Source organism: Winogradskyella eckloniae, assembly GCF_013249045.1.
GTDB classification, from domain to species: domain Bacteria; phylum Bacteroidota; class Bacteroidia; order Flavobacteriales; family Flavobacteriaceae; genus Winogradskyella; species Winogradskyella eckloniae.
The window spans coordinates 115,344-230,686 of sequence record NZ_JABRWP010000001.1; the positions used below are offsets into that span (position 1 = coordinate 115,344).

At 31.4% G+C, this 115,343-nt stretch carries 106 protein-coding genes and 2 tRNA genes (2 of these 108 cut by a window edge); 39 read left to right on the top strand and 69 right to left on the bottom strand.

The window, feature by feature from the left end:
• A protein-coding gene (locus HNV08_RS00570; RefSeq protein WP_173279169.1) for an SGNH/GDSL hydrolase family protein crosses the window boundary here: on the top strand, positions 1-298 show its 3' portion. Its footprint begins 701 nt before the window's first position; only the last 298 of its 999 coding nucleotides appear in the window; its start codon lies beyond the left edge, outside the window; its stop codon occupies positions 296-298.
• A gap of 21 nt (positions 299-319) precedes the next feature.
• Here the strand turns inward: HNV08_RS00570 and HNV08_RS00575 are convergent, their stop codons facing one another.
• The 15 genes from HNV08_RS00575 to HNV08_RS00645 form a co-directional block, all read right to left on the bottom strand.
• Positions 320-1,642, bottom strand: coding sequence for an acyl-CoA synthetase family protein (locus HNV08_RS00575; protein ID WP_173279170.1), 1,323 nt, complete (start codon positions 1,640-1,642; stop codon positions 320-322).
• Entirely contained in the window at positions 1,626-2,810 is a 1,185-nt protein-coding gene (locus HNV08_RS00580) for an O-antigen ligase family protein (protein WP_173279171.1), read from the bottom strand. Before HNV08_RS00580 ends, HNV08_RS00575 begins: the two co-directional genes overlap by 17 nt.
• Positions 2,797-3,597 carry an SGNH/GDSL hydrolase family protein gene (locus tag HNV08_RS00585; RefSeq protein ID WP_173279172.1) on the bottom strand — a complete coding sequence of 267 codons (801 nt, stop codon included), beginning with the start codon at positions 3,595-3,597 and terminating at the stop codon, positions 2,797-2,799. The genes HNV08_RS00580 and HNV08_RS00585 overlap by 14 nt, the downstream gene beginning before the upstream one ends.
• A gap of 43 nt (positions 3,598-3,640) precedes the next feature.
• Positions 3,641-4,003 (bottom strand): serine O-acetyltransferase, encoded by a 363-nt coding sequence (locus HNV08_RS00590; RefSeq protein WP_241697152.1) that lies wholly within the window; start codon positions 4,001-4,003, stop codon positions 3,641-3,643.
• A gap of 65 nt (positions 4,004-4,068) precedes the next feature.
• The gene (locus HNV08_RS00595) at positions 4,069-5,094 is read right to left on the bottom strand and encodes a glycosyltransferase (RefSeq protein ID WP_173279174.1); all 1,026 of its coding nucleotides are present in this window, start codon (positions 5,092-5,094) and stop codon (positions 4,069-4,071) included.
• Positions 5,095-5,109: 15 nt separating this feature from the next.
• Positions 5,110-6,279, bottom strand: a complete 1,170-nt coding sequence (locus HNV08_RS00600) for a hypothetical protein (RefSeq protein ID WP_173279175.1) — start codon at positions 6,277-6,279, stop codon at positions 5,110-5,112.
• A gap of 74 nt (positions 6,280-6,353) precedes the next feature.
• A complete protein-coding gene (locus HNV08_RS00605) occupies positions 6,354-7,511 on the bottom strand; it encodes an MATE family efflux transporter (RefSeq protein WP_173279176.1) in 1,158 nt (385 codons plus the stop codon).
• Between the two features lie 5 nt (positions 7,512-7,516).
• Positions 7,517-8,728, bottom strand: a complete 1,212-nt coding sequence (wecC, locus tag HNV08_RS00610) for a UDP-N-acetyl-D-mannosamine dehydrogenase (RefSeq protein WP_173279177.1) — start codon at positions 8,726-8,728, stop codon at positions 7,517-7,519.
• Between the two features lies 1 nt (position 8,729).
• Complete coding sequence (wecB, locus tag HNV08_RS00615) at positions 8,730-9,857, bottom strand: non-hydrolyzing UDP-N-acetylglucosamine 2-epimerase (RefSeq protein ID WP_173279178.1); 1,128 nt, start codon at positions 9,855-9,857, stop codon at positions 8,730-8,732.
• 116 nt (positions 9,858-9,973) lie between these two features.
• On the bottom strand, positions 9,974-10,846 hold the full coding sequence (gene rfbD / locus HNV08_RS00620; RefSeq protein ID WP_173279179.1) for a dTDP-4-dehydrorhamnose reductase: 873 nt from the start codon (positions 10,844-10,846) through the stop codon (positions 9,974-9,976).
• Positions 10,840-11,388: a dTDP-4-dehydrorhamnose 3,5-epimerase gene (rfbC, locus tag HNV08_RS00625; protein ID WP_173279180.1), complete on the bottom strand. Its 549-nt coding sequence runs from the start codon at positions 11,386-11,388 to the stop codon at positions 10,840-10,842. The genes rfbD and rfbC overlap by 7 nt, the downstream gene beginning before the upstream one ends.
• 14 nt (positions 11,389-11,402) lie before the next feature.
• Positions 11,403-12,455: a hypothetical protein gene (locus HNV08_RS00630; RefSeq protein WP_173279181.1), complete on the bottom strand. Its 1,053-nt coding sequence runs from the start codon at positions 12,453-12,455 to the stop codon at positions 11,403-11,405.
• Between the two features lie 3 nt (positions 12,456-12,458).
• Entirely contained in the window at positions 12,459-14,141 is a 1,683-nt protein-coding gene (locus HNV08_RS00635; RefSeq protein ID WP_194241956.1) for a DUF6909 family protein, read from the bottom strand.
• 34 nt (positions 14,142-14,175) lie between these two features.
• Complete coding sequence (locus HNV08_RS00640) at positions 14,176-15,678, bottom strand: GH3 auxin-responsive promoter family protein (RefSeq protein ID WP_173279182.1); 1,503 nt, start codon at positions 15,676-15,678, stop codon at positions 14,176-14,178.
• Positions 15,679-15,884: 206 nt separating this feature from the next.
• Entirely contained in the window at positions 15,885-16,754 is an 870-nt protein-coding gene (locus HNV08_RS00645; RefSeq protein WP_173279183.1) for a M23 family metallopeptidase, read from the bottom strand.
• 114 nt (positions 16,755-16,868) lie between these two features.
• On the opposite strand from HNV08_RS00645, the gene HNV08_RS00650 reads away from it, so the two are divergent.
• Positions 16,869-17,048: a twin-arginine translocase TatA/TatE family subunit gene (locus HNV08_RS00650; RefSeq protein ID WP_173279184.1), complete on the top strand. Its 180-nt coding sequence runs from the start codon at positions 16,869-16,871 to the stop codon at positions 17,046-17,048.
• A 53-nt stretch (positions 17,049-17,101) separates the two neighbouring features.
• Here HNV08_RS00650 and HNV08_RS00655 read toward each other — a convergent pair whose 3' ends face one another.
• From HNV08_RS00655 to HNV08_RS00680, 6 genes are all read right to left on the bottom strand, one after another.
• On the bottom strand, positions 17,102-18,082 hold the full coding sequence (locus HNV08_RS00655; RefSeq protein ID WP_173279185.1) for a DUF4837 family protein: 981 nt from the start codon (positions 18,080-18,082) through the stop codon (positions 17,102-17,104).
• 21 nt (positions 18,083-18,103) lie between these two features.
• Positions 18,104-19,663, bottom strand: coding sequence for a LysM peptidoglycan-binding domain-containing protein (locus tag HNV08_RS00660; protein WP_173279186.1), 1,560 nt, complete (start codon positions 19,661-19,663; stop codon positions 18,104-18,106).
• Positions 19,664-19,781: 118 nt separating this feature from the next.
• On the bottom strand, positions 19,782-22,400 hold the full coding sequence (locus HNV08_RS00665) for a carboxypeptidase-like regulatory domain-containing protein (protein WP_173279187.1): 2,619 nt from the start codon (positions 22,398-22,400) through the stop codon (positions 19,782-19,784).
• A 71-nt stretch (positions 22,401-22,471) separates the two neighbouring features.
• Positions 22,472-23,221, bottom strand: a complete 750-nt coding sequence (locus tag HNV08_RS00670; RefSeq protein WP_173279188.1) for a GLPGLI family protein — start codon at positions 23,219-23,221, stop codon at positions 22,472-22,474.
• Between the two features lie 82 nt (positions 23,222-23,303).
• Positions 23,304-23,540 (bottom strand): hypothetical protein, encoded by a 237-nt coding sequence (locus tag HNV08_RS00675; protein ID WP_173279189.1) that lies wholly within the window; start codon positions 23,538-23,540, stop codon positions 23,304-23,306.
• 116 nt (positions 23,541-23,656) lie between these two features.
• Positions 23,657-24,844 (bottom strand): phosphoglycerate kinase, encoded by a 1,188-nt coding sequence (locus HNV08_RS00680; RefSeq protein ID WP_173279190.1) that lies wholly within the window; start codon positions 24,842-24,844, stop codon positions 23,657-23,659.
• Between the two features lie 181 nt (positions 24,845-25,025).
• On the opposite strand from HNV08_RS00680, the gene HNV08_RS00685 reads away from it, so the two are divergent.
• Entirely contained in the window at positions 25,026-26,183 is a 1,158-nt protein-coding gene (locus HNV08_RS00685; RefSeq protein ID WP_173279191.1) for a DNA polymerase III subunit, read from the top strand.
• Positions 26,184-26,221: 38 nt separating this feature from the next.
• On the opposite strand, the gene HNV08_RS00690 is transcribed toward HNV08_RS00685, so the two are convergent.
• The 5 genes from HNV08_RS00690 to HNV08_RS00710 all read right to left on the bottom strand — a co-directional run bounded on the left by HNV08_RS00690 (position 26,222) and on the right by HNV08_RS00710 (position 34,366).
• Complete coding sequence (locus HNV08_RS00690) at positions 26,222-26,779, bottom strand: OmpH family outer membrane protein (RefSeq protein ID WP_173279192.1); 558 nt, start codon at positions 26,777-26,779, stop codon at positions 26,222-26,224.
• Positions 26,780-27,035: 256 nt separating this feature from the next.
• A complete protein-coding gene (locus HNV08_RS00695) occupies positions 27,036-27,896 on the bottom strand; it encodes a class I SAM-dependent methyltransferase (protein WP_173279193.1) in 861 nt (286 codons plus the stop codon).
• A 328-nt stretch (positions 27,897-28,224) separates the two neighbouring features.
• Entirely contained in the window at positions 28,225-30,096 is a 1,872-nt protein-coding gene (mnmG, locus tag HNV08_RS00700; RefSeq protein ID WP_173279194.1) for a tRNA uridine-5-carboxymethylaminomethyl(34) synthesis enzyme MnmG, read from the bottom strand.
• Between the two features lie 204 nt (positions 30,097-30,300).
• Positions 30,301-30,708 carry an rRNA maturation RNase YbeY gene (gene ybeY / locus HNV08_RS00705; protein ID WP_173279195.1) on the bottom strand — a complete coding sequence of 136 codons (408 nt, stop codon included), beginning with the start codon at positions 30,706-30,708 and terminating at the stop codon, positions 30,301-30,303.
• Positions 30,701-34,366, bottom strand: coding sequence for a DUF4175 family protein (locus HNV08_RS00710; protein WP_173279196.1), 3,666 nt, complete (start codon positions 34,364-34,366; stop codon positions 30,701-30,703). The genes ybeY and HNV08_RS00710 overlap by 8 nt, the downstream gene beginning before the upstream one ends.
• 652 nt (positions 34,367-35,018) lie before the next feature.
• Between HNV08_RS00710 and gltX the strand changes: the two genes are divergently transcribed.
• Positions 35,019-36,533, top strand: a complete 1,515-nt coding sequence (gene gltX, locus HNV08_RS00715; protein ID WP_173279197.1) for a glutamate--tRNA ligase — start codon at positions 35,019-35,021, stop codon at positions 36,531-36,533.
• Positions 36,534-36,588: 55 nt separating this feature from the next.
• Positions 36,589-37,569 carry an SGNH/GDSL hydrolase family protein gene (locus tag HNV08_RS00720; RefSeq protein WP_173279198.1) on the top strand — a complete coding sequence of 327 codons (981 nt, stop codon included), beginning with the start codon at positions 36,589-36,591 and terminating at the stop codon, positions 37,567-37,569.
• 56 nt (positions 37,570-37,625) lie between these two features.
• Here the strand turns inward: HNV08_RS00720 and HNV08_RS00725 are convergent, their stop codons facing one another.
• Positions 37,626-38,303 (bottom strand): hypothetical protein, encoded by a 678-nt coding sequence (locus tag HNV08_RS00725; protein ID WP_173279199.1) that lies wholly within the window; start codon positions 38,301-38,303, stop codon positions 37,626-37,628.
• Positions 38,304-38,400: 97 nt separating this feature from the next.
• Between HNV08_RS00725 and HNV08_RS00730 the strand changes: the two genes are divergently transcribed.
• Together HNV08_RS00730 and HNV08_RS00735 are read left to right on the top strand one after the other, a co-directional pair.
• The gene (locus tag HNV08_RS00730) at positions 38,401-39,333 is read left to right on the top strand and encodes an SPFH domain-containing protein (protein WP_173279200.1); all 933 of its coding nucleotides are present in this window, start codon (positions 38,401-38,403) and stop codon (positions 39,331-39,333) included.
• The gene (locus HNV08_RS00735; protein ID WP_173279201.1) at positions 39,323-39,841 is read left to right on the top strand and encodes a hypothetical protein; all 519 of its coding nucleotides are present in this window, start codon (positions 39,323-39,325) and stop codon (positions 39,839-39,841) included. The genes HNV08_RS00730 and HNV08_RS00735 overlap by 11 nt, the downstream gene beginning before the upstream one ends.
• Positions 39,842-40,179: 338 nt before the next feature.
• On the opposite strand, the gene HNV08_RS00740 is transcribed toward HNV08_RS00735, so the two are convergent.
• On the bottom strand, positions 40,180-42,189 hold the full coding sequence (locus HNV08_RS00740; RefSeq protein WP_173279202.1) for a glutamine--tRNA ligase/YqeY domain fusion protein: 2,010 nt from the start codon (positions 42,187-42,189) through the stop codon (positions 40,180-40,182).
• Between the two features lie 157 nt (positions 42,190-42,346).
• On the opposite strand from HNV08_RS00740, the gene HNV08_RS00745 reads away from it, so the two are divergent.
• The 5 genes from HNV08_RS00745 (at position 42,347) to HNV08_RS00765 (ending at position 44,486) form a co-directional block, all read left to right on the top strand.
• The gene (locus HNV08_RS00745) at positions 42,347-42,547 is read left to right on the top strand and encodes a zinc ribbon domain-containing protein (RefSeq protein WP_173279203.1); all 201 of its coding nucleotides are present in this window, start codon (positions 42,347-42,349) and stop codon (positions 42,545-42,547) included.
• Positions 42,548-42,660: 113 nt separating this feature from the next.
• On the top strand, positions 42,661-43,023 hold the full coding sequence (gene folB, locus HNV08_RS00750; protein ID WP_173279204.1) for a dihydroneopterin aldolase: 363 nt from the start codon (positions 42,661-42,663) through the stop codon (positions 43,021-43,023).
• A gap of 50 nt (positions 43,024-43,073) precedes the next feature.
• Positions 43,074-43,144 (top strand) — tRNA-Cys (locus HNV08_RS00755).
• 249 nt (positions 43,145-43,393) lie between these two features.
• Entirely contained in the window at positions 43,394-44,056 is a 663-nt protein-coding gene (locus HNV08_RS00760; RefSeq protein ID WP_173279205.1) for a hypothetical protein, read from the top strand.
• A 19-nt stretch (positions 44,057-44,075) separates the two neighbouring features.
• Positions 44,076-44,486 carry a hypothetical protein gene (locus HNV08_RS00765; protein ID WP_173279206.1) on the top strand — a complete coding sequence of 137 codons (411 nt, stop codon included), beginning with the start codon at positions 44,076-44,078 and terminating at the stop codon, positions 44,484-44,486.
• A gap of 82 nt (positions 44,487-44,568) precedes the next feature.
• On the opposite strand, the gene HNV08_RS00770 is transcribed toward HNV08_RS00765, so the two are convergent.
• From HNV08_RS00770 to rnr, 6 genes are all read right to left on the bottom strand, one after another.
• A complete protein-coding gene (locus tag HNV08_RS00770) occupies positions 44,569-45,096 on the bottom strand; it encodes a hypothetical protein (RefSeq protein ID WP_173279207.1) in 528 nt (175 codons plus the stop codon).
• 13 nt (positions 45,097-45,109) lie between these two features.
• Positions 45,110-45,793, bottom strand: a complete 684-nt coding sequence (locus tag HNV08_RS00775; protein WP_173279208.1) for a LysE family translocator — start codon at positions 45,791-45,793, stop codon at positions 45,110-45,112.
• Between the two features lie 43 nt (positions 45,794-45,836).
• Positions 45,837-46,508: a head GIN domain-containing protein gene (locus tag HNV08_RS00780; RefSeq protein ID WP_173279209.1), complete on the bottom strand. Its 672-nt coding sequence runs from the start codon at positions 46,506-46,508 to the stop codon at positions 45,837-45,839.
• Between the two features lie 11 nt (positions 46,509-46,519).
• The gene (locus tag HNV08_RS00785) at positions 46,520-46,756 is read right to left on the bottom strand and encodes a hypothetical protein (RefSeq protein WP_173279210.1); all 237 of its coding nucleotides are present in this window, start codon (positions 46,754-46,756) and stop codon (positions 46,520-46,522) included.
• A gap of 2 nt (positions 46,757-46,758) precedes the next feature.
• Positions 46,759-47,058 carry a YbjQ family protein gene (locus HNV08_RS00790; RefSeq protein WP_173279211.1) on the bottom strand — a complete coding sequence of 100 codons (300 nt, stop codon included), beginning with the start codon at positions 47,056-47,058 and terminating at the stop codon, positions 46,759-46,761.
• Positions 47,059-47,131: 73 nt separating this feature from the next.
• Complete coding sequence (gene rnr / locus HNV08_RS00795; RefSeq protein WP_173279212.1) at positions 47,132-49,360, bottom strand: ribonuclease R; 2,229 nt, start codon at positions 49,358-49,360, stop codon at positions 47,132-47,134.
• A gap of 736 nt (positions 49,361-50,096) precedes the next feature.
• On the opposite strand from rnr, the gene HNV08_RS00800 reads away from it, so the two are divergent.
• The 4 genes from HNV08_RS00800 (at position 50,097) to HNV08_RS00815 (ending at position 53,058) form a co-directional block, all read left to right on the top strand.
• Positions 50,097-51,032, top strand: a complete 936-nt coding sequence (locus tag HNV08_RS00800) for a T9SS type A sorting domain-containing protein (RefSeq protein ID WP_173279213.1) — start codon at positions 50,097-50,099, stop codon at positions 51,030-51,032.
• Positions 51,033-51,229: 197 nt separating this feature from the next.
• Entirely contained in the window at positions 51,230-51,664 is a 435-nt protein-coding gene (gene rpiB, locus HNV08_RS00805) for a ribose 5-phosphate isomerase B (protein ID WP_173279214.1), read from the top strand.
• A gap of 33 nt (positions 51,665-51,697) precedes the next feature.
• The gene (locus HNV08_RS00810; RefSeq protein ID WP_173279215.1) at positions 51,698-52,612 is read left to right on the top strand and encodes a cation diffusion facilitator family transporter; all 915 of its coding nucleotides are present in this window, start codon (positions 51,698-51,700) and stop codon (positions 52,610-52,612) included.
• A 2-nt stretch (positions 52,613-52,614) separates the two neighbouring features.
• A complete protein-coding gene (locus HNV08_RS00815) occupies positions 52,615-53,058 on the top strand; it encodes a GNAT family N-acetyltransferase (protein WP_173279216.1) in 444 nt (147 codons plus the stop codon).
• Between the two features lie 12 nt (positions 53,059-53,070).
• Here HNV08_RS00815 and HNV08_RS00820 read toward each other — a convergent pair whose 3' ends face one another.
• From HNV08_RS00820 to HNV08_RS00850, 7 genes are all read right to left on the bottom strand, one after another.
• A complete protein-coding gene (locus HNV08_RS00820) occupies positions 53,071-53,907 on the bottom strand; it encodes an OmpA family protein (RefSeq protein WP_173279217.1) in 837 nt (278 codons plus the stop codon).
• Positions 53,908-53,970: 63 nt separating this feature from the next.
• Positions 53,971-55,605 (bottom strand): S41 family peptidase, encoded by a 1,635-nt coding sequence (locus tag HNV08_RS00825; protein WP_173279218.1) that lies wholly within the window; start codon positions 55,603-55,605, stop codon positions 53,971-53,973.
• Positions 55,606-55,665: 60 nt separating this feature from the next.
• Complete coding sequence (rnpA, locus tag HNV08_RS00830; protein WP_173279219.1) at positions 55,666-56,040, bottom strand: ribonuclease P protein component; 375 nt, start codon at positions 56,038-56,040, stop codon at positions 55,666-55,668.
• Positions 56,041-56,172: 132 nt separating this feature from the next.
• The gene (locus HNV08_RS00835; RefSeq protein ID WP_173279220.1) at positions 56,173-57,159 is read right to left on the bottom strand and encodes a YiiG family protein; all 987 of its coding nucleotides are present in this window, start codon (positions 57,157-57,159) and stop codon (positions 56,173-56,175) included.
• 152 nt (positions 57,160-57,311) lie between these two features.
• Positions 57,312-59,114, bottom strand: a complete 1,803-nt coding sequence (locus tag HNV08_RS00840; protein WP_173279221.1) for a M1 family metallopeptidase — start codon at positions 59,112-59,114, stop codon at positions 57,312-57,314.
• Positions 59,115-59,223: 109 nt separating this feature from the next.
• Entirely contained in the window at positions 59,224-60,822 is a 1,599-nt protein-coding gene (locus HNV08_RS00845; RefSeq protein ID WP_173279222.1) for a S8 family serine peptidase, read from the bottom strand.
• Positions 60,823-60,844: 22 nt separating this feature from the next.
• Positions 60,845-61,705, bottom strand: coding sequence for an MBL fold metallo-hydrolase (locus tag HNV08_RS00850; RefSeq protein WP_173279223.1), 861 nt, complete (start codon positions 61,703-61,705; stop codon positions 60,845-60,847).
• A gap of 170 nt (positions 61,706-61,875) precedes the next feature.
• On the opposite strand from HNV08_RS00850, the gene HNV08_RS00855 reads away from it, so the two are divergent.
• Together HNV08_RS00855 and HNV08_RS00860 are read left to right on the top strand one after the other, a co-directional pair.
• On the top strand, positions 61,876-62,205 hold the full coding sequence (locus tag HNV08_RS00855; protein ID WP_173279224.1) for a DUF202 domain-containing protein: 330 nt from the start codon (positions 61,876-61,878) through the stop codon (positions 62,203-62,205).
• Between the two features lie 172 nt (positions 62,206-62,377).
• Positions 62,378-64,252, top strand: coding sequence for a cation:proton antiporter domain-containing protein (locus tag HNV08_RS00860; RefSeq protein ID WP_173279225.1), 1,875 nt, complete (start codon positions 62,378-62,380; stop codon positions 64,250-64,252).
• A 56-nt stretch (positions 64,253-64,308) separates the two neighbouring features.
• On the opposite strand, the gene lepA is transcribed toward HNV08_RS00860, so the two are convergent.
• Complete coding sequence (gene lepA, locus HNV08_RS00865) at positions 64,309-66,105, bottom strand: translation elongation factor 4 (protein WP_173279226.1); 1,797 nt, start codon at positions 66,103-66,105, stop codon at positions 64,309-64,311.
• Positions 66,106-66,280: 175 nt separating this feature from the next.
• Between lepA and HNV08_RS00870 the strand changes: the two genes are divergently transcribed.
• Complete coding sequence (locus HNV08_RS00870) at positions 66,281-68,686, top strand: TonB-dependent receptor domain-containing protein (protein WP_173279227.1); 2,406 nt, start codon at positions 66,281-66,283, stop codon at positions 68,684-68,686.
• Between the two features lie 3 nt (positions 68,687-68,689).
• Here the strand turns inward: HNV08_RS00870 and HNV08_RS00875 are convergent, their stop codons facing one another.
• Positions 68,690-69,805, bottom strand: a complete 1,116-nt coding sequence (locus HNV08_RS00875; protein WP_173279228.1) for a TolB family protein — start codon at positions 69,803-69,805, stop codon at positions 68,690-68,692.
• Positions 69,806-69,956: 151 nt separating this feature from the next.
• Here HNV08_RS00875 and HNV08_RS00880 point away from each other — a divergent pair, with 151 nt between their 5' ends.
• From HNV08_RS00880 to HNV08_RS00890, 3 genes are read left to right on the top strand one after another with little or no spacing between them, the layout of a single operon-like run.
• On the top strand, positions 69,957-71,201 hold the full coding sequence (locus tag HNV08_RS00880) for a M28 family peptidase (protein WP_173279229.1): 1,245 nt from the start codon (positions 69,957-69,959) through the stop codon (positions 71,199-71,201).
• A 39-nt stretch (positions 71,202-71,240) separates the two neighbouring features.
• On the top strand, positions 71,241-71,708 hold the full coding sequence (locus tag HNV08_RS00885) for a hypothetical protein (protein WP_173279230.1): 468 nt from the start codon (positions 71,241-71,243) through the stop codon (positions 71,706-71,708).
• 42 nt (positions 71,709-71,750) lie between these two features.
• Complete coding sequence (locus tag HNV08_RS00890; protein WP_173279231.1) at positions 71,751-72,344, top strand: hypothetical protein; 594 nt, start codon at positions 71,751-71,753, stop codon at positions 72,342-72,344.
• Positions 72,345-72,378: 34 nt separating this feature from the next.
• Here HNV08_RS00890 and HNV08_RS00895 read toward each other — a convergent pair whose 3' ends face one another.
• The 4 genes from HNV08_RS00895 to HNV08_RS00910 are packed head-to-tail and all read right to left on the bottom strand — an operon-like array spanning position 72,379 to position 75,263.
• Entirely contained in the window at positions 72,379-72,588 is a 210-nt protein-coding gene (locus HNV08_RS00895; protein ID WP_241697153.1) for a hypothetical protein, read from the bottom strand.
• Between the two features lie 2 nt (positions 72,589-72,590).
• Positions 72,591-73,982 carry a radical SAM protein gene (locus HNV08_RS00900; RefSeq protein WP_173279232.1) on the bottom strand — a complete coding sequence of 464 codons (1,392 nt, stop codon included), beginning with the start codon at positions 73,980-73,982 and terminating at the stop codon, positions 72,591-72,593.
• Positions 73,972-74,715 (bottom strand): prolipoprotein diacylglyceryl transferase, encoded by a 744-nt coding sequence (locus tag HNV08_RS00905; RefSeq protein ID WP_173279233.1) that lies wholly within the window; start codon positions 74,713-74,715, stop codon positions 73,972-73,974. Before HNV08_RS00905 ends, HNV08_RS00900 begins: the two co-directional genes overlap by 11 nt.
• Positions 74,716-74,729: 14 nt before the next feature.
• Positions 74,730-75,263: a hypothetical protein gene (locus tag HNV08_RS00910; RefSeq protein ID WP_173279234.1), complete on the bottom strand. Its 534-nt coding sequence runs from the start codon at positions 75,261-75,263 to the stop codon at positions 74,730-74,732.
• A gap of 138 nt (positions 75,264-75,401) precedes the next feature.
• Between HNV08_RS00910 and HNV08_RS00915 the strand changes: the two genes are divergently transcribed.
• Together HNV08_RS00915 and dusB are read left to right on the top strand one after the other, a co-directional pair.
• Positions 75,402-76,055: a hypothetical protein gene (locus tag HNV08_RS00915; protein ID WP_173279235.1), complete on the top strand. Its 654-nt coding sequence runs from the start codon at positions 75,402-75,404 to the stop codon at positions 76,053-76,055.
• A gap of 11 nt (positions 76,056-76,066) precedes the next feature.
• A complete protein-coding gene (dusB, locus tag HNV08_RS00920) occupies positions 76,067-77,062 on the top strand; it encodes a tRNA dihydrouridine synthase DusB (RefSeq protein ID WP_173279236.1) in 996 nt (331 codons plus the stop codon).
• A gap of 78 nt (positions 77,063-77,140) precedes the next feature.
• Here dusB and HNV08_RS00925 read toward each other — a convergent pair whose 3' ends face one another.
• Together HNV08_RS00925 and rbfA are read right to left on the bottom strand one after the other, a co-directional pair.
• Complete coding sequence (locus HNV08_RS00925; RefSeq protein WP_317170182.1) at positions 77,141-78,343, bottom strand: ABC transporter permease; 1,203 nt, start codon at positions 78,341-78,343, stop codon at positions 77,141-77,143.
• The gene (gene rbfA, locus HNV08_RS00930; protein WP_173279237.1) at positions 78,344-78,742 is read right to left on the bottom strand and encodes a 30S ribosome-binding factor RbfA; all 399 of its coding nucleotides are present in this window, start codon (positions 78,740-78,742) and stop codon (positions 78,344-78,346) included.
• 150 nt (positions 78,743-78,892) lie between these two features.
• Here rbfA and mce point away from each other — a divergent pair, with 150 nt between their 5' ends.
• The 8 genes from mce (at position 78,893) to HNV08_RS00970 (ending at position 85,053) form a co-directional block, all read left to right on the top strand.
• On the top strand, positions 78,893-79,297 hold the full coding sequence (mce, locus tag HNV08_RS00935) for a methylmalonyl-CoA epimerase (protein ID WP_173279238.1): 405 nt from the start codon (positions 78,893-78,895) through the stop codon (positions 79,295-79,297).
• Between the two features lie 84 nt (positions 79,298-79,381).
• Positions 79,382-79,455: transfer RNA gene (locus HNV08_RS00940), tRNA-Ile, on the top strand.
• Between the two features lie 114 nt (positions 79,456-79,569).
• Positions 79,570-80,454: a hypothetical protein gene (locus HNV08_RS00945; protein WP_173279239.1), complete on the top strand. Its 885-nt coding sequence runs from the start codon at positions 79,570-79,572 to the stop codon at positions 80,452-80,454.
• Between the two features lie 123 nt (positions 80,455-80,577).
• On the top strand, positions 80,578-80,874 hold the full coding sequence (locus HNV08_RS00950) for a helix-turn-helix transcriptional regulator (protein WP_173279240.1): 297 nt from the start codon (positions 80,578-80,580) through the stop codon (positions 80,872-80,874).
• Positions 80,875-80,876: 2 nt separating this feature from the next.
• Complete coding sequence (locus HNV08_RS00955) at positions 80,877-81,770, top strand: hypothetical protein (RefSeq protein ID WP_173279241.1); 894 nt, start codon at positions 80,877-80,879, stop codon at positions 81,768-81,770.
• A gap of 68 nt (positions 81,771-81,838) precedes the next feature.
• A complete protein-coding gene (locus HNV08_RS00960) occupies positions 81,839-83,071 on the top strand; it encodes a site-specific integrase (RefSeq protein ID WP_173279242.1) in 1,233 nt (410 codons plus the stop codon).
• Positions 83,072-83,183: 112 nt separating this feature from the next.
• Entirely contained in the window at positions 83,184-84,047 is an 864-nt protein-coding gene (locus HNV08_RS00965; RefSeq protein WP_173279243.1) for an AAA family ATPase, read from the top strand.
• Complete coding sequence (locus HNV08_RS00970; RefSeq protein ID WP_173279244.1) at positions 84,019-85,053, top strand: DUF3871 family protein; 1,035 nt, start codon at positions 84,019-84,021, stop codon at positions 85,051-85,053. Before HNV08_RS00965 ends, HNV08_RS00970 begins: the two co-directional genes overlap by 29 nt.
• A gap of 29 nt (positions 85,054-85,082) precedes the next feature.
• On the opposite strand, the gene HNV08_RS00975 is transcribed toward HNV08_RS00970, so the two are convergent.
• From HNV08_RS00975 to HNV08_RS01005, 7 genes are all read right to left on the bottom strand, one after another.
• Complete coding sequence (locus HNV08_RS00975; RefSeq protein WP_173279245.1) at positions 85,083-85,835, bottom strand: hypothetical protein; 753 nt, start codon at positions 85,833-85,835, stop codon at positions 85,083-85,085.
• A 1-nt stretch (position 85,836) separates the two neighbouring features.
• On the bottom strand, positions 85,837-86,961 hold the full coding sequence (locus HNV08_RS00980; protein WP_173279246.1) for an AAA family ATPase: 1,125 nt from the start codon (positions 86,959-86,961) through the stop codon (positions 85,837-85,839).
• Positions 86,958-88,346: a DUF262 domain-containing protein gene (locus tag HNV08_RS00985; RefSeq protein ID WP_173279247.1), complete on the bottom strand. Its 1,389-nt coding sequence runs from the start codon at positions 88,344-88,346 to the stop codon at positions 86,958-86,960. Before HNV08_RS00985 ends, HNV08_RS00980 begins: the two co-directional genes overlap by 4 nt.
• An 18-nt stretch (positions 88,347-88,364) precedes the next feature.
• The gene (locus tag HNV08_RS00990; protein ID WP_173279248.1) at positions 88,365-91,055 is read right to left on the bottom strand and encodes a DEAD/DEAH box helicase; all 2,691 of its coding nucleotides are present in this window, start codon (positions 91,053-91,055) and stop codon (positions 88,365-88,367) included.
• 17 nt (positions 91,056-91,072) lie between these two features.
• Entirely contained in the window at positions 91,073-92,137 is a 1,065-nt protein-coding gene (locus tag HNV08_RS00995) for a Fic family protein (protein WP_173279249.1), read from the bottom strand.
• Positions 92,138-92,260: 123 nt separating this feature from the next.
• Positions 92,261-93,841: a site-specific DNA-methyltransferase gene (locus HNV08_RS01000; protein WP_173279250.1), complete on the bottom strand. Its 1,581-nt coding sequence runs from the start codon at positions 93,839-93,841 to the stop codon at positions 92,261-92,263.
• Positions 93,842-93,845: 4 nt separating this feature from the next.
• Positions 93,846-94,139: a helix-turn-helix domain-containing protein gene (locus tag HNV08_RS01005; protein ID WP_173279251.1), complete on the bottom strand. Its 294-nt coding sequence runs from the start codon at positions 94,137-94,139 to the stop codon at positions 93,846-93,848.
• A 280-nt stretch (positions 94,140-94,419) separates the two neighbouring features.
• Here HNV08_RS01005 and HNV08_RS01010 point away from each other — a divergent pair, with 280 nt between their 5' ends.
• Together HNV08_RS01010 and HNV08_RS01015 are read left to right on the top strand one after the other, a co-directional pair.
• Positions 94,420-94,815, top strand: a complete 396-nt coding sequence (locus HNV08_RS01010; protein ID WP_173279252.1) for a hypothetical protein — start codon at positions 94,420-94,422, stop codon at positions 94,813-94,815.
• Positions 94,816-95,202: 387 nt separating this feature from the next.
• Positions 95,203-95,640: a JAB domain-containing protein gene (locus HNV08_RS01015; RefSeq protein ID WP_173279253.1), complete on the top strand. Its 438-nt coding sequence runs from the start codon at positions 95,203-95,205 to the stop codon at positions 95,638-95,640.
• Between the two features lie 147 nt (positions 95,641-95,787).
• Here the strand turns inward: HNV08_RS01015 and HNV08_RS01020 are convergent, their stop codons facing one another.
• Complete coding sequence (locus tag HNV08_RS01020; RefSeq protein ID WP_173279254.1) at positions 95,788-96,018, bottom strand: helix-turn-helix domain-containing protein; 231 nt, start codon at positions 96,016-96,018, stop codon at positions 95,788-95,790.
• Between the two features lie 106 nt (positions 96,019-96,124).
• Here HNV08_RS01020 and HNV08_RS01025 point away from each other — a divergent pair, with 106 nt between their 5' ends.
• Genes HNV08_RS01025 through HNV08_RS01045 form a run of 5 tightly spaced genes read left to right on the top strand, consistent with a single transcriptional unit; the run spans position 96,125 to position 98,219 of the window.
• Entirely contained in the window at positions 96,125-96,718 is a 594-nt protein-coding gene (locus HNV08_RS01025; RefSeq protein WP_173279255.1) for a hypothetical protein, read from the top strand.
• 1 nt (position 96,719) lies between these two features.
• Positions 96,720-97,079 (top strand): hypothetical protein, encoded by a 360-nt coding sequence (locus tag HNV08_RS01030; protein WP_173279256.1) that lies wholly within the window; start codon positions 96,720-96,722, stop codon positions 97,077-97,079.
• Positions 97,027-97,386 carry a DUF3127 domain-containing protein gene (locus HNV08_RS01035; RefSeq protein WP_173279257.1) on the top strand — a complete coding sequence of 120 codons (360 nt, stop codon included), beginning with the start codon at positions 97,027-97,029 and terminating at the stop codon, positions 97,384-97,386. Before HNV08_RS01030 ends, HNV08_RS01035 begins: the two co-directional genes overlap by 53 nt.
• A 32-nt stretch (positions 97,387-97,418) precedes the next feature.
• Entirely contained in the window at positions 97,419-97,808 is a 390-nt protein-coding gene (locus HNV08_RS01040; protein WP_173279258.1) for a putative periplasmic lipoprotein, read from the top strand.
• Between the two features lie 3 nt (positions 97,809-97,811).
• A complete protein-coding gene (locus HNV08_RS01045; protein ID WP_173279259.1) occupies positions 97,812-98,219 on the top strand; it encodes a hypothetical protein in 408 nt (135 codons plus the stop codon).
• 273 nt (positions 98,220-98,492) lie between these two features.
• Here the strand turns inward: HNV08_RS01045 and HNV08_RS01050 are convergent, their stop codons facing one another.
• The 12 genes from HNV08_RS01050 to HNV08_RS01105 form a co-directional block, all read right to left on the bottom strand.
• On the bottom strand, positions 98,493-99,872 hold the full coding sequence (locus tag HNV08_RS01050; RefSeq protein ID WP_173279625.1) for a sugar porter family MFS transporter: 1,380 nt from the start codon (positions 99,870-99,872) through the stop codon (positions 98,493-98,495).
• 81 nt (positions 99,873-99,953) lie between these two features.
• Complete coding sequence (locus HNV08_RS01055) at positions 99,954-101,009, bottom strand: glycoside hydrolase family 16 protein (protein ID WP_173279260.1); 1,056 nt, start codon at positions 101,007-101,009, stop codon at positions 99,954-99,956.
• Between the two features lie 31 nt (positions 101,010-101,040).
• Positions 101,041-103,344, bottom strand: a complete 2,304-nt coding sequence (gene bglX, locus HNV08_RS01060) for a beta-glucosidase BglX (protein ID WP_173279261.1) — start codon at positions 103,342-103,344, stop codon at positions 101,041-101,043.
• Positions 103,345-103,347: 3 nt separating this feature from the next.
• Complete coding sequence (locus HNV08_RS01065) at positions 103,348-104,832, bottom strand: glycoside hydrolase family 30 protein (protein WP_173279262.1); 1,485 nt, start codon at positions 104,830-104,832, stop codon at positions 103,348-103,350.
• An 18-nt stretch (positions 104,833-104,850) separates the two neighbouring features.
• The gene (locus HNV08_RS01070; protein ID WP_173279263.1) at positions 104,851-106,281 is read right to left on the bottom strand and encodes a glycoside hydrolase family 30 protein; all 1,431 of its coding nucleotides are present in this window, start codon (positions 106,279-106,281) and stop codon (positions 104,851-104,853) included.
• Positions 106,282-106,451: 170 nt separating this feature from the next.
• A complete protein-coding gene (locus HNV08_RS01075) occupies positions 106,452-107,330 on the bottom strand; it encodes a PKD domain-containing protein (RefSeq protein ID WP_173279264.1) in 879 nt (292 codons plus the stop codon).
• Positions 107,331-107,348: 18 nt separating this feature from the next.
• Complete coding sequence (locus HNV08_RS01080; protein WP_173279265.1) at positions 107,349-108,863, bottom strand: RagB/SusD family nutrient uptake outer membrane protein; 1,515 nt, start codon at positions 108,861-108,863, stop codon at positions 107,349-107,351.
• Between the two features lie 12 nt (positions 108,864-108,875).
• Positions 108,876-111,989, bottom strand: a complete 3,114-nt coding sequence (locus tag HNV08_RS01085; protein WP_173279266.1) for a SusC/RagA family TonB-linked outer membrane protein — start codon at positions 111,987-111,989, stop codon at positions 108,876-108,878.
• 109 nt (positions 111,990-112,098) lie between these two features.
• On the bottom strand, positions 112,099-112,416 hold the full coding sequence (locus HNV08_RS01090; protein WP_173279626.1) for a T9SS type A sorting domain-containing protein: 318 nt from the start codon (positions 112,414-112,416) through the stop codon (positions 112,099-112,101).
• Complete coding sequence (locus tag HNV08_RS01095) at positions 112,343-112,924, bottom strand: hypothetical protein (RefSeq protein WP_173279267.1); 582 nt, start codon at positions 112,922-112,924, stop codon at positions 112,343-112,345. The genes HNV08_RS01090 and HNV08_RS01095 overlap by 74 nt, the downstream gene beginning before the upstream one ends.
• Before the next feature lie 287 nt (positions 112,925-113,211).
• Positions 113,212-114,876, bottom strand: coding sequence for a DUF6377 domain-containing protein (locus HNV08_RS01100; protein ID WP_173279268.1), 1,665 nt, complete (start codon positions 114,874-114,876; stop codon positions 113,212-113,214).
• Positions 114,877-115,143: 267 nt separating this feature from the next.
• Positions 115,144-115,343, bottom strand: partial view of an endonuclease/exonuclease/phosphatase family protein gene (locus HNV08_RS01105; RefSeq protein WP_317170183.1) — the final stretch only. Its footprint extends 622 nt past the window's final position; only the last 200 of its 822 coding nucleotides appear in the window; the start codon falls outside the window, past its right edge; it ends in the stop codon at positions 115,144-115,146.

Sequence of the window (115,343 nt, forward strand, 5' to 3'; positions counted from 1 at the left end):
TAAAATAAGCGAGCACTTAACCACATTAAATCCAAATGCAAAAATTTTATATCTAACTCCAATCCCTACAACCAACAAAAAACGGGATTTGTTTAATATAAAATTATCTAAAAAATTAATAGAGAAATTTAAAGAGAATAAGCAAATTATTGTTTTAGATTTAAGAAAGAAAATTCTAGATAATGAAAATTGGGAAAAAGATTATCTAAGTCATGATGGACTTCATCAAAACAAGAATGGTGTTGAATTTACTGCTAAATCAATTGGAAATAAGATAATCGAACTAAATAGAAATTGATTTTTTTTTATCCTAACTCCTCTAATATTCAATTTTAGATTCTAACAATAAATTTTTACCGCTGTTGGTTGTTTTCAACTTATGAACATATTCAATGGTAATTTCTGTAGTGGGAGAAAAACGTTCTGTCATGAAATTAATCAAAAACAATTCGTCCTCATACCTATAAGTATTTGACTTAATAATTTTTATCTTTAACTTACCTTTTGTTTTTTGAAAATACTGTAATCCCTTTATTTTAGTATAAAATTCCCCATGCATATTAAGAGCTGTAGGCGAAACATAACTTTCGTCTTTGTTATAAATTCTTAAATCCTCTCTACGGCTAAGAATTTCATTTAATGTGCATTCTCCATTTGAATTATACTTTTTGTAAGAAGTATAATCTCCTGTTTTATAATTTATTAAGGGATAACCAAAATTATCTAAGCTGGTACCAACTATTTCTCCTACTATATTTTCTTCTGTAATTGAGTTACCGTTGGTGTCAACTAAATCAAAAAATCCATATTGATGTAAAACCTTGTGTTCACCAGTAGCGAAATCTCTATAAATGAGTATTAACCTTTCAGAATGGCCATAAACTGAAATAACTTTTAGATTTAACTTTTTTTCAAATAACAATTGTTGATATTCTAAATAACTTTCTGAACTCAGAAAAACTCCTTTTAAAAATTTTAAATCTAAACTTTTTTGATAACAAAAATTTAAAAAATTGTATGCAGATGAAGGATATGCCTGTAGGTAATTTATTTTAAGTTTTTTAATAATTTTATAAATTTGCATAAAATACAAATCGGTATTTCTAAAGGCGTCAAATACAACTTCTCTTGTTATTGGGTTAATTTTGTAATCTCTATCTTCAGATAAACTCGTATTCCTAAGTACAGCACGTAATTGATTGGTATACCCTAATTTTTCCCAAAGAAAATGAAAATATGCATATTCCTTTTTATATCTGTTTTTAGGTGAATAATATTTTGCAGGTATACCAGTTGTTCCTCCTGATGTTACAACTTCATAATCTCTACTTTTATATACTTTCGAAAAAAAATGTTCCTCCTCATCAACAATTATTTTTTTATTAATAAACGGAAAATCCTTATACTTAATAGTATTTTGATCGCTGTAAAAAGGGACGTTGTTTACAACAAAATTTAGCATACTTTTTAAGGAATCTAATTGAGGAGGTGCTACAAGTGATATGGATCTTTTTATTCTACGATATTCCCTTCCTAAAATGACGTTATTATTAGGTAGAATTAAATAAACTAAATAGGCTAAAGAATTGTTTTTACTCAGTTTTTCGTTAAAAACTCTAGCAATTTTACTTATAAGCTTCATTTTTTTTAAAATTCCAATTTAATATCAAAGATAGTAGTAATGCAAAAATAACAATGCCGTTTTGCCTTTCTAAAATAGACTCAGTTAGCATAAAGCAAATTAACACTATGAATACTGAAAACTGGTATGCATAGTAGTCATTAAATATTTTTTTAATCCAAACCCAAAAACAGAAAAACCAGACTATAATTGCCATCAAGCCAAAATATATATAATATTCTAAAAACTGGTTATGCGCATTATACTTGTGTTTAACACCTTCGACAAAATTAAATTCATTATAGGCCGTATAAACGTGCTTTTTATCCGTACCACTTCCATCACCAAAATATATATTTGTTTCTCCTACCGCATCAATTACAGCTTGCCAATGTAATATACGTGTGTTTAAAGTTGGTGTATTTGTCCCAAATTCATCTTGCCCATCCTCTCTCTTCTGAAAATTTGGAGAAAATAAAAAACCAAATATTAATAAAGCAATAACAGGAACGCTTAATAGTGACTTTAAGCCATATTTATTATAAAATATAGGAAATAATCCAACACCAAGGGCAAATATTCCCATGCGAGAACTTAATAAATACATAAAGAATAGTAGGAACACAATACTTACCCAATAAATAATTTTGTTTTTAATAAACATTATTTGATATATAAAATTGAGTAATACTATTACACAAAACAATGCATAATAAGTCGTATGAATATTTAATAGAGATGCGAGATTTTGATTATAGAAGTAATTACCAAAATTCATGTAAGTAAAATAAGATGCTTTTATCAATGCAAAGACTGCACAACAAATAACAGATATACTAAACCATTTTAAAATGTTTTCTAGCTTTTTTAATTCCATTTCCTGACTAAAAATGACTAATGGAATTGCCAATAATGGAAGGTTTTTTACAATATTTTTAAAGCCAATATCTAAACTATCTGAATAAGTTAAACCAATTATAAACATAAAAAACCAAATAGAAATACTTAAAAATTGATACCTCTTCTGTTTTAAATTTGCAAATTTATTTGAAAAGCCTCCGGAAAATAACCAAACTGCTATCAATATTATTAAAGCTTGAGAATTCAAGCTATATTTTGGCATTGGTAATGTAATAACCACTAATAATAGTGCTAGGTTTTGTAAATAGTCCCAATTAATTTTTTTCAACTCCAATTAATATTAATTTAGCTATGAGCTCTTGCGCTAATTTATGATGTCCTTTATAGTTAAGATGAATACCATCATCTGTAAAATACGTACTCTTATTATATTCTGATATATTGATATAGTGTAACTTACTAGAAACAGCTTTCACTAAAGTATTATGAATAATTATAATTTCTTTCTCCTCATTTAAGGCAACAAATTTCTTTAGATTAGTTTCAAAATCCTCGCGATTTTCAGATAAACCTAAATACAAAATGACTATTTCGGTTTCATTAAATTGTAAATTATTTAGAAAAATGTCATTTGATGTATAACTATTCTCAAAATAATATGGAAAGCCGAAGACATCATTTTTATTGCCTACAAAACGCACATTTAATTTTTCTGATATCCATTTTCTAGTATATTTTCCTTCGCGCCAACCCATCTGAGAATCCCCAATCATAGCAATGCTTATGCCTTCTTTTTGATTTAACACTAGATTACTTAGGCCAAACTTAATATCGCCTTCAAGACGTCTAGGGTACTCGTTAATCCAATGCACACCGATAAAAGTTAATGTGTCTTTATTTGTTTCTATTCTTTCTGAACGAAAGTAATGCTTGTTATCGACTACATAAGTTTTCTGATTATCTAAAATCAAAGTGTTTTCTGTACTTGCTTTGAACTTATTGACTTCATATTCAAGAATTTTAATACTTCCAATATTTTGATTCTGTAAATGATTCCAGCTATAATTTAGCACAAAGAAATCTTCTTTTGCATTTACTAAAAAATTAAGACTCAAATAGCAAAAGAGAGAACCAAATATTAGATACAGGGTTAAATTATTAGGTAACTTCATCTTTGATGCGTATAATTTTTGCGGGAACACCAGCGACTATAGCATTGTCTGGAACATTATCTATAACAACAGCATTTGCACCAACGGTAACATTATTACCAATATGTATTGGTCCTAAAACTTTAGCTCCTGTTGCAATATATACATTGTTTCCAATTTTTGGCACTTCATAATGTTGAGATTTTCCTCCAATGGTTACGTTAGTACCAATAGTACAATTACTGCCAATTATAACTCTTTTATGCAATACCACTCCAATACCACCATACCCGAAACGTGTTCCCTTATTAATTTTACATTGATATGGAATACTAGAATTATATAGTAAAAAACATAAAAGTTTAATCAATTTAGGTACTAATGGGATATTCCATTTATATAAACGATGACTAAGCTCGTAAAGAAAATAAACGTTTAACATAAATAAAGATCAATTATTTTTTTTGACATTAAATTAATATCAAAATCATTAAATTTAATTAAAGAATTATTCGATAGTGTTTGGTAATTATTCTCATTAAAAAATTTGATAGCATTTACTAAATCGGATGTGGACTTAATTTCAATTAATTTACCATTATACTCATCAACTATTAGTTCATCCAATGCATTCCATTTTGTTGCTATTATAGGCATACCCACTGACATAGCTTCAATAAAAATTCCGGGATAACCCTCACCAGGATGAAAAGTAGGCAATACTAATACATCATAACATTGTAATGTACTAATAACCTCATCAGAAGACAATACTCCCTTATAAAACGTTTGTTTATCAAAAGAATTATTATAAAAGTTTCTATCAATTGGTCCATAAATATCAACTGTGTATTTCCCGTCCAATACATCAATTGCTTCGATAATATAATCTATACCTTTATTAGGTGTGACTCTTGATATAAACACAAATTTTTTAGAATATGTTTTTTGCTCACTATCGACTTTATCTCTGCTATTAGGAAACCAAATAAACCCATCTCGTCTTTTATGTTCTTTGAAAAACTCAATCATTCTCTTTGTTTCCATTAATTTATAATCAGATTTCAATATTGTTAAATCTAAATATTTTTTAATTAATTCAGGCAGGGACTGATATACCTTATGAAATTTACCACCAAAAAAATGATAAATTACTTTTTTACCCAATAACCTACTAACAAAAACAATAAAGGGACCAATCGTAAGATGAAAATCCCATGTGGCATGTATACTAATAACATCATACTTATGAATCTTAAACAGAAATCTAAACGGAAAAAAGATATAATCTATAACCTGTCCGTATTTAAACCAAAAAAATCTAATTTTAATGAAATCTAATTCTATTAAATCTGAGGATTTTAATTTTTTTAAAAGAGCATAAGTATATGTATTTGCTCCTCCAATAGAGTTTACATTTTTTCCAGGTATATTTCCAATTAATAATATTTTGTTTTTCAATTTGATACAGATAAACTATTTAACTTTTAAATTAGAATCATAAACTATAGGATAAGCAAATAAAATAGTCATAGCAAGCATTACAAGGTTATTTATTGAAAACGAAAATAAGCCATCAAAAAATAACATCCCATAAATAATACATAGAATCTTAAGTTTAAGATATTTTATTTTATTTAAAACAAGTGGTACTAAAAGAACCATAAAATAAGATAAGCCTCCTAAAATACCCAATTCTACAAACAAGTGTGGATAATAAGTATCTGTAGTCGCTAAAAAATTAGTGTCATACCAATTAAAATCAATTTCTTTATAATACGGAGAATTGTATTTTGTTGATGCTGGACCTCCAAAAACACCAATTCCCTTTCCTAATAAGTTAAAGTCCTTAAACTCATTGAACATAGCTCTGTAGGATTCTGACCTTGCTGAATTTCCTTCAGTTATATAAAGTTTTAACCTAACCTCTATTGATTTTTCGATTGACGTACGTATCTCATTTCCAACTATGAAATATAGGCTTCCCAATATAAAAGGTAATACCAACAAGTACTTTAATTTCTTATAATATTTAATTGCAAGCGTTATTATAAAAAAACCGATTGTTTTAAACGATGTACTAATAAATACACCTATTGTAAAAATGGTTAAACAGGATTTTCGGTACTTACCAAAATAGTAATAATAGGTTATCCAAAACGCAATAAAATTTAGAATACCGTATGCACCAAAAAAGATTACTAAACCAGTCGCTCTTAGAACACCAAATGTTTTTGGTGACCAGTAAACCGTTCTGTTTTGACTCTCAATAAAATACCTTGCATAGAACCATTGTCGCTGTGGATCAATATAAAAATGATAATAATTTTTAAATTGTGCTACAAAATTAATTAAAGTAAAAATAATTATAAACCCAACAAAAAGTTTCAATTTGTGTTTATTATAATAACCATATAAAAGTACTGCAATTGGAAAAAAATATCTAATTCCGTCTTCTATAGCTGCATTATAGTTGAATGATCTTGCGAATGCAATTACAAAAAAAAACAAAAAAATGAATACTGCTAGTGCTAATTTATTAGGTACTCTAATTTTTAACCAGACAGGACAGATTAAAAACAAGCAGGTTAAAACCTTAATTGGAGATGATAAATTAGGATATATATAAGCTATAATTTCGCCCACAAAAACCATTATGATTGGTAACAGTATTATGAAATCATATAGGTATTTCAGTTTTAACTTCATATAATTCTAAATCACACCTTATTGTTAAGTTTAAATAATAATATAAATCTAATGAGCAAGGTTGCTAGACTTGAAACCGCTATACCCATCAACCCAATCTGGCTGTATAAAAAATAACTTAAAACAACATTGCATGATAATGCAAATAGGTTAATTACTAAGTTTTGTGAAAACAATTTTCTTATTATAATTACAGCTCCATAAGATACTGATAACGCTTGAATAAATTTAGCTCCTAAAATTATCAAAAATACATAAAGAACCGAACTATAGTCTTCAAAATAAAAATGCGTTAAAAAGATAAAAATAAAGACTAAAACAATGGTCATTATTAATACCAGTCGAAAGATTTTAACTCTAAGGGTTCGTGCATATTTTAGATTCTTTTTTAGCTTTTCTATATCAACTTGAACCAGGGTTAAAGGTATAATTATTAAAGCATTGGCTATGTTTAAAGAAAAACTATAATTTGCTATTTCTACATCTGCAGAATTAGAAAGTAATTTAATAATTAATATATCAGTATATAAAAACATCATATTGGCAAAATTGCTCACAACTATAGTTAAAGAACTAGATATAAGCTTTTTAAAAAGTGCCCAATACCTTTTTAACGTCCTAAGAACAATATTGTTTTTATAAACGAAAAATACAGTATAAACCAATAATAGAGGCAACAATAAGTAGTTGACGTATACAAATGCTAAGTTGGGCTTGTCTAAATAAAATATTGAAATTAGTACGGTAGAGTAAAATACTAAAGATATGATAGATTTATAAAACGAAGCATAATTACTGCCTTTGTAAGTTAAAATAAATGGAGCTACAATACCATTATTGAAAAAAATAGAATGAAAATAAATTGGTATTATTAGGAATAGATAGTTAAAAACACTAAGAAATGGTGTAATCAATACAGCTAAAGCAGTAATAAACAATAATGAAATGAAAGTAAAGTATTTTTTGCTTTCATTACTTTTTGGGTAGGTCATTATTAATGTAGGCAAACCAAAAGTAAGCATTGCCGCGCCAAGTTCAATTATTTTTTTATAAAATTCTAAACTTCCATAATATTCTTTTGTAAGATAAAATGGAGCTATTAGAAGAATTAAATATTCTAAACCTCTACTAAATAATATTGAACTACCATAAAAAAAATATTTTTTCAAAATTTTTATTTTCTAACACCACAAAAATCCAAAATAATTTGATTTGGTTTAATATTAATTTTTGAAAACTCTTTATGCGCGACTAAAAACACTATAATATCTGCTTTCTCAGCTGCTTCTTCATAATTAGTTAGTTTAAAAACATTATGGTTTTTTATATTGGGCTCAACAATATAATACATTTCATTGTTCGAGTTTTGTAATACTTTTTGAGCAATATATTTAGCAGGAGATTCTCTTAAATCATCAATATTAGGTTTAAAGGCTAAACCCATGAGTGCTATTTTAGGTTTATATCCTTTTTTTATTTCGAACTCTAATTTAGCTGTTTGTACTTTTTCGGCACACCATAGAGACTTATAATTATTAATTTCTCTTGCCTTACTAATAATCTTAGATTCTTCTGGGTAATCTGATACTATAAAATAAGGATCTACAGCTATACAATGTCCTCCTACACCACAACCTGGTTGTAAAATATTAACTCTTGGGTGTTTATTTGCTAATTCTATAAGTTCCCAAACATTTATGTCTGCTTTATCACATATTAAAGATAATTCATTTGCAAACGCTATTTGTACATCTCGAGAGGAATTTTCAACGAGTTTACACATTTCTGCTGTACGTGCATTTGTTTTGTGCAAATCTCCTTTTATAAATTGACTATAAAAGTCAATGGCTTTATTAGTAGAAGCTTCATTTACACCTCCTATAACTCTATCATTATTTACCAATTCATACATTACATTTCCAGGTAAAACACGCTCTGGACAATATGCTAGAAATAACTTTTCTTTTAACTCTGGGCGTTCTGAGTATATTAAACTCATCATTTTCTCAGTAGTGCCTACAGGTGAGGTAGATTCTATAATATATAAGTCACCAGGTTTTAATAAAGGAATAATAGCTTTGGTAGCGGCCTCTACAAATGAAATGTCTGGCTCGTTTTTAGCCTTAAATGGTGTAGGAACAACAACTAAATAGGTATTAGCTTCAACAGGTTTGGTGTTCGCTTTTAAATATCCATTGTTAACAGCATCTGCAACTGCAGTATCTAAATCTGGTTCAATAATATGTATTTTACCTGCATTTATAATTTCTACAATACTTGGGTTTATGTCTACACCATGTACTCGAGTATTATTTTGTGCTATTAATGCTGCTGTTGGTAGACCAATATAGCCCAAACCCATCATTACTACTTCAGGTTTATTCATTTTATAAGTTCAAAATAAATTTAACTATTCGTTCACATGCTTTTCCATCTCCATAAGGATTATGAAGACTACTCATCTTCTGATAACGAACAGTATCTGTTAAAAGTATATTAGCTTCATTAACAATTTTATCTGTATCAGTGCCAACTAATATCACAGTGCCAGCTTCTACTGCTTCTGGTCGCTCTGTTGTGTCCCTCATTACCAAAACAGGCTTACCTAAACTTGGAGCTTCCTCTTGAACGCCTCCACTGTCAGTAATTATTAAATAAGAATGGTTCATTAACCACACAAATGCTGGATACGATAACGGTTTAATTAACTTAATGTTTTCTTGATCACTCAATAACTCAAAAACAGGTTTTTGAACATTTGGATTTAAATGTACTGGATAAACTATTTGCACATCATTATGATTTTGCACTATATTTTTTAACGCTGCACAGATATTAATAAATCCTTCTCCATGATTTTCTCGTCTATGTCCTGTTACTAAAATTAATCTTTTATTTGCGTCTATATTAGTCTTTAAATACTCAATTTCAACATCTTCAAAATTTTCAACATTTACTATATTAGTGCTATATTTTAAAGCATCAATAACGGTATTACCGGTAACTAAAATACTGGCTTCTTTAACATTTTCATTCAATAAATTAATTTTTGCCGTAGGCGTTGGTGCAAAATGATAATCTGACAAACGACCAGTAATACTTCTGTTAATTTCTTCTGGGAAAGGGGAGCGTTTATTAAATGTTCTTAAACCCGCTTCGACATGACATACTTTAGCACCAGAATAAAACGCTGCTATACTTGCAGACATCGTTGTTGTTGTGTCTCCATGAACATAGACAAAATCTGGCTTAAAATCTTCTAATATTGGTTTTAAATCAGTTATAATCTCAGCTGTTAAATTATACAGGTTCTGATTGGGTTTCATTAAATCTAAATCATAATCTGGTATAATCTTAAAAAAATCTAATACTTGATCTAACATTTCCCTATGTTGTGCTGTAATGCACACTTTAGTTTCAAAGTCATTAGAATAATTCGAGAACGCCTTCACCAATGGCGCCATTTTTATGGCTTCAGGACGTGTTCCAAAAATGATAAGATTTTTCTTCTTCATGCAAGAATTGTAGTCAGTATTAAACTTAAAAAAATTATGCTAGACATAGGTATTACAAAAATACTATTATAATTGAGTTGGCCTATAATTTGTAATGCTAAACAACCGTAATAAGCCTATGAATAATTGATATTACGATTTAAATTAGTAATAGCAGTTTCTAGGCTGGTTTTCCAACAAGGAATTTCAATATCTAATCTTTCTTTAATTTTAAAAGAATCTAATACACTATACTTAGGTCGCACAGCTTTGGTTGGATAATCTTTACTTTCTATTTTATTTAAAATGATAGGAGAGTTACTTAGTTTAAAGATTTCTCCAGCAAACTCATACCAACTTATTGCTCCGTTATTACTAAAATGATAAAGACCATAACACTTACTTTTACCTTCAATTAAACACAATATAACATGTGCTAAATCTACAGCATATGTTGGGCTTCCTATTTGGTCGCTAACAACATTTATCTCTTCGCGTTCTTTCCCGAATTTGAGCATAGTTTTTAAAAAGTTATTTCCAAATTCTGAATACAACCAAGAGGTTCTAATTATAAAATGATTATTCAAAATTTTAGAAATTTCTGTTTCACCTTCCAGTTTAGTTTTACCATATATTCCTAATGGATTAGTCGATGCATCTTCAGAATATGGCACAGACGCAGTTCCGTCAAACACAAAATCTGTAGACACATGGATGAGGGTAACATTATGTTTTTGGCAAGCTATAGCCAAATTCTTAGCTCCTAACACATTTATTTTATGAGCTAAAGCGCTTTCCGATTCGGCTTTATCAACATTGGTATAGGCTGCACAATTTATGCAGTAATCAAACTGTTTTGAACTAAATGCAGCTTCTAAAGACTCATCATTTGTAATATCTAATTCTGAAGATGATTTAAAACTAAATTGTAGACTAGGATATTGTTGTGAAATATGCTTTACACATTGTGCCAATTGACCAGTTTTACCCGTAACTAAAACTGTTAACATGTCTCGGCATCTTTAAAATTAGGAAGTATTAGATCTTTTTCTGAAAGAATAAAATCTGACTCTGGTAAAAACCAATTAATGTTTAAATATTTATCATTAAATATAATTCCTGTTTCAGAAGCTTTATTATAAAATTCATCACATTTGTAGCTAAAAATAGTATTATCTTCTAATACTATAAACCCATGAGCAAATCCTTTAGGGATAAACAACTGTGTCTTATTCTCTTCGGTTAACTCAATAGAAAAATGTTTTCCGAAGGTGTCTGACTCTCTTCTCATATCAACAACAACATCCCATACACGTCCTTTAATAACCCTAACCAGCTTAGCTTGACTATACTTGCCTTTTTGGTAATGTAAACCCCTTAAAACACCTCTAGATGACTTAGATTCATTATCCTGTACAAACTGAATATCTAATCCTAATTTTTCATTAAAGGTTTGCTGATTAAAGGACTCTATAAAATAACCTCGATTATCTTTAAAAATTGAAGGTTGTATGATATAACACCCTTTTAGTTTTGATTCTTCTATAGTCATTCTATGCGCTTATATTATTTATAGTTTTTAATAAAACTAAAAGCCTTTATTGATAAAAAAAACAAGAATAAAAATGTCAAAGTCAAAATTGGAAATAAATAGGTATATCGTCTTCTTATATTGTTGTCCTTTTTACCAATTTTATCAAATGGTGTTAAAACATCGTAAATAGTATTTTCTTCAGCAACCGTTAGATTTAGCATATTTAACTCTTTCCTTAAACTGAGTTCTCTTAAAAACAAATCAAATTCCTTTGTTTCTCTTTTTTCTTCTTGAAGTGGCAAAACATTAGATAAGCCTAGTGATATATTTGGGTTTTTAGAATCATTTTTAATGGCTTCTAAATACGTTTTTTGAATACTATCTAATCGATCTAATTGCAGCATTAAAGACGCACGCTCTATATCTGCTAAAGTATCTCTGACGCTTTTTTGATACTCTGAAAATTCATTCTCTAAAGTCTTCTTAAATCCTTTATGTAATTCAGGAAATATGTCAACCTGAATTGATTTTGCTTTAATTGCAAATAATCTACTTGACATTAAGTCTCTATTATTGATATATTCTTTATAACTCAATTCATCAACTAAAGAGGTATCAACTGATTGTACATATTCATCATACTCAATAAACAAATCATTTTGTGATTCAGGGCCAGCATACAATTCAAAACCAACTAATGTTTTAGCTTTAATTGTGTCCATTTCAAAAATGGTCGCTAATTCCGTAAGATTACCTGAACCAATTAAGGCATTAAAATATTCAATATTACTTGCAAGTTGATATTTTGAATCAAAATGCGGTTTAACCACCATTTCAGAATAATATATAGGATCACCTGATTTTTCATATACATAACCCAATATGGCAGTAATTATAAGCGCAGCTGCAACAATTTTAAAATTATCAACTAATGGCTTTATAACATAGATAAATGCTGAGAATATCCCTTTAAAAATACGGCCAAAAAAAGCAAATAATTTTTCAAACAATTTGCCAATAGCATTAAACAATTGCCCTAAATCAACCTCTTCGCTTTGTGGTGGTTGTGGTAATTTTTCACTCATTATTTATGAATTAAATATTTGTTCTAATATCTTTTTTGTAATCACGTATGTTGGTTTTACACCAGAAGTTCCTAAACCTCCAGATGCTAATGTGCTTCCTGTTTCTAATGGGTTATCACTAGCATAGTAAGCATATCTTACCTTTACATCATCATTGATACTGCCTCTTACTCTAGAAGCTGCTTGTATTGCTTTTTGATAATGCGCACCTTCCATCTCTAATCCAATTACATTCCAGGTTGAATTCTTAAAGAACTTCAAAATTTCTTTATTTTGAAGCGACGTACCAAGCACAGTAACCATTGTACCTTCATAAACAGAAACGCCACAATCTTTTAAATCATCTTTTGTTAATTCGTTTTCAAAAGGGTAATTATCTGCCGTACCTTCAAAAATATGAGCATTAGGAATCATTACATCACCTTTTCCGCCTTCTAAAATACCTGCTTTACCCATTATAGATATAGACTTTACATCTAAATGCACCTTTTTACCATCCACTTTTATAGGCTTTAAAAATTCATCTAAGGTTTCATAAGCCTGCTCTCCAAATGCATAGTCCATTACAAAAATAACCGCCTTCTTTTCTACCTTTTCCTCTAAATATTTAAATTCTGATTTTGAAAAATCAATCTTATCGGTATCAAAAATCTGAATATCAATGTTGGTTCCAGATGTATCCTTTATCTGAATCATCCCATTTTGCAACGCTGATTTCTCCACTTTATTGCGCATGGCTGCATTTTTTGAATTACTTAGTTCTTCATAAGTTTCAAAAATATCCTTTTTAGCATCTGCCCCTTTTAATGTACCTTTTGCAAACAAAGAGTTCATTACACTATGCATATTTGCACTAATGATATGAATTGGACGCTCTAATAATCCGTTTTTTTGCAGTGCAGATTTAATGGTATCTGCCCACGCTTCTCCATGTATATGATGCCCTAATCGTTCTCTTAATACTGGACTAAAAGTAATGGTGCGTTTGTTATTATTTACCGTTTCTTCTATGGCTAATTTACCTAACCAATATACAATTTGTAATAAACGTTCTGGCTGATTTTCTGTCGCAAATTTAGGATAGGCTTCTGTTAATTCATTAAACGTTCTACCCAATATATTTGCAGTATGCGTAATCGCAATTTCGCGCTCTTTTTGTGTCAGTTTTTTAGTAGAGGTTACCGCGTTTTCTAATTTTTTCCAATCTCTTACTGTGGTACCTTCTTCGTCTATAATAACACGTTTGCTTATTTTATGCGATTCTACAAATAAGAATGTTAAGTGCGTTAAAATATCGTAAATCTCAGAACGCCCTCTTGTAATTTCTATATTCATTTGCTCATCGTCAATGCGATAGCAATTTCTTCTTCTTTTAGGTGGAATTATAGCTTTAAAATGCGAATTTGCATAACCTTCATCACTTGTAAGGTTAATAAACGTACATTCTTCTATGCCATGAGGTAAACGATCTACAACATAAAGTAAGCCTTCTAATTCTGCTTTTTCTTCTCCTATAGAACCATAAATTTCTGGACGTAAAAGCAATAAAGCTTCGCGTAAGGTTTCTCCAGAAACTCCCATGGGTTTATAAAAACCACGATTAAAAAGATGACGCATCGTAATATACATGCGTTCTATTGCGCTTGAGCTTTCTTGTGCTCTTGTTCTTTCGTGTTTTTTCTTCATATTAATTGTGCCATTTTAACACACAAATATAGGTTTATTTAGTCAGATTAAATTGGTATAAACAGTCTGCAATTTTTCGGTCGTTAGAGAGCCTCGGAATTTTATTTTGCCCTCCCAATTTCCCTATTGATTTCATGTAAGTTTGAAATCCGTCTTTTTTAATTTTAGTGATCTTTAATGACCTTAAAACCTTACCGTCTATTAAATCTAGATAATAAGAATTTTGGTGTTTTAATGACGTTTCTAATGCTTCGATGAATTGGGCTTCATCATCTGGTTCGTGTTCAAACTCAATTAACCATTCATGGTATGGCAAGCCTTCTTCAGGATTTATCTGTGGCGCAACTGTAAATTCGTTTACCGAAATTGAAGTGTTTTCTGTCGCTTCTTTTAAAGCTTGTTCTACTTCTTTACCTATAACATGTTCTCCAAATGCCGATATAAAATGTTTTATTCTTCCGCTTACAATCACTCTATATGGTTTTAATGATGTAAACTGAACAGTATCTCCGATATTGTATGCCCAAAGTCCTGCTGTTGTAGAAATAATCATAACATAATTTACGCTTAACTTTACATCTGCAATTGTGATGCGTTTTGGGTGATCTTCAAAGAAGTGTTCGGCTTCTATAAACTCATAAAAAATCCCTGAATTTAATTGAAGTAACATGCCTTTTTCTTTTTGTTGATCTTGAAATGCAAAAAAGCCTTCACTAGCAGGATAGAGTTCTATGCTATCTACTTTTCTTCCTATTAAGTTCTCAAATTTAGCTCTGTAAGGTTCATAGTTTACACCTCCAAATATGAAAAGATTGAAATTCTTAAAAAGATCACCTACGTTTTTACCTGACTTCTCAATCAATTTTTCGAAATACATTTGCACCCAAGATGGAATACCAGAAATGATACTCATATCTTCATTGATAGTTTCCTCTACAATGGCATCTACCTTCGTTTCCCAATCATCTATACAATTAGTTTCTAGGCTAGGCATTCTGTTTTTTTGAAGATATTTGGGAACGTAATGCGCAACGATACCTGAAAGGCGTCCTAATTTAATACCATTCTTTTCTTCTAAAATTGGGCTTCCTTGAAGAAAAATCATTTTTCCATCTACAAATTTTGCATTACCTGTTTCATGGATGTACATTAATATGGCATTTCTAGCAGCTTCTACATGCGTTGGCATACTTTCTTTGGTAATGGGTATATATTTTGCTCCAGAGGTTGTGCCAGAGGTTTTTGCAAAATAGATTGGCTTACCTTTCCATAAAACATCTTTCTCTCCTGCAACTACGCGTTCTACGTAAGGTTTTAATGCTTCGTAATCTCGTATTGGTACCTGATTTTGAAATTCTTCAATTGTAGAAATTGAATTAAAATTATGGTCTTTTCCGAAGGCTGTATCTTTTGCTTCAGATATTAAGTTGTAAAATACTTTTTGCTGCGTTTCTATTGGTTTAGACGACCACTTTTTTATAGATTTATATACACGTTTTGCAAATGGTTTTGCTAAGGCTGCTTTTATTGATAACATTATGTATTGTACAATTTAAACCTGTTAATAATTAAACTTTGTTGAGCTTTTCTAAATTTGATGCGTGTAAAACGTTATACTTTCAATATAAAAAGAATCTATTTTGTTTTAAAGGCGCTTTAAAAAATTTTCTTCTTGAAATATTATTTTTTGTTTTTATTCACACCAAAAGACAGATAGTGATAGACGAGATCTATTGCGTATTTTTATTCAAAATCTATAAAATTTGTTGGGTCTACAGAATAGCCTTTACTCCACAACTCAAAATGAAGATGCGGTCCTGTGGTTAATTCACCTCCATCACCAGACATTGCTATGACTTCGCCCGACTTTACTAAATCGCCTTGAGATTTAGTAATCGCCGAATTGTGTTTGTACACCGAAATTAACTCTCTATTGTGCTCAATTATTACAACATATCCTGTTTCTATAGTCCATTCTGCAAAGATAATTGTTCCGTCTGCAGTTGCTTTTACTGGTGTGTTTATTGGTACTACAATATCTACTGCAAAATGCTTTTCTTTTAGGTTATAGCCTTCTGAAATATTACCATTTACAGGAGGATAGAGCACGTAGTTAGATTGATCACCAACGGTCTCAAATAAATTATACTTATCTTCTTTTTCTACCTTAAGTCTTAGAAGGGAATCTTCTCGGTTGGTTGGCACCTGTAAAATATCTAAGTCATTTTGTGCTGCTTCCATTAACGAGTCTCTATTAAATTCTAATGAAGACACATCACCTGTTAATACTTTTCTTATTGAAGCAAAATAGAGTTTATCTACTTCTAGCTTTTGTACTAACGAATCTGTTTTTAAGCTTAATTTAGTGGCATCACTCTTTAATTTTGCTGAAGAATATCCTGGAATATATTCTCTAAGTGGTGTAAATGCTATTAGTAATACAGTAAAGAATATAAGAGATATTGCAGAAAGTGATGTTAAAATAAACACGTTTAGACGTGTTAATTTTATAGCAAATCGCTCTTCAAAAGTATCTTCGTTTAAGATTACTAAACGATACTTGTGAAGTAGCTTTTTAGCTAATTTCTTTTCCTTTTTTTTCTTTTTTGCCATTAAAACAAAATTAGTTAAAATACTGAAATGGCAATATATTAAAGTCCTAAAGTTAACATAACAACACTATAATTAAACTATAATTACTAACTTTGCAGCATTAAATTAAAAGTTATGAGTTTAAGCATGTTACCATTAATGATTGGAATGCCTCAGGTAATTCTTATCGCAGTTGTAGTTTTATTAATTTTTGGTGGAAAAAAAATACCAGAATTAATGAAAGGGTTAGGAAGTGGAATTAAGGAATTTAAAGATGCTAGCAAAGATAATGATTCTGCAGAGCGTAAAGAATAGTATTACACTTCTTAGATATAAAAAAAGCCAACTTAAATAAGTTGGCTTTTTTATTATTTTATAGTTATCGATTTTATCATGGCTTCGAGCTCAAAAATATAATCTCGTTTAGGTAGTGATGGTGCATAGACATAGCCATCTGCTAGTAAATATCTGTTGTTAATTTTATCTTCTATTGCGTAAGTAATAAATGGGCCTGCCATACTATAACCTTGCATATCCCACATGCCTCTTACTTCGTAAGCTGGCTTATTGTCTATTATGGTTTTAAACATTGATGGCACATAAGCATCTTCAACAGCCATATAAATGCCGTCTTCACCAGGAATTTTAGTTTTAGTAATATTATCTCTCATTTTTATAATATCTACAATAGTGCTATCGCCTTGAGATATGGTTTCCATAGGCACTTCATATAGCATAAGCTCAATGGTTTTAGAATTTTTTAAGTTTTTACGGATCCAATAAAAATCATCCTCTGCCTTACTAATTCTATATGCCGAAGGAATATCAATAGTTATACCTAATTGGTCTTCCATTTTTTTATCAGCTAATAAAGAAAGGTTAATGCGTCTTAACTTTTCCTTTACCTCTTCCTTATTAAACGCATCTATTATTTTGTCTTTATTTTCATTTAATTGTGCTATAATCTCTTCGTTAGTTTTACCACTAACAACAGCTACCGTTTGAGGTTTAGCATATACGTTATTTAAAATCTTTGTTGTACTTTCTAAATTACCTTTTTCAATTTTTAGAACAATTCTGTTTCTTGCGGCAAAACCGTCGAACACTTGAGGTGGAATTTGACGCATACTAAACATAGGTTCTTCTGTTGGCAAACCATTTAATGGCGCTGCAAAAACATCTCTTATTGATTCGCCAACGCTATCTTCCCACAATATGTTATCTGCCACTATTGAAATTGTATTTAAATTTCCATTAGAATCTGGTAAATACATTTGGCTATCTTTTTTCTCTGACTCGCCACAAGCCATTAACAATACACTTAATAATACTGTATAAAACGCTTTCATAAGTTAAAATTTTTTGATGGTTTATTGAGAAACAATTAATATCATTCCTATTTTTAGTTTATTACTACTAATATCGTTCCAATCTTTAATATTTTGAACAGAAACTCCAGAATATTTTTGTGCAATGGTCCAAAGGGAATCTCCAGACTTTACTTTATAGGTTAGTTTTCCTTCTGTGTTTAATACTTTTTTAGGTGGTTTTGAAGCATTTAAAGCGGCTTGTTTATTGGGATAAATTGTGAGTCGTTGCCCAATTTTTAGGTTATTACTTCTTAAACCATTCCATTGTTTTAACTGACTGACTCTAACGCCATGTTTTCTTGCTATTTTACCTAAATAATCACCATCTCTAACACGATATCTTATTTTTGAGTCAGAACTAAAGACCTGAGGTAACGGTTTTTCGCGTTGATTAAATTCGGCATTTGCAAATGCATAAATTTTATCTTCATTAGTTACAAAAGACCCAACAGCCTCTCTAGGCAATCTTAATGCATACGTTTTGCCTTCAACCTTTGGAATTATATCTAATTTGTAAGCTGGATTTAAAAATTGTAATGCTTCAATTTTAACTCCTGTTACTTCAGACACATGATCTAAGGAAATCATTTGTTTCACATGTACTGTGTCTGTTTGTATGAGTTGAAATGGTGGACGTTCTGGCTTAAAACCATGTTCTTCTGCATATTCAAAAATATACATAGTCGCTAAAAAAGCAGGTACATAACCCGCTGTTTCTCTTGGTAGATTGCTTCTAATGTTCCAATAGTTTTTATAACCACCAGAGCGTCTAATGGCTTTATTTACATTTCCTGGTCCTGAGTTATATGCAGCCAAGGACAAATCCCAATCTCCAAATATGCGATACATTCTACCTAAATATTCGGCGGCCGCTTTTGTAGATTTTATAGGATCACTACGATCATCAACATAACTACTCACATCTAAATCGTGTTCTTTACCTGTACCATACATAAATTGCCAAATCCCAGTTGCACCAACGCGTGAGCGCGCTCTTGGTTTTAACGCAGACTCAACAATGGCCAAATATTTCATTTCTAACGGAATATCATGGTTGTCAAATTCTTGCTCAAACATAGGAAAATAGAAATGACTTAAGCCCATTAAACGTTCTAATGAAGTTCGTCTGTGCTTTAAATAGCTTTTTATTACACTTTCTAGTGAGGTATTGTATTCTACATTAAAAGGCGTTCTTGCGTTAAGTCGTTTTAGCCTTGCCTTTAGTGTATCTGTAGAGAGCTCTGGGTAATAAACCGGTTCGTAATTGAGTTCGGCTACGGATTTATAAATGGTATCGTAAAGTGAATTACTATAAAGTTCGGCTAACCATTTCGCATCTAATTCTGCTGCTTCTGGTAAATCTTTAAGGTTCTTAATACCTGTGGTATCTACTTTTGCTTTAATCTCTTTTCCATTAGAAAATAGATTTCCATCGATTACTTCACCTTTATTTGATATGGCTTCGGATGATCCGCTAGAAATGCTATCGGTTTTAGTTTGGGAAAACCCAGTACTTAAAACCACATACAAACTGGCACATAAAAACGATTTTAATGTCATGATTTACAAAATATTGATTTGTTCTAATGCAACGTTTTGTAAACGCTGTAATCGCTAAAAATAGCGTTTTTTTTGCTTTAAATTTAAAGGTTTGTTTTCAAAATGAACTATTATACTTTTAGAAGCTATAATTTAGTTTTAGTAGAATCCTTTTTCCTAAGGTTAATGAGGTACTTTCTAAACGTGAAAAGGATGATTGAATTATTCTACTATTAATACGATTTGAAAACACATTCTCCCCAATTATTGATAAATCCATACTTTTAATTTTGTTAGAAAGCCGGATTTCAAAATCAAATCTATCAAACACTTTTTCATTATCAATTTCAGAATAATTATAATTCCCCTTAATGTATAACCTCTCACTAAAATTATATCTTGTAGTGGCAGAAAAACCTTTAGAAATAAAATTTCTTTTATTCAAACTAGAATTTTGAAAATTAAAATTATAAAATGGTTTAAAAATAACTTCAGGAATATTTCTAAAATTTAATCTAACTTTTGGAGAAATACTTAGTTTTTCATTAGTAATATTTTGAATTTCATTGACTAGAGGGACTTTTTGTTTAACTAACCTATAATTTAAATTAAGCCCTAATTCCCAATTATTAAATAAATAAAAAAATCTATTTCTCGAGTTTAAAGTATAACCCACATTATCTTGATAAATATAACTTACTAATTGATTAATATCATTAAACTCATATAGTGATGAAAAAACTTTATTAGCAAAACTAACCGTGTTATAACTACTCCATGAGTAATTTTTCATTACATTAAGGTCAGAGTAAGATAATGTTATATTTTGAGTTTCTTCATTGTTTAAACTTACATTTCCGTGATATATAGAACTATAGCTGGAAATGTTAAAATAAGAATCTAATTTGCTTGTAGTAGGATAACCTATGTCTTTAAAATAATTTAAAAAAAAGCTTTTCTTATTGTTTATAACATATCTTATGTTTAGAAAGGGGTTAAATATTCCTTTAGTTATACTTTCCTTTTCAAAAGAGTTTTCAAAATCTAATTTATAGAGCCCTAATGATGAGCCTAGTTTAAAGTCCCATTTTTTTTTATTATACCTATAACTAAGCTTATTTACTTGCTGAATTTTATGGTACTCGGCTAAAGAATTAAATAGTGTGCCCAAATTATTTAAATCATTGTTTTCTAATATTTGACTTTGCGCTGTGGCTTTGTCGATATCACTATACGACAAATTAGCCGCAAATTGTAATGTGCTATATTTATTAAAATCATAATAAAGTATTGAGGATATGATTATATCGAGATTATTAGAATTTGCGTCTTTTTGGATTTTATAATTATTCTGATCTAACCACGGAATTTGGTCAGATAAAAAAGTATTATTACTTCCTAACATATGATTATCATCAACTTCTTTATAGTCAGTTTGTAAACCATAAACTAATTTTGTTTTATCACTTAGGGCTTTTATTTCTTCTAAGATTATATTAAAAGTAATTTTATAATCACTCGTAGTATTGCTAAAGTCTCTATTTCCTAAATTGCTTACAGAATTTATTTTGTTATAAATATCCGATTTATTCATTGAAAATAAACCCACAAAAAGTCTTTCTTTTTTACTTGTATGTAAATAGTTTGTTGTTCTTGCATAGATTGAGCTGGAAGATATGTCTTTTAACTCTTCCTTTAAGTCTACGCTATTGTTGGTTAAAAACTCTTCCGTTTCATTTAGAATTTCAGTAGAGCCTATTTTATTGTAAAACCCTAGGAAATCCCATGTAGACCTGTCTTTAATAATTTTAAAATTAGTAGCACCTAGTTTTGTTTTTGCCTTAGCGAGCTCATTATCATTTAAGTTGGTATAAAAATTTGCTTCGGGTAGCCTAAATAATATAGAGTTAGGGTCACTAAGCGCTTCAGATTCATTAATACCAATACCTTGTTCTGCAATATTATTAATATCTGAAATTACACTTATTTGTTGACGCTTTTTAAATTGAAACAATGCTCCATGTAGTTTATAAAAATTGGTGAAATCTGTTGCGCCTTCAGCGCTACCGAAAACGATAGATTTTCTGTTTTTCTTTAAAACCAAATTTATAACTTGTTGGTTTGTTCTTCTACTACCTTTTAATAAATTAGATTTACTATAATTGGCTATAATTTCTAATTTTTCTATAGCATCTGCAGGAATATTATCTAAGCCTAGTTTTGTACCACCTCCAAAAAAATCCTCATTTTCTACCATTAGTTTTGCTACTTTTTCTCCTTGAAAATAAATTGTTCCATTGCTTTCCAGAGTAATGCCAGGTAACTTTTCTACTAAATCTTTTAGCTTTCTGTCATTATCATCGATATATTTAGATAAATTAAATGAAACGGTATCTCTTTTTATAGTAATTTTTGGCTTAGTGTGTTTTATTACTATCTCATTGAGTTGAAAATCCGCATCTAGTAACACAATATTTATGGTTTCTTTTTCAGTTGTATTTATTACTATTTTTTGATCTGAAAAACTCAAATGTTTAGTTTGTAATATATAAATAGAGTTGTCATCTAATTCTAAACTAAAATTCCCTTCTTCATCAGAAACTAGAATATTCTCTGTTACAGATGGTGTGTTTTTTTTAGAAAAAGTAATTACAACATTGCTTATAGGCTCTTGTAAATTGTTTTTAACGTTTCCTTTAAAAGGTATTTGAGCAAAACAAAAAAAAGGTAAGAGTATTATTACAAGTAACAATCGCATAAAGCTTATTTAAATAAAATGACGTTATTATAAAATAACGTCATTGAAATTACTATTAGTATTTGTAAGCATTAGTTGCCGAGCATTATACGCTTGGCATCTCTTTTTATATCTTCTCTAGAACTAATAAATTCTTCATCTGTATATTGTTTATGTTTTGAAAGATCTATTGGTTGTAACTTATTCTCATAGGTATCTTCGAAACTAATTTTTTTAGCTGTATATCTAACATTCTCAACGTTCATCTCTATAATTAAACCCGGTAAACCATTAAAGTATAAGGGACCGTAAGGCATTGGTATTTCTGTAGTAAACCAAGCGTACGTTGGTTTGTCACTACCATAATCCCACCAAACGTTTTCCCCTAAGTATTTAGCGTAGTAACATTTATAACCGTCAATAGTTTTAGTCTTTTTAAAATCAATCTCCCATTTATCCTTTAAATCTACAATTACAGCCAATTGCTTATACCAATATTCCATACTAGTAATTGCTACATTAGACTTAGCATCGTAACTATAGTCTGCTTTTCCTTTCGCTTTATACATAGCTTTACTTTCTTGACTATCTTTAGAATAATCTTTTAATCTAAAGGATTGGCTTTTGTTGTCTGAAAAAGCGACGCCTAACTCCAAAGAATTCATGATGCTGTCTCTGTATAGCTGTTTGTTATGATATTCCTTATCATCCTTAATAAGGTCATTATAAGTAAAAGACTCCGTGACAGAAACTTGATATATAATATAACCAGTATCTTTTTTTTCTTGTAGAAAAAAAAGTTGAAAAGAAAAGAATACAATTATTGCTAAGTTGAGTTTCATAGAACTATAGATTGAACTAAGTTTACTTAGTTAATACTTTTAAATAAACTTAGTTAGTTAAAAAAAGAAAATTTAATACCACCTATTCTTGTCCTGGAGGAGGTAAAATTAATTGGTCACATCCTCGTTTTTTGACACAACCATTATAATTACTCCTCCAATCTTCTGGGTCAGCACCTCCAGCTTCCATTCCATCTGCATACCCAGAACAGTAAGAACTAGATTCTGGTTGACACGCAAAATAAACATCTTCGACTTTTTCTTCTGTACCAGAAAAAGCTAAAGCAAAAAACACAAACGTAATTTGTAATACTTTCATAACTATAAAATTTTGTTGATTAATATAGTTGAAAGAAAGAAAAGCGGAAAAAAACAAATGTTTCCAAACAAATTTCTCACATTTAACATTTTAGTAATGTGTGCTTTAAAAAATATCTAGTCAATAATAGCCGCAATTCCAGGTAAAGTTTTACCCTCTAAACTCTCTAACATTGCACCACCACCTGTACTCACATAACTTACTTTATTTTCAAAACCAAATTGTTTTACAGCGGCTACAGAATCACCGCCTCCTACTAATGAAAACGCACCATTTTTGGTTGAGTTAGCTATTGAATTTCCTAATTCTATGGTGCCGTTAGCAAAACTTTCTAATTCAAAAACACCTAAAGGTCCATTCCAAAGTATCGTTTTACATTGATTCACCACAGCATCGAAATTTGCAATAGATTTTGGGCCAGCATCTAAACCTTGCCATCCATTAGGAATTTTAGTAACATCACAAACTTGTGTATTGGCATCATTGCTAAAAGCATCTGCTGCAATGACATCTACAGGAATATGAATTTTTACACCTTTTGCTTCGGCTTGCTTTAAAATATCTAATGCGAGTTCCATTTTATCATCCTCACAAATTGAATCTCCAATTTGTCCGCCTTGTGCTTTTATAAAAGTAAATGTCATACCACCTCCAATGATCAAATGATCTACTTTATCTAATATATTTTCTATTACTGTAATTTTTGAAGATACTTTTGCTCCTCCTAGTACTGCTAAAACTGGCTTTTCACCATCTTCCATTACTTTTTTAATACTTTCAATTTCCATTGCAAGTAAGTTTCCAAAGCATTTAGACTCTGGGAAAAATTCCGCCACTATGGTTGTAGAGGCATGTGCTCTATGTGCTGTACCAAAAGCATCATTTACATAGATATCGCCTAACTTAGACAATTGCTCAGCAAAGTTTTTATCACCTTGTTTTTCTTCTTCATGAAAACGTAAGTTTTCAAGTAATAATATTTCTCCAGGTTGTAAGGCTTCAGCTTTTTCTTCTGCCTCTGCTCCAACACAATTTGTTGCAAATTTTACTTCAACACCTAAAATATCTTCAATTTTAGAAATTATATGCTTAAGAGAGAATTCTTCTTGTACGCCTTTAGGTCTGCCTAAATGCGACATTAAAACACAACTTCCTCCATCTTCTAAAATCTTAATAATTGTAGGTTTTGCTGACACAATTCTAGTCGCATCCGTTACCTGAAAATCATCATTTAATGGCACATTAAAATCTACTCTAATTAGTGCTTTTTTATTTTTAAAATTGAAATCGTTTAATGTCTTCATGAGAATTTTAATAAGTGGTGAAAAAAAATATTTTGATGCACAAATATAAAGATTAACGTATTAAATACTAGACTTAAACTAGCGTCTTTTTGGTAATAGTCTACTATTATTTACGATAACCTTTTCGCTAGTACTCATAATTCAGTTTTAAGGGTAAATAAAAAAAACATAGTTTTGCTGCATGCAATTTTCGGACGTTTTAGGACAAAACCATATAAAAAATCACCTTACCACAAGTGTAGATGCTGGTAGAATTGCTCATGCTCAATTATTTGTTGGTCCTGAGGGTTCTGGTACATTAGCCATGGCTCTTGCCTATGCGCAATACATTTTGTGTAATAATACCAATGGAGAAAACTTAGGCGGCAACGACTCTTGTAATATAAAATTTAAGAATTTTTCGCATCCAGATTTACATTTTGCGTTTCCGGTAACAACTAGTGACAAGGTAAAAAGTAAGCCTGTTTCTAAATATTATCTCAATGAATGGAGACAGCTTTTAAACCAACAGCCTTATGGTAATTTATTTGATTGGTATAAGCTTTTGGGAGTTGATAATAAACAAGGGCTAATACGTGTTGATGAAGCGCAAGAAATTATAAAATCGTTAACCTTAAAATCTTATGAAGGTGGTTATAAGATAATGATAATTTGGATGGCTGAAAAAATGAATACACAGTCGGCCAATAAATTATTAAAGCTAATTGAGGAGCCACCAGAAAAAACAATTTTTATACTTATAGCTGAAGACGAGGAGCAGATTATTGGTACCATTAGATCACGTTGCCAGCTCTTGCGTTTTTCTCCATTACCAGAAGAAGTTATAGCTGAAGCCTTGGTAAAAAATTATCAAATAGTGCAATCTGAGGCGACTAAAATTGCACATCAATCTAACGGCAATTACAATAAAGCTTGTGATTTAGTCTACCAAGATAGTGAGGATATTCAATTTGAAAAATGGTTTATCATTTGGGTGCGTTCTGCATTTAAAGCACGAGGTAATAAAGCAGCCATTCACGATTTAATGGCATGGTCTGAAGAGATTGCCAAAACCGGACGAGAAACTCAGAAGAAATTCCTAAAATTTTGTTTAAATTATTTTAGACAAGCCTTACTTCTTAATTATAAGGCCAATGAATTGGTTTATTTAGAGCCTAAATCAGATAATTTTAAGATTGAAAACTTTGCGCCCTTTGTACATGATGCTAATATCATGGAAATTTCTGAAGAACTAGAAAACGCTATTTATCATATAGAACGTAATGGCCATTCTAAAATCATCTTAACGGATTTATCTATAAAACTCACCAGATTATTACATAAAAAAAGCCAAGCTTAAATCGCCTGGCTTTTTTTATGGGTTATTTTAATAATGAATTACTTCGCTTCTGTACTGTCTTTAGACGTTTCTGCTTTAGCATCTTTACTAGCATAAGCATCATTGATTGCTGTTGTAACTACTTCTGTAATATCACTAGCTTCAATACCATAAACAACACTTCCTGCTTGATTTTTTCCTAGAATAAACGCATAGCCATTCTTTTTTCCATAATCTGCTACAAAAGCGTTCATTTTAGAAATAACCGAATCTATTTCTACACTATACATTTGCTCCATTTGTTGTTGTTGCATTTGCATTTGTTGTTGAATAGGTTGCCACTTTTGAGAAAATGCCTGAGATTCTTGTTGCTGTTTTTGTGGCGACATTTTACTCAAACGTTGCTGTATGCCTTGCATTTCTGTTTGATAGACTATAGCTATACTATCTCGTGTTTTGTTAAAACGATCATTCTGAGCCTTAAACTTATCTTCAATGTCAATTTTCATTTGATAACCGTTTATAACTTCTCCGTTATCAATAAATGCTATTTTTTGTTGTTCTTGACAAGAAGCCGCTCCAACTAAAACCATTAAACCTAAAATTACTTTTTTCATTATATCTTGTTATTTACTTTTTATGAAAGTTAAAATCTTTCTTGTTTGTGTTTCAAATTAATTTTTGCAAATGTATAAAAGTTAGTGTCTGAATTACCGAAAATTTTAAATATTGATATTTTCTATAGTAAATGAATATTATTATTTTTAAAATCTATAAAAAACAACTTCATATAAAGCGTTTTAAGCGCATTTCTCAAATTCTCCTTATCTCAACACTTTGTGTTATCAAAAACATCAAAGGAGTATGTTTAAATTACGAATTAGCATTCTTAAGCACATAAATATGTGAAGAATACTCTTTAGACCGTTTGGCTTTGCGATTAGATTGCCATCCTATCCAAAATGCCTTAACAGGATTCATAAATCCTGATTTATATTTTTCTGAAAGTAAACATACATAATACGCATCAAATGTCATTGGTAAAACTTTTTCTAACTGCATCTTTTTCTTTTTGAATAATTCTGAAATCGATATTTTAGAAAAATGCCAAAGATGTCTTGGCACGTCATAAGCTGCCCAAAAGTTTTTGTAATACTGCGCATCGTAACTTTTATAATTAGGAACCGCAATGACCAAAGTACCATTTGGTTTCAATAAGGATTTAAATAATGCGGTGTGCATTTCCAAATCTGGTAAATGTTCGAGCACATGCCAAAGGGTAATTACATCAAAACTGTTTGGTTTTAATTTCGATAATTCTTCAGTTTCAAAAACAGCATTATTGGTTTTGGAATTTGCAATTTGCCTTGCGCTTTCATTAGGTTCTATTCCTGTAATATTCCAATTATCTTTTAAAGCCGTTTGCAAAAAGTCACCTGTTCCACAACCAATATCCAAAAGTTGTTTTGATTCTGACTCAAACGAATTGATTAATTTCAATTTTCGCTTTAGAGAAATTTCTCTCACTTTGTGGTATACAAATTCTAATAGATTTCGCTTTGTATCGGTGTGCGAAATATAGTCTTCACTTTTGTAATATTCTGATAGTTTTTCACCTTTAGGTTCTGGGAAGGTTTCTAACATATCAAGCTCCTTATTATACAATAATTGAAACGCTTCTTTGGATAGAGAATGGTCTTTTAAGGTTAGGTATGTTGGTTTATTATTTGGCACGAATTCGAAGGTAATAATGTTTTATCAAATATTAATTTTGAACTTGAAATAAATTTATTCCAATAATATTAGTCGTTTTTTAACACCCCTAAAGTCCCCTCAAGGGGACAATTGTTCTAATAATATTTAGTGCTTCTGATTATAAATATTTGTTATAAATACACCTCTTATTATCAATTAATAAAATTTTTAAAATATAAATTGTCCCCTTGAGGGGACTTTAGGGGTGTTTTTTTATTAACTATTAAAATCGTTCCACGTGGAACATTAAAATAATAACACATAAAATTAGCTACGCTAAATCTTCAATTTTCTTTTTCAAAGAATATTAGCGACCCAAGTAAACTAATAAAACAGAAATGTCATTTGGCGAAACACCACTAATTCGAGATGCCTGAGAAATGGTTACGGGTTGTATTTTATTTAATTTTTGTCTAGCTTCTATACTCATAGATTTCAATTTTGAATAATCAAAATCAGCAGGAATCTTTAAATTTTCAAGTCTGTTTAACTTGTCTGCATTGTTCTTTTCCTTTTCAATATAGCCAGCATATTTAACTTGAATTTCCGCTTGCTCTATCACTTCCCTATCCAAATTTTGTGTTTGAATATAACCTTCTACAGCTTCAAATTTCCTTACATCATTAATAGTAATATTTGGTCGCGCATACAATTTAAACATCTTATCTTGTTGTTTCACTGTCGCAGAATTTTTCGATTCTAAAACCGGATTTGCTTCTTCAGGTGTTACACTAGTATCTCTAAAAAATTGCACAAATGCTTCCGATTTTGATTGCTTTTCTTCCATTCGTTTTAAACGTTTTTCCGAAGCTAAACCTAACTCATAACCCTTAGGTGTCAATCTAAAATCTGCATTATCTTGTCTTAATAAAGTTCTATATTCAGCACGCGAAGTAAACATCCGATAAGGCTCTTCTGTACCTTTTGTAATCAAATCGTCTATTAAAACACCTATATAAGCTTCGTCTCTTTGCAATGTAAAGGCTTCCTTTTCTTGAACTTTAAGACTTGCATTTATACCAGCCATCAACCCTTGAGAAGCCGCTTCTTCATATCCAGTAGTACCATTAATTTGTCCAGCAAAATATAAACCATCAACTAATTTTGTCTCTAAAGTATGCTTCAATTGTGTCGGTGGAAAATAGTCGTATTCGATCGCATAACCTGGTCTAAAGAATTTTACATTTTCAAACCCAACTACAGAACGTAAGGCTTTAAATTGAACATCTTCTGGCAAGGATGTAGAAAAACCATTTATATAATATTCACAAGTATTCCATCCTTCTGGCTCTACGAACAATTGGTGTCTATCTTTATCTGCAAATCGATTGATCTTATCTTCAATGGAAGGACAATAACGAGGTCCTACACTTTTAATTCTACCGTTAAACATTGGCGAACGATCAAAGCCTTCACGTAATAGATCGTGAACTAATTCACTTGTATAAGACATATGACAAGAACGTTGTTCCGTTAATGGTTTTGTAATATCTAAATAAGAAAATTTTTGTGGATCTAAGTCTCCAGGTTGTTCAATCATTTTAGAAAAATCTAAAGAACGACCATCTACTCTTGGTGGTGTTCCTGTTTTCATTCTTCCAGATTCAAAACCTAAATTAACAAGTTGTTCTGTGATTCCGATTGCAGCTCTTTCACCTGCTCTTCCACCACCGAAATTTTTATCGCCTATATGAATTAAGCCATTTAAAAAAGTACCATTAGTCAACACAACAGACTTCGCTCTTACCTCAACACCAAGTGACGTTTTTACACCAACCACTTTGTGATTTTCTACAATAAGACCAGAAACCATTTCTTGATAGAAATCTAAATTCTCAGTGCCTTCTAAAAGAATTCTCCAATCTTCAGCAAAACGCATTCTATCGGATTGCACTCTTGGACTCCACATTGCAGGTCCTTTAGACTTATTTAGCATCTTAAATTGAATCGCAGAAGTATCTGAAACAATTCCACTATAACCACCAAGCGCATCAATCTCTCTAACAATTTGTCCTTTTGCAATACCTCCCATCGCAGGATTACAAGACATCTGCGCAATGTTTTGAAGATTCATTGTAATTAACAATGTTTTACTTCCCATATTAGCCGCAGCTGCAGCAGCTTCACTACCTGCATGTCCTGCTCCAACAACTACAACATCATATACTTCGTTAAACATAGTAAACTATTATTATGTTCCACGTGGAACAATCTAAATTCCTCCGTAGGCAGGAATCTTATTAATTAATAAAATACGCTTCTCTAAAAATTTTCATTTTCGTTTCTAAAGAAAATCAAAGCCTGCAAATATACAATGAAATTGAAACAGTCCATCACACCTACTTTTTGTAATCTGAATTAAAGATTAATTTTTGAAAGGACTTTATCGCTTCCCTAAATAGTAATCTTCTTTTGAGCGCATTACCATTTCTTCTTCCTCTGATTTATCCTTATAACCACAATAATGAAGTACACCATGAATGATTACTCGTGCCAATTCATCTTCAAACGGAACATTAAAATCTAAGGCATTTTCCTTCACTCTATCCACTGAAATATAAATTTCACCATGTAATTCTTTTCCTACAGAATAATCAAAGCTAATAATGTCCGTTAAGGTATCATGATTTAGAAAATCGACATTTAATTTATGCAAATAATCATCTGAACAAAACACGTAAATGATCTCGCCTTCTTTACAATGTTCTTCTTGAATGGTATTTGAAATCCAGTTCGTAAAATACGCTTCGTTATCTAAATTAAAATCGGTTTCGTAGTTAAAACTAATCATTGGCTTTATTAAAATACTCTTGAATTTTCTTCTTAAAATGATCTTGCAAAGGTAAGGCTTGTCGGTTTAAAATCTCAGTAGTATTAAAATATTGCTTCGCTTTTAATATTTGAGAGGCATTATTCTCATCAAATTCTTTTTCATTGGTTTCAGATTTACGCTTGGTATCTTGTCCTTGCATAAAGGTCGCATTCTCCAATTTTAATAATTGATGCTGTACATCCATCATTTTTTGAAGCGTTTGATTTGTGAATCCTGTGTTTAATAAATCCAATTCAATCTCTTCCATTTGCTTTATTAACTGTCCTGCAGATTCAATCTTTCCTTCTTTTGCGAATTTGTCTTCTAAAGCCTGACGCAATAATTGTTGTTTCTGGTAGATTTTATAAAGTTCACCATTCTGCTCTTCACGTCCTCCTTCTCCATAACCATCGTTCTTTTCGCCTTCACCTTCACCATTACCATCACCTCCATTTTTGCCATTCTTTCCATTCCCTTCACCATTCTCACCTTCTCCTTTTCCTTCTTTACCACCTTTACCATCTTTTCCGTTCTTTCCTACTTTTTGGCCATTTTGGTTGCCTTCGCCTTGCTGTTTTCCATTTTGTCCAGATTTACCTCCTTCGCCAGATTTACCTTGTCCTTCTCCACGCTTTCCGTTCTCTCCACTTTTACCTTCTTTGCCTTCCTTACCAGATTTCCCTTTTTCTCCAGGCTTCTTCCCTTCACCTTCTTTACCATCCTTGCCATCATTACCAGGTTGCTCTCCTTCTTTTCCCTTATCACCTTCTTGTCCTTCTTCTCCTTCTTTCCCTTTCTCTCCTTTTTTGAGCTCTTCTTCCATTTTTTTGTTAAGCTCTTCTTGACTCATTATAATATCGTCTAATTGTGAGTCTCCATCACCATCGCCTTGAGCAGGACTCATTTCCATCTCCATATTATCTAAAACGTCACTTAAAAAGCTAGCCAATTCATTTGTAGATGTTACTGCGTATTGCTGTGCTCCAACACCTTGATATAATCTGTTTTCAGACAACTGTTCTAATGCCTTATCAATATTGAAATACACCTCTGTAATCTGTGAGTTTACTTTCTCGGAAATCTTAGGTTGCCTTAAAGACAAGGCGAACAAACTATCGTCTATATGCTCAAAATGTTCTCTTAAGTTACTTTGCTCAATAATGTACTTCCCGTAATTATTATTATCAATACCAATGCTCTCAAAAGTTACCATAAGTTCTTCTTGGTCAAACGAATACAATAACAAATTCTCTAATATCTGACGCAACGCATCGATATCTTCAGACATTTGCTCGCCTCCACCACCACCTCCAGCTTTCATTTTCATCATCTCACTCATTTGTTTCATTTTCTGAGCGGCCTTCTTTTGCTGTTTTTGGGCTTTTTGCTTCTGTTCTTGTGCTTCTTTTTCGTCGTCCTTAGACTCAGCGTCTTCTTTCTTTTCTAAGGCGTCTTTAGCTTCCTTTTGGTCGAATTTAATCTCATCTTCTAAAAACTCATCCCTTGCAATTTTCATTGGTTTTTGAAGTTGACGGTCTTCACGTTTTAACTCGTCTAATTCTTCTTGAAGTTTATCAAACGCCTTATTTAATTTATCCTGAGCTTCTTTATTGTTTTCTTTGTCTTCTTCAGATAATTTTTCTTGTGCTTCTGAAAGCTTCTCTAATTCACTAGCCATTTTCTCAGCTTTTTTCATCACATAGAAACGCTTCGTTAATTCTAAAAGCTGTTTCATGCTTCGCTTTTTATTCTTGTTTTGTTTGGCTAATTCTTCAAGTTTTTGAGTGAATTCTTCCTTGTTTATTTTATCCTTTAATTCTTCCAATTCTTTAAGCAATTCTTCATCCTTTTTGAGTTGCTCTTCATTTTCTTTTAAACGTTCTTTTAAATCTTCTTTGAATTGGTCGTCTTTCTTTTCGTCTTTTTGGAATTCCTCTAAATTATCTTGCAATTTTTTGTTGAAATTCTTCATTAACTGTTCCTGATTTTTCTGACGCTTTAAAAAGTCTTCAAACTTTTTCTTATCATTAAAATTCAGGCTTTCTTTTTCCTTTTGGGTTTTAGAAAATTCTTCTAGCTTTTTATCTTGTTCTTGAAGCTTATCGAATGTTTTACTAATATCCTTTATCGTTTCATTCTGCTCATTGAGTTGCTTCTGCTCTTCTTCGTCTTTTGTTAATTTTCGGTAACTGAATGTAGAACTTTTGGTACGTTTATAATTATGAAGTGCATCATTATCAAATACCTCAAAATACAATTGGTAGCTTACACCATCTTCTAACTTGAATTGATTTGGAAACGCACTCACAAATTCGGAAAAATTGGATTTTGAAATATGAATCGGTTCTACCACTTTTTTAGACTCGTCGTCCGTTGGATAATACACCAATTGCAGCTTTGTTAATCCATAATCATCACTTGCTTGTCCATAGAAATATAAGCTCTGTTGGTCTACGGAATCCTTTTGAACCTTAATTTTCATTTCAGGATAAGTATCCTTGATGACATTGATGTTGTAGGCTAAATTTTCATAATCTTTTAAATCATCATTACTGGTTGTGATGCTGTAATTGTAGTTTTTGTAAAGTCGTTTTGAGGCTTCAAAATTTCCGTTGTTAGTAGACTTAAAACTTAAAGTATCTTCAGCATAGATTTGAACACCTGTTGTAGATTTTGTCTTTGCTTTCCACGTGATATTTGTACCTTCAGGAATTACGGCTGAACCTGTACTTTTTAACACCTCATCTTGTTTTTTAGTATGCGATGGATAGTCTAAAACCATCTCAAAATTAACCAGATTTGGTGTGTTGACAACCGTTAATTTATAAGGTTTGGACGTGACATCATTTGCTGATAAGGTAAACTCAACTGCTTCTTTTGGAAGCGTAAAAGTATATTGAAATTCGCCTGCTGCGACTTGTTGCAAGAAGTAAGACTGACCGTTGAATTTGATTTGTGCGATCTCAGGAATTACATTTCCTGCTGTAGACACATTTAACTTAAAATCCTTATTTTCAATAGCTTGTAAGTTTTCATTCAATACAAAAAACTGAAAAGGTGCTGGTGGTTCGTATGCTGTTTTGTAGTTTACAACGCGCTCATAACTGTCGCTAAACCAGTTTATCTTTCCTGTTAAAAAGGATAATAAAAGAATTGCGATTGGAATGGCTGCGTACTTTAAATATTTAGTATTCGATTTAAAATTAATCGCAGATTTAAAAGGAATGGGTTGTAACTCTTGAGACTTCTGCTCTATACTTGCTAAAAGTAAATCGGATTGTGTTCCGCTTTCGTTGAGTTGTAAAACGTTTAATAATTTATCGTTGACCTCTGGAAAATGGTTGCCTATGAGTTTAGAAGCCGTTTCGTAATTAATGCCTTGTCGTAATTTGAATAAATGTGCTAATGGAATGGCAATGAATTTTACGAATAAGGCTAATTCTACAGCAACAAAAACCCAAAACAAAATGGTTCTTGCTGTTGGGTTTAGCCACAGAACGTATTCTATGAAAATTGTGATGATAAGGTATAGTAAACCAATAGCGAAGAAAAGTATGGCGCCTTTTAGAAGTTCATTGGTGTAGTACCTTTTTATGAACTGTTCTAGTTTTTGTTTTATGTTTTGGAAATTGGTCAATTTTTATTCTTCTTTTTAATATTTGGGATACCCTTTTTCTCTTTTCATTTTACTCATCTGTTTCCATTGTTTATAGATGAATTCGTGATGTGCTTCGCAGTTGTCTTAATACAAAACGAACCAAAAATTACTCACTTTTCTATTTTATTAAATAGGATTCCGTGAACCTTCGATTTCAAAACGATTTGTAAGGAAATTACTCATCAACATTTAATGTTTTAATTCGGTTTTCGTGAATGCTTCACATTTGCAAGCACATTTCGCTAATGCATTGACAATTGTTTTACTTTTAAAGAAATTTTAATCCAATAAAAATTCAATGTTTCGTTGCCAATTATTGCGTTTTCAATTTTCTAAAAACCGCCAACCAACAACTCCTCACTAATATCAACTGACTAAACTACGATTTTATTTTAAATGTAATTTCGGTAAAATTTATAAGATTCTGTTAATATGTGCTGTTTTTGGTGTTAATTTTGGCTGAAAAGAACATTTTTTGGTGCTTATTGCATTGTAACCAATGTTTAGTTTATCTATTCTTTAATTTAAATAAAACTTCACACTTCGTTCTTCCAACTTAAAATCTATAATTTTATCTTTGCGCGAGATTCTGAAATAAATTCAGAATACCAAACAATTTCTATTTTCCGTTATGTCTAAAAAAGTACGTGTGCGTTTTGCACCTAGTCCAACAGGACCTTTACATATTGGTGGTGTAAGAACTGCTTTATTCAACTATTTATTTGCCAAAAAACATGATGGCGATTTTGTATTAAGAATTGAAGATACAGACCAAAATCGTTATGTGGAAGGTGCTGAGGATTATATTGTTAAATCATTAGGTTGGTGTGGAATTTCCTTTGATGAAGGTCCGAATAAAAACGAAAAATTTGGTCCTTACAGACAAAGTGAACGTAAAGATTTATACAAGCAATATGCCGATGAATTAATCGCCAATGGAAAAGCCTATTATGCTTTTGATACTGCTGAACAATTAGATGCTGAACGAAAAGCTCATGAAGCGGAAGGCAAAACTTTTATCTATAATTGGCATAATCGAGAAAAAGGCCGTTTGGTTAATTCTTTAGTGCTGCCTGAAGACGAAACAAAAGCTAAGATTGAAGCAGGTGATCATTATGTGATTCGTTTTAAATCGCCTCAAGATGAAACGCTGCATTTAACTGATATTATTCGTGGAAATATTAAGATTGATACGAATGTTTTAGACGATAAAATATTGTTTAAAAGTGATGGTATGCCAACCTATCATTTAGCGAATATTGTGGACGACCATTTAATGGAAATTACACATGTAATTCGTGGCGAAGAATGGTTACCATCTTTAGCATTACATCAATTATTATATGATGCTTTTGGTTGGGAAGCGCCTGAATTTGCGCATTTACCATTGATTTTAAAACCAACAGGAAAAGGAAAATTAAGTAAACGTGATGGTGATAAAATGGGATTCCCAGTATTTCCATTAGAGTATACAGCACCAGACGGAACGGTTTCTAGAGGCTATAAAGAAGACGGTTATTTCCCAGAAGCGGTTGTCAATTTCTTAGCCTTTTTAGGATGGAATCCTGGTACAGAACAAGAAATTTTTAGCTTAGACCAATTGATTGCAGATTTTGATTTAGCTAGAGTCAATAAAGCTGGTGCACGTTTTGATCCGGATAAAACCAAGTGGTTTAATCATCAATACATGCAACAACAGTTAGATTTAGATTTGGCTGAGCAGTTTAAAGCGTCTAAAGCAGAATTAGCAGACATTGATGTTAATTACATTGCCTTATGTGTTGGCTTAATAAAAGAACGCGCAACGTTTGTTTCTGATTTTTGGGATTTGAGTCATTTCTTTTTTACAGCGCCAACAGCTTATGATGAAAAAGCGTCTAAAAAAGCACTAAAAGATGGTACAGCAGATATTATGACTAAGGTTATAGAATTGGTTAATGCTACTGAAGATTTTACGGTTGAAAACCTTCAAACTAACATTAAAGGTTGGATTACTGATAACGAAATTGGATTTGGTAAAGTAATGATGCCTTTACGATTAGCTTTAGTTGGTGCTTTACAAGGGCCAGATGTTTTTGATATTATGTTTATGATTGGTAAAGCTGAAACTGTAAAACGTATTGAGCATTTGATTAAACATATTTAATATAACTAAGACCTCTCAGGTATTAAAATCCTGACAGGTCTAAAATTTCAAAAACATGAAGTCTTATTTTTTTATTCTAATATGTATTTTAGGTATAACTACCGCTTGTAAAAGTGAAAAAAAATCTGACTTATCAACGCCTAAAATAGAATTAGCCTTAAACGGCAAACGCGTACTAATTTTAGGAAATAGCATTACTCAAAACGGTCGCTATGTAGATTTTTTAGAATATTATATTAGAAAACAATATCCTAAAAATCAGTTAGATATAATTAGTATTGGCTTGTCTGGTGAAACCATCTCAGGAACTACTGAAGAAGGACGTGAATTTCCAAGACCAAATGTTAGACATCGTCTAGACAAGGCTCTAAATGAAATAAAACCAGACGTTGTCATTGCTTGTTATGGCATGAATGATGGTAATTACTCGCCATTAGATAGTCTTCGATTTGACGCCTATAAAAATGGCATTTTAGAATTGAAAACAAAGACTACAGCTATTAATGCAGAATTGATACTGATGACACCAACCATTTTTGATCCAAATCCTATTAAAGATCGTTTATCAAAAGAAGGTGACACTTATGAATATTGGCATCCTTATTTTAAATATAATGATGTTTTAGAAGCCTATTCTAATTGGTTATTAAGTATTGAAACCGAAGCGCTAAAAGTGGTCGATTTACATCATCATCTCGATTCTAAGTTAACAGCAATGCAAAGCATAAAATCAGATTCAACATTTATACCAGATGGTGTACATCCTAATACGATTGGGCATTTTTATATGGCTCAGAAAATATTGAAGGATTTATATCCCGAAATTTCTATTGAAAATCCTATGACTGAAATTGATCGTTTAGAAGCCGATTCGCTTTATAATTTGGTTCTTAGACGACGTGAATTACGCTCAGATGGTTGGCGCTATTACATTGGTTATACTTCAAAAGAGAAACTATATAAGACAGATAGTATATTGCCTATTGAAATGGAAGTTGAAAAACTAGATTTAGCTATTGAAACACTATTAAACTAGTAACAGTCTTCTTGTTTAAATAATAAAAAGGTTTCTCAATCTGTCTAAATGCAAGCCTATAAAGTAATGTTTAAGGTTAATGCCAGCAGAGATTGATTTCCTTTAAATTTTTCGTTGCTAGAAATATTGAAGTCTTTATCATTTAATTTACCCAACATATTGGTAAATCCATACATGTATTGTGCTCTAATAAACAAACGTCTAACACCTAAGGTTAAACCTACGGTTCCATTGGCATTAAAATTTGAAATTTCTCTAATATCTTCTGTAAACAAATTGTTATAACCCGTTAAAATATAGCCTTCCTTAGATTCGTCCTTTAGTTCTAATTCACTGTTATACTGAAGCATTGGTCCAACATCTAAGGTTAAATTATTACTTATTAATTTCACATGAAGTAAAAACGAAATATCTGCAGTAAACATTTTATACTCTACAAATTCATTGGTTAATAGTCCAACTTTAGAAGCGTTAATATCAATGTGGTTTTGCGATAATTGCATATTATAACTCACATTATACCATTTATTTGGTAAGTCTACAGAAGCAGACATGCCACCTATATAACCTGTATTAGCTTTGGTTTCAAAATTATCGGTTAAAATATCAAATTGGGTCACGCCACCTTGAAGACCAATACCGTTTTTTATTTTATAATTTTTGCGTTGTGCGTAACTAAGTGTAACAAAAGCAACACAAATGACGACTGATAGTATAGATTTTAAATTTTTCATGCTAATTAAAAAGCTGATATAAACAAACGTAAGTAAAAATAATTTAATATTACTTACTTTTAAAGTCTCGTATTCTTTAACTTTAAAAAAACGTGTTATGGGTCAATTTATTTTCGTTCCAATTATATTTATTGGACTTGTAGTTTTAATTTCTTCGTTCTTTGTGGTAAAACAACAAACAGCCGCAATCATTGAACGCTTTGGTAAATTTCAAAGCATTAGACATTCTGGATTGCAATTAAAAATTCCTTTGGTAGACAGAATCGCAGGAAAACTGAGTTTAAAAATTCAACAATTAGATGTAATCATTGAAACAAAAACATTAGATGATGTATTTGTTCGTCTTAAAGTTTCTGTACAATATAAGGTTATAAAAGATAAGGTTTTTGAGGCATTTTATAAATTAGATTATCCTCATGATCAAATAACTTCGTATGTTTTTGATGTGGTACGTGCAGAAGTGCCAAAAATGAAATTAGATGACGTCTTTGTTCGTAAGGATGATATTGCTATTGCAGTAAAATCTGAATTAAATGATGCCATGATGGAATATGGTTATGATATCATCAAAACCTTAGTTACTGATATTGATCCAGATGCACAAGTAAAAGCAGCAATGAACAGAATTAATGCAGCAGATAGAGAAAAAACAGCTGCACAATTTGAAGGTGATGCAGCAAGAATCTTAATTGTTGAAAAAGCAAAAGCTGAAGCAGAAAGTAAGCGTTTACAAGGTCAAGGTATTGCAGATCAGCGTAGAGAAATTGCACGTGGTTTAGAGGAATCTGTAGAAGTATTAAATAAAGTTGGGATTAACTCACAAGAAGCCTCTGCTTTAATCGTTGTAACACAACACTATGATACACTTCAATCTATAGGACAAGAAACTAATAGTAACTTAATATTATTACCTAATTCACCACAAGCTGGTAGCCAAATGCTAAATGATATGGTGGCTAGTTTTACAGCGAGTAATCAAATAGGTGAAGCAATGAAAGCCGCAAAAAACAAAAAAAAGAATGATGAATAAATTAAAAAAAATAGTTCTGTTAGCTTTTATAACTGTAAGTACAATTGCATTTTCTCAAACTAAAGAAAGCGCATTAAACGATGCTACAGCTACTGTAAAAGCTAATTTAAATATGGATTTTGAAACTGTAGTAAAGCATACTTTACCTGCTGTACTAGATATGATGGGAGGCAAAGAAGCCGCTTTAAAAGTTTTAAAATCTACTATGGAAAGTGCAAAAGCACAAGGTTTAGTAATTGAAAAAGCAGATGTTATTAGTGTTTCTAAAATTACTAAAGAACAAGGTCAATCGCGATGTATAATGAAAGGTTATACAGAAATGACGATGTCTGGTCAACGTGTAAAATCTACAATTCATTTTGTTGGTATTTACAATGATGTTGATAACTATTGGTGGTTTGTAGAAGCTAAACAATTAAAAAATGAAGTGTTAGCAAATAAGATTGCTCCAAATTTTGAAACAAGTCTTGAAATTCCTGAAGATGATGTTCAGGTAGAGGAACTTTAATTTATAATTTGACACAAATAAAAAACCTCATAATTTATAGTTATGAGGTTTTTTTATATTTAAAATTGACTTAATGCGCTTCTAAGTATTTATCTCTAATCGCTTTTAATTCGTTAAGATAATTTCTTAAATCCGTATCATTTATGCTAGCACTATCTTTTGAACCTTGCGGTAATGTACTTCGTGTTTCATCTAAATGTTTTTGAAGCTCTGGATAATTATCTTCTATTCTCTAGTTACGGTTGAAATTTCAGTTAATATTTTCTGTGATTCTTTCATAATTTATAGTGTTTACCATAAGTTACAAATTAACAGAACCAAACGCTCTCAATAAACTGTTAAATATCAGAAGCTTCTGCCACTAAGATGTCATTTTTATCTTCTTTTGCTTTCTCAATAAATTCCGTAATAGCTTCATTTTTTTCTAAGCCATTTTTAAGCAATTCTTTTAACGCAATTAAAACAACGATACGTGTACCTGCTTTTTTTACTGCAGTGCCAAATAATGGCTCTAAATCATCATAAGATACATCTTTAGCTAACTCTTGTATTTCAGCTTTAGCTTTTAATTGTTTTTCTTCAGTAAATTTAGTGTATTTCTTTCCAAATTGTTGAATAACGCTAATTGCAGAACGCTTTTGTTGCTGAGGATTTGGTTTATTCTGATTTTGATTATTTTGAGGTTTAGGCTTTTGTTTTGCCCAACTATCTCTTAAGCCAACCGTTTTATTAAATACTAATTTTTCTGCTGTAGAATCATCATCTACATTAAAATAACCTAAACGTTGAAACTGAAACTGCTCTCCTACTTTAGCTTCTGCTAAACTTGGTTCTAAATAGCCTGTTTTTACAGTTAAAGAATTAGGGTTTAAGAATTCCATAAAATCTTTGTCACCATGGCTGTCTGGAGCTTCATCATTAAATAAACGATCATATTCTCTTATTTCTGCAGTAATAGCATGTTTTACAGAAACCCAATGTAATGTCCCTTTTACTTTTTTAGAAGTATCCTCATCATAGGTACACTGAATTTCTAATATATCGCCATTTTGGTCTTTTCTAACCTCATTAGCTTTAATGATGTAAGCATTTTTTAGTCTTACTTCACCTCCTAATTTTAATCTAAAAAATTTACTACCAGCTTCTTCTTTAAAATCTTCTCTTTCTATATAGATTTCTCTAGAAAATGGTACTTTTCTAAATCCGGCTGAAGCATCTTCCTGGTTATTTTCCGCTTCTAACCATTCTTCTTTATCTTCAGGATAATTAGTAATGACCACTTTGACTGGATCTAAAACAGCCATAACTCTATTTGCCGTTTTGTTTAAATCTTCACGAATACAGAATTCTAACAACGAAACATCAATGACGTTTTCACGCTTAGCAACACCTACTTTTTCTATGAATTTTCTAATAGAATTTGGTGTATAACCACGACGACGTAATCCAGAAATTGTTGGCATACGTGGATCATCCCAACCAGAGACCACACCCTCTTCTACTAAACGTAATAATTTACGCTTACTCATAATGGTGTAACTTAAATTTAGCCTTGCAAATTCGCGCTGCTTTGGTGGTAATGGATAGTTTTCCTTACTATATTCATAAACATTATCCTTAAACCAATCGTAAAGTTTTCTGTGAGGTTTAAACTCTAGAGAACATAATGAATGCGAAATTTGTTCTAGATAATCACTTTCGCCATGCGTCCAATCGTACATTGGGTAAATACACCAATCGTTACCTGTTCTATGATGATGCGCATACATAATACGATACATAATAGGATCTCGCATTAACATATTTGGATCTTCCATGTCTATTTTAGCACGTAAAACATGTGTACCAGCAGTGAATTTTCCGGCTTTCATACCTTCAAATAATTCTAAATTTTCTTCAACACTACGCTCTCTAAAAGGGCTGTTTGTACCAACTTGTGTTGGTGTTCCTTTTTGTTCTGCCATTGCTTCAGAAGACTGAGAATCTACATAAGCTTTGCCATCTTTTATCATTAAAATAGCCCAATCGTATAGCTTCTGAAAATAATCTGATGAGTACAATTCATTTTCCCACTTATAACCTAACCAAGCTATATCACGTTTTATAGCATCTACATATTCTTGCTCTTCTTTTGCAGGATTGGTATCATCGAACCTTAAATTAACAGGTGCATTGTACTTCTCTCCTAGCCCAAAACTAATACCAATAGCTTTGGTATGACCAATGTGTAAATACCCATTTGGCTCTGGTGGAAAACGAAAACGAAGTTTATCTTTTGCTAAACCATTAGCTAAATCTTCTTCTATAATATGCTCAATAAAATTGAGTGATTTTGTTTCTTCTGACATGTTTAAGGTATTAGCTGTTAACTATTTGTTGTTAGGGAAAACATCTATACCTAACTCCAATTATCAACATCATTATTCCAGTTGGTAAAATTAAGCAAAATGTAACATTTATTTATCTTTTTAGACTGATAGTATGAATCAAAATCTATAGAAAATAATGAATTATATCTGCCCAAAATGTGATAATACCACTTATGAGGTTAGCGAAATGAGAGCCACTGGTGGACGATGGTCTAAAATATTTGACATTCAGAATAAAAAATTTAGCTCAGTAACTTGTAAAAAGTGTAGTTATACAGAATTTTATAAAGCGAAAACTAGCGCATTGAGTAATGTGTTTGATTTGTTTACGAATTAAAATAGAACAAAGACCGCTTCGCTTTTAGAAACAATAATCAAGACTTTTGCTGAGAACATCTCTTCATCTACGTACAGTGACTAAAATTCATCAAGAAATATTACTTTTGAATCATGGGAATAATAAAAGTTGAAAACATACGCGTATTTGCTAATCATGGTTGTTTAAAAGAAGAAACAGCTATTGGTAGTGATTATAGAGTTGATATTGAAGTTAAAGCTGATTTAAAAAAATCTTCAAAAACCGACGAGTTAGATGATACTGTAGACTACGTTTTTTTAAATAAAGTAGTACGTGAAGAAATGGCTAAACCATCTAAGCTGTTAGAAACAGTTGCGCAACGTATTTTAGATCGTGTTTTTAAAGATTCTTCAATAATTACAAAAGCCACAGTAGCCGTTAGTAAAATAAATCCTCCAATTGGTGGTGATGTTGAGATGGTTACCATAAAAATGAATCAGAAGCGAAAAAAGTAATCCTATTTAGTGAATAACGCATATAATTTTTATATTTGCGCTCGCAATAAGGTGTCGTGGCCGAGTGGCTAGGCAGTGGTCTGCAACACCATCTACAGCGGTTCGAATCCGCTCGACACCTCAAAAAAGAGATACTTTTCAGTATCTCTTTTTTTATTTTCAGTGTTTCATTAAGTTATAAAAACACTTTTCTATTTCGTTTTTTCTTCCTCTAACACGTCTATAAATAATTTCATTTCATCCACTTATTAACGCGGTATTAGCTATATAATACTATAACAGTTTCACGGAAAACAGGGTAATTATCGGTTACAATCTCAAGTAATTTTGAACCATCGAAATGCATATGAATAAACCCTTGTTAAATACCATGAATTCGGATAACATTACATTAATAAGTCCACAAAAAATTTTAGAAAAGATTATTGTTTACAACAAATCGTTAGAAATAAAGACTCAAAAAATTTCTGCGAATATTCACTTTTCTAATGGCACAATTAAAGAAGGAATTCCTATTGCTATTAATGAAACAGAAAAGGTAGTATTACTTCATTGTAAAGCATCTATAATCTACATCAACGTTGCCTTATTAGATCATGTAGAACTTAATTTGTCAACGCATGTTATTGAGTTTCTTACAGATGACAACTATGTTGATCTCAGCAACACTAATATATCTACTTCATTAGAACTAAAACGCTTATTTAAACAGGAGAAAGATAACATAGAAACGTTATTTGATTTTGAACTCAACTCAGAAATTATAATCAATGATCTTAAAACTGAACTCGAAAAATATCAATTTGAACTATTTATTAAAGTTCTAAAAGACATATTAAACACTATTTCTAAAGATAAATTGGGTCAACAAGCCCTGAATAATTTGAAACAGTTAGTAATTAAATCTGCAGATAACACAGCTCTTGAGCTAACCAAAACAACCGAAAACATTACCATACACATAAATTTTAAAACCAAATTTAAAACAGATTTTAATACACATTTAAAAGACGCTTTAGAATCTAAATTATAAATCAATAAATATTCACATTATGGGATTAGCAGAAAAACGAGTAGCAAAGGCATTTGAAGCCAATGAATTTGAAAGCATTTTAAAAGACATTAAAAACATCGTTGGAAAAGATATTACAGTCAATGTAGACTGGAAAACCTTATCTACAGATGGCATGAGTCATTTATACAACAAAGCATGGCCTTCGGTTTATTTTGAACCTTTAACCAATGCACTAAAATCTATTTGCCAAGACGACATGGGAAAAGACGCCTTAAACGATGAATTAGAAACCATTATTATTAAAAACGAAGCAGGAAATTCTAGCGCAAATACTTGGGCAAGTTTTGAGAATAAAACCTTAACACTAGATCATAAACCAACAACGAATGTTCATTACGTAGCAGAACGTACAAAATCATTACAAACGTTATTAGAAAATAATCTTTAGTAACAACAATCACTAAATTACAAAGGCTTCTAAACTTATTTAGAAGCCTTTTTTAATCTTGTAACACTAAATTCTAATACCATTATTTGTGTGATCTATCAATTATAAAATAATCGTATATCAACAAAATACTCAAGAGTAAAATACCACTTGTAAACAATAATGCACCATAAGGCCAATGTTGAATTTTAAAAATAATTCCAAAGAATAGCGCAAAAATTGTCATTGCAATTAACAAGAAGTATAAGGTTTTAAAAAACAAATTCTTCCTGTATTTTCTGTTTTTAAAATAACTTATCCCTTCAATAGAAAACCAATAGATAAAGAGAATAACTAAGAGGATTTCAAAAATATATGGTAAATAAATGATATGAAAAGCTTTAACTAAATAACTAAAAACCCAGAGTAATATGAGACTTAACTTTACATAGTCTAACCTAGATTTATCTGCTTTTTTTAAAAAACGAATGCTATATAAAAGACCTATTGAAACGCTACCAATTAACATTAATTGCGCTGCATATGGCCAATGCATAATTTTGAATAAGGCTCCAAAAGTTAAAATAATAACAGTTAATCTTAGAGGAAACGTTAGAATTTTTGAATTCATTTAAACATAGATTTTACTGCATAGGATTTACCTTCTCAATCTGCTCAATACTTTTCTCATAAACTTTAGGAAAAAGTCCTTGAACCAATAGAAAAATTCCGAAAATTAAGATAACTAATGACACTATTTTTTTAGTCTTAAAAATACGTCGTGGTGTTAACTTATTTCGTAATCGTTTTGCAGCCGCTATCTTAACTAAATCTGCTAAAAAGTAAGACACTAACATCGTAGTAATAAAAATGGTTACACCATTATCTGAAGTTGTAATAGATGTACCAATAACAATAAAACCTAACCAACCTAAAAGCACACCAATGTTAATAAAATTGAGTAAAAACCCTTTTATAAAAAGTTTACCGTAATCTTTTTTTGGCAATTCAATTCTATGATGTTCTCTAACTATAGAGCGAAAAGATTTTGATGTTTTAATAAAGCTAATAAGCCCATAAACCACTAATAAAACGCCTCCAAAAACCAAAAGTTTTGGGTCGTCTTTTATTTTATCTAAAAGTGTATCTGTGCTAAAAAATATGACAAAAATAAAAACAATATCTGCGAAAATAACACCAAGATCAAATATAACAGCACTTGTAAAACCCTTAGTAGCACTAGTTTCTAGTAATACAAAAAAAACAGGACCTATGGTAAAGGCTAAGATTATTCCAAAAGGAATGGCTGTTAAGATATCGTCTAACATGTATAAACTGCTGTTTACACAAATGTAAGAAACTAAGCGGAATTTACATACGTTTTATTGATCCTCCTAAAAGTGTATTTTCATTAATAACTTTAGGATCGCCATAGATATAAACATTACCTCCTGCTTTTATTCTAACATCCACAGAATCAGTTGCATTTACACGTGCTTCACCAGCTGCATTTATACTCACCTCAGTATGTTCTGTAACACATTCTTTTCCATTAAAAATACCACCTGTATAAATGGTAATATCTTGATTTTTAGAACTGCCTGTTACATTTATTTCTCCACCAGTTACAGCTCTTATATTAGCATAAGTTGTAGCTATATCTACAGTAATACCTGCACCTTCTTGTGCTTTTAAATCTATTTCAAATTGTTTAATAGGATCTTTAACCACTATAAACGCACCTTCATTTGCATCTATAACATCTACTGATGTATAATACAAAGTAACCACTGTATCATTACCATCGTAACTTTCTTCAAGATTCATACGTATTTTTAATTTTCCGTTGTTATTAACAACTTCTACGTCTTCTTTATTTTTTCCAGAAATAAGAACTTTGTTTTCATCTGACTGAATCATTTTTACCTGAATTAAATCAAACACCTTAACTGTAGAAAACTCACCTATGGTTTTCTCTATAGAATCTTGAGCATTCACTGTAAAACCAATTATACATAAGAATACAAAAACTAAATTTTTCATGTTTATATATTTTATTTTAAGACTATTACCTTATTACTAAATAGCCATTTTAATTGAATTTCATCACCAGAACGTTTCTTAACTATGCGTCTTTGAGGTGATAATAGAACGGTTAATACAGCAGAAATTGCTGTTAATGCATAGCGATTAATATCACTATATAAAAATTGAATTCCAAACCTTATAACTACGTAAGTTACTAAGAAGATTAAGAAAATATAGATACTAGCTTTTGTAGATGTTTTCATAATTAAACGGCCACTTTTACTGCTGTTCCTGTTACGGAAACCATAGCATAATTATGCGTTGTAAGTTCTATTTCAACTTTAATACCAACGACAGCATTTGCATTTAATTTTGTTGCATTATTTTGTAACGTTTGAAACGCTTCTTCTTTTACATCTTCTATACTATTCTGTATTTTAGTATAGTATTTAGACATGCTAAAACCCATTGATAAAGCCTCTTTATTCATGGCAACACCTGTTACGATACCTAAATAATCTATTATTTTATAGTTTTCTATTGAATTGGTTGTGGTAAGAATCATAATTGTTTTATGGTTTTTATAATCTAAAAATAAATACAAGATGCTGAAATATATTCAGCATTACAAATGTTACTTATTCCGTTTCTGGTTTTCCAACCATATAAAAATCTAAATGTTTCTTAGTTAAATCTGTGTTTTTAACTTTTACAATCACTTCATCTCCAAGTTGATATACAATGCCTGCATTTTTGCCAACCATAGCATATTGATCTTGGTCAAATTGGTAGTGATCATCTTTCATATCTCTAACACTTACCATGCCTTCACATTTATTAGAAATAATTTCTACATAAATTCCCCAATCTGTTACACCAGAAATTACACCAACAAATTCTTCATCTTGATGATCTTGCATAAAACGAATTTGCATGTACTTAATAGAATCACGTTCTGCTTTTGTAGCCAAATATTCCATATTACTAGAATGTTTACATTTCTCTTCGTAAACCTCTTCATTCGCTGACTTTTCGCCATCTAAATAACGTTGTAATAAACGATGTGCCATTACATCTGGATAACGACGAATTGGCGATGTAAAGTGGCTGTAATACTCAAAAGATAAACCGTAATGTCCAATATTGTGCGTGGTATATTCTGCTTTAGACATGGTTCGTATCGTTAATGTATCTACTAAATTCTGTTCTTTTTTACCAACAACATCTTTAAGTAAATTATTTAATGACGACGCAATACTGCCTTTATCTCTAAAGTTTATTTTATGTCCAAAACGTGCTACAACGGTTTGCAATTGGGCTAATTTAGCTTCGTCTGGCTCGTCGTGAACACGATATACAAATGTTTTTTTCTGTTTACCAATAAATTCAGATACCTTTCTGTTGGCTAACAACATAAACTCTTCTATTAATTTATTAGCATCCTTACTAGTTTTAAAGAACACACCAACTGGGTTTGCTTCTTCGTCTAAATTAAATTTTACTTCAACCTTATCAAAAGAAATAGCACCATCTCGCATACGAGCTCCTCGCATTTTACGTGCTAATTCATTCATTTTTAGTACTGCAAAAGCAATATCATTAGACGTTTTATATGCTTTTCCGGTTAATGAAACTTCGGTAGGAATTGTAGTATCAATTTCTGAAATTGCAGCTTTAGTCGGCATTCCAGGATTATTTTCAATAATAGCTTGTGCTTCTTCATAAGCAAAACGCGCATCAGAATAGGTTACAGTTCTACCAAACCATTCGTTTTTAATTTCGCATTTATCATTCATTTGAAACACAGCTGAAAAGGTATATTTTTCTTCGTGAGGACGTAAAGAACATGCACCATTAGATAGAATTTCTGGTAACATTGGTACTACACGATCTACTAAATAAATTGAGGTGGCACGCTCGTAAGCTTCGTCATCTAAAACGGTTCCTGGTTGTAAATAATGCGATACGTCTGCGATATGTATTCCGATTTCGTATAAACCATTTTCTAAAACTGTAAACGATAAGGCATCATCAAAATCTTTAGCATCTTTTGGATCTATAGTAAAGGTTAAATCTTTACGCATATCGCGTCGCTTCGCAATTTCTTCAGGTTTAATTTCTAGATCGATATTGTTTGCATAAGCTTCCACTTCATGAGGAAATTCACTTGGTAAACCATATTCTGCTAAAATAGCATGGATCTCTGTACTATGTTCTCCAGGTTTTCCTAAAACTTTTAGCACTTTACCGTTTGGTGAATCTGCTTTAGATGGCCAATCTTCTAAAGAAACGAGTACTTTATCGCCATCCTCAGCTTTGTTTATTTTATTGATAGGTACAAAAATATCTGTGTACATTTTGTTACTATCTGGTACTACAAAGGCAAAATTCTTTTTCTCATGAATTTGAATAGTACCAACATATTCCGTTTTTGCACGCTTAATAATATTGGTAATTTCCCCTTCTTGTTTGCCTCTATGTTTTCTTTTATAGGCGTAAAATTCTACTTCGTCACCATTTAAAGCTTTATTGATATTGTTTGAAGCTATAAATATATCTTCTTCAAACTCATCACTAATAATATAGCCATTTCCTTTAGACGCTAAATCTAAAATACCTGTATGATATTCTGTATTTACTATAGCTTTAAACTTTCCTCGATCTACTTCTTCAATCTCTTGTTTAGCTTTAAGCTGATGTAGTTTCTTTATAATTTGATTGCGACTACTAGCATCATTAACACCAAGTATAGCTGCAATTTGTTTATAATTAAAAGTTTTGTTTCTGTCTTTTTTTAAAATACCCAGAATAGTATTTGTAAGATTTGAAATCCCTTTTTTAGACTTCTTTTTTTTCTTTTTTGTCATTTAATTTGTAATCATATTCATTTCCTATAAGTGATAGGAATTCTAAATTTAAAACTTAATCAAGGCGAAGAGAGGTTATTAAGTTTGGTACAAAGTTACGTTTTAATTTTTTAATGATGTTTAGGTAGTGTTAAATTAATAAAAATTGATGTTATCAACATATATATACATATTATCATTTTTCTTTTAAAATTTAAAAAATAAAATAATGGTTATTATAGATTGTTAATAGCTAGTATAACTTTTTTAAGTTTTATTTTGAGAAGTGACTTATTAGAATTACTTAATACTTAGTTAACATTAAGTTTACATATAACTACTTCATTTTAAAGCTAATTTTAAAAGCTATTAACAGTTGTTAATAACAGATGTTAATAGAAATGACTCATATGTTTATTTCAAAATCTTGTTCATTTCACTACAAATGATGTTTAATAACTCACTTTAAAAAAACAACTAACTAATTTGCATATCTGAAACGTAATTTGGTTTGAAAAAATAAGTGGATAAACCTAATTTTAATTTTAAAGAGTTGTGAACAGTTATTAACAAGTTATTGGTGATGTTATCAGAACATTTAATTCTTGTAAGAATTAACTACAAAAGACAAATAAAGCCGATTTTATGCTTTTTTATACAATTATTATCGATAAATAACTGATTAATAATAAAATAAAAAAACTTAATATATAATTGTACTCCCTAAATAATCTATTATTAAAAAGTAACTAAAATTATGAAAACAAAACTACTTTATACACCATTATTATTTGGTGTGCTTTTTTTAAACTTTTCTTTTTCTCAACAAACCTTTGTACCAGACGATGTTTTTGAACAGTATTTAATTGATGAAGGCTATGATACCGTTTTAGATGATTATGTATTAACCAGTAATATTAATACTGTAACGACTATAGATTTAGGAGCAAAAGGTGTTAGTGATTTAACAGGACTACAAAATTTTACGGATTTAACAACCTTAGATGTTTCTGAAAATGCACTATTAAATAGTATAGATATTAGTAATAATTTAGCATTAGTTAATCTAAATGCTTGGAATACATCTATCTCAAATTTAAACCTTGTTAACAATACAGCTTTAATGTATTTAAATATCTATAATACTTCTATTAGTAATTTAGATGTGAGCAATAATACATCTTTAGACTATATAAGTGTAGCAAATACAAACATTGTAAATATAGATCTTAGTAATAATACAATATTGAATTATTTAAATGTATCTGATTCTAATCTTAATAACTTAGATGTTTCTACAAATTCTGTTTTAAATATTTTAATTGCTAATAACATGCCTAATTTACAATGTATTACTGTTATGGATGAAGCTGCTGCAAATGCTGGTACAGATATATATGAAGATTGGGTAAAAGATGCAAGTATTGGTTATAGTGAAAGTTGTACATTAAGTGATTCAGAATTTGAATCATCTAACTTATATGTAGGACCAAACCCAATCAAAAATCAATTACATATTGAATTATATAATTCAAGTATTTTAAAAGATATTGTTCTATTTGATATTACAGGTAAACAAATATTAAAAACTACAAATACACAAATTATTACAAGTCAACTACAATCCGGAATTTATTTAATTAGGATTTCAACAAACAACGGAATCATAACTAAAAAATTAATTAAAGATTAAAAGTTAACATTATAGTATTAAAAAAAGCTTGAGATAATTCTCAAGCTTTTTTTTATGTTTTAATTAAACTTTGATTAGAATTAAGCCCTTTTTCAGTATCTATACTTTTTAAAAAATTAGCTCTAAAGAACTTATAAATCAAAAGCGATAAGCCTTTTTTATTTGTAACTTTGTGTTAATAATATATTTCAATTATCATGACAATTTCAATAGGTAACGATCACGCAGGACCAGATTATAAATTTGCCATTGTTAAACATTTAGAAGCACAAGGTTTTACAGTTAATAATTACGGAACCGATACTTTAGATAGTGTTGATTATCCAGATTTTGTACATCCTGTTGCTAAAGATGTAGAAGTAAAAAAGGTAGATTTTGGTATTTTAGTTTGCGGTAGTGCAAATGGTGTAGCTATGACCGCAAATAAATATCAACATGTAAGAGCTGGTGTTTGTTGGACTAATGAAATTACAGAACTAACGCGTTTACATAACAATGCTAATGTACTTTGTATACCTGCGCGTTTTACATCTATTCCTCAGGCTATAAAAATGGTAGATACGTTTTTAAATACTGAATTTGAAGGAGGTCGTCATCAAAATAGAGTAGATAAAATTCCTATGTCATGCTAAACATCTAAACTATCAATTTTAAATTGATACTGCATGAGTCAATCTCACTCACATACGCATTTACATGGACACGATTTAAATGGTCGTAATCTTTTAATTTCAATATTTTTAAATATAGCGATCACTGTAGCGCAAGTTATTGGTGGTTTACTTTCTGGAAGCTTGGCTTTATTGAGTGATGCACTTCATAATTTTAGTGATGTCGTGTCTTTAATTATTAGTTATATCGCTAATAAATTAGTAAAACGTAAAGCCTCTTTAAAACGCACATTTGGATATAAACGCGCCGAAATTTTAGCCGCTTTTATTAATGCATCTACATTAATTGTAGTCGCTGTTCTTCTTATTATTGAAGCTATAAAACGCTTTCAACATCCACAACAAATAGAATCTAATTTGGTTATTTGGTTATCTGTAGTAGCTATATTAGGCAATGGTTTTAGTGTCTTATTATTAAAAAATAATGCTAATGCTAACATGAATATGAAAAGCGCTTACTTACATCTATTAACAGATATGATGGCAAGTGTCGCAGTTTTGGTTGGTGGTCTTTTAATGAAGTTTTATCAAATTTGGTGGATAGATAGTGTACTTACGTTTTTGATTGCTTTGTATTTAATTTGGATGGGTTTTAAATTATTAAAAGCATCTACAAAAGTTTTAATGTTATTTACACCAGATTCAATTCCGGTAGATGAGATTGTCTCTCAACTTAATAATTTTGAAACAATAAATAATGTACACCATGTGCATGTTTGGCAATTAAATGAAGACGAAATACATTTTGAAGCACATGTAGATTTTGAAAAAGATATTTCATTAACAGAATTTGATGTTATTCTTAATAAAATTGAAGATTTCATCTATGATAAATACGATATCAATCACGTAAATATTCAACCAGAATTTGGAAAAAGTGATACCAAAGATATTATTGTACAAGATTAAATATGATAACAATTAAAATAAGCGCATTTAACGCGCTTTCTATCGATGAACTATATAGTTTACTGCAATTAAGAAGTGAGGTCTTTGTAGTAGAGCAAAATTGTGTTTACCAAGATATTGATGGCAAAGATCAAAAGGCATTGCATGTTTTAGGTTTTAAAGCTGATAAATTAGTGGCTTACACACGTATTTTTAAACCAGGCGATTATTTTAAAGCTGCAAGTATTGGTAGAGTAGTAGTGCTAGAAAATGAAAGAAAACATAGTTATGGTTATGATATTATGAAGGCTTCAATAAAGGCCATAAAAATGCATTATAATACTACTGAAATAAAAATTTCTGCTCAATTATATTTAAAACAATTTTATAATAATCTCGAATTTAATGCAATAGGAGAGACGTACTTAGAAGATGGTATTCCGCATATTGCTATGATGCGTTCGTAGTTTTATAAGACCTTATTTTTTTTCGTAAATTTTAGTCACTAAAATTTCTACACGTCTATCTAATTCTGGTTCACCTCCTAATGGAAATTTACGTCGCATTCCGGCAAATTTCATTCTGTAAGGTTTTACACCTGCTTTCACTAAATAATCATATATGTATTTGGCGCGAGCCATAGAAAGATTTCGTTTTTTAGTTTTACGATCAATAGCATCTCTTGTACCTTCTGTACAACACACATGGCCTTCTATTGTAAAATAAACATTAGTACGTTCAACTAAAACTTCTGCAATGCCGTCTAGCACTAATTTAGATTCTTTGGTTAAATAACTATAGCCAGTTCTAAACAATAAGTTTTCTAATAAAATTTTATCGCCTTCTTTTAATTCACCCTTTAAAATATCTTTAGTATTAGGTTTTTCGGGCTTTTCTTCTACAGGTTTTGGAGGATAAACTGGTGTTACAATAATTTCAACTTTACGGTTTAGTCCTCTTATTTTACTAAGATTTTCTTCGTGAATTACATTAACTAAAATTTCACCTTTACCATCTACATTGGTAATTACAGATTCATCAAACTCATTGTTAGAAAATACTTTTTTTATAGATTCTGCTCTGTTTTGAGATAATACAAGATTATAATTATCACTTCCTCTATCATCTGTAAAACCGTAAATAGATATTTTTGCAATATCAATATCTTCAATTTCAGTTAAAAAGAGTAATAATCTACTGTGTTCTGTTTCTGGAATTTCGTGTTTATCAGTGTCAAAATAAACCTCATGTTTCAATTCTTCTTGGGAAAAAGAGAGTTGAACGCATAACATCAAAAAGATAACTAGGGACTTCATTTAATAATAATTTTCTTACTTACAGAAAATGTTTATGACGCTAAATATAGAAAAAAATTACGTTTATCTCAAAATACCAGCGTATTGTGATGGATTGTTAAGTATATTTAATGCCTTTTTTATTTCATTATTGTGAATTAAATAATAGCTATATAATCCTTCACTATAAAAATAACGTTTAATAATTTCGTCTGTAAGTAATGTTTTTAATTGTGTTTTATTGTCATCAATAGCATTAGATTTGTATGCTAATAGTGCTGCAGTTAAATCATTAAATTCTGAATTAATTGCAGTATCTAATTCTTCTTCTTTTGCTACATTAATGGCATTTGTTAAGGCTTTTTCGGTTTTAGTTTCAAAATTAAAACCGCTTGTTTTTATATAGTCTTTAAATTTTTTAAATTCTGAATCTGATAATTCAAACGTCTTTAAATCGTTAACACTGTTATTATAATAATAGCGTGTTGCATAGTTAAAAATTAAGTTTTCATTAGATATAGCCTTAGAAATTGGTGTTTGTTTAGCAAATTCTACTTCAATATCTGGTTGTACGCCTCCACCATCAAATACGTTTCTTCCATTTTTGGTTTTAAATGCATTGTAATTTTCTTGTTTGGTACGTGTTGCATTACCATTTTCGTCTCTATTCCAATAGTCTAAAGCTTGTATACAGCGACCTGAAGGTGTATAGTATCTAGAAATTGTTATTTTCATTTGGGTACCATAGGTTAAAGGTTTAGGGCGTTGTACTAATCCTTTTCCAAAACTTCTTGTACCTACCACAACAGCTCTATCCATATCTTGTAAGGCACCAGAAACTATTTCACTTGCTGACGCGCTTTTTCCATCTATTAATACTACGAGTGGAATTTCTGTATCAATAGGTTCGCGTTTGGTGTAATAGGTTTTATTATATTTTTTCACTTTAGACTTGGTCGTTACCACCAATTGATCTTTTGGTACAAAAATATTGGTAACATTTACCGCTTCATGTAGTAAACCACCAGGATTACCTCTTAGATCTAAAATAAGTTGTGTTGCACCTTGATTTTTTAAGGCTTTAATTGCTCTAATTGTTTCAGAAGAAGCTTTAGCATTAAATTTTCTAAGAACCACATAGCCTGTCTTTTCATCTACCATTGCATAATGAGGAACCGCTTTTATTTCTAAAGATTCTCTTATGATTTTTACTGTATTTGTTTTTCCTTGACGTTTATATGTAATAGAAACTTCCGTACCTGCAGCGCCAAGTAATAAGTTGGCTGCATCATCTTTAAAATCGGCCACTATAACTTTGTCTACTTGAATGATTTCATCGCCTGCTTTTAGTCCTGCTTTATCTGCTGCATAATTTTGATAAGGTTCTACAATCACTAATTTATCTTTTAGCGTTAAAACTTTAGCACCAATACCTGTATAATCTCCAGCATTATTAATTCTAGAGGCTTCTACATCTTGTTCGTTATAAAATTGAGTATAAGGATCTAAATCATCTAACATACTTTTAATGGCAGTATCCATTAAACTACCAGGATTGGTTTCATCAACATAATTCATGTTAATTTCCTTAAATAAGGTTGTAAATATTTCTATCTGTTTGGCAATTTCAAAGAAATCATTTTTGAATGCAGTTGTACCAAAAAATAGGAGTACAGCTAATGCTGGAAATAGTATGTTTTTACGTAACATTTTTTTCATGTGTAAATTTTTATTTTCCTGTTGTCACTAAAACCTTTTTATATAAATAACAAGATGACATTAGTTAGAAGTTTTGTCTTTAAATTTTTTGAACAACAATTTCATACTACCATTAAGTTTATCAAAAGTTGTGCCTTCTTTACTAAGATACAAAATCATAAACGCAAAAGACGTGGAACTATTGTTAAAATATAAGGGTTTATTTAGTCTATATGCTTCACGCAGTAAACGCTTTATTTGGTTTCTAGACACGGCTGTTTTATGCAATCGCTTACTCACAGATACTCCTGTTTTGAGTAAAGAACCATCATCAAATTCAGTTTTGAGATATATAAGTTTTAGTGGATAGGCAGTTACGGCCTTTCCTTCTGTAAAAAGCTGTTCTATTAACTTTTTACTTTTAAGCTTATCTTTTTTTGAATATTTAAAGTTCACGCCTTATTGTCTAGTTTAACAAAAATAGAATTGTATTTGTTACAAGCAACGATTTGGATTAATTATATTAAAAAACCATATCAAATGATATGGTCTTAAATGGTTTATTAGATTATTTTTTGATGAATAGCCTTAGTTCATACGATTATAATAGGTGACTAAGTTACCGTATACTTTTCTTAATTTTAATGGTGAACCAGAAGCTGCAATTGAAGGATGTGTTATGCCATAATCAAAATCATTCTTTTCAATTCGTTCTATTAATTGTCTTGTTTCTCTAATAAAAGAATTCCCTTCTCTGATAAAGGTTGGTAAAAAACTTTTTGCAATACTCGTTTTTCCAAATTCTTTTGTCTTTTGCGTTTCGTCTTTATTTTGCGATTCTAAGGCGTTGTGTACCGTTCTAAAATCAGCGAGTTTTGCTTTTAATTCTTTGATATCTATGGATTTTAAGTTTTCTCCATCTAAGTTACCAATGACATCAAATACCTGATCTGCTTTGTTTAATTCCATCATAAGGTTATATCTAATTAGCTCACCATTTTCTTTGTATTTATGAGCTTCAAATTCCTTAAGACTATTTTGTAATCCTTTAAAGTTAACGTACATAAGGTCATAACTTTTATAGTAGTTTTCAAAAGCCTTTACAAGATCTTTATGTAAATCTTTACCTAGTGCAAAATCATCATCTTTATAGTCTTGTTTTTGATAGTATGAATCTGCCTTATCTAAGGTAGTTTGTAAATACGTAGCATCTTTTAAAACTGCTTTCATTAAGTCATCTACTTCTTCAATTTCTGGGTATTGAGCAATTGCTTTTTCTAGTTTTTCTAGTTCAGAATTACTTAATGTGGTTACGCCTCCAATTCTTTTACTATTGGCAGATGGTCCTTTTTCGTAATCTGCCCATTTAAAATATCGCTCATAAGAATTGCCTACATTTTTATCAAAACGGTTCCCAAAGCCAATGTATATATTGTATTTATCTATAAATTCTTTGGTTTCAAATTTATTTAAGGTTTCAGCGCTGACGCGTTCTGTTGTGGCAGCTTTTTTCTCTTCATTACAACTGGTTACAATACTTAGTAAAACTAAACAGGATAATATTAATTTTTTCATGGTTTTTATAGTGTTAATTACAGTGTAAAATTAATTGTAATACAAAGTCTACTAATAAGCTAGAATGGCGATTTTGGTATCCCAAAATTCAGGGATAAAAAAACCTCATCGTTATGTGATGAGGTTCTTTAATTTGAAGTATGTTTTTGAAATTAGTTTATGGTCAACGTGTTATTTTCTCGTTTCACATCTGCCATCATTTGAGAGGCATCAATCTCTACCGATTTTACTTCTTTATGTGTTGTGAAAGAATACGTTGGCATTGCCCAAGCCCAATCTTTAATAATTGTCGCTGAGGTTGGTTTTTCGCCGCGCATCATTTGTAAAGGAATATAAAATTCTTCTGTTGTACCATCTACATAAGTGACTGAAAGGTCTATAGGCATTGGCATTAAACCAATACGTTCTAGTGTAATTGTGTTAGTTTCTATTGCGTTTACCGCATAATCAATAGTATTTGTAGTTTGTGCAAAATCTATAAAATACCAATCGAGTTCAAAATCTGTTATGCGTTCTGCAGTACGTATGATATCAAATGGTTTTGGATGCTTAAATGAAAAATTATCAAAATAAGATTTAATCGTTTTATCTAAATTATCTTTACCTATTACATAGCCCAATTGTGCTAAAAAAACAGCACCTTTATTATACGCAGCAGCACCATATACTTGATTAAATTGATACCTATCTGAATGTGTGGTTAACGGTTGTTCGTACCCAGAATTAGCTAAACCGATATAACCCTTATAGGTACGTGCAAGAGGATTAGGGTTTTTATCATCTTTAAGAGCATTCATCGCTAAGGTTGATATATAGGTTGTAAAACCTTCATCCATCCACTCATGTTTGGTTTCGTTAGAGGCTAATAAAAATTGAAACCATGTATGTGCTAACTCATGTGCTGTAACACCTAATAAGCTGCCGTATTTACGTTTTCCGGTAATTAGTGTACACATGGCATATTCCATTCCGCCATCACCACCTTGTATTACTGAATATTGGTCGTATGGATATTTACCTACGTTTTCACTAAAGAAATCCATTAGCATAGCTGTTTCTGCCGGAAGTTTTTTCCAATTGTCTAAATACTCTTGCTCTAAATCTTTTTTATAATAGAAATGAAGCATGGGACCATTTGGCATTTGTAGTGTATCATGTATAAAATCTGGATCTGCAGCCCAAGTAAAATCATGCACATTTGGTGCTAAAAAATGATGCGTTTTCTTTCCTGATTTTTTTGTTGGTTCGCCTTGTAGATAACCTGTTCCACCAACCACATAATCTTTATCTATGGTTAATTTTACATCAAAATTTCCCCATACACCATGGAACTCTCTTCCTATGTACGGATCTGCATGCCATCCTTCGTCATCATATTCTGCTAATTTAGGATACCATTGCGACATAGATAAAGCGACACCTTCAGCGTTATCTCTTCCAGAACGACGAATCTGAATTGGTACTTGCGCATCAAAATCCATATCAAAAGTTACTTTTTCACCAGGTTGTATAGGTTGGCTTAGTTTTACTTCTAAAACAGTACCAACGGTTTCATAACTAATAGCGGTTCCATTTTGTTTTAGAGAATTAACTTTAATATAGCCAATCTCATTGGGTTGAAGCTTACTAATACGATCACTAATTTTTGGACTAGGATCTTTTATGGTAAGCGAGCGTACATCCATTTCACTTCCTGGTTGAAATGCATTAAAATACAAATGGTAATACACGCGGTTGAGTACATCTGGAGAATTATTAGTATAAACCAATTTTTGCTTACCCTTATATTGGTGATTTTTGACATTCATATCTATTTCCATAGTATAGTCTACATGTTGCTGCCAATAACTTTGAGTAAGGTTAGGAGATGCTGTTATATTTTCGGTTATAGGATTTGATGCACCACAAGCTGTAAAAAGGACTAGTGAAAAAAGGCTAACTAAGAAATGTCTCATAAAACTTGATTTAATTAGAAACTATTATTTATTGATATTAAACGAAAATGAGTTACTAAGTCATTACAACTTAATAACTCATTTTACAGGATTATAATGGACGTATTAACTACATTTTTGAAGCTAATATTAACGCGTTATAAGCGTTTACAATACGTCCTGTTTTAGATAATTCTGAAAAGGATTTTATATTAGAAGCATCACCACCTACAACAACTTTAGTCGTTAAAGGTAAACCAGATTCTAAGATCACTTGTTTTACCTGTGCAGCTGATAATTTAGGATAATAAGAACGTACTAAAGCAGCAACACCAGCAACAGCAGGTGAAGCCATAGATGTTCCGCTTATACTTTTATATTCGTTTTCTGGGAAAGTAGAATAGATGCCAGAACCTGGAGCAAAGACGTCAACATTCTTCTTTCCGTAATTAGAAAATCCTGAAACCATTTTAGATCCATATTTAGAGGTTAAAGAACCTACTCTAATATACGTGTTAGAGACCTCAACAAAATCTACATTATCATCAGGAAAATTAGGTTCTACATCAATATTTTCGCTAGAGTTACCTGCAGCATGTACAAAAACCACATCGTTATCTGATGCATATTTAATAGCATCTCTTACCCATTCTGAATGTGGAGAAAAAGACTTACCAAAACTTCCGTTTATTACTTGTGCACCATTATCTACGGCATATCGTATAGCTAAAGCGACATCTTTATCGTATTCATCGCCATTTGGTACAGCTCTAATAGACATTATTTCTACATTGTTAGCAACACCATTTGCACCTAAACCATTGTTGCGTTCTGCAGCAATAATACCAGCAACGTGTGTACCATGTGATTCTGATTTTTTAACAGGCTTCACGTTTCCGTTACCATAACCAGTATCTGATAAGTTGTTAATATCATCTCCAGTTTTACGACCAGAGAAATTTTTATTTAAATTAAAATTTAAACGCTCATTGATACTCTCTAATGCATTGTTAATTTCTACATTAGCGTCTGCCAAAGATAAACCATTAGCATTCATTTGATTTGCAATTTGAATGGCTTGAGATAGCGATTCATCTTCCGTTTTTATAGCATTGACTTCTTCAAGTGTATAGTCACTTTTACCTAAATGTTTAGTAAGCGTTTCATGAGCGCCACTCACGGCTTGTGCTATTTGGTCGTACTGTGCTTTACGACCAGACCATAATTGGTAATCTTTATCATATTGCGCTTGTGCAGCCGCATAGCTAGGATTAGACGTGTCTCCAGACGCAATAATTCTTACAAATTCTAATTGCTCATCATAGGCATCACCTAAAAAATTCCAACCATGAACGTCGTCTACATAACCATTTTTATCATCATCAATTCCATTGTTTGGTTTTTCTCCTTTGTTGGTCCAAAGTACACCATCTAAATCTTCATGATCAATATCAATACCAGAATCGATAACAGCAACAATAACTGTTTTTCCTTTTTTGTTATTAATGATTTCAGCGTAAGCTTTATCTACACTCATACCAGGAATTGTATCTTTTACAAGATCTAAGTGTCCCCAATTTTCTTTTTCAGCATCAGTTAATGCCGTAACTTTTAATGGTGATGTGTCAATATTTTCAATTGGAGTAGAAATAATATCTCCTGTACCACAGCCTAGAAATAAGGTTCCTGTAAATCCTAAATAGGCAATTAATTTGTAGTTAAATTTCATTTTTTTTTTAATGTTTAAAGCTTTAGTTAAATAGTGTGTTAGTTGTAAATGTTTCGTTAAGTCTTACACCTTTTTCGGTGTGTTTAACCGTAATAATTTCATTATGGGCATCATGTTCTAAAAATAGATAGAAATTGTGATCTGCTGCCATGTTCAAAAATAATTCTTTTTCGTCTAATGTTAACAAAGGTCTTGTATCATATCCCATTACAAATGGAAGTGGTAAGTGACCAACTGTAGGTAATAAATCTGCCATAAAACAAATGGTTTTTCCTTTGTATTGTATCATCGGAATCATTTGTTTTTCTGTGTGGCCATTGGCAAAGAATATATCAAATCCTAATGCCGAATTTTTTAATATGTTTTTTTCAGGAACGTCAGTAAATTTTAATTGACCACAAGCTTCCATAGGTAAAATGTTTTCTTTTAAAAATGAAGCTACCTCACGTCTGTTCGGTTCTGTTGCCCATTTCCAATGTTCAGAATTGCTCCAAAAATGTGCATTTTTAAAAGCAGGTTCGTAACCTGTTCGGTCTTTGTTCCATTGAATACTTCCTCCACAATGATCAAAATGAAGATGCGTCATAAAAACATCAGTAATATCGTCTCTGTGAAATCCGTATTGGGCTAAAGAACTATCAATACTAGCATCACCATATAAAAAATAATAGCCATAAAACTTATCACTTTGTTTATTTCCCATACCTGTATCTATGAGAATAAGCCGATTTCCGTCTTCAATAAGTAAGCATCGTGCTGCAATATCTATCATGTTATTATTATCTGCCGGATTTGTACGTTGCCATAATGATTTGGGTACAACACCAAACATAGCACCACCATCTAGTTTAAAGTTTCCGGCATTAATAGGATATAATTGCATGTAAATAAATATTGTAAAGTCTTGCAAATTACTAAAAGCGCTAAAACTAATTGTTGTTAGTTACAATTAATTATAGCATTTTTAACAAAATAGGGATTTGTTATCTATAATCTCATAGAAAAATAATTACATTTAGGGCTAGGATCTCCTCAAACAGAATTTTAAACAGTATGTCAAAATCTAAAAAAAACAATTTATTAAATTTTGGGCGCGACTTTAATCCAGATCAAAAAGTAATTTTAAGAGATTATTTAGCTATAGAACGTACACGTTTGGCAAATGAACGTACCCTCTTATCATATATTCGCTCTTCTCTGTATTTGTTATTAGGAGCTATTGCACTTTATCAACTGAAAGAATTTGCAAATTTTGAATATCTAGCCCTTGTAGCGCTCGTTTTTTGTGTCATTTTTTTTATCATAGGTGTGTATAGATTTACACTTTTAAAAAGAAGTTTAAAGAAACTGTATTATAATGCTGAGCAAAATAAGAAGCATTAATACTAAAAAACAGACCTAAGTTTAAGATTTTAAACAAGGTTTAAACCTATAGTTAGCTGTTCGGTTAAATGCCTTTAAAGCACTTATCATTTTAAAAGGCATATAGGTATTAAAGTATTAAGAGCACTTTAATAATTATATATATTTAGTATTTTCACAAAAAATGTAATAAATGTTAGAATTAGCAGGAATAATAATACTTGGTATATTGGCGCAATGGGTAGCTTGGAAATTTAAAATTCCGGCGATTTTACCACTTATATTAATTGGTCTTTTAGTTGGCCCAATAGCAGCAGAATTTTTAAGTGCAGATGGTACTAAATGGATAGAGCCTATTTGGAATGAAACCGAAGGTTTATTTCCTGGTGAAAGCCTCTTTTACTTTGTATCATTAGCCATTAGTATTATACTTTTTGAAGGTGGTTTAACGCTAAAACTAAACGAAATTAAAAATGTTGGTCCTGTTATTACCAAGTTAATTACCGTTGGTTCTTTGGTTACTTTTTTTGGCGCAGCGATTGCAGCGCGTTATATTTTTGAACTTAGTTGGGAGATTTCATTCTTGTTTTCTGGTCTTATCATTGTTACAGGTCCTACAGTAATTACACCTATATTAAGAAACATACCATTAAAAAAAGATGTCTCTGCCGTTTTAAAATGGGAAGGTATTTTAATAGATCCAATTGGTGCATTAGTTGCCGTATTGGTTTTTGAATTTATTAGCGTTGATGCTGGAGGCGAATTCACTAAAACAGCGTTAATAGAATTTGGTAAAATTGTTTTATTTGGGTCTACATTTGGCTTCACGTTTGCACATGCATTAAATTTTATTTTGAATAAAAAATGGGTCCCTCATTATTTAATGAATGTCTTTACGTTAGCAGCAGTTTTAGGCGTTTTTGTATTGTCTGACGCCTTTGCTCACGAATCTGGTTTATTGGCTGTAGTTGTTATGGGAATGGTCTTAGGGAATTCTAATTCGCCACACTTAAAAGATATTTTATATTTCAAAGAATCTCTGAGTGTACTGCTTATTTCAATACTCTTTATATTATTAGCTGCGAATATTAATTTTAATGAATTACTATTAATTTATAACTGGAAAACAGCGATCCTTTTCTTAGTTATTGTCTTTTTAATAAGACCAATTGGTGTGTTTTTAAGCACCATAGGATCAACATTAAAATTCAACGAAAAACTATTTATTAGTTGGGTTGGTCCTCGAGGAATTGTGGCCGCAGGTATTGCCTCACTTTTTGGTCTTAAGTTGGCAAGTAAAGGGGTTACAGGTGCAGAATATATAACACCATTAGTATTTGTAATTGTATTAGGTACCGTTTTACTTAATGCTACTACGGCAAGACTGTTTGCAAGATTAGTTGGTGTGTTTTTAAAGAAATCTAATGGTATCTTAATTGTTGGAGCTTCTAAAGTTTCAAGATTATTGGGTCATTATCTAGAATCTAATGGCAGACATGTGGTGCTTATAGATAGTAATCAAAATAATATTAATAAAGCTAAAGAACTAGGCTTAGAAGCTATTAATACAAATATTTACTCAGATGCATTAACGGATAATATAGAACTTAACGATGTTGGTTATTTAATGGCAATTACCGGAAATTCTGATATTAATAAATACGCTATCAATAAATTTAGAAAGCAATTTGGAGAAAATGGATCGTTTAGATTAGTCACTTCAGATGAAATTAGTAATCCAGATGTCAATCCATCCGAAGGGTTATTTTCTCCTACAGATGATTACACTTCATTATTAGAGGTTACAAGAAAATATCCTTCCATACAAGAAATAGATATTGAAGATAAAGTACAGTATAAAAACCTTATAGAAATCACCAATAAGAACAAGGATATTATTCCTTTATTTATTAAAGATGACGAAGGGGAATTACATATCATCTCTTCATTTAATAAAGACATAAAAGACATAGGAGATAAAAATAAATTGGTGTATTTGGGTAAGCCATTTGATGTAGAAAAAGTGGTGCATGAAGATGATAATTTACCTGATGCTCCTAAAGAATAAAGCATAAAAAATCCCTTTGAAAAAAGGGATTTTTTTATAAAAGTCAATTAATTTATTTAATCATTTAGCTTTAAAACAGCCATAAACGCTTGCTGAGGTATTTCTACGTTACCAACTTGGCGCATACGCTTTTTACCTTTTTTCTGCTTTTCCAATAACTTACGTTTTCGAGAAATATCACCACCATAACATTTTGCGGTTACATCTTTACGTAAGGCTTTTACAGTTTCTCTGGCAATAATTTTTGCGCCAATAGCAGCTTGTATAGGAATATCAAATTGCTGACGTGGAATAAGTTCTTTTAACTTCTCACACATCTTTTTACCAATATTATGAGCATTATCTGCGTGAATTAATGCCGAAAGCGCATCTACAGGTTGTGCGTTTAATAAAACATCTAATCTTACGAGTTTAGATACCTTCATGCCAATTGGAGAATAATCAAAAGAAGCATAACCTTTAGAAACGGTTTTTAGACGATCGTAAAAATCGAAAACTATTTCTGCTAAAGGCATTTCAAAAATTAACTCAACACGTTCTGTAGTTAAATACGTTTGGTTAACAATCATACCACGCTTTTCTATACAAAGACTCATTACGTTACCTACAAAATCTGCTTTGGTAATAATGGTAGCTTTAATAAAAGGCTCTTCAACTCTATTAACCGTTGTAGGTTCTGGTAAATCACTAGGATTATTCACTATAAAAGGAACATCTGGTTCTTTGTTGGTATAGGCATTATACGATACGTTAGGTACGGTTGTAATAACCGTCATATCAAACTCACGTTCTAAACGTTCTTGAATAATTTCCATGTGCAGCATTCCTAAGAATCCACAACGGAATCCAAAACCTAAAGCCGCAGAACTTTCTGGTTGAAACACCAAAGACGCGTCATTTAGCTGCAATTTTTCCATAGAGTTTCTTAACTCTTCGTAATCTTCTGTATCAACAGGATAAATACCAGCAAATACCATTGGTTTTACATCCTCAAAACCTTCAACAATATTGGTTGTTGGATTTGCAAAATCGGTAATCGTATCACCAACTTTTACTTCCTTAGCTGTTTTTATTCCTGTAATTAAGTAGCCAACATCACCAGCTTTTACACTTTGTTTAGGAACTTGGTTAAGTTTTAAAGTACCCACTTCGTCAGCAAAGTATTCTTTTCCTGTAGCAACGAATTTAATTTTTTGTCCTTTTTTAATTTCACCATTAAACACCCTAAAGTAGGTTTCAATACCTCTAAATGTGTTATAAACAGAATCAAAAATTAAAGCTTGAAGCGGTTCATCTGTATTACCTTCTGGTGCTGGTATGCGTTCTATAATTGCTTTTAAAATATCATCTACACCAAAACCTGTTTTTCCACTGGCATGAATCACTTCTTCTGGATCACAACCAAGCAGATCTACAATATCATCAGTAACTTCTTCTGGGTTTGCACTTGGTAAATCTACCTTGTTTAAAACCGGAATAATTTCTAAGTCATTTTCTAGTGCTAAGTACAAGTTAGAAATGGTTTGTGCTTGTATGCTCTGTGCCGCATCAACAATAAGTAAAGCGCCTTCACAAGCCGCAATAGATCGAGATACTTCGTATGAGAAATCAACGTGACCAGGAGTATCAATTAAGTTAAGTACATATTTTTCACCTTCAAATTCATAGTCCATTTGAATAGCGTGCGATTTTATGGTTATACCACGTTCGCGCTCTAAGTCCATATTATCTAAAAGTTGAGCCTGTTGCTCCCTTGCTGTTACTGATCCTGTATAATCTAGTAAACGGTCTGCCAAGGTACTTTTTCCGTGGTCAATATGTGCAATAATGCAAAAGTTACGTATGTTTTTCATGTCTATTTATAAGGCAATGAACTCAGAATATAACGAGTTCTAATATGTAATTTGCAAATATAATCGATTTCTTGTGCTTTAAACTATCAATTATTACAATTAAACACTACTAATTACGGTAAAACCACATTAATATGTAAAAAACAATTAATATATTGACGGTCAATTTATTTTAATGATTTATAATTTTCGTTTATTCGTTTGTTTGTTGTTTTTAGTGCCTAAATCATTACTTTGGGCACAAGAGTCTTCAATTTCAGGACAAGTAGTGGATTCTAATAGCCGTCCCATTTCTTTAGCGAATGTGGTTATCTTTAGTGAAGACGGTCAGTCTTTTTTAAAAGGAACCTCTACCGATGATGAAGGTTTTTTTAGTATTACTAATCTTTCTACTGAAATGTATGTAGTAAAGATTAGCTTCATTGGTTTTGAAGAATTTGAACAAAAAATTATACTTACAGGGAACTTAGATTTAGCAAAAATTCAGCTTCATGAAATTTCCGAAAGTTTAGACGAAGTTACTATTGTTGCTAAGAAACCAACCGTAACGCGTAAGCCAGATCGACTTGTTTTTAATGTAGAAAATACAGCTTTAACAGAAGGTTCTACACTTGGTGTTTTAAAAAGCACACCTGGCATTATTGTTTCTGAAGGCAGTATTAATATTAAAAGCGCACCAGCAACCGTTTTTATAAACAATAGACGTGTACAACTTACCTCTGACGAACTGATTACGTTACTAGAAAGCGCACCTGCAAACAGTATAAAATCGGTTGAGGTCATTACAAATCCGCCAGCTAGTTATGATGCAGATTCTGGATCTGTAATTAATATAATAATGAATAAAAACCTAGTTACAGGCTATAGAGGAAGTGTATTTGCGAATTATACGCAAGGTGTTTTTCCTAGATATAATGGCGGAACAAGCCATTACTTTAAAAACAATAAAATCAATCTTAATTTAAATTATAGCTATTCTCAAAATAAAATAAATAGAGACCAAGACGATACAATTAATTATTTAGATGATTTAAACGAAATTGACCAAATTTGGAAATCTAATATCAACAGAAATACATGGTCGCAAACCCATAACTTAAACCTGAATTTTGATTACTACATTGATGATAATAATACATTAAGTCTTACAAGTACAGGATTATACACACCTTATTATAAATATATTGTAAGAAATAAAACGGATATTTTTGATGAGAATTTTGCGATGCAAAATAATTTTACTGCAGATAATTTATCTAGAGATAATAAATACAATATTGGTACAGATTTAAATTTTAGACATAGTTTTAAAAATGGTGCAAGTCTTGTATTAAATGGTCATTATACAATTTATGATTACACAAGAGATCAAAACGTGTTTACGCGTAATTTTGATGCCAATGACGTTTTTGAAGATAGCTCAGAATTTAATACCTATGCCAATCAAAAAACCAATATCATTAATGGTAAAGTAGATTATAGTTTACCTATAAATGAAACATCGAGTTTAGATATTGGCGCCAAATATGCTAATGTAAATACTGAAAGTGATATAACCAGGTTAGATATTGTTGGAGGAACAGAGGTTTTAAATACAGATAACTCAGATGCTTTTAATTATGATGAAAATGTATTAGCAGCTTATTCAAACTATTCAAAATCTTGGGATAAATGGGAATTAAGTGTTGGTCTTAGAGTAGAACAGAGTCATATTGAAGGTACATCTGTTACTTTAGACGAAACCAACAAGCAAGATTATTTAGATTGGTTTCCTAATGCGAGTTTATCACACCAAATATCAGAATCCGTTGGTGTTACTGCTAATTACAAACGAAGTATTACAAGGCCAAGTTACAAGGACCTAAACCCGTTTACATTCTTTTTAAATGAAAACAATGTAGTTCTTGGTAATCCTAATTTAAATCCGACGTATAGAGATTATTTTTATTTAGGAATTAACTTCTTAGAGAATTTTACGATATCAACATATTATAGTAATTACGATGGTGATATTGTAGAGTTACCACGCCAAGATAACGCTACCAACATTATTGCGTACACACCAACCAATCTCGATAAAAAAGTAGAGTATGGGTTTGATTTAGAATATATCGCAGCACCAGCAAATAATTGGGATTTATATTTTGTGACCTCTTTTTACAATATCGCTGAAGAAGCTAGTTTTGTAGAAGGTTTTGCTGAGCAAAATCAATGGTCTAATTACAGTGTTTTATCTAACAGTTTCGCTTTCTTAGAAGATCGAAGTTTAAACGCCAGTTTAACCTTCACTTGGGTTGGTAAAAACTTACAGCAATTTCAGACTATAGAAGATAGATTAGTGTCAGAACTAAGTGTGTCTAAAACTATTTTAGATAAAAAAGGGATAATCACTTTAGCTGTGGAAGATTTCTTCAATCTTCAAGATTTTAAGTCAAGTACACGTTATTTAAACCAATCTAGCTTTGGTAGTGTTGATACCGACAACAGATTTATTAAACTTGGTTTTAGATACAAATTTGGTAACACTAAACTATCAACGAACGAGCGCACTACAGATGCTGAAGAACGAGAACGACTTTAATCACTAGTCTTGCCATTCTGCAATAAACAGGTTAGTATCGCGTCCACCACCATTATTTCTATTAGAAGAAAATGCTAAATATTTACCATCGTTAGAAAACACTGGGAATGCATCAAACGTTTCGCCATGTGTTACACGTGTTAAATTCTTTCCATCAATATCTATTAAATATAGGTTAAATGGAAAACCGCGTTCTGCTTCAAAATTAGAAGAGAATAAAACCTTATCTCCAGAAGGATGAAAAAACGGACTCCAATTGGCATTTCCTAAATCGGTTAATTGCCTTAGCTCAGAACCATCTGCATTACAAATATATAGTTCCATTTCTGTTGGCTGAACTAAACCTTCAGCCAGTAAGTCTTTGTATTCTTTAATGTCCTCTTCAGTTTTTGGTCGAGACGAACGGAAGATTAATTTACTACCATCTGGTGAGAAAAATGCGCCTCCATCGTAACCTAATTCATGCGTTATTTGTTTAACATCACTACCATCAATATTCATGGTGTATAATTCTAAATCGCCACTTCTTGTAGATGTAAATACAATTTTATCGCCTTTAGGAGATACTGTAGGTTCTGCATCATAACCAACCTCATCCGTTAATTGCTTTACAATATTTCCTTCTAAATCAGCAACAAAAATGTCATAGCTATCATAGATTGGCCAAATGTATTTTCCGTCTTTTTTGAGAGGCGTATCAGGACATTCGTCTTGTTTTAAATGCGTAGAGGCATAGATAATATGTTTATTATCTGGTAAGAAATATGCACATGTTGTTCTCCCTTTTCCGGTACTTAGCATTGGTGGTGCAATACTATCTGTAAAGGTTTCGTTAGCATTCATTAAAAACATTTGATCACAACCAACACCCCATTTTACGTTGTTAGATTGAAACACCAATTGCTTATCGTCAAAGCTCCAATACGCTTCTGCATTGTCGCCTCCATAAGTCACTTGTCTCATAGATTTGAAATGGGTTTCTTCTGGGTAGATTAATGAATCGTATTTTTTTGTAGCACCAGAAGTGGTATCTGTAGTAGCATCTTTAGCGTTAGAACGGTCATTTTTACAAGATGAAAACGTGACTAAAAGAATTAAAATAACAGTGAATCTGTTCATATTGAAAGAATTATAATAAATGGCTATTAATACCTAATTTTGTGTAAAAATAAGATTTACCGATGAAATGAGCCACATTCTATTTTTGAAATTACTTTAAATATTAATGGCGAATTACATTTTACCGAAATAATTAAATAGGTGTTTTAAAATGAAAAAATTAATATTATTATTCCTTTTCGCAGGCGTGTTATCTTGTAAAAACAAACCCAAAGTTGCTGAAAATAAGATTAAAGACGACGTTACTTATTTAGCTGATGATAGGCTTGAAGGTCGACAAACCGGAACCCAAGGTGAAGTTATGGCTTCAAAATATCTTACAGAACGATTTACCACAATTGGGCTAGAACCTAAAGGCACAGATGGATTTTTACAATCATTTTCGTTTAAACCAAAAACCGATCCGCATAGTGAGGTAGAATTTACAACCAATGTAGACAGCACAATTACAGGTCATAATGTTATTGGTTTTATAGATAATAAAGCGAAAACGACCATTGTAATAGGTGCGCATTACGATCATTTGGGTTTTGGAGGCGAAGGGTCTTTGTTTAGAGGCGAAGAAAAAGCGATTCATAATGGTGCTGATGATAATGCAAGTGGAGTAGCAGTAATGCTAAATTTGGCAAGCCGATTAAAAGTGAAAAACGACCAAGCTGAAATTAAAGACAAAAACAACTATTTATTTATGGCGTTTTCAGGAGAAGAAATGGGATTATTAGGTTCTAATTATTTTTCAAAAAACCCAACGATTGAAGCCGCATCTATTAATTATATGATTAATATGGATATGGTTGGTAGAATGAAAGCGGATAGCACTTTAGCTGTATACGGAACAGGCACTTCACCAATGTTTAAACAAACGTTAAAAGCTAATAACGATAAATTTAAAATCGTAGAAAATGAAAGTGGCGTAGGACCAAGTGATCACACCTCTTTTTATTTAATTGATATTCCGGTTTTACATTTTTTTACAGGCCAACATGAAGATTATCACAAACCAGGTGATGATGCTGAAAAATTGAATTACGAAGGGATGCATCTTATTTCAGATTATATTTATAGTATTATCTCTGATCTCGATGATAACGGCGAATTAGCCTTTAGAAAAACTAAAAATGAAAGTGAAGAAACACCGCGTTTTAAAGTCGGTTTAGGTGTTGTACCAGATTATTTGTTTGATGGGAAAGGCATGCGAATTGATGGCACAAGAGAAGAAACTCCAGCGGTAAATGCCGGACTACAAAAAGGCGATATTGTTGTTAAATTAGGCGATAGTACAGTCACAGATATGATGAGTTATATGAGAGCATTATCTGTTTTTGATAAAGGTGATGAAGCCGCAATTTCTGTGAAAAGAGGCGATAACATCATTAATACAAAAGTTGAGTTTTAGAGGATACCAACCTTGATTTCATAAAGAGCGCATGTAAGTATGATAAAATTAGTCCGAGTTTTTTTCTATCTCATAGTAGTGTTATTTATTGGAGATGTAACGGACTTGTTTCAAACCAAACTTAGCATTTTTAAAAGTTTCATTTATTACAGCATATTACTTTTACCAATTCCTCTTTTAATAATGGAATTAAAAGCACATTGTTCTGAACCAATTTTGAGAAAGGCCATTCCAATACTTACTATAGTTGGACTTGTATATTTAAATCCGTTAAAACTATTTTTTAATATCCAGCCATGGCAAACCCAACAGGTTATTCTTATTAATGAAAATTATGAAAATCATAAAGTAGAACTGCAATCTAAGGATGTTGGAGCATTGGGATATGCCAAACGAAAGGCAGAAGTTTTTTATTTAAGCTCCTATTTTTATATCGTACTATCAAAGTCCTACGACGACAGAAATTTCATGGGAATTAACTGGAAAAGAATAGACTCAAAAAAATAATGTAGATTTGTGGTTTAACAAGAAATTAAATTCCCAAACATTATGAAAAAGCTTTTATCTCTATTTTGTCTTTTTACTTTATTAACAGCCTTTACTTGTGAAGATGAGCCATTAGATGATGGTATTAATTCAGGTTCAAATAATGGTGATACTAATGTGGCTTTAATAGGATCTTGGGATTTAACGGATTTTAACGTTACATTACAAACGTCTACAGAGTTTAATGGATTAGGTATTTCCTCAGATATTGAGATTCAAAGTATAGAAGAAAATTATGTACTAACATTTACAGAAAGTAGTTTTACTACAAATGGAAGTTACACTTATGATACTGATATTATTGTAAACGATGAACCTGCCGTTTCAGAATCATATACGTTAGAGAATGTAAGTGGTAGTGGTATTTATTCTACTAGTGGAAACGTAATGACAGTGGATGGTTCATTTTTTGAATTTGAATTTGAAGGCATGGAAGATTCTGTTTTAGAAGGCGAACAAACAGGAACATTTGCCATTTCCGCAGATGGACAAACACTAACGTTTTCTCAAGATGAAACCGTATCTCAAACCGATCCTACAACAGGTACGGTAACTACAAGTGCAACAAGCTCTACATCTGTTTGGACCAAGCAATAGTGTGATTTTATTTTGTCTAGGTTGCCATATAAACTTAGGTCATCATACTACCGCAAATTCCCAAACTAATAATAACATATACAGCAGCTAAAATAAATAAAACTTTAGCTGCTTTTTTATTCTTCTTAAGTACTACGAAGCCAATAATGCCAAGTAAAATTGCAGGACCAAACATAATGGCAACGATTAAAACGATTAAGCCATCTAAGTTCATTCCTCCTGTTGCTTCTAATACTGTTGTCATAGCTATATCTCGTTTCTAAGTTCTTCTAATCGTGCTTTTTTATCATCTCTGTAAAACAAATTCATGGTTTCAAAAGGGATAATTTTATTGTCTTTATCTACAATATGTACGCAAGATTTTTTAATAGCGCGTACATCGAAATTATAAGCATCTATAAATTGCATTATTATAACTCTAAACAAATTATCATAACCCAAATTTGGCGCATCAATATTTGGTAAACAACACATTATAGACTTTAAATTTTCTTCGGCAACCTCAACAGAATTACCTGTACTAAACAATGCAATCATTTTATCTTGAAGCTGTTCATCTTGCTCATAGATAATAGTGTTCTTACTATTATCTAATAAATCATTAGGATTAATATAACGTGTCAGAGGCATTACTTCATCACCTAATTTTAAGGCATAACCCATAACTAACGCATCAGGATTACAAGGTACAGGCAGTAGATCATCTGGATTAAAAATATCGGTTTGTTCCATGATTTTTCGTCGGACTTCGGTAAGCGTCATTCTATCCGTTTCGGGATTAAAATGATCTAAACGACCAGCAATTTGTGTCGGTTGTAAAGTCACACCTCTAACACATTTTTGCTGTAAAGCGTAGTCTATTATTTTTCCTATTTCATTATCATTTAAACCTTTTTGAAGTGTTACAACTAAGGTTGTAGATAAATTAAGTTGGTTAAGATTCTCAATAGCTTGTGTTCTAATATCCTTTAAATCTGCACCTCGTAATTCTCGTAACACACGGTTTTCAAACGAATCAAATTGTAAATAAATTTCAAAATCAGGAGCGTAACTTTTAAGTCTTTGGGCAAAGGCAAAATCTTTAGCGATTTTAATGCCATTTGTATTTAACATTAAATGCCTAATGGGTAACGATTTTGCGTAGTCCATAATTTCCCAAAACTGAGGATGAATGGTTGGTTCGCCTCCAGAAATTTGTACCACATCTGGCTCTTTTTCATTCCTAACAATAGTATCTAACATGGCCTTAACTTCTTCTAGTGTTCTATGTCTTCCATATGTTGGTGAAGAACCTGCGTAACAGGTTGGGCAAGTTAAATTACAACGGTCCGTAACTTCTACTACGGTTAAACAACTGTGTTGCTCATGGTCTGGACACAAACCACAATCGTAAGGACATCCATAATCTGTTTTAGTGTTAAACTTATAAGGTGTTTCGCTAGGTTTATTGTAGTTTCTTATGTTTTTATAATATGCAATGTCATCTGCAATGAGCACTTTAGAATTGCCATGTGTTTTGCAGCGTTTTAGCATATAAACATTGCCGTTTTCAAATACAATTTTGGCATCTACACGTGTTAAACACTCAGGACATAAGCTTAATGTAAAATCGTAGTACGTGTAGTTTCTAACTGGCATTTTTGATATGTTGAAGTATGAATTTGTAATAATACAACCAACAAATTACACATAATAGTTGAATAGAGCTGAGTCCTAAGAGGTAAAAAACATTTGGTTTTAGAAACTCAATAAAAAAACGAAATCCAAAATAGCTTAACATAAAAATTTTGAAGAGCTCTCCGTTTTTTAAATTACGGCGATTTTGTAGTCGTTTTAAAATAATAAATAGCAGAATTAAGAACACCAATTCGTAAAGGGACGTTGGGTGTCTACCTACACCATCACCTAAATTCATACCTAGGATGGATGAGGTTTCAATGCCATAAGTAAACTCATTGGTTCCAGAAAAAAAGCAGCCAATTCTTCCTATAAATATGCCAAGAATTAAAGGCAGCACAAATAAGTCGCCAGAGGATTGTTTTTCGCCAATAATATGTTTGGCGAACTCTACACCAAGCAAGCCGCCAAATAAACCACCCATTATGGTTTTGGTATTTAGTAATTGAAGCAAATTTTGTTGAGAAAACGCTATAAGCGGATTTTCTAAAATACCAACAATACGTGAACCAATTAAAGCTCCTAAAGCAGCACCAAGAATAATGGATAAACGATTGTTAGAAGAAATGACATCGGTTTGCCTTTGTTTCAAAAACACATAATATCTAAAACCAATAAAAAACGCTGCATACTCTAAGATGAGATGTATGTTCAATTGGTGTCCAAATAGTGTAGGCTCAAACGGAATTTGCAAAGTGTTTAAATTTATTAAACACCTAAAATTTCAGCATCTACTCTAAATTTGGTGTCTATAATAATATCGTGTGTTTCACTGATAGTTTCATCAGTAACGGTTTTTACGCGTAAATTAAAACTATCTTTTTTGATGTAGGCTTTTAACTCTTGATCTATTACATCTAAAGAAATTACATTAGAATCTGTGTTTTCTAAATCGTAAATATTCGCAATTTCCATTTCTTCAAGATCGTCCGCATCGATGTAAATGTGAACCTCTTTTAAAAAATTAAAGTTACCACTTTCAGGAGAATCTATGGTAAGTTTTAACTGCTTTAATTTAATGCTCTCAATTAAATCTTTGTGTGTGTTATTACTCTCAAAAGTAGCATCAGATTCTGTAGTAACATCTGGTGTATTTAAACTAAAAGGAGAATTTATTAGAGTCGTTGCCGCAACGGAATAATTGGTTTGATAATCTAAATCAAACTTGGTTAAATCGTCCACAACATCGCAACTAAAAAGCACAACAAATGCTATGAACACTGTAAGTAGGTTATTTTTCATAATAATAGATTTGGCTGTAAATATACATATTATGATTAAATTTCCTAAATCAGGTCTGTTTAATACATGTATACAAAGTGTTGGGTTTAACAAGGTTCATTGTATATTTGCAGCCAAAATAAATTAATTGTAACCATCATGTTTAAGAAATCGCTTACGCTACTTTTGTTATTTGTTGTATTAAGTTCTTGTTGGAAAGACAAAAGTCCAGAAGACTTAATTCGTTTAAAGGATAAATTTAAATCTCAAGTTTCTGATTTTGAAAGCAAAAAAGAAGTAGCCAATAAAAAGGTGTCTCAAGGTTTAGAATCTTTAGGGGAATTAAAATTAGCTTTAGAAGATGCAAAAAATGAAGATAAAGAATTTGCTAAGGTTTATGGCGATTGGGAGAAGGTTGATAAGCGTGTGACCAATCTTAATAAGGAATATGAAGATTTAAAAGAAAAAGCCGCTAATTTATTTACAGCTATGGAAACACAAACCAATAGCTTAAGTGATGAGAAAAGCAAAACCACATTATTAAAAGCAATTAACAAGGCTAAAACAAAGTATAATGTAACCTTATCTAACACCTCTGAAGCAATTGGTAAATTAAGATTATTACATAAAGATGCTGTTGAAGTGGTTAAGGCTTTAGAAGTTGCTGCAGCATTAAATTCATTTGATTCTATAAACGGACAAATGAAAAGTATTGAAGATAGAGTAGATGGCATTATGCAAGAACTGAACGTAGCTGTTGTTGAGAGTAAAAAACTCTACGAGAAAAAAATAATAGAATTAGGCAACGATTAAAAAGACGTAGATTGGTTAAAATAGGCGACATAGAATTACCAGATTTTCCACTGCTTTTAGCACCAATGGAAGATGTTAGTGATCCTCCATTTAGAGCGTTGTGTAAAGAGCAAGGTGCAGATGTAGTATATACAGAGTTTATTTCTAGTGAAGGTTTAATTAGAGACGCGGCAAAAAGCGTAATGAAATTAGATATTTACGAAAAAGAACGACCTGTAGGCATACAAATATTTGGTGCTAATATGGAAAGCATGTTGCAAACCATAGACATTGTAGAAAAATCTAAGCCAGATATTATAGATATTAATTTTGGTTGCCCAGTTAAGAAAGTAGTATCTAAAGGTGCAGGTGCAGGTATCTTAAAAGATATCTGTTTAATGGAACAGCTGACCGCAGAAATGGTAAAACGAACCCACTTACCAGTCACTGTAAAAACGCGTTTAGGTTGGGACCACAACTCTATAAAAATTGTAGAAGTTGCAGAACGTTTGCAAGATGTGGGTTGTGCGGCAATTTCAATTCACGGAAGGACTAGAGCGCAAATGTATAAAGGCGATGCCGATTGGAAACCAATTGCTGAGGTAAAGAATAATCCTCGTATGCATATTCCGGTTTTTGGAAATGGCGATGTTACCACACCAGAAAGAGCTGCAGAGATGCGAGATTCTTACGGTTTAGATGGTGCCATGATCGGTAGAGCATCTATAGGAAACCCTTGGTTTTTTAAACAAGTAAAGCACTTTTTTGAAACAGGAGAGCATTTAGCACCCATTTCAATGCCAGAACGTGTTGAAGCCGCGAGACGTCATCTTAAAATGGCTATAGATTGGAAAGGGGAGACCTTAGGTGTTTTTGAAACGAGAAGGCATTATACCAACTATTTTAGAGGCATACCACACTTTAAAGAATACCGAATGAAAATGGTAACTAGCGATGATTCTAAAGATGTCTTTGCAGCCTTTGATGAGGTTTTAGAAAAGTTTGCAGATTATCAGTTTACCTCTTAAACGTACTTAAGTTTCAAATTTTATAGGTTTTAAAAGTTAATCTAGTAAACCCGTTTGGTTGGCAGATATCTTTCCACTTTAGCTTTTAATTAAGCTAGGAGTAATACGTTGTGACGCTATTTTAGAAGCCACTATACCAAAAGCAAAAATAGTGATAATTACCAAGATAACGTTGAAGAAGTTAAGACGTACAGGGTAAGCCAAATCTGGCGTAAGCATAACCAGCTCAAACGTTTGTTGTAAAAACACAACTAGGACGCCAATTGTAATACCTATAAGGCCACTCACGATAGTCATTAAACTGCCTTGTAAGAAGAAAATAGATTTAATGGCTTTGGTTTCCGTACCTAAATGAAATAAGGTGTTTAGAGATTTCTTTTTGTCTAAAATCATCATAATTATGGCGCCAATGACATTAAACAAGGCAATAATAATGACTAAGGTAAAAATGAGGTAAATGGCAAGATTCTCCGTGTTTAACATTTTGAATAATGCATCATTTAACTCCTCTCTATTTTTTATGATAAATCTATAATTAAATATAGAGTTAAGTTGTGTTCTAATGGTGTTTTCGTCGCTTTCCGGATTTAATTTTAGCTCAATGGCATTTAGTTGATTGTCCTTATAACTCAATAAATGTTTTGCCAATTCAATATCAGCAAACATGTATTTGTTATTTAATTCTTCATTAATTTCAAAGAGGCCAACATTGTTAACATAAACGGCATTATAATACCCTTTTGGCGTGCTTGCTTGGCCCACACCAACTTTAGGAACATAAAGAGATAATGGCTGTAAGTAATTTAAAATACCAAAAGAAAGATTATTAGAAATTCCCCAACCAGAAACAACCTCGTTGCTTCCAGGTGTAATCCAGTTGCCTTTAGTAATCATAGAATCTAAACGCGTTACATTAAGGTAATTTTTGTCTACACCTTTTAGAGTGGCAACAACATTTTTATTATCTGATTTGATAAAAATGCGTTCTTCAATAATTTTTGAAGAAGAACTAATGCCATTAATTTTAAGCAATGAAGCTTGGTCTTCTTCTGTCCATTGAAATGATTTCCCTGTTGCCGGAATTACTTTTAAATCTGGATCTACAAATGAAGAATATTGCAGACTAAAATCTTTTAAACCCGCAAAAACAGATAATACAATTAAAAGCGCAGCAGAAGCAATAATAACACCTCCCGAAGCAATCAACGTCATAATATTAATGGCGTTATTACTGCTTTTAGAAAATAAATATCGTTTCGCTATATAAAGAGGAAAATTCACTTAAGATTTTTTGCGCTTACCTAATAAATCTGGGTTTTCTATAGGGTTATCTTCACCCTTTAAAGAACGTTCAATACCATCAATATATTCTAAAGAGTCGTCTATAAAAAATTCTAATTGTGGCATTCGTCTTAATTGATGACGTGTACGTTGAGATAACTCATGTCTAATAAGAGGTTTATTAGATTTTATGCCTTCTAATAAAGGTTTTGCCTCTTTGTTTGGGAAAATACTAAGATATACCTTAGCCACGGATAAGTCAGTAGTAACATTTACTTTACTTACCGATATTATTACACCACGTAATCCACCATCTGTGGCTGCTTTTTGTAAAACTTGTGCTAAGTCTTGTTGAAGGATACCTCCAATTTTTTTCTGTCTTTGAGTAAATTCTTCCATAATGCCTATTCTAACTTATCTTTTGCAAAAGTAGAGGATATTTAAGGATTATCTTATTTTTGAAGTCATAAAATGTCTATAAAGATGTGGTGTAAATAATTTAGAAATTAATAAGATTTCCGATTTCTTGGTCACTAAAATAGGTTTCAGATGAAAAAAATAGAACATATTGGTATTGCGGTGAAAGATATAGAATCTTCTAATACGCTGTTTACATCGTTATTTGGAGAAGCGCATTATAAGATTGAAGAAGTAGAAAGTGAAGGTGTAAAAACATCATTTTTTAAGTGTGGTCCTAATAAAATAGAGTTACTACAAGCAACCACAGAAGACAGTCCAATTGCTAAATTTATAGAAAAGAAAGGCGAGGGGATTCATCATATTGCTTTCGCAGTAGAACATATAGAAACAGAAATAGAACGCTTAAAAGCAGAAGGGTTTACAATGATCCATGAAAAACCTAAAAAGGGAGCAGATAATAAGCTTATCGCTTTTTTACATCCTAAATCAACAAATGGTGTTTTGATAGAATTATGTCAAGACATAAAGGATTAAAACGAAATATTTTTCTTGTAGAGTTTTAAAATATGTAGTAATATTGCACACTCTTTAGTCATAAAGAGATTGACACTAGTCAATGGTCCTATAGCTCAGTTGGTTAGAGCACCTGACTCATAATCAGGTGGTCCTTGGTTCGAGCCCAAGTGGGACCACTATTAAAATCAAGCCTTACAGAGATGTAGGGCTTTTTTTGTTCTCTAAGGTTAAACATAGGTTAAACATTTTTGGTTTATCTATATTTGTATGAATTATCCAAAACAGTTTTTATGCAGTCTTCAAATTCAGTACTTTCCTTTTATTTTGACATGTTGTTTGTGAATAGTATTGAGTATGTTAAAAGTGCTTTTGTTGGAAATCCTACTATTCAAAAAAACGGATATACCTACCTTCAAAATCAAGACTATCATATTAAAGAAGAAATGGTTGGAGATAATGGAACAATGCCAGTTTTTGTAACAGAAATTATTAGTAGAGAAGATTTTTTAGAACGATTACTAAATTTTGAAAACACTTCTATCTATAAAAATATAGAAACCAATTTTTATACAAAAGAAACAAAGAAAGATAAAGTAACTTACCTTCAAAAATTATATGATGATATTCATGTGCTTTTAAAACGTGTGCTAAAACTTGAAAATGATGAAGTAAGATTAATTGAAGATAAGCTTATAGAAGTCATCCATAATCTAAAGGACAGATATTCTTCCGTCATTGTGTATCATGATGTTTATAAATACTTAATCAAAGAGTCAGATGCTACATTCTTTGAAAACAAAGACCTCAAGTATTCATTTTACAAAGACTTATACGAATTGGCTTATACACTATACTTAATTGATGATACCGAAACAGATGAGATAGATTTCATAAGTGCTTTCAGTTCACCAAACCCACAAATATTGGAAAACAAAATCCGATTTTCAAAAAACAACTATGTTGTTGCTTACTTTTTAGAATCGTTAAAACCATTTTTCAATGGTTTTACTCATACAGCGATTGAAAAGAGTGAAGTCTTCTTAAACAAACAAAATAAGCCTATAAAAAGCACAGATATCTATGCTTCTTTATCTAGAGGTAAAGACAAAATAGAAGATGAGAAATCCAAAATTGATACTCATATTTTAAAACTAAAAAACGAGTACCTAAAGTAACCTTACACTATACCTTACACTTTGTCTTAACCCTTTGTTACACTCTGTAAATAAAGGGTTTTTTGATGCCTTTCTTTGTCTCATTATTAACAAGGATGTGCACATCCATAACAATTTAAAGTTATGGAATTTATCCAGAAAGAATTAAAAGAGATTAAAGAATTGCTGAAAAAACAAACTATTCAGCAGAAAGAGTTTTTAACTGTTAAAGAGACAGCAATATTTTTGGGATTATCAGAGTCTCGTATACATAAAATTACCGCTAAAAAGGAAATATCTTATTGTAAGCCTGGTGGCAAGGTGATATATTTTAGACGTGTAGACTTAGAACAATGGATTCTTAGTGGTAGAGTTGCATCTACCAATGATGTAGATGATGAGTTGGATAGCTATTTAGGTAGAACTAACAAAAATCTATAGTCATGATAGATTTTGTTAGACTACGCTATATAGATAAGCAAAAGATTGAATCTTTTGTTTGTAACAAGGACAACTTCGAGAAACTACATACAGTATTAGAGTATTATTCTGGAGAAATCAACTATCCATTTACTGCTAAAATTGGCAATATGGATGTTAGGATTAATGATAGGTCAGCCTATGTAAAGAATTCAATACATAAGCTTTATAATATGTTACATGCAGATGAATGTCAAAACTATAATGACTTTAGATATACAGCTCTTTGTAATACTATAGATTATCTGGACAGTAAACTAATCGATTTAAGAAAAACTCGATTAACTCAATTGGAGTTTGGTTTAAACATTAAACTTTCACTTCCAGCAGAAGATATAATCAAACAAAGTATTATTCTACATAAGCTTAAGATTCATAATCACAATGAGCAATTTAACGGAAAAGGAGAGTACAAACAGTTTAATCATTCAAACTATTACTTCAAAATTTATGATAAAGCGAAACACTACAATTTAAGTGAGCATATTATAAGATTTGAAATTAAGTATAAGACGAGTAAAGGTTTTAACCCTCTAGGAATTCATAATATTCATGACTTAAAATCTAAAAGTTTATTACAGAATTTGTTTGATGATTTACTAAAACGATTTGATGAATTAACAATAGTTGATAGCATTTCAGCAGGTTCTAAAATAACTCGTAAAGACACAAGAAAGTTAGAATCATATTTAAGTTACAACTACTGGGAAAAGCTTTCAGAAAGGGAAAACAGAAACATTAAACGTGAAGAAAGGAAAGCATTTCAAAGTCTACTAGAGAAAAACAACTTGTTAAAAACAAAGGCTGTTTTAAGAGCAAGTTTAATCCAAAAGTTTAATGAATTACTAAATAGTTAGAACAGGAAGAATGACAAATTCCTGACTTACTATAATGGGAATTTGTCACTTCATAAAAACAGAAAAAGATGGCAAGTATAAAAATATTATTAAGGAATAAACCAAACCAAGAAGGTCAATACCCTGTAGTTTTAAAGGTAATTAAAGACCGAAAAATTAAGGTAATTACATTAGGGTTAACTTGTTTGAAGAAAGATTGGGATAAGGTAAATGCAAAGTTTAAAAAAAGTCAACCAAACTTTATGCAAAGAAATAGAGCTTTACTTAAAAAGAAAGGGGAAGCTCTTAAAATCATTGATGGTTATCTTTTTGAAGGAGTTGACTTTACTTTAAATCAATTTGAAGCTAAATTTAGAGGTAGAAAATCTTCAAAAGTTACTGTATCAGAATTCTGGAAAGAGAAAATAGAAGATTTTATAAAAGCAGGAAGAGTAGGGAACTCAAAACCATATAGAGATACTTATAATTCGTTTTTTAAATTTCACAATAACAAAAATTTGGTGTTTAGGGAAATTACACCTGCCTTTTTAGATAAGTACGAAACCTTTTTAAGAAGTAATAATAATTCAGATGGTGGTATTGGTATAAAAATGAGAACAATTAGAGCTTTATATAACTATGCTATTAAAAGTGGAGTTGTAGATGAAAAATATTACCCTTTTAAAGTTTATAAAATTTCAAAGTTTAAAGCTAAAGGGATTAAAAAAGCCTTGATTAGAGATGAAATGAAGCTAATGGAAGCTATTGACACACAAAAACATCCGCATTTGATTGACACAAAGAATTACTTAATATTTAGTTACTATATGGGTGGAATGAATTTCGTTGATATGATGAAGTTAAAATGGGAGAATGTACAAGGAGATAGAATTCAATATATACGTTCTAAAACTAAAGGGAAATTTACAGTTAAAATGTTAGAACCTGTAAAGCAAATTATAGCCTACTATAAATCTCAAAAGAGACCAACAAATTATGTGTTTCCTATTCTATTAAAGAAAGACTTAACACCTATGCAGATTGAAAACAGAAAACATAAAACCTTAAGGAGATTTAATAAGCAACTTAAAGAGATAGCAAAAATTCAAGGCGTAGAACAAAATGTAACATCTTATGTCATTAGACACAGTTTTGCTACAAACTTAAAGTTTGCAGGAATTTCAACAGATGTTATAGGTAAATCTATGGGGCACGCTGATGTAAGTATTACACAAGCTTACCTTAAGGAATTTAAAGATGATATCATTGATGATGCAATGACAAAACTTCTGGAAGAACCCATTATAAAATATGCTTCTTAAATCAATATGAAAAGGCTCTCAATACAGAGGGTCTTTTTCATTATGTACTGAATCTATTCAGATTCAACTTAAAAATAATTCAAATTAATATTAACCTTCAAAAACATAAATTATGCAATTAAGAAAATCAGAAAGGCAACAAGCAAAAATTAAAATGGCTCTGCAAGGTTCATCAGGTTCAGGCAAGAGTTTAAGCTCTCTTTTATTGGCTAAAGGACTAACTAATGAACAATTAGAAAAAGTAGCTGTAATAGATACAGAGAATGGTTCCGCAGACCTTTATGCTCATCTAGGTAACTACAATGTATTACCATTACAACCACCTTATACACCAGAGAAATTTATAGAAGCGATAACAGTTTGTGAAAAGGCAGGAATGGAAGTGATAATTTTAGATTCTATATCTCAAGTGTGGGATGAACTTTTAGATTTCCATTCTAAACTACCAGGAAATTCATTTGCTAATTGGAATAAAGTAACACCAAGGCAGAAAGCATTTATCAATAAGATTTTACAATGTGATGCTCATGTTATTGCTACAATGAGAACTAAACAAGATTATGTGCTACAACAAAAAGATGGGAAATATGTTCCTGAAAAAGTTGGACTTAAAGCGGTACAAAGAGATGATGTGTCTTATGAATTTACTATAGTATTTGATATAGACATTAAGCACTTTGCAGTAGCGAGTAAAGACAGAACCAATCTGTTTTCAGGTAGACCAGAATTTATGATAGATACTTCTACAGGAAAACGCATTTTAGAATGGTGTACTTCACCTGTAAAAGAGGAAGATGTAAAACAGAGAATAGAAGAGTGTTTGTCTGTTAGTCAGTTAATGGAACTGTATAAAGAATATCCAAGTTTTCAGCTACCATTAAAAGCTTTGTATCAAGCTAAAAAAGATTTATTAGAAAAATTAGTTAAACCACAAAATTTTAGTCAAAATGGAAATAGTATCAGTAACAGAGCTTAACAAGCAACGTAATGGAATAATTAATATTCCTGAAGGTAAGCCGGAAATTGTTCATCCTTTGCAAATACCTTCAGAAAATAAAGTATATAAACATAACCCATTTATTGAGGCTAACACAAAAGAGGTTAGCCTTTCTACTTTAAAGCATGATTGTATCATACCAGTCTTCAGCAAGGATAATGAAAAGACATTAGCACATCAAGAGTTTATTGAGATAGCTCAAGACTGTGTTGGTAAAGTGTTTTCTCATCATACAATTGAAGTGCCAGAGGTTAGAGTTTCTCATCAAATTAAAGGTAGGACAGCTGATGCCATTTACAAGCCAGTAAAAGAGCTTTTAGAGCATGAGAAAACGCAGTATTTTGAAAGAATGGCATTTATCATTAGAATTCCATCAATTACAGAAAACATAAATGGTCATGATGTATCATTAACAGTTGGAGGTGTAAGAGCTTACAACCAAGAAAACCTCTATAACAGAAAAACTTATGAGAAATTTAAGTTCTTCATAGGTTTTCAAAATATGGTGTGTTGTAATTTATGTATTTCTACAGATGGCTATCAAGATGAAATGCGAGTAGGTAACTATTCTGAATTACAGTCTAAAATCATGGACTTAATAGATGGGTATAATGCACAAACTCATTTGCAGGAAATGAAGCAGTTATCTCAACAGAGTATTAGTGAAAAACAATTTGCTCAGCTTATAGGTAGAGCAAGATTATATAACTTTTTACCTAAAGAGGAAAAAACTCTAATTCCAGAATTAATGCTTAATGATGGACAGATTTCTACAGTGGCTAAGGACTATTATTTGGATGATAGCTTTTGTAGAAACGAGAATGGAGATATTAACCTTTGGAATGTATATAATCTTTTTACAGGAGCTAATAAAAGCTCTTACATAGACTCTTTTCTATTAAGAAACGTCAATGCCTTTGATTTTACTCAAGGCTTGGCTAATGCTATCAATGGTGATTCTAAACATCATTGGTTTTTGAGTTGAGTAGAACCCTGCATAATTGCAGGGTTTTTTTAAGTCAAATTCTCAGGTAACATGAATCCCCAATCAATTAAAGTGTTACAAATTTCATCACTTAAATTAGAGTTACCATGTTTCCAGGTCCCGTCTATGTTTAATGCTGATTTATCTTTAAAATGTACTTGAATTAACTCTTCATGAAGTTTTTCACCATTTGAATTTAAAGTTGGAGTGTCTAATCTAATTATTGAACGAGGACATTGATTCCTGTGAATTATTTGTCTAATTTGATTAGGGTCAACTTTTAATTGAGCATTAAAAAATTTTAAAAAATATTTTTTGTTTGCTTTTCTTTCCTCTCTATTAAAACCAGAGACTATATTATAGTGAAATTCCTTGTATGAATCCATACAAGAAATATAATTAGTTATTTCAGCTGACTGTTTAAAACCGATATGATTACAGTTCATGGACTTGCAAATGGTTTTAAAATCATTTAATTCAGTAGTTTCTATACTCAAAGTGTTTTTGAAGGAAATAATAATTTGAATTAAGGTTGTGTGTTGAGTTTGTGACATCCAAGGGAATCTTTCTTTTCTAGTATCACTATCATAGCCATAATATAAAACAAACTCAATAAAATTACCCCACGACAATTGAATTTCATTAAAACTCTTTGTTTTATATAACTCGTCATATTCTTTAGACTCAAGAATTACTTCATTTAATTTGTGGATGTAATCACTTCTATCTAGGCTAGTATCTTCCCATTTAAATGTTTCAATCAAAGAAAGCAAATAACCCATCTTACTTTTTTTGTAATTTAAAAATACTTAACATATCTTGTTGAACTTGGTCAAAAAAATCTTTAGGGAAACTTGATAAATCCCCAGTTTTGTCTAGTATAATTTCTTTTATCAAAGAGTTGTTTCTGTCATCAAATCCGTTAAAAAAATTGATTATAAAATCTTCATGATTGAAATCATCAGATTCTAAATTAGCTCTTCTAAGACCATTAATAACATGTTCGCTATGAGTTTCGATTAAAATTTGTAATCCTGAGTTTACAAGTTTTCCTAAAAAGTAACCAATGTTAGATTGTCCTTTTGGGTGTAAATGAGCTTCAGGATTTTCAACAATAAAAAGTGAGTTTTCTTTAGAGATTAAACCATTTACCACAATAGGTAAAACATAAGAAATACCAAAACCAACATTTGTTGGGCTACTTTTAGAAAATGAAGTGTAAGCTTTTTTTAATTTTCCTTCTAGTTCAGCTATATCTAAATAAAACCCTGGAATAATATAGTCCATCCAGGCTCTTACTTGACTAATTAGTTTTGAGTCTTGTAAATTTTTGAAGCCCCTTGTTTTGAAATTTTCTACACTAGTTTCTTTTCTTTGTGCTAAAATTTGTATTGTGTATTCACCTTGAAAACCTACATAGTCATAATCTAATTGCTCAACATCATAAGATAATCTGGGTCCTAATCGCTCAGAATTCAGGTAATAAAATTCATTTTTTAAAGAAGTAAAATCACTACTTATATTATAATTGTTTAACTCTAAGTTATAAACATCTTGCTTATTATCACGTGCATCAAAATGCAAAATAGCTGCACTATTTCCTGCTTCTGAGATTTTGAAAGTAATTAAATTAGAATTTACATCTCTACTTAAAACTTCTAGAGTATTTCCTAAATTTAAATTGTATTTACCATTTAGAGGGATTTTTAATTTTTTATCAAGTTCAAAATCACTATCCAACTGACTATATTGTTGTAGTTTTTCTACAGTTAATTTGGATAACAATATTGCCTGAATTACCGAAGATTTACCAACAGAATTAGAGCCGGCTAAGACAGTTAATCTTTTTAGGTTGATTTTAAAATCTTTTAAAGACTTAAAATTATAAATTTCAATATTTTTTATCATAATAACTTATTCTTAATCAACAAATCTTTACCAATGTTCATAGAGTCTATAAGGTTTTGCTTGTCACTTGTACCTGTAGTTAATATTGTATAATATTTTTCTTTTTTGTCAAGTTCCTTAGCTAATGAAATTGAAAACTCTCCAAATCCAATTTTATTAGAAATACTTTGATAATTTAGTTTATAAGTAATCATACACCAAGACACAAACATTGCTTTATTAATAAATTGCTTTCTCGCATTTGGTAACAAATGTTCAGATAAACATTTTCTAAATGAATATTCAGCAAATAAGTGGTAACAAATATTCATGCTATTCAGGAATTCTTGACTATATTTTTCTAATTCTAATATTTCTAATTCGTTTATTAAATCAATTGTTTCGTCTAAAAAAGAATTCATGTTCCCTCCATAAACTATTTTATCATCTTGTTCCATTCTAAAGGCTATAAATCGTAATGCTAGTTCTTGAGCATCCATTCTATTGTCATTAACACTATTATTTGTGGCAGTAACGAACTCTGTTGAATTAGCCATTTTTTTAAGAACGCTTCTAACATCATTATTTGCTATACAATTCCTTACTTCTTGCTTATTAAGAGGTCTCCCTCCTGTGTTTAATCTTTTGAAAATATCATATTTAACTTTTTGAGGTGAAGCGTATTCAATCACATTAACAATAAACTGAGCATTTTCTAATCGTCTTGAATATTTTCTTTCAAGAAATTTTCTTTTAGATTTTGGTTGTTTGTCATCCTCCATATAATACTTCCCATTACATTCTTCACCCAAATGCTCAAGTTTTTTTAAATAAAATTCATTATTTAAATATTGTTTAATTGTAGATAATCTTTGTAATCCATCAACTACATTATATCTCCCAGATTTACTTTCAGCAAAATAAAATACAGGAATAGGAATTCCCAGTAAAATAGACTCTATCAAGGCTGACTTCCTTGTATTATCCCAAACTAAGTTTCTCTGGAAGTCAGGATTTAAGTCAATATCATTAGACACAGTCATCATTCTATTTATTTCAAATACTGAAAAATTTTCTCTTCTAACTTTAATGTCATCTGGATTATATGGTTCTGGAATTTCATCATCTGAAATTGATTCTTCTGTTGGTTCAAAACCTGCTGAAATCTCTTCTTTGTATTTTGAGAATGAGTCTAAAATTCTTTCGAAAAGTACAATTCTAGGAGTTGAGATGCCTGATGAAATCGTTAAAGATTCCTCATTTAACGAACCTTCAAATTCATCTATTTTAATTATTTCGTTTGTCAGAGAACCATCAGTAATCCATCTAACTGTTTTGTCATTAATTATCTCACTCATAAAAGCGACCTCTAACTCTTTATCTTCAATATCAATATATATTTTCATCATATCATTTTCTAAAAACTATAAACCTTTCAAAACCTCAATCACTCCTCTAGCAGTATAAGTATTCTCAACCTGTTTAGATTCAAATACCATAAAGTATTTAAAGTTATCTCCTGCTTTTTCAGCCCAAGTTTTACCTAAAATATTTTTATTTCTGCTGTCATCATTATCATACACATCACCTTTGGTTTCTAATAGTATGGAGTTTCCTTTTTTTGTGTAGAGTATAAAATCAGGATAATGGTTAGAGCTAAACCCGTTTAAAGCAAACCCTTTACCTCTTTCAAGGTTTCTATGCCAAAAGACTATGTTTTCAAGTGAAGCCACTTCCATAATCATTTTTTGCTCATAATTGTTCATGCTAGCTTCTCTATCATATAGAGATTTGCCAATGGTAGTACTAGGATTTAAAAAGGTTAATGTTTCAGAGAACTCAAAATTATCTTTTACGATAATCTTATTACTATCTATAAGCACTTTAAAACGCTCTTTTGCATAAGTGCTAGTTAGTTCATTGATTTTATCCCTAATCTTTTTTACATAAATAAAATCATTATCAACTATATCCCTAATTTGCTCACTAGATAGATTATCAAAAACTCGGCTAACATATTTTTGCAGTTCTTGTTGTGAAATAGGTGTCATGTCTCCAAGTTTAGAAACTATGATAATACTTATTTGATTTACTTGTGAAACTTTAGGTTTAGATAATATGGTGTCAACTAGAATGTCCTTTGCTCTCTTACTTACTTTTTGAGCAGTAGCAGTCTTTTTCTGCTCATTAAAATCTACTGCATATATTTCTTTAGAAATATCATCAAAAGTTACTTGTGTGCTGTAGTTTGAAAGCTGAAAACCATCTAACAAACTAACTTTGTTTAGGTACTGGTCTTCAGAATTTAATTCTTCAAACAAACTAACCTCTCCAAGCTCTCCTTCTTCTTCTTCTTCTACTTTTTTAAAGAACTGAGGGAGTTTAATAGCTGTTGCAATAGCTTTAAATTGCGTGTCTAGTTTATAGATTTTTGGTGCAGTTTTCATAATGTCTGTGAAAATAGAAGTGGTATCATCAATTTCAATCTCATTTACTTTTTGCTCAAAAGTTTGCCCTTCAACTTTTGCCTTTTCTGTAATATGAGATACTAAGGTGTTCTGCTGACTAATGGTATCTAATGTAACTTCTTCATCTGGATTAAACTCAACAGCTTCCACGTCAAAATCTTCATCAGATTTAACATAGCTATCAGGTTCAGGTTCATTCGAAAATAAGTTATCTGTAAGTATTTGATTTGGAGTTAACTCTTCCTCTGGAGCTTCTTCTGCATAGTAATCATCTTTGCTAAAACCAGATTCTTGCAAACCTTTAACAATACTATCTAATGTTTCATTGAACTTTGCCGAAGCTGTTAAAACAAAAGACATGTTTAATAAAGCTTCTTTATGTTTTACTACATAAGGCTGTCTTAAAACCCTACCTAAAATTTGTTCAACTTCCACAGGAGAAGATTTGTCTGCCAATGATGCTAATATGTATGCATTTGGGCAATCCCAACCTTCTTTTAAAGCATTTACTGTAATGATATATTTTACAGGACAGTCCTTAGCCATAAGGTCAATACCTTTTAGCTCATCAATGCCACTAGTTTTAATTTTTATTTGCTCCTCTGGAATCTTAATTTTTATTAACTGCTCTTTAATCTTCTGAAAAGTAGTATTGTTTTTTCCTTTAATATTGGATTGAGCTTGGAATAGTACAATAGGTCTTATGTATTTTCCTGTTAGCTTTTCCTCTTCAATAGCTAGTAGTTCTAACTGTCTTTGTAGGTGTAAAGCACTAGTTATAACTTCTTCTTTTTTATGATGATTATAAACCACAACAGGAAGCTTTACCATGCTTTCCTTTTTTAAGGCTAATGCATTTACAAAAGAAATAATATTACTGTTTTCTTTTGGTGTAGCAGTTAAATCCAAAACTAAAGAAGGGTTCAGATTGTTCAGCATTTCAACACTTAAATCACTTTCAGCATTATGGCTTTCATCTACAATTACAATAGGGTTGAGGCTTCTTATAACATTAATTAAAGCAGTTTCATCTGTGTCTGGTAACACAAGGTCTTTATCTACAATAGTGTTTCTAAAAGACTCTAAAGCACCATTTTCTTGAAACACTTTTCTATCATCTTTCTTTCTCGAATTTATACGTAAACTACTAAAATTGAAAACAAAAATATTGAGCTGTTCTGTTACAGAAGTAGGATTAAAATTTGCACCTTGTAATAGTTGGTCTTTTTCATACACTTCAACTCTGTTACCAAATAAACTATTTAGTTTTTCTCTATAGGGGTGGTTAGAGTCTGAAAGGTTTTTTACTGTTTGTTGTAATAAATTAGACCAAGGGACTAACCAAACAACTGCTTTTGCATTACCTTGATAAAAGTGTTTGTTTATAGTATGTATAGCATTACAGGCAATAAAAGTTTTACCACCAGCAGTAGGTACTTTTATAGCGATGTGTAGCGCATTTGGCACATTATCTTTATAAGGTTTCATGCCTGTAAAAGAACCATCTAATTGTGGCGTGTAAGGCATACCCAACTTATCTTCCCAATATTGGTTAAATGCTTTTGCAGGTGTAGCCTCCTTTTGTGTGTAAGACAAAAAATGCTCTAAATCCTTAATGACTCTATGTTGATATGGTTTTAATTCCATAAGATTATATGCGTAATTTATCTTTTGGTTAGTGTGGTAAATAGTTTTTGATTGATATAGTAGTTGCTTTTACCAATTTTAACTTTATTCAATAAGCCATGTTCTGTCAATGCATTTAAGTAACTGCTGGCTGTGTTTCTATGAACTCCTAGCTCTCTTTGAAGAAAATCAATTTTCGTGTAAGGGTGCTTAAATAAAATGTTGATTAAGTCATGGCTATAAAAACTAAACTCCGACCTAATTTCCTTTTTATAATCGTCCATTAATATTTTTATTTTGTTGACTACTTTAATAGTTTCAAGCGCAGTTATTTCCACACCTTTTAGCATCCATATTATCCATTCTTCCCAAGAGTCTTTTGTTCTTACTTCTTGCAATAACCTATAATAATCATTCTTGTTTCTAATAATATAGCTACTTAAATACAGAACAGGAATGTCTAGTAGTTTTTGCTGTACCAAATACAACATATTAATAATTCTTCCAGTTCTTCCATTGCCATCATAAAAAGGGTGAATACTTTCAAACTGGTAGTGTATAATTGGCATTTTTATTAAGCTATCTATGTCATGAAATTCTGGACTATTGATATAAACTTCTAAATTCTCTAATAAAGACTTTATTTCATTATAATTTTGAGGTGGTGTAAACACAACTTCATCTGTTCTAGGATTCTTTAAAACCGTTCCTGGAACTTTCCTTACAGGATGGTTAGGAGCTATTTTTTTTTGTATCTTAATAATATCATTGGTGGTTAAAAGACCTTTTTCTTTAATAACATTGTAACCTAGTTTTAAAGCATCAGCATAATTTTTAGCCTCTTTAGCAGCAATTGAAGTGACTTCTTCGTCCACAGCAGCTTGATATAATTCATCATCTGTGGTTACTATGTTTTCTACTTCATTACTGTCTTTAGCTTCTTGTAGAGATAGTGTATCTATAAGTATTTGAGAGTTTGGTATCTTTTTAACTTCTCCTTTTAATTCGCCAAGAGCTCTACTAGCTTTAGTTAAAGCTTTTAAAATTGCAACTGATTCACAATTTACTATTGGTGGTAGTGGGTTTATGGTTATTTCTGTCATCTTTTTAGGCTTATGCACAATATTAGGTGTTAAATTGTTAATAACACCTGAACACGCACAACAAAATACATATTTTTGTGCATGTGTTAAAGGACGTGCACAACCTTTTTTTAAATTATGTGTTTAAAATCTAGTTATATCTCTTGGTATCTTTTTAAATACGATGTTATACTTATCCATAATGCTTTGGTCTAGCAAACAATTATCTGCATAAACAATGTATTGACTAGCTTTGGTTTTAATAGACCTTAAGAAACTTTCATTTAAAGTAGTGATACTGTCTTTTTGGTAATAGAAATAATAAGCAGTATCATTTTTAGTACCTAATAGATAATCTTCTTTAGGTTTTATAAAAGGAGCTTTAGCTTCACTATACCAAACATACTCTAGTATTTTATCTAAGGCAATATCTTCATTTAAAAAACCATTATCTAAAAACAAAGGTTCTCCTAACTCATAGTATGTAAAATCTCCCTCTGTACCTTCAATAGCTTTTTTATCTTCTCCATAACCATTAATAACTCGTTTTACTCTTTCAGCTGTAATGGTATTTGCATAGTCTTCCATTTCTACTAAAATAAATTTTCTGTTACCACCATCCTGTTTGTTTAGGTTTAGTACTGCGTGAGCAGTAGTTCCTGAACCTGCAAAGGAATCTAAAACTAAATCATTTTGAGATATAGAAATTTTTAAAACCTTCTCAAGAAACTTTGTGGGTTTTGGGGTTTTAAAAATATCTGAAGTTTTTAACTCTGAAAATAATTTTATTAATTCATATTTAGCATTTCTATTGTGTCCAGTATCTTTTATGTCCCACCAAATGTTGGATGGAACAATTCCTGATTGGTCTTTTAGAAAAGTTTTTTTAATAATTCTTGTTTCATCATTTGAAAAAACTACAACCTTATTGGAAATCATTTCTTCAACTCTTTCTTTGTTCCATCTCCATCCATTCTTTGGAGGTTTGATTACATTGCCTTTGGGACTAACTATATCATAAGTAAGGTTTATTCTAGGGTTGGGAGAAGAAATGTTTCCTGAAAACCAAGGACCTCTAGGGTCATTATCTGGGTTTTTGTAATGAGAATTGTTATCTACTGTTCTTTCTAATTTAAATGGATTCCAATCAGGTTTCTTTGAGTAAATTAGAGTGTGATTAAAATCTACTGAAAATTGTTTTGCATCATTATTTGATGAATCAGCAGACCTCCAAATTAAGTCTGTTACAAAGTTCCCAATACCAAAAATTTCATCACAAATCAGTTTTAAGTTAGCTTGTTCATTATCATCAATAGAAATAAAAATAGCCCCATCATCAGCCAATAACTTATGTAATAATTTAAGTCTTGGGTACATCATACATAACCATTTGTCATGCCTAGATAAATCTTCACTTTCTTTACCTACAACTTGCCCTAGCCACTTTTTTAACTTTGGGTCACTTACATTATCATTATACACCCAACCTTCATTTCCTGTATTGTATGGTGGGTCTATATAGATACATTTTATCTTACCTTCATATTCTGGCAATAAACTTTTTAATGCTTCTAGGTTGTCACCATGTATAATTTTATTTTGTGAGGTAGCTTCTTTACTCACTTTACCATTAGTAAAAGTATATTGGGGTTCTAATGTTTTATAGGGTACATCTTGATGATGGTTTATTACTTTTTCTTTTCCTATCCAGTTTAATGTTGGCATACAGTTAGTTCTTTTCTTCTGTTTTAATTCTTTTTAAGGCTATTTTAATGGCATCTATGGCAACATCTTCTCCTTTTACATCTTCATATACTTTCTCGCTAAGCCATAACTTTAAAAGTTTACTATGTTCAATATCTAGTGCAATAGCTAATTTATCTATTTGCTCTCTAGTAGGCTTTCTATCTCCTTTTTCAATTTTACTTATTAAAGCAGTATCTGTGTCTATCATAGAAGCTACTTCTCGCAGTAATAGGTTTTTAGTTTCCCTTTTAGATTTTAGTAATTCTGAGAGTATCATTTGGTAGTCAAATTAGTTCTTGTCAAATATTGTCTAAATCTAACTAGAATTATTGATATAAAAAATTTTTGAAAAATAATTTTTTGGATGCTTTATGTGAGCTTGAGATACCTTGTGCAAAACCCCCACCCATTTCTGGGGATAGAGATTCCCCCACCACTTTATATAGTAAAGATAATTTTCTAGCAGGATAATTAAATTCAAGTTGATAGCTGTAATTTATATTCTATGGAGGGTTGATTTTCTGTGTGGTGTACTACAACTCAAAAATTTTAGAACAATGGTTAGAATCGTAAACTACAAAGAGAGACAAAAAGAGGATGGCTCTTCATTCTTTGTTTTGGAACTGCAAGGAGGAATTGAAATGGTATTAAGCAAGTCTACAGGTAACTTCTACGCTACTGCAAAGCGTGCTTTTATCCCAAGCACATTTGATGAACAGACTTGTACAGGTTTGATTGGCACAGAAATGCCAGGAAGCATCATTAAAGAGGACTGTGAGCCTTTTGAATATGTTGTAAAGGAAACAGGTGAAGAAATAACATTATCTCATAGATGGGTGTATGTAACAGAAGATGCTGTTAAGCCAAAACAAACTGCTGTTAAGTATGAGCAGAATGTTATTGCAAACTCTGATGTGTTTTCACAGAATGGAATTCTTGAGCATGCAGAGTAAAAATATAAGCCTAATCTATGTAAATAGATTGGGCTTTGTTTTTTGAGTTTTAGAATACCCTTACTTTATTATACTTGTTTGCTCATACCTTCATAAATTAAAGATAGTCTAGCTGTAGCTAGTTTACACTATTACTATAAGGATATATTATTAATCTTGAAGGTAAGAATAAGATACTATTAATAGGTTTTAATTCTCTACAAAGAAAGAAAAGTACCAAAAGAAAGAAACTTTCAAAGCTCTTCCCCTCAACCATATTTATATACTTTTTGCGAAGAATTGTTCTGAAGTGTTTCAGAAAGAAACTTCTTTGGCAAAGGTATATGTTCCAAAATTAAAATGCAAGTAAATTGATAATTATTTTCCTAGGAAACTAAATTTTAAAATATGAAAATTTCAGAAATAAGTGTCTCATACTCAAATAGCAGGAGTGATAGACTAAAAATAAGTAATAGTAAGCAGTCTTATGATATTATAAGAGCTTGTTGGAGTGATTCTACTATAGAATTACAAGAGGAGTTTAAGATATTAATGATGAATAGGAGTAACCAGATTTTAGGTGTTTATCCGCTTTCTAAAGGAGGTGTTTCTGCTACTGTGGTAGATGCTAAATTAGTGTTTAGTGTTGCGCTTAAATGTAATGCTTCAAACATTATTATTGCCCACAATCACCCAAGTGGAAATTTAACCCCAAGTGAAGCTGATAAAAATCTCACTCAAAAGCTAAAACAGGCAGGTCAGTATTTAGATATAGTACTGTTAGACCACTTGATAGTAACTAAAGATGACTTTTATAGTTTTAATGATAATGGATTGATAAAATAGTCCTCTTTTTTCCATTTCTATATATAGTGAATTGGAAAAAGTGGGACTTTTTGTCTTTTGTTTATGTGTGAAATAGTGTTTAAGTAGTCTTTTTAGGAGGGAATTTGCAGTTTGAAAGACCTCTAGATTAGTATTAATAGCTAAATCTTACTTTTCATCCTCTAGGTTTACAATATCACATAAAGTGATACCTAAATTATCAGCAATCCTTTTTAAAGTGTATAAAGTAGGGTTGGTTCCACCAGCTTCTAAGCGACTAAAGTTAGATTTTTCAATATTACATTTTGCAGCAAGGTCTTGTTGAGCAATACCTTGCTCTTCTCTTAACATTTTAACTCGCTTTCCAATTGCTACTTGAAGTTGGTCTTTATCATCCATTTTAAAACACTTATTATCTAGTTGTCAAAAATGATAATTAAGGGCAGTGTCTTGGTTATCATAAATGATAAAATAAGTATGTTTGTTAATTATAGATTAATACAGTATGAAACTAAATATTTCAAGAATTACAGTAAATAAGGACTCTTTGAAATCTAAAGAAAATGTTGTTTTGGACCTTTATAAGGATAAAGATAATTTTATTGATTATGAGTTGAAAACCTCTAAAAACAATGCTAATAGTTTGGTTTTTGTGAATACAAACCATAGAAATATGTTACATAAACATTTGATGTTTGAGCATTTTTATGTTGTTCTATTGGCGCTTTTAGTTGTAAGTGGATTAGCATTGTTCAGTAATAGTATTTTAATGATACTACTGTCATTTGTGGGACTTTTTTATATCCCCTATAAAATGATTTCATCTAGTGAAGTGCCTTATAAATTAGTTTTTGAAGGTCTTAATGTTTATGAATTGAATCATGCAGGTAAAAGAATACTAGAGTTCAGTCCAATTAATGTTGAAAGTTCTGATTCTGATAAGTTTGAAAATGACTTTATCTTTTTTAGTGCTTCAAGTAGTAGTAAAGGATGTAAGTCAATCATGGTATATGAAGGTTATTCTTTTAAGGAGAGACAATTGTTTATAGAGTTTTATAATAAACTCAATTTTAAAAACTCTATAAATAGAATAGGTTAGTATGAAGTTTAAAGAGGTAATGGAAGAGCTAGAAGCTCTATTAAATCTTGAAGGTTTTTGTAGTAGGGATAAAGTTGCTTGGTGGTTGCTTAAACATGAAGAAAGATACATTGGTTTAAGTAAAATTAGAGATACTTTAGAAGCTGAATTTCCTTATAGAAACCTAAGAGAGCAGAAATCTTTTATAATAGAATTGCTATTCACAGAGCTATATGAAGATGTAAATAAGAGTTTTGAAAACACAAAACCATTTAGTAAAGAAGAAGTATATCTTAAAGATATTATAATGAAAATTAAAACGTCAACAAATGGACTTAATAGGAAAGATAAAAATTTTAAATGGGACTCAAACCCTAGGTAATAATGGCTTCAGAAAAAGAGAAGTTGTTATTACTACAGAAGAACAGTACCCACAACATATTTTAGTAGAATTCATTCAAGATAAATGTGATTTACTAAATAATTATGCAGTAGGACAAGAAGTAAAAATAGACCTAAATCTAAGAGGTAGAGAATGGGTAAATCCAGAAGGAGTATCCAAATATTTTAATGCAATTCAAGGTTGGAGAATAGAGCTAATAAGTGGTCAAAAACCAATTGCCAATAATTTACAAGAACAAGAATCAGCAAGCTTTATAGATGAAGCAGATAATGACTTGCCATTTTAACAAAAAATCAATTAACCAATAAATAATAAATTATGAAGAATATTTTTTTAGCATTAATAGCCATTTTTGTGTTTACAGCCTGTTCAAGTGATGATGACAATCAAGGAGAAGAACAACAAATTAGTCAATCTCATATAGTAGAGTTTACAACAGGTTCTCTTGAAAGTTGGGTATCTGTAGGGTTAACAACTACATTAACTTTAGAAGATGGTACAGAGTCTACAATTAATTCAGATTTCGATTATACTCAAAGTATAGTTAGTGTCGAGATTCCAGAGAATACAGCAAACTTTGAGTTAGATTTTTATATAGAGGATTCGTCTCAAACTGAAATGCGATTTTTTGGCTCTGTAGATAATGTTAATGTCTATGAAGAAACTATCAGCCAACAGAATTTTCAATATCAATACATTTTTAATTAAGCTATGTACTATTCTTTATTAAAAGAGTTACGTTTTAAGATTGGAGAACAGTACGAGTTAAACGAATTTAATGTTAAGACTATAGAATCAACTTTTAATAATGGATTAGAATATGAGAATTACGAATATATAAAAGGAGATTTTGAAGCTTTATTTGGTTTAAAGCTAATTTATAATGTAATACTTCAATATAATACAGACATACTGTTTGGTGTAATTTATAAATTGGCACAACAAGATTTAGAAAGTTTGGTGCAGGAATTAAATAATTATCTGCCGTTATCTAAAAAGATTAATACAGAAAGCCTTGTTGTGGGTAAAACATTTACGCTTTACAGTTTTTATGAATTTAGTTTATCTATAGATATAGAGCAGGATATAACTTTAAGAATATTTAAATCTCTGGGTTAAACATAGGTTAAACATTTTCGTTATAAAGAACAATCATCTGCAACTAAGTGAAAATATAAAAACCATTAAACCTTTATAAATCAATAAAATGCAAAGAATTGCAAGAAAAAGAAAGATAATAGTTACTGACTCATAATCAGGTGGTCCATGGTTCGAGTCCATGTGGGACCACATTAAAAATTAAGCCTTACAGAGATGTAAGGCTTTTTTTATTGGTTAATGTTTCAATTAGATGTCTTTTTATTGCAATAAAAAAAAACAGTGCTATGTAAACTATTTCCAAGCATCTTCTAGTTGTTCTAAGGATTTTCCTTTGGTTTCCGGAACCAATTTATACGTTACAATTATGATAATTATAATGAAGAAAATAAAAATAAAATAAGGTAAAGAACCGTTCCAAAACGAATTATTATTGGTTTCACTACCAACTACCATAGGAAATGCTTGCGAAACCACATAATTTGCAGCCCATTGCGCAGCTACAGCTATAGACATCGCAACGCTTCTAATTTTATTAGGAAACATCTCTGATAATAGCACCCAAACCACAGGTCCCATTGATAATGAAAACGATGCTATAAAAATTAAAACTCCCAATAAGGATACGATTCCAACATTTTGTTGTTGCAGTGATACACCTATTAGTAAAAAGCCAATAATCATACCGCAACTACCGATATAAATTAATGGTTTTCTTCCAAATTTATCTACAGTAAACATTGCGACGAAAGTGAATACAACATTAATAAAGGCTAAAAGAATTTGCTGTGCTAAAACGTCTTCTTGGCCAAAACCTAAGGCTTTTTCAAAAATATCTGCACCATAATACAATACGGCATTAATGCCTGTAAATTGTTGTAGTACAGAAAGTGTGGTGCCAATAATGATAATACTTAAAATCAATTTTGAAAAGTAGTTGACTTCAGTGTTATGGGCTTTTTCGTGCTCTAAAGACGTTTGAATTTCATTGTAATCCGCTAGAGCGCTTTTTTCATCTTGAAGTTTATTTAAAACCTGTATCGCTTCTTCATTTTTACCTTTTAGACACAACCACCTTGGACTTCTTGGAACAAAAAATAGGAGTACAAGAAATAATGTACTTGGAATTAGCTCTGACCAAAACATTCGCCTCCAACCAAATTCAATATTTTCGGCTTGCGTTAAATTATCGCCAATGAAGTAGGTTACTAAGAATACACTAAAAAAGCCAATTACTATCGCAAGTTGATAATATGTTACCATTTTTCCTCTTATAGAACTTGGTGCAATCTCTGCAATATACATAGGTGCATTCATGGATGCAATGCCTATACCTAAACCACCAATGATTCTAAATATTACTAAAGTTGTAACGGTTTCTGGAAAAATACTTGGTAATCCTGATCCATATGCTGATATAGCAAAAAGAACAGCAGAAATAATTAAGGATTGTTTCCTCCCTATTTTGATACTTAATTTTCCGGCTATTATTGCACCCGCAAAACAGCCTAATAGTGCGCTACCAACAACCCAACCTTTTAGAGCGTCACTTAATTCAAAATATTTACTAAAGTAAAATTGAGCGCCATTAATAACACCAGTATCATAACCAAATAAAAGACCACCTAAAGCAGAAATAATTGTGATTAGTAATAAAAATGATTTTTTGTTCATCATTATTTTTAAATTTTAAAGCAATGACTTTTGTTTTATATCAGTCGATTACAAGTTAATTAAATCAGCATGTTGTATCATTTATTGATACACTCTTACATAATCAATTTCCATAGTATCTTGTGTGAAATTAGGATCAACATCTCCTCCAAGATTTCCACCCATAGCAACATTTAATATGATAAAGAAATCTGCATTAAATGGTAGGTTATTGTTATTTGTCAATGTAACATAGGTTTCATCATCATAAAGGACATTTATAGCCTCAGGTGTCCATTCTAGTGTATATAAATGGAATTCTGATGTAGATGAAGATGCTGTTGTACTATCGCCATAATGCGTATACGAATTGCTAGAACTGTCTTGCCAATGGAAAGTACCTAAAACACTATTTTTATCCCAACCAGTTTGTTCCATAATATCCATTTCTCCACAATGTGGCCATCCTACACTTGAAAAATTTGAACCCAACATCCATATGGCTGGCCATGTGCCTTGAGAAGCTGGTAATTTTGCGCGCACTTCAATTTTACCATAAGTAAAGGCTTGTAGGTTATGTGATTTTAGTCTTGCAGATGTATAGCCAGTTCCATTAGATTTCGCTGTGATTTTAAGAACTCCATTTTCTACTATAACGTTCTCTGCATTATTTGTATAGCTCTGTAATTCGTTATTATCTGGCCAAGGACCATCACTTAAATCGTAGCCCCAATTTGACGCATTTGGCGCACCGTTTGCATTAAATTCATCAGACCATACTAATTGTAATTCAGCAAAGACATATACCGTTATATCATAAGTGGCACTCGTGAAACCTTCAGAATTATATGCTGAAACTATAATAGAATAGTCGTTAGTACCTCCTTGTGTAAAGGTATAACTAAAGGTATTTTCCGTTAACTCTAAAGTTTCATTATTAATTAAAACTCTATAGTAAGATGCATTTGTTGCTGTTATTGTGAAGTTTACAACACCACTACCATCTCCATTTGGGTTACTTCCATCGGCACCAACTTTTACACCAGATATTGATACGTCTGTTGGAACCATTGGTTCATTAGTGTCATTATCACTGCTACTACAAGACACTATGGATAACACCGCTACCGCTAGTATTAATAAGATTCTGTTTTTCATAGATTATATATTTTTGTTTTTTTAATTTAAGTTATTCTAATATAAATTCACTTGACAGCGTTGTATTTGAGCTTCCGCCAACAAACACATTAAATGTGCCTGGTTCTACCATAAACTCACCTGTATTTGTGTAAAATCCAAGCTCTTTTTCTGTTAAAGTAAATGCAATGGTTTGGGTTTGTTTAGGCTCTAATTCTATGAGTTCAAATCCTTTTAATTCTTTTAAAGGTCGGACTACAGAGGCAAATTTATCGTGAATATAAAGTTGGGTTACTTCCTTACCTTTTACGGTGCCAGTATTCGTTAAATCTACAGAAACCTTAATTTCTCTAGCATTGATTTTATTTATCTTCAAGTTTTTATATGAAAACGTTGTGTAACTTAATCCGTAACCAAACGGATATAATGGCGCATTAACTTCGTCTATATAACGTGATTTAAAGACTTCTTCTCTAACTTCTACATTAGGTCTTCCTGTGTTTTTATTATTATAGAAAATAGGTACTTGTCCAACACCTCTAGGAAAGGTCATAGGTAGTTTACCGCTTGGATTATAATCTCCATACAAGACTTGTGCTATGGCATTACCACTTTGTGTTCCTAATTGCCATGCTTCTACAATAGCAGGAATATGTTCAGAAGCCCATGGAATTGCTAATGGTCTTCCATTGGTAAGTACCAACACTATGTTTTTATTTACTTTATACACTTCTTCTAAAAGTTCTTGTTGTACACCTGGTAAATCTATATTTGTTCTACTTCTCGCTTCGCCACTTTGTAAGCCATGTTCTCCTAATACCATAACTACAATATCAGATTGTTTTGCTAAGGCTATTGCGTCGGCAAAACCAGAAGTGTCTGTCTCATTAATATCGAGTTCTTGAGTAAAATGAAGTTTTGAACTTGGTATTGCAACTTTAGCACCTTCAGCATAAGTTATTGAATTGCCTTTATATTCCTTTAATCCTTCCAAAACTGATACTGCAGAACCATTTTCACCTGCCAACACCCAGTTACCAAGCGGACTTGTTTTATCATTTCCTAAAGCACCAATAACGGCTATATTTTGATGCTCTTTTTTTAAGGGTAATAGGTTGTTTTCGTTTTTAAGAAGTACTATAGATTTTTTAGCAATGTCGAGCGCATCGTTTTGAAATTCTTGTTTTCCAACAACTTGTTTTTCATTTTTTTCGTTGCAATAACGGTATGGATCTTCAAAAAGACCTAATTCAAATTTCACTGTTAAAATACGTTTTACAGCATCATCTACAAGGCTTTCTTCAACTTTCCCTTCCTTTACTAGATTGGCTAATTCTTTTACATAAGCGTTAGATTCCATATCCATATCAGAACCTGCTTTTGCTGCTAATTCCGCAGCATGTTTATTATTTTCTGCATAACCATGAGGAACCATTTCTCCAATAGATCCCCAATCTGAAACGATGAAACCATTAAAACCCCATTCTTCTTTTAATATATCACGTTGTAAAAATTTACTACCTGTGGCTGGGATGTTATTGAGTATATTAAAAGCATTCATAAACGTTTTTACACCTGCTTCCGTAGCCGCTTTAAATGGTGGAAATACAATGTTGTATAACGTTGAGGTGCCTATATCTACAGTATTGTATTCGCGTCCAGCTTCAGGAAAACCATATGCAGCAAAGTGTTTTGCGCAGGCCGCAATAGTTTTTGGAGAGGATAAATCTTCGCCTTGAAACCCTTTTACTCGTGCAATTGCAATTTTAGAACCTAAGTAAGGATCTTCACCTGCACCTTCCATTACGCGTCCCCAACGTGCATCTCTTGAGATGTCAACCATTGGTGCAAAGGTCCAATTTATTCCAGCAGCAGCAGCTTCTTCAGCGGCATTTTGAGCTGACTTTTTAATGGCTTCTAAATCCCAACTTGCAGATTCTGCTAATGGTACAGGACTAATAGTTTTATAGCCGTGGATAACGTCAAAACCAAAAATTAAAGGTATACCTAATCTCGTTTCTTCCACAGCAATTTTTTGCAGTGCTTTCACCTGATTTACACCTTTTACATTAAGCATAGAGCCCACTAAGCCTTTTTTTAAGTGCTCATATTTTATAGCTGCTTGATCTCCTGATTTAGGTGTTGGGCCTGTTGCGTCCCAAAACCCAGTGTATTGATTCATTTGACCAACTTTTTCTTCTAAAGTCATAAGCCTTAAAAGGCTATCTACCTTTTTTTCGACGTTAAGTTGATGAGAATAGTTGTCAGCTTTTTTAGAAGTTTGCTTAGTGCTATTCTTTTGCGCATTACATGATAAACATGCAAAAACGATACAAATTAAAATGTTTTTTTTCATGTTTTAGTAAATTAAGGTTTGCATAGCATGCGGTTCAATATTTAAAGTTATTTCTCGGTCTCCAACAATTAAATTATAGTCAATTTTATCATCAGTTTTGTTCATAACTACAGTTACAATAGTACCATTTGGATTTTGAAACGATGAACTTTCTATTGTACTCCTGCTCGTAGTTGTACTGATTCTTAAAGCACCTTTTTTTATGAATTTTGAAAAGTGACCAATATAATAATAAGATGGTGTGTAAATGAGTTCGTTTGTTTTTGTATCGGCATGTATTGGAGCAAAACAAAAGTTTTGAACATGATTTGGTCCGCCCTTTTCATTCAATAAAATATTCCAATCTGTCCAACCAACAGTACCACTATTAAAATCGTTAATCATAGAATTGCCATATCGTTCTGCATTAGACCAACGTTGGTATTGTGTTGGATCAAAGTCCTCTTGGCAACCCTCTGTAAACAGTAAATTGATGTCTGGAAATGATGATTTAATATTCTTTAAGTTATCATATTTTGGTTCGCCTCCTGTCCATGTTTCATACCAATGAAAACCAATTCCCCAAGCATATTTCATGGCTTCAGGATCTTCAAAAATAGTATTGGCTCGTTGAGAAATTAAATCTCTGTTATGATCCCAAACAACGATGTTTTTATCTCCTAATCCGTTGTTTTCAAAAGTTGGACCTAAATAATTCTTTAAAAAATTACGTTCTTCTTCGGCTGTATAAATACATGATTCCCAACGTTGAACAGCCATAGGTTCATTTTGTATGGTTACACCCCAAACAGGTATATCTTCAGCTTCATAAGCTTCAATAAATTTTACGAAGTAGTCTGCCCATACTTGGTTATATTCTGGTAATAATTTACCGCCTTGTAACATGTTGTTATTGGTTTTCATAAAAGCTGGTGGACTCCAAGGACTAGCGTAAAAGACTAAATCTTCATTGATTAGTGCTTGTGCACGCTTAATCATAGGAATTCGTTTTACCTTATCTTTTTCTATAGAAAACGTTTTTAATGCTTTATCACCTTCTTCGATGTAAGTATGACTTCCTAACCCAAAATCACTACTATGAATACTGGTTCTAATGATATTATAGTTAATGCCCTCTTCAGAATAATAGGCATTTAATAATTCGTCTTGTTTGTCTTTGCTTAATTTTGAAAATACTTCGGCTGCTGCATCCGTAATGGCACCTCCAATTCCTAAAAATGCCTGGAATTGTTTTTCTGGATTAACAAAAATTGAAATTTCGCCTTCTGATGGTTGTTTGGCTTTTTCGAATGTTTTGCTATAATCCAATGATAGCCTTTTTTCAGTGTTTTGAGCCGTTGTGTAAACTTGAGCCTCCTGTTTGATTATTGTCACCTTTTTTTCAGTTTTATCCGATTCTGAAATTGCTAAATCGTTGCTCTTTTTTTTATTTTCACAAGCGCATAATAAAAGCGACAAGGACAGAATGTATATTGTTTTTTTTATCATCTTTATTTATTTTTTATGCTACCAAACATAGGTTCCTACTGCACCACTTTTTAACGAAGTTGAAATAGATTCGCCTGGTGTTTTTATATTAAATGATTTATCAATTTGAGTGTTATTTACTACAATGACTACGATATCGCCATCAGGTGTTTTAAAGGCGACGTTTGGCAAGTCCGTTGAATAATTAGATGCTATTCTATGCGAACCTGGTCTTACAAATTTTGAAGCGTGGGCAATGGTATAAAAGGCTACATTTTTTTGTACGTTATTACCATTTATGGTTAATGCACCTAAACATTCTGTACATCCTCCTTGAGTATGAGGCTCTAAATTTGAGTTGGAAGCTAAGTTCCATTCTAAAACTGTTTTACACCAATTTCTTGTCGCACCAACAATCAATTCTCTAGTGTGCCAGAGTAAATTTTCATCAAAATTACTGTTAACACCGACCCATTGTTCTGTAAAATACAGGTTCTTATTTGGATGTGAATTGTGTAAATTACTTAGATTATTAATGCTGCCATTATATAAATGAAATGCTGACCCATCAATATAAGGGTTGGCTTCGGCATCATCTAAGATACTGGTGGCATACCAAGTATTATCTGCATTATGATCCCATATTATGATTTTAGTGGTAATGCCATTTGTTTCGAAAGCAGGACCTAAAAAATCTTTAATAAATAATGCTTGATCCGCAGGTTCCATATACATACTTGGATTATTCCCATCATGATATGGTTCGTTTTGAATTGTAATTGCATCTATTGTAATACCTTCTGCTTCGTATGCTTGTATGAACTTTACAAAATAATTGGCATAGGTTGAAAAGTATTCTGGTTTAAGACTACCACCAATAGAATTGTTATTTGTTTTCATCCAGGAAGGTGCAGACCAAGGTGAACCCATTATTTTTATATTAGGGTTTATTTCAAGAATTTCACTTAAAATAGGGATGAGATGTTCTTGATCTTTAGAAATAGAGAACTGTTCTAAATCCTCGTCCGTTTCTCCAATTGGCAGATCGTTATAGGTAAATGGTGCTGCATCTAGGTCAGAAGCACCAATGCTTATACGTAGGTAACTAACGCCAATATTATTTGCGTTGAAGAGTTCCTCTAATATTGCTGTTCTATCTACAGCAGACATGTTATTTAAATGCAAAGCGCTGCCACCCGTTAAAGAAAATCCAAATCCATCCATTTCTTGATACATAACCTCTGGATTAACCGTAATGGAGAAATTTATATTTTCTGTAAACAATGGTGCACGGTTTGGTTGTAATTGGAATAACGCTGATTTATCTGCTTCAGTTAAATATAAACTAACATTACTAAATGTAATATTTGATCCTGGATTATTAGGGTCAGTATCGTTAGAGAGCGTTCCGTTTGAAGAACAATTTATCAACAACGTAATAGATACTAAGAATGAAAAATATTTATACATATAAAATTGCTTATTTTGATTCAATACGCACTGTTTTAAAGCCTAACATAGTATTAACGCATTAGCGTGTTAAAGAAAAAATGATGATGATCGGTTGTAGATTATTATAGCCCATATCCATTAGAACATGGGCTATAATTAAATAAACTAACAATAAATAATTACTGTAATTAAAGTGATGCTCGCATTTCTACATTATCTACAGATATACCGTCTAAGAGATTTTCACCACCACATTTAATTACTAAATAAATTGTTCCTGTGGCTTCTGCAATAAATTTTCCAGGCTCGCCTGGGTAAACAGTATCTCCACAACCAACTTCAGATAATAAACCGCTAAAAGGCGAATCTCCACAACCAGACCAGTAATTAATTGCTGCTAATATGCCACCAGCAGAATAATCGTTACCATCAACAGGTGGTGTAGATGAAGCATAAACTTCAAACCATGTATTTACAATTCCCGAAGTAGAGCTTGCTAACATATCAATATTATAACTTTGGCCTGCTACAACTTCAATGGCTTGGTAGATGGCTTTTTGGTTCCAACCACCACCTTGTACTGTTGCCTTTCCATCTGCAAATGTCCATTCCGTACCAGAATCACTGATGTTAAGAACAGTCCACTCTGCGATATCATCTGCTGTATCAAATTTTCCTCCTCTTACAATGTTTCCAAATAATGGATCTGATGTTTCTACTGTTAATGTTTGAGTTGCTATAGCAGATGCACCTCCTTTACCTGTGACTTTGTGTTGAATGGTGTATGTCCCAGCATCTGGATAAAAAACGTTTTCACTATTTCCACCTGCATAAAAACCAGCTCCATTACCGATGTCCCAACTTGACGAAATGTAGCTTTCATTTGCTTCTAACACATACCTGTTATTTTCTCCTGAAATTGCGGTTACAGAAAATCCTGCATCCATATCAGTTGCTGTGAGCCCATTACCGTTTCCTAGCTCATCTGGTTGGCAAGAAAAAGTGGCCGTTACTAAGACTACAGAAAGCAGTTTAATAACCCATTTTAATTTTATATTTAATTTCATAATAATTTTTTTAAAATATTAATAATTAGGATTCTGTTCTAACAAAGTATTTTCTAACTCAGCTAGTGGAATTGGTAAAATTTCATTTTTACCAGGTGTAAATCCTTTAAATGCCAAAGCTGTGGCTGCATTACCTGTTCTTACCAAATCATACCATCTGTGACCTTCGCCTGCTAGTTCTAAGCGTCGTTCTTGCATGATAGCATCCATAGTAACAGGAACAGAAGGCAAGCCTACTCTTGCTCTAACCGCATCGAGTAATGCTTGGGCACGCGCTCCAGAACCGCCTAATGCTTCTGCTTCTAATAAATAGGTGTCTGCTAAACGCATCATGTAGGTGTGTTGTTTATAATTTAATTCTACAACACCACCTCCTGTTGATCTATCGGAAGCAAAAGGCAAAAACTTTTTTAGAAAATACCCTGTATTTTGAAAACTTGGCTCATATTCTATTTGCCCTGCATCAGCAAGAGCTTGAATGTCTATTATAGTTTCATCAAACCTTGGATCACCATTTAAGACATCATATAAACCTTGTGTAATGACATTAAAACCCCAACCTCCTGCAAAATCTGTTGCAGCAGAGCCAGATGAATTAACAAAACCTCTTGGCCCTATCATTTGAGCTAAACTATTGCCTTCATCTGCACTAGAACCCCAAAACCACCAATCTGCATTACTTTGATCTGTATGTGCAATTTCAATGATAGATTCCGTGTTATAGATGTTGCTTATTTCCCATAATTCAGAAAAATTATCGAGAAGTCTATATCCAAAAGCACTAGTGGTTCCAGGTGTGCCATTGATTTCTGCTAATTCTGCAGCTGCTAATGTATTTTTACCTTGATATAAATAAACTTTACCCAAAAGCGCTTTGGCTGCACCTTGAGTAAGACGTCCACCTTCATTTTCAATATCTAATGTTACCGGTAAATCAGAAATAGCATCTAATAGATCATTTTCTATTTGAGTATACACATCAACAGGATCTGCCTGAGTAACATTATATATTTCACTAGTAGCTAATGGAGACGTGATTAGTGGAATGTTTTTGAAAAGGCGTACCAATTCAAAATAATATATTGCTCGTAACGCTTTTGATTCTGCTTCAAACCTTGCTTTTGTTGCATTTGGCATATCTACATCGGGAAGTTTTAAGAGCAGTGTGTTTGCTCTAAATATACCTTGATAAAAATCATTCCAATAACTTGTAGCGATGTTAGACTCGCTTATAGTGTAATTTGAAAATGCTTGCAGTTGAGTACCATCTGAAGAACTTCCGCCTCCTGTAAAATGATCATCGGAACCAGAATTTAACAAGGCAATCATATTTTCAAAACCTCTAGATTGTTTTCCTAAAACATCGTAAATGGCGATTAATCCAGAATAGGCTTCGGCTTCATTTCTATAATAGTTATCTTCTAGTGCAGTCCCTAATGGCTGAACTTCTAAATACTCTTCGCTACAAGATGTCACAAATATTAATATTGGTAACCCAATCCATATATGTATTATTTTTCTTAGTTTTTTCATTTTTAACTTTTTTTAAAATTGTAAATTAATTCCAAGTTGATTTGTTTGGGCTTGTGGGTAATAGCCACGATCAATACCAAATATCCCTCCACCAATCTCAGGATCGTATCCACTATATTTTGTAAATGTGAAAAGATTTTCAGTAGTAAAATAGATTCTTATTCTGTCAATTCCGTATTTATTTAATACATCAGAAGGCAGTGTATAACCAATTTGAATAGTTTTAAACCTTAAATAATCACCATCTTCAAGATAAAAATCTGAAGGGTTAGAAAAGTTATTATTGCTATCATTCGTTGTTAAACGCGGATAATCGTTAGACGTACCTTCTCCAACCCACCGTCCTAAAGCAGATGTTTGATAATTGGCGTTAGATATATCTAATCGTCTTAGGCCTTGAAAAATTTTATTTCCTGTTGCTCCTTGAGCAAATACTAAAAGGTCAAAGTTTTTATAGTCTAAGTTTAAGGTAAAACCAAAAGTAAATTTTGGTATTGAACTACCAAGAAAATCTCTGTCATCAGAATCAATATCGCCATCATCATCTAAATCCTTCCATTTAAAATCACCAGGTTGTGCATTAGGTTGAATTACAGTTCCGTTAGAACTCACATAATTATCAATCTCTGCTTGATTTTGAAAGATACCATTGGTTCTAAATCCATAAAAGGAATTTACAGGTTGCCCAACTTGCGTTCTTGTAATTGGAAACGTACTAGATTGTATGGTGGCACCACCAGATAAAAAATCAACGCCATTCCCTAAAAATGTGACTTCATTTTCTAAATATGAAATGTTACCATTTAAAGACAGGTTCACCTCATTAATTTGTTTGTTATAGCCAATTTCTAAATCGATACCTGTGTTTTTCATATCGGCAACATTTCCTGTTGGACTTCCAATAGCACCAACGTAACCAGGTAGTGTAACGGCTTGTAAAATACCGGTTGTTTCTTTTTTATACCAGTCAAAAGCCACTGAAATGTTATTAAATAATTTGGCATCAAAACCAATATTAAGCTGACTTGTTTCTTCCCATTTTAAATCTGGATTAGAAGGTGCATTGGGACTATTACCAATGGTTACAGAGCCAGATGTACCAACGGTATAATTTCTTCCGTCTCCAATTGTAGATAAAAATTGAAAATCTCCTATGTTATCATTTCCTGTGACACCATATCCACCTCGAATTTTTAGTTGGCTTATAACGTCGTTATCTTTCCAAAACTCTTCTTTAGATGGCACCCAACCAGCCGAGAACGACGGAAAATAGCCATATTTGTTATTGGCTCCAAAACGAGAGGAACCATCACGTCTAAGTATAGCTGTAAGTAAATATTTTTCGTCATAATTATAAGTTAGTCGAGAAAACAACGATGTAACGATATGCTCATTACCCGTATATGCAGAAGCCGTGATTTGGTCTGTTGGCACGCTATAATTAAATGATGCATCTTGATAGTTATCTACTGGAATATCAAAATAAGTGACTGTTTCTCCAGAACTTATATTGTCTACATAGACACCTTGTCCTAACAGAATATCAAAAGTATGTTTTTTAATGGTTTTGTTATAAGATACTGTGTTCTCAAGGTTCCAACCAAATCCTTTATTTGTTCCTCTAGACACATTGTTTTGAGTTACAATAGAGGCTGCATTTAAATAAGATACTGGTGTAAAGCTATCATAACCCCAATATGCTAATTTCCCACCAACGGTACTTCTAAATTTAAGACCTTCTATAGCTTCAAATTGTAAATAAGCATTACCTACAAAATTGTCTGCCCAACCAAAATTACCTAATTGTGTTTGTTGATATGCCAATGGATTTGACATTTCTTGAGCTACAAGATTAGATATACCATAAGGATTTCCATTGGCATCTCTCCATACCCCATTGTTTGTATAAGGAGATTGATTAGTTAGTACAGGATCTGTCTCTACAAGCGGTGTAATTGGGTCTAAATTAATTGCCGAAGATAAAGGGCCACCAAATTCACTATTAGTATTTCCGATACCTATAGTTTTTTCGTTAGAATACCCAACGGATTGTCCGAAAGTAAGTTTATCTGTTATTTTATGCGTAGAGTTTAAACGAATATTTTTTCTATTATAGTTAGAAATATCGCTAAGTACAATGCCTTCTTGGTCAGTAATACCAAAAGAAGCATAGAATTTTGACACTTCATTTCCACCACTTAAGCTTAACTCATGCGTAGTTCTTTGTGCGCTATTATTAAAAATGACCGATTGCCAATCTGTTCCTTCACCAAGAGCTTCAGGATTAGAAAATAAAATACTTCCTCCGCCATTCACGGATTTTTCATTTAATAGTGTAGCGTATTGCGTTGCGTTTAGTAAGTCTAACTTCCTTGTAGGAGAAGAAAATCCTGCGTATCCGTTGTAGTTAATACTTAACTTGCCAGACTTTCCTTTTTTTGTAGTTATAAGAATAACACCTGCTGCTGATCTCGCACCATAAATAGCTTGAGATGCGGCATCTTTTAAAACTTCTACCGACGCAATGTCTGATTGGTTTAAAAATCCAATACCTCCAGCGTCTACGACTACACCATCAACAACCCATAAAGGTTCGTTATTACCTAGAGTAGTAATACCACGAACTCTAACTGTAGATGATGAACCTGGTTGTCCTGAATTGGCAGCAATGGTTACACCAGACACTCTTCCTTGTAAGGTTTGTTCTACTCTCGTAATTGGTACATCTTCGAGATCACTTTGCTTAACGCCAGAAATTGCACCTGTTACCACACTCTTTTTCTGAGTACCGTAACCAATAACAACGACTTCATCTAGTTTTGCTAAGTCTTCTACTAATTGTATGGTTAAGTTAGTGTTATTTGTAACTACAATATCTTGTGTGACATAACCAACATAGCTAAATGATAATATAGAACCTACTTCTGTTGTTATGGTAAAAACACCATCAAAATCTGTTGTTGTACCTAAACTAGTTCCTTTTTTAATAATATTTACACCAGGAATAGGGAGTCCTGTTTCGTCATTAACAACTCCATTTATTGTAATTTCTTGGGCAAATGAAAACCAGCTAGAAATCATAAATAAAATCGTGAATGATTTTAAGATCAAATTGTTTTTTTTCATATTAGTTTATATTTAATTTTTAGTTTTCATATTTCTGTTCAATAGAGACGCACTTTATCTTGTTTATATCTTGAAAAACAGGATAAGGTGTTTTAAGAAATACTAATATTTACCGTTTTATTAATTTTCTACTTACTGTTCCATATGCTGTTGAAATTTTAGTGATGTACATGCCTGGAACTAAATTTGTAGCATCAATATTTACCGTTCTTGCATCAGGATTTAGCTGCATTACTTTGGTACCAAGAAGGTTAAACACTTCTATAGATTGAATAGCATCAGTTTTTGTTGATACTAACCATGAATCTACGGATGGGTTTGGGTATATGGCTAAATCTTCAATTTCAAATTCATTATTGCTTAATGTTGTATTTGTTAATGAAAAATTGTCTACAACAACGTCTGTTGTGCCATAGGTTTCTTCCAGTTCTAAAGATTAGATAGTAAGTACCAGAAGTGGTAATTTCAATTTGATTAGGTGGCGTGCCAGGATCACATCCTGCGGCAGAAGCGAGACCATCGTATGTTAGTGTACTGCCACAATCCCAAAAATGAAAAGCTCTCATTAATGTAGTAGCGCCATCATCTCCATTATAATCATCGTTTTGAATTGGTTCGGTTTGTCCTATCCAAACTTCACCCCAAGCATTATTAATATTTGTGAATGCCATATCCATATCGAATTGGTATATGTTGCCGGCTTCTAAGTCTACCGTTGTGTAAATTCCCATATGCTTCCATTCTACATTTGACGTTTCGCTAAAGGTGACATTACCTCCTGCTATGGTTACTGACCCAAACATATTTGAAGCGTCATTATGATTAACAACTGTCCAACCAGTCGCATCATCAAAGGTTCCATTTGTGATTAGGTTTTGAGCGAAAACATATGAGGTCGCAAATACACTAATAATTAATAAAGTAATTTTTTTCATGTCTTAGTTTAATTTTAGTTGTTTTCAATTTTTTTAGAGAGTCTAAATTTTTTGAATTATTTAACAAATTAAACGAAGGCCTTAGTGAAGTACAACGGAAAGTAGTGTTTAAGTAGAATATTATTTGATAATATTTTATTAAACAGCAGTAAATTAGTATTTTATGATTTTTTAAGTGATGTTAAAAAGTAGTGTTTTTATAACGTATTGGTAGATGAAAATATCAATTTAGACTACTATAATGTTAATATATAATATAAATTGGCCATAAAAATGACGTGTTTTGGCTAAGTAATAGTCTTTACTTTGTCTTCAAATTCCTCTCTATTGATAGCTATATTTCTAATTTTTACGCGATAATTATATATCGTATTTACTGAATACCTTAATATTTTTGAAATTTGAGAACTGTTTGATATGCCTAATCTAATTAATGCAAAAATTCGTAATTCTACAGTTAAGGTATTATCTTCTTTGACAATAATTTGCTCCCCTTTTTTTAAGAGCAGATTAAAGTTTTCAATAAAATTTGGATAGATATGTAAAAAGGATTTATCAAAATTTTCGTAGAATAGCTTTAATTCTTCATCTACGATATTTTTTGATTTAATAAGTTCAAGTAAATCATTTGTTTTATTGGTAACAATATATTTTCGAACGGTTTTTCTGTAAACATCGAGTTTATCGATATAATCTGAGTATAAGTTTAAAAAGGTGCCTATATATTGTTCTTTTATGGTGTCTACAGCAGAGAGTTCTTCATATAATCTTTTTAGATCCTTGTTTGTGAAGCTTAACTTTTCATTTAATTCATTGAGCTGTAAATTTGCCGTTTTTAAATGTTCTCTTCCTATTTTAATTTTTTTGTATTGCTTAATTATGAAAAATAAGGCAACCAATAATATAGCAGAAAGAAAGCTAATGAACATTAGTTGTTTTTTAAGTGTATTGTTTTGTTTATTCGTTTCAATTTCATAAGATTTTGATATGGCTGGTAATACATTGGAGATATCTAAGAATCGTAATTTTGAGTTGTAGAATTTGGCGTCTTCAAAAGAAAAACTAATAAATTTATGTGCTCTATCTACATCACCTTCTTCAAAAAATATGACGGCCAAATTAGACATTGAAGCATTATCTTTTACGGAAGATTGTATATCTGATAGTGCTGATAGGATTAAAAACTTTTTTTGGTTTAAGCGATTTCCATCTATTTCATGACTCATATAAGACCGATTAAACGCTACCATAGCATACTCGCGCGTTCCTACCTCTACAAGAGCTAATCTTTTAGCATTAATTTCTAGTGCTTTTTTTGTATTAGATAAATCTCTGTAATTTTGTTCGGCAATTTCTAAATAGAGTTTTGAGTTTTCGCCAAGTTTTGATATTTGTATATCTAAGGAATCTTTATACGTATAATATAATTGTTCGTATTTTTCACGTATACTATTTACTCTTGAAATTGATCTGAGTTCTGAATAACATCTTTTATATATTATAAAATAGTCTGTTATTAAATCTACTGATAATTTTGATGTATCTAATTCTTCAAGTAAGTTTATTGACTCATCATATCTTCCTGATGTAGCTAATAGTTTTGCTAATCGTAAAGTTGATTCTTGGATAAATAAATTATTATCTAATTGTTGCGCTAATTTGAGATTCTTTTCAATGTAATCTAAAGTAGAATCAAAACTATAATATTCATATTCACTAATTAATCTATTTATTAAATAGTATTGATTTTCTAGGGTAGCTTCTGGGTCTTGAAGTAATTTTTTTAAATTATTAATTCTTAATTCCTTAGAGTTGTCGTACTCATTTCTTTTAGACATTGTCGTTTCTAAGGCCACAAGCAACGAATCAATATTTTGAGAATTAGAAACTAAGTGTGTGAGCCCAAATATGAGGGTAAGTATATAAATAGATACTTTTTTATTTGAAGTCATTTTAGGACAATAATTTACTGTACAACTTAAACAAATATCTTAAAAACTTTAGTTATTAATCGAATTTTATAAATAAAAGCAATGAATATGTCTTAATTTTTTATTTATTATTCAATATAAAGTGCTGTAGGTAAGTATGATGTCGCGTTGATGATAATTAATCCCTAACGTTCAATAATTTTATGTAGACTTTAATATAAGGTGAACAATAGTTACCTAAAATTGTATGAAAAACAGATAGCATAGCTTTTTTATAGTAACATATAATTAAAAATTAATTTTAATTAATACTGGCATATGATCGGAAGGGTAGTGTAAGTTCCAGTTATCACTTAAAACGGCATATTTAGAAACAGAAATAGCAGCACTTACAAAAGCAAAATCAATACGTTTTGTTACGGGTTTATCAAACTGAAACCCATTAAATGTACCTTCTGGTCCAAATACCAGTTGTGCAATTTCTTTTG

What these genes read in the sequence shown, in the direction of transcription:
- HNV08_RS00975 (WP_173279245.1), bottom strand. Translation starts at nt 85,835, where the DNA reads ATGGGTTATTTGCTTTCTTTGATTGAAACATTTAAATGGGAAGATACT.
- lepA (WP_173279226.1), bottom strand. Translation starts at nt 66,105, where the DNA reads ATGAAAAACATACGTAACTTTTGCATTATTGCACATATTGACCACGGA.
- HNV08_RS00895 (WP_241697153.1), bottom strand. Translation starts at nt 72,588, where the DNA reads ATGACAACAGTATTAGAAGCAACAGGAGGAATGAACTTAGATGGCTTA.
- HNV08_RS00810 (WP_173279215.1), top strand. Translation starts at nt 51,698, where the DNA reads ATGAGTCAATCTCACTCACATACGCATTTACATGGACACGATTTAAAT.
- HNV08_RS01010 (WP_173279252.1), top strand. Translation starts at nt 94,420, where the DNA reads ATGGTTAGAATCGTAAACTACAAAGAGAGACAAAAAGAGGATGGCTCT.
- HNV08_RS00855 (WP_173279224.1), top strand. Translation starts at nt 61,876, where the DNA reads ATGTCAAAATCTAAAAAAAACAATTTATTAAATTTTGGGCGCGACTTT.
- HNV08_RS00680 (WP_173279190.1), bottom strand. Translation starts at nt 24,844, where the DNA reads ATGAAGACATTAAACGATTTCAATTTTAAAAATAAAAAAGCACTAATT.
- HNV08_RS00785 (WP_173279210.1), bottom strand. Translation starts at nt 46,756, where the DNA reads ATGAAAACATCTACAAAAGCTAGTATCTATATTTTCTTAATCTTCTTA.
- HNV08_RS01070 (WP_173279263.1), bottom strand. Translation starts at nt 106,281, where the DNA reads ATGTATAAATATTTTTCATTCTTAGTATCTATTACGTTGTTGATAAAT.
- HNV08_RS01035 (WP_173279257.1), top strand. Translation starts at nt 97,027, where the DNA reads ATGGACTTAATAGGAAAGATAAAAATTTTAAATGGGACTCAAACCCTA.
- rpiB (WP_173279214.1), top strand. Translation starts at nt 51,230, where the DNA reads ATGACAATTTCAATAGGTAACGATCACGCAGGACCAGATTATAAATTT.
- wecC (WP_173279177.1), bottom strand. Translation starts at nt 8,728, where the DNA reads ATGAATAAACCTGAAGTAGTAATGATGGGTTTGGGCTATATTGGTCTA.
- HNV08_RS00800 (WP_173279213.1), top strand. Translation starts at nt 50,097, where the DNA reads ATGAAAACAAAACTACTTTATACACCATTATTATTTGGTGTGCTTTTT.
- HNV08_RS00770 (WP_173279207.1), bottom strand. Translation starts at nt 45,096, where the DNA reads ATGAATTCAAAAATTCTAACGTTTCCTCTAAGATTAACTGTTATTATT.
- HNV08_RS01030 (WP_173279256.1), top strand. Translation starts at nt 96,720, where the DNA reads ATGAAGTTTAAAGAGGTAATGGAAGAGCTAGAAGCTCTATTAAATCTT.
- HNV08_RS01000 (WP_173279250.1), bottom strand. Translation starts at nt 93,841, where the DNA reads ATGCCAACATTAAACTGGATAGGAAAAGAAAAAGTAATAAACCATCAT.
- HNV08_RS00915 (WP_173279235.1), top strand. Translation starts at nt 75,402, where the DNA reads ATGTTTAAGAAATCGCTTACGCTACTTTTGTTATTTGTTGTATTAAGT.
- HNV08_RS00880 (WP_173279229.1), top strand. Translation starts at nt 69,957, where the DNA reads ATGAAAAAATTAATATTATTATTCCTTTTCGCAGGCGTGTTATCTTGT.
- HNV08_RS00650 (WP_173279184.1), top strand. Translation starts at nt 16,869, where the DNA reads ATGAGTTTAAGCATGTTACCATTAATGATTGGAATGCCTCAGGTAATT.
- HNV08_RS00900 (WP_173279232.1), bottom strand. Translation starts at nt 73,982, where the DNA reads ATGCCAGTTAGAAACTACACGTACTACGATTTTACATTAAGCTTATGT.
- HNV08_RS00965 (WP_173279243.1), top strand. Translation starts at nt 83,184, where the DNA reads ATGCAATTAAGAAAATCAGAAAGGCAACAAGCAAAAATTAAAATGGCT.
- rbfA (WP_173279237.1), bottom strand. Translation starts at nt 78,742, where the DNA reads ATGGAAGAATTTACTCAAAGACAGAAAAAAATTGGAGGTATCCTTCAA.
- gltX (WP_173279197.1), top strand. Translation starts at nt 35,019, where the DNA reads ATGTCTAAAAAAGTACGTGTGCGTTTTGCACCTAGTCCAACAGGACCT.
- HNV08_RS00630 (WP_173279181.1), bottom strand. Translation starts at nt 12,455, where the DNA reads ATGAGTGAAAAATTACCACAACCACCACAAAGCGAAGAGGTTGATTTA.
- HNV08_RS00775 (WP_173279208.1), bottom strand. Translation starts at nt 45,793, where the DNA reads ATGTTAGACGATATCTTAACAGCCATTCCTTTTGGAATAATCTTAGCC.
- HNV08_RS01005 (WP_173279251.1), bottom strand. Translation starts at nt 94,139, where the DNA reads ATGATACTCTCAGAATTACTAAAATCTAAAAGGGAAACTAAAAACCTA.
- HNV08_RS00970 (WP_173279244.1), top strand. Translation starts at nt 84,019, where the DNA reads ATGGAAATAGTATCAGTAACAGAGCTTAACAAGCAACGTAATGGAATA.
- HNV08_RS01100 (WP_173279268.1), bottom strand. Translation starts at nt 114,876, where the DNA reads ATGACTTCAAATAAAAAAGTATCTATTTATATACTTACCCTCATATTT.
- HNV08_RS00730 (WP_173279200.1), top strand. Translation starts at nt 38,401, where the DNA reads ATGGGTCAATTTATTTTCGTTCCAATTATATTTATTGGACTTGTAGTT.
- HNV08_RS00910 (WP_173279234.1), bottom strand. Translation starts at nt 75,263, where the DNA reads ATGAAAAATAACCTACTTACAGTGTTCATAGCATTTGTTGTGCTTTTT.
- HNV08_RS00850 (WP_173279223.1), bottom strand. Translation starts at nt 61,705, where the DNA reads ATGCAATTATATCCTATTAATGCCGGAAACTTTAAACTAGATGGTGGT.
- HNV08_RS00875 (WP_173279228.1), bottom strand. Translation starts at nt 69,805, where the DNA reads ATGAACAGATTCACTGTTATTTTAATTCTTTTAGTCACGTTTTCATCT.
- HNV08_RS00820 (WP_173279217.1), bottom strand. Translation starts at nt 53,907, where the DNA reads ATGAAGTCCCTAGTTATCTTTTTGATGTTATGCGTTCAACTCTCTTTT.
- HNV08_RS01045 (WP_173279259.1), top strand. Translation starts at nt 97,812, where the DNA reads ATGTACTATTCTTTATTAAAAGAGTTACGTTTTAAGATTGGAGAACAG.
- HNV08_RS00790 (WP_173279211.1), bottom strand. Translation starts at nt 47,058, where the DNA reads ATGATTCTTACCACAACCAATTCAATAGAAAACTATAAAATAATAGAT.
- HNV08_RS00955 (WP_173279241.1), top strand. Translation starts at nt 80,877, where the DNA reads ATGATAGATTTTGTTAGACTACGCTATATAGATAAGCAAAAGATTGAA.
- HNV08_RS00950 (WP_173279240.1), top strand. Translation starts at nt 80,578, where the DNA reads ATGGAATTTATCCAGAAAGAATTAAAAGAGATTAAAGAATTGCTGAAA.
- HNV08_RS01080 (WP_173279265.1), bottom strand. Translation starts at nt 108,863, where the DNA reads ATGAAAAAACTAAGAAAAATAATACATATATGGATTGGGTTACCAATA.
- HNV08_RS00690 (WP_173279192.1), bottom strand. Translation starts at nt 26,779, where the DNA reads ATGAAAAAAGTAATTTTAGGTTTAATGGTTTTAGTTGGAGCGGCTTCT.
- HNV08_RS00725 (WP_173279199.1), bottom strand. Translation starts at nt 38,303, where the DNA reads ATGAAAAATTTAAAATCTATACTATCAGTCGTCATTTGTGTTGCTTTT.
- HNV08_RS00760 (WP_173279205.1), top strand. Translation starts at nt 43,394, where the DNA reads ATGAATTCGGATAACATTACATTAATAAGTCCACAAAAAATTTTAGAA.
- HNV08_RS01025 (WP_173279255.1), top strand. Translation starts at nt 96,125, where the DNA reads ATGAAACTAAATATTTCAAGAATTACAGTAAATAAGGACTCTTTGAAA.
- HNV08_RS01075 (WP_173279264.1), bottom strand. Translation starts at nt 107,330, where the DNA reads ATGAAATTAAATATAAAATTAAAATGGGTTATTAAACTGCTTTCTGTA.
- HNV08_RS01015 (WP_173279253.1), top strand. Translation starts at nt 95,203, where the DNA reads ATGAAAATTTCAGAAATAAGTGTCTCATACTCAAATAGCAGGAGTGAT.
- mnmG (WP_173279194.1), bottom strand. Translation starts at nt 30,096, where the DNA reads ATGTTTAACGAAGTATATGATGTTGTAGTTGTTGGAGCAGGACATGCA.
- rfbD (WP_173279179.1), bottom strand. Translation starts at nt 10,846, where the DNA reads ATGTTAACAGTTTTAGTTACGGGTAAAACTGGTCAATTGGCACAATGT.
- HNV08_RS00885 (WP_173279230.1), top strand. Translation starts at nt 71,241, where the DNA reads ATGATAAAATTAGTCCGAGTTTTTTTCTATCTCATAGTAGTGTTATTT.
- HNV08_RS01020 (WP_173279254.1), bottom strand. Translation starts at nt 96,018, where the DNA reads ATGGATGATAAAGACCAACTTCAAGTAGCAATTGGAAAGCGAGTTAAA.
- HNV08_RS00860 (WP_173279225.1), top strand. Translation starts at nt 62,378, where the DNA reads ATGTTAGAATTAGCAGGAATAATAATACTTGGTATATTGGCGCAATGG.
- HNV08_RS00685 (WP_173279191.1), top strand. Translation starts at nt 25,026, where the DNA reads ATGCAATTTTCGGACGTTTTAGGACAAAACCATATAAAAAATCACCTT.
- rnr (WP_173279212.1), bottom strand. Translation starts at nt 49,360, where the DNA reads ATGACAAAAAAGAAAAAAAAGAAGTCTAAAAAAGGGATTTCAAATCTT.
- ybeY (WP_173279195.1), bottom strand. Translation starts at nt 30,708, where the DNA reads ATGATTAGTTTTAACTACGAAACCGATTTTAATTTAGATAACGAAGCG.
- HNV08_RS00660 (WP_173279186.1), bottom strand. Translation starts at nt 19,663, where the DNA reads ATGACATTAAAATCGTTTTTATGTGCCAGTTTGTATGTGGTTTTAAGT.
- HNV08_RS00665 (WP_173279187.1), bottom strand. Translation starts at nt 22,400, where the DNA reads ATGCGATTGTTACTTGTAATAATACTCTTACCTTTTTTTTGTTTTGCT.
- HNV08_RS01065 (WP_173279262.1), bottom strand. Translation starts at nt 104,832, where the DNA reads ATGATAAAAAAAACAATATACATTCTGTCCTTGTCGCTTTTATTATGC.
- wecB (WP_173279178.1), bottom strand. Translation starts at nt 9,857, where the DNA reads ATGAAGAAGAAAAATCTTATCATTTTTGGAACACGTCCTGAAGCCATA.
- mce (WP_173279238.1), top strand. Translation starts at nt 78,893, where the DNA reads ATGAAAAAAATAGAACATATTGGTATTGCGGTGAAAGATATAGAATCT.
- HNV08_RS00740 (WP_173279202.1), bottom strand. Translation starts at nt 42,189, where the DNA reads ATGTCAGAAGAAACAAAATCACTCAATTTTATTGAGCATATTATAGAA.
- HNV08_RS01050 (WP_173279625.1), bottom strand. Translation starts at nt 99,872, where the DNA reads ATGAACAAAAAATCATTTTTATTACTAATCACAATTATTTCTGCTTTA.
- HNV08_RS00835 (WP_173279220.1), bottom strand. Translation starts at nt 57,159, where the DNA reads ATGAAAAAATTAATATTATCCTGTTTAGTTTTACTAAGTATTGTAACC.
- HNV08_RS00960 (WP_173279242.1), top strand. Translation starts at nt 81,839, where the DNA reads ATGGCAAGTATAAAAATATTATTAAGGAATAAACCAAACCAAGAAGGT.
- HNV08_RS00635 (WP_194241956.1), bottom strand. Translation starts at nt 14,141, where the DNA reads ATGAAGAAAAAACACGAAAGAACAAGAGCACAAGAAAGCTCAAGCGCA.
- rfbC (WP_173279180.1), bottom strand. Translation starts at nt 11,388, where the DNA reads ATGACTATAGAAGAATCAAAACTAAAAGGGTGTTATATCATACAACCT.
- HNV08_RS00675 (WP_173279189.1), bottom strand. Translation starts at nt 23,540, where the DNA reads ATGAAAGTATTACAAATTACGTTTGTGTTTTTTGCTTTAGCTTTTTCT.
- HNV08_RS00655 (WP_173279185.1), bottom strand. Translation starts at nt 18,082, where the DNA reads ATGAAAGCGTTTTATACAGTATTATTAAGTGTATTGTTAATGGCTTGT.
- bglX (WP_173279261.1), bottom strand. Translation starts at nt 103,344, where the DNA reads ATGAAAAAAAACATTTTAATTTGTATCGTTTTTGCATGTTTATCATGT.
- HNV08_RS00720 (WP_173279198.1), top strand. Translation starts at nt 36,589, where the DNA reads ATGAAGTCTTATTTTTTTATTCTAATATGTATTTTAGGTATAACTACC.
- HNV08_RS01085 (WP_173279266.1), bottom strand. Translation starts at nt 111,989, where the DNA reads ATGAAAAAAAACAATTTGATCTTAAAATCATTCACGATTTTATTTATG.
- HNV08_RS00645 (WP_173279183.1), bottom strand. Translation starts at nt 16,754, where the DNA reads ATGGCAAAAAAGAAAAAAAAGGAAAAGAAATTAGCTAAAAAGCTACTT.
- HNV08_RS00825 (WP_173279218.1), bottom strand. Translation starts at nt 55,605, where the DNA reads ATGAAAAAAATGTTACGTAAAAACATACTATTTCCAGCATTAGCTGTA.
- HNV08_RS00735 (WP_173279201.1), top strand. Translation starts at nt 39,323, where the DNA reads ATGATGAATAAATTAAAAAAAATAGTTCTGTTAGCTTTTATAACTGTA.
- HNV08_RS00995 (WP_173279249.1), bottom strand. Translation starts at nt 92,137, where the DNA reads ATGACAGAAATAACCATAAACCCACTACCACCAATAGTAAATTGTGAA.
- HNV08_RS00945 (WP_173279239.1), top strand. Translation starts at nt 79,570, where the DNA reads ATGCAGTCTTCAAATTCAGTACTTTCCTTTTATTTTGACATGTTGTTT.
- folB (WP_173279204.1), top strand. Translation starts at nt 42,661, where the DNA reads ATGGGAATAATAAAAGTTGAAAACATACGCGTATTTGCTAATCATGGT.
- HNV08_RS00980 (WP_173279246.1), bottom strand. Translation starts at nt 86,961, where the DNA reads ATGATAAAAAATATTGAAATTTATAATTTTAAGTCTTTAAAAGATTTT.
- HNV08_RS01040 (WP_173279258.1), top strand. Translation starts at nt 97,419, where the DNA reads ATGAAGAATATTTTTTTAGCATTAATAGCCATTTTTGTGTTTACAGCC.
- HNV08_RS00840 (WP_173279221.1), bottom strand. Translation starts at nt 59,114, where the DNA reads ATGAGACATTTCTTAGTTAGCCTTTTTTCACTAGTCCTTTTTACAGCT.
- HNV08_RS00640 (WP_173279182.1), bottom strand. Translation starts at nt 15,678, where the DNA reads ATGTTATCAATAAAAGCAGCCTTAGCAAAACCATTTGCAAAACGTGTA.
- HNV08_RS00990 (WP_173279248.1), bottom strand. Translation starts at nt 91,055, where the DNA reads ATGGAATTAAAACCATATCAACATAGAGTCATTAAGGATTTAGAGCAT.
- HNV08_RS00780 (WP_173279209.1), bottom strand. Translation starts at nt 46,508, where the DNA reads ATGAAAAATTTAGTTTTTGTATTCTTATGTATAATTGGTTTTACAGTG.
- HNV08_RS00765 (WP_173279206.1), top strand. Translation starts at nt 44,076, where the DNA reads ATGGGATTAGCAGAAAAACGAGTAGCAAAGGCATTTGAAGCCAATGAA.
- HNV08_RS00985 (WP_173279247.1), bottom strand. Translation starts at nt 88,346, where the DNA reads ATGAAAATATATATTGATATTGAAGATAAAGAGTTAGAGGTCGCTTTT.
- HNV08_RS00745 (WP_173279203.1), top strand. Translation starts at nt 42,347, where the DNA reads ATGAATTATATCTGCCCAAAATGTGATAATACCACTTATGAGGTTAGC.
- HNV08_RS01095 (WP_173279267.1), bottom strand. Translation starts at nt 112,924, where the DNA reads ATGAAAAAAATTACTTTATTAATTATTAGTGTATTTGCGACCTCATAT.
- HNV08_RS00575 (WP_173279170.1), bottom strand. Translation starts at nt 1,642, where the DNA reads ATGAAGCTTATAAGTAAAATTGCTAGAGTTTTTAACGAAAAACTGAGT.
- HNV08_RS00815 (WP_173279216.1), top strand. Translation starts at nt 52,615, where the DNA reads ATGATAACAATTAAAATAAGCGCATTTAACGCGCTTTCTATCGATGAA.
- HNV08_RS01055 (WP_173279260.1), bottom strand. Translation starts at nt 101,009, where the DNA reads ATGAAAAACAGAATCTTATTAATACTAGCGGTAGCGGTGTTATCCATA.
- HNV08_RS00890 (WP_173279231.1), top strand. Translation starts at nt 71,751, where the DNA reads ATGAAAAAGCTTTTATCTCTATTTTGTCTTTTTACTTTATTAACAGCC.
- HNV08_RS00870 (WP_173279227.1), top strand. Translation starts at nt 66,281, where the DNA reads ATGATTTATAATTTTCGTTTATTCGTTTGTTTGTTGTTTTTAGTGCCT.
- HNV08_RS00670 (WP_173279188.1), bottom strand. Translation starts at nt 23,221, where the DNA reads ATGAAACTCAACTTAGCAATAATTGTATTCTTTTCTTTTCAACTTTTT.
- HNV08_RS00845 (WP_173279222.1), bottom strand. Translation starts at nt 60,822, where the DNA reads ATGAAATTTAACTACAAATTAATTGCCTATTTAGGATTTACAGGAACC.